Source organism: Mycobacterium gordonae, from assembly GCF_017086405.1.
Taxonomy (GTDB): domain Bacteria; phylum Actinomycetota; class Actinomycetes; order Mycobacteriales; family Mycobacteriaceae; genus Mycobacterium; species Mycobacterium gordonae_D.
This window is the reverse complement of the sequence record NZ_CP070973.1, coordinates 2,821,906-2,937,248: the sequence shown is the minus strand read 5'-3', so window position 1 is coordinate 2,937,248 and position 115,343 is coordinate 2,821,906. Positions and strand designations below refer to the sequence as shown.

The window sequence follows — 115,343 nt, the reverse complement described above, 5'->3', positions numbered from 1 at the left end:
GCGGTGCCCTACTACGAACTCGTCGACGAGCGACCCGTGCTCGACAACTATCACAGCAAGCAGCCGCACGAGGCGTACTCGGGCACCATCGGCCGGAATCAGCACAGCATCGACGGCCTGGCCGGGCTGGACCCCGACCACCCGCTGCCGCCGCTTGGCTGACGCCGGCGAGCAGACGCAAAAGCACCCGACACGCCGGGCGTGCGGGTGCTTTTGCGTCTGCTCGCGCAGGGGAGGCTAGATCGCGCGCTTGAGGTCGTCGACCTTGTTCAGCTGCTCCCACGGCAACTCGATGTCGGTGCGGCCGAAGTGCCCGTAGGCGGCTGTCGGCGCATAGATCGGCCGCAGCAGGTCCAGGTCTCGGATGATCGCGCCGGGCCGCAGGTCGAACACCTCGGGAACGATCTTCTCGATCTTGATCGGGTCCACGATCGCGGTGCCGAACGTCTCGATGAACAGGCCGACCGGGGCTGCCTTGCCGATGGCGTAGGCCACCTGAACCTCGACCCGCTCCGCGAGCCCGGCGGCGACGATGTTCTTGGCCACCCAGCGCATCGCGTAGGCCGCCGACCGGTCCACCTTCGAGGGGTCCTTGCCGGAGAATGCACCACCGCCGTGACGCGCCCAGCCACCGTAGGTGTCGACGATGATCTTGCGGCCGGTCAGCCCGGCGTCGCCCATCGGGCCACCCAGAACGAACTTGCCGGTCGGGTTGACCAGCACTCGCGTGGCAGAGGAGTCCAGCGTCTCGTGCGCCAGGTCTTCGAGCACCGTCTGCAGCACATGCTTGCGGATGTCAGGGTCCAGCGTCTTCTCCAGGTCGATCCCGTCGGAATGCTGGGTGGAGACCACAACCGTGTCCAAGCGCACCGGGACGTTGTCCTCGTACTCGATGGTGACCTGGGTCTTGCCGTCCGGCCGCAGGTAGGGCAGCGTCCCGTTCTTGCGGACCTCGGTCAGTCGACGCGACAGCCGGTGCGCCAGCGCGATCGGCAGCGGCATCAATTCCGGGGTGTCATTGATCGCGTAACCGAACATCAGGCCCTGGTCGCCGGCTCCCTGGGAGTCCAGCGGATCCGCCGCGCCCTCGACGCGGGCCTCGTGAGCGGTGTCGACGCCCTGAGCGATGTCCGGCGACTGTGCGCCGATGCCGATGTTGACCCCGCAGGACGCGCCGTCGAAACCCTTCTCCGAAGAGTCATAACCGATGTCCAGGATTCTCGCGCGGACCGTGTTGGTGATGTCGGCGAAGGCCTCCTTCGCCGAGGTCGTCACCTCTCCCACCACATGCACCTGCCCGGTGGTCACCAATGTCTCGACCGCCACACGTGACCGCGGGTCGTCCGCCAGCAGCGCGTCAAGGACCGAGTCACTGATCGCGTCACAGATCTTGTCTGGATGCCCCTCGGTCACCGACTCGCTGGTAAATAGCCGACCCTTCTCGCTCACCCTGGTCCGTCCTTCCAGTCCATGCCCGCCCAACCGTTAGTTAGGCGAATTATTTTCCGTTGCCTTAAAGCAAACCGGACTCAACGGCCAGTCTGCAAATTCTCGGGGTGGTTCCCGACGGGCGACGCTGCCCGGCACGCGTTATCTGTCTGAGGCGGCGTCCCCATGCAGGAATGCTGCGATCGCATCCACGATACGGCTTGCCATCAGAGTCTTGGATCCGTGCTGCAGCGCCGACTCGGTGCCGTCCGCGGCCAGCAACCAGCCGTCGTTGCTGTCGACCTCGAAGGCCCGGCCGTCGCCGACGGCATTGACGACCAACAGGTCGCAGCCCTTGCGGCGGAGCTTGGCGCGGGCATGGAAGAGCACATCTCCGTTAGCGTCACCGGTCTCGGCCGCGAACCCCACGATCGCGCGCATGTTGGGCAACTGGCCGTGCGCGCGGTCCTGCACCGCACCGGCCAGCACGTCGTCGTTGCGGACCAGTTCGATGGTCGGTGAGTCCTGTTCACTCTTCTTGATCTTGGCGGTGGCAACCTGGGTAGGCCGGAAGTCGGCCACTGCCGCCGCCATGACCAGCACGTTGGCCTCCGGCGCGTGCTTGGACACCGCACTACCGAGTTGCTCGGCGGAACTGACGTGCACCACGTTCACGCCGGCCGGGTCGATGAGTCCCGCGGTGTGCCCTGCGATGAGCGTGACCTCCGCGCCGCGCTGGGCGGCTACCCTCGCGACGGCATACCCCTGCTTGCCGGAGCTGCGGTTGCCGATGAAACGCACCGGATCGATCGCCTCCCGGGTGCCACCGGCGGTGACCAGCACCCTGCAGCCCGCCAGGTCGTACGGAAGCGCGTCGTGGCGCTCCAACAGCAGGTGGGCGAGCGTGGTGATCTCCTCGGCCTCGGGCAGCCGGCCAGCGCCGCTGTCCGACCCGGTGAGGCGCCCGGAGGCGGGTTCGAGCACCACCGCGCCGCGACGTCGCAGCGTGGCGACGTTGTCGACGGTTGCCGGGTGCAACCACATCTCGGTGTGCATGGCCGGCGCGAACATCACCGGGCAGCGGGCGGTGAGAAGCGTTCCGGTCAGCAGGTCGTCCGCCCGGCCGGCCACCGCGCGGGCGAGCAGGTCGGCGGTTGCCGGGGCGACCACCACCAGATCCGCCTGCTGGCCGAGCCGAACGTGGGGCACCTCGGGAACGTCCTGGAAGACACCGGTGCGGATTGGCTCCCCGGACAGCGCCTCGAAGGTGGCGGCGCCGACGAAGCGCAACGCTGAGTCGGTGGGAATGACCCGGACCCGGTGGCCGGCTTCGGCGAGCTGACGGACAACAGTGCAGGCCTTGTAGGCCGCGATACCGCCGGAAACTCCGACAACGACGCGCTTGGGGCTGCGCTTGCTGCGCTCACTGCGCTGTCCCTCCATTGCGCGCCAGCCCCTGTTACTCGCCCTCGGTGTGTTCGAGCAGGTCGGCGTGAATTTCGCGCATCGCGATCGAAAGCGGCTTCTCCTGCAAGCCGGGTTCGACCAGCGGGCCGACGTACTCGAGGATGCCCTCGCCAAGCTGGTTGTAGTAATCGTTGATCTGCCGGGCCCGCTTGGCCGCGTAAATCACCAGCGCGTACTTGCTCGAGACGCGGTCCAGCAACTCGTCGATGGGCGGGTTGGTGATGCCCAGCGGGGTGTCGTAAGCGCCAGCCCCACCGGCCGACGGATCAAACTGATCCACGGCGGCGACGGCGGTCAACGACGTGTCGGACTGCGGAATGGTCACGTAGAAAATCTCCTGGCGCTCGGCTGCTCGTAGTGCGTTCAAACGGTTTTGAACGGTGAAAAAATCGATTTTGAAATTCCGGGATCCGCTAAACGGTGTCTGGGACGGTTCCCACCAGCAAGGATACCAATTCGGCGCACGCAGACTCTAATCGACTGTTGACCACCACCACGTCGAAGTCGCCCTGGGCGGCCAATTCGACACGTGCGGTGTCCAGCCGACGCTGGATGACGTCGGGAGTTTCGGTGCCGCGACCTATCAGCCGGGCCTCAAGATCTTCCCAACTCGGCGGCGCCAGAAACACGGTGAGCGCCTCCGGCATGGCGTGCTTGACGGCTCGGGCCCCGGCCAGGTCGACCTCGATGAGTACCGGGAAGCCGGCTGCCGTGGCTGCGCGCACCGGTTCGGCCAACGTGCCCGATCGGTGCAATCCCCCGTGGATTTCCGCCCATTCCAGCAGTTCGCCCTGATCGATCAACTGCTGGAAACGGGCTGGGCTGACGAAGTGATAGTCGACGCCGTCGACCTCCCCCGGCCTTGGTGCTCGCGTCGTGGCCGAGACGCTGAAGTGCAGGTTCGGTATCCGCTCACGCAGACACCGAACCACCGTCGACTTGCCGACCGCGGAGGGACCGGACAGCACGACCACATGGCCTGCATCCGGTCCCCCGCCGGCGCTCACCGGCACTCCCGGTCGGTGAGCCGACTAGGAGCCGAACTTTTCCAGCAGAGCCTTGCGCTGACGGTCGCCCAAGCCACGCAGGCGGCGGGTCGGCGCGATCTCGAGCTCGGTCATGATCTCCTGCGCCTTGACTTTGCCCACCTTCGGCAACGCCTCCAACAGCGCAGACACCTTCATCTTGCCGAGAACTTCGTCGCTCTCAGCGTCCTTGAGCACCTGGGTGAGGTTGGTGCCGCCACGCTTGAGCCGATCCTTGAGCTCAGCTCGTGCTCGACGTGCGGCAGCAGCCTTCTCCAACGCGGCCGCGCGCTGCTCGTCGGTCAACTGGGGAAGGGCCACGATTCCTCCGTCTCTCATCGATATCTTTCGGATATCTGTCGATCTACTTTGTCTCGGCCGGGTACTCCAGCCAGCGCAGACGACCGTACTCACGGTTCGGAACGAAATCTAACCCGGCCCCCCGGTTCCGGGGTCATTTGTCCAGCGTGAGTCCCTCCGGGAGGCACCGGCGGCGGCCGCCCAGCGGCCGGTCCAGCAACGTCTACAGTCGCCCCGGCCGCACCGCGTGACGGGACGCGCGGCGCCCCACCCAGACCCGCAAAAAGCCCTCTTGAACTGCTGTTATGCCACCACTCAGGCGGCCGCGTCGGACACCTGTGAGGTCGGCGGCCGTGCCGGCAGCAGACAACCGCCGGTCGTAGTGCCGCGGATCACGCATTTGGCTGGGGCTTCGCGGCGTGTCGCGGCGTCAGCCTGCGTCGAGGTAGCCGACGGAGTCGAGCATGCGTTCGGCGGCAGCACGCAACGCCGCGACGCCCGGCCCGGCCCTCAGCACCTCACGCGATACCGCGGGCCACAGCTGCTGCGACGCCGCGCCGCCGAGGCCGGCCAGCGCCTCGGCACGCCCGCCCTGCGCCCCAACGCCGGGCACCAGGACCGGGCCACCCAGCTCACTCAGATCCGGCGCCTGCAGCACGGTGGCCCCGACGACGACGCCGAAGGACCCGCCGTTCGCCCCCTGATTGGCCTGCGCGACGTGATCGACGATCAGCTGAGCCACCGTGCGTCCGCCGACATCGGCCCGCTGGACCGTCGAACCCTCGGGGTTGGACGTGGCCGCCAGGACGAACACCCCGCGGCCATTCTGCGCGGCGACTTCCAGCAGCGGCCGCAGCGACCCGAACCCCAGATACGGCGACGCCGTCACGGCGTCGGCGGCCAGCGGCGAATCGCCGGCCCACGCGGTGGCGTAGGCGGCCATAGTCGACCCGATATCGCCCCGTTTCGCGTCGGCCAGCACCAGCACGCCGTTGGCCCGCAGTGCGGCGGTGGTCCGCTCGAGCACCGCGAAACCCGCCGAACCGTACGCCTCGAAGAACGCCACCTGAGGTTTGACCATTGCGAATCCGGCATAGGCGTCGACGCAGACGTCGCAGAACGCGGCCAGGCCGTCGGCCGTGACCGGCAGCTCCCAGGCGCGTAACAGCTCGGGATGCGGATCGATCCCCAGACAGAGCGGCCCACGGCTCGACCGCGCCTGCGCCAGCCGATCCCCGAAACCAGTCACTTTCTGGTGCCGATAGCGCGGTGCAACTCCTGCAGCGACTGGACGTCGATGTCGCCGCGGATCCCCGCCTCGATGCCCTGCACCGCCGCCGAGGCGCCTTGAACCGTGGTGATGCAGGGGATGTTGACGGCCACCGCGACCGACCGGATCTCATAGCCGTCCACCCGCGGCCCCGAATTGCCGTACGGGGTATTGATCACCATGTCGACCTCGCCGGCCCTGATCGCGTCGACCGCCGACATCGGCGGCCGGCCTTCCTGCGGCGCTTCGAAATGCTTGCGTACCTCGTCGCAGGGAATTCCGTTGCGGCGGAGCATTTCCGCCGTGCCTTCGGTGGCCAGAACCCGAAAACCCAAGTCGGCCAGCCTTTTCACCGGGAAAACCAGTGATCGTTTGTCCCGGTTGGCAACCGAAACGAACACCGTACCCCGCGTCGGCAGCGAGCCGTAGGCGGCGGTCTGGCTCTTGGCGAAGGCGCTGCCGAAGTCACGGTCGATGCCCATCACCTCACCGGTCGACTTCATCTCCGGACCGAGCAGTGAATCGATCGCCGCGCCGTCCGCGCGCCGGAAACGGTGGAACGGCAGCACCGCTTCCTTGACCGCGATCGGCGCATCGGTGGCCACGTTGCCGCCGTCCCCCGCTTCGGCCAGCATCCCCTCCTCGCGAAGCTGGGAAATGCTGGCGCCCAACATGACTCGTGCACAGGCTTTGGCCAGTGGGATCGCTGTCGCCTTGGATACGAAAGGCACGGTACGGCTCGCTCTGGGGTTGGCCTCCAGCACGTACAACACGTCATCTTTCAGGGCGTATTGCACGTTGAGCAGGCCCACCACGCCGATGCCGTGCGCGATGGCCTCCGTCGCCTTACGCACCTTCTCGATATCGCTGCGGCCCAGGGTCACCGGCGGCAGTGCGCACGCCGAGTCACCGGAGTGGATTCCGGCCTCCTCGATGTGCTCCATGATGCCGCCGATGTAGACCTCGGTGCCGTCGCACAACGCGTCGACGTCAATCTCGACCGCGTCCTCGAGGAACCGGTCGACCAGCACCGGATGTTCGGGGGACAGCTCGGTGGCCCGGGTGATGTAGCCCTTGAGCGTCTCCTCGTCGTAGACGATCTCCATGCCGCGACCGCCAAGCACGTAGGACGGCCGCACCAGCACCGGGTAGCCGATGTCAGCCGCGATGCGCCGGGCCTGCTCGAATGTGGTTGCCGTGCCGTACTTTGGCGCGGGCAGCCCAGCGGTGTTCAGCACGTCGCCGAACGAGCCGCGGTCCTCGGCCAGGTCGATGGCCGCCGGCGGAGTGCCGACGATCGGGACGCCGGCGTCGGCGAGCCGTTGCGCCAGCCCGAGTGGGGTCTGGCCGCCCAGCTGCACGATGACACCCACCACGCCCGGTCCCCCGGCACCGGACTGTTCTTCGGCGTGGTACACCTCGAGCACGTCCTCGAACGTCAGCGGCTCGAAGTACAGCCGGTCGGCGGTGTCGTAGTCGGTGGACACCGTCTCCGGGTTGCAGTTGACCATGACGGTCTCAAAACCGGCCTCGCTCAACGTGGTTGCGGCATGCACACAGCTGTAGTCGAATTCGATGCCCTGTCCGATGCGGTTGGGTCCGGAACCGAGAATGAGCACCTTGGGCCGCTCGGTCTGCGGGGCCACCTCGGTCTCCGCGGCCGGGTCGAGTTCGTAACTGCTGTAGTGATACGGCGTCTTGGCTTCGAACTCGGCGGCGCAGGTGTCCACCGTTTTGTACACCGGATGGATGCCCAGCCGTTCACGCAGCGACCGTACGCCGTTCTCACCGGCCAGTTCCGGACGCAGCGACGCGATCTGGCGATCGGAGAGTCCGCAGTGCTTAGCGTGCCGAAGCAATTCGGCATCCAGCACGGGAGCATCGACGAGTTCGGCGCGCAGCGCCACCAGTTCGTCGATCTGGGCGACGAACCAGGGGTCGACACCGCTGGCCTGGGCCACCTGCTCCACCGAGCCGCCGAGCCGCAGCGCCAGCTCGATGTCGTAGAGCCTGCCCTCGGTCGGGGTCTGCAGCCGGGTGAGCACGTCGTCCACCGAGCCCTCGGCGTCCGGCTTCGTCCAGAACCCGGCACGGGTGGTCTCCAGCGACCGCATCACCTTACCCAGCGCCTCGATGAAGTTGCGGCCCAACGACATCGCCTCACCGACGGACTTCATGGTGGTGGTCAAAGTGTCGTCGGCGCCGGGGAATTTCTCGAACGCGAAACGCGGCGCCTTGACCACGACGTAGTCCAGAGTCGGTTCGAAGCAGGCCGGTGTCTCCTTGGTGATGTCGTTGACGATCTCGTCGAGGTTGTAGCCGATGGCCAGTTTGGCGGCGATCTTGGCGATCGGGAAGCCGGTGGCCTTGGACGCCAACGCACTCGATCGCGACACCCGCGGGTTCATCTCGATGACGATGAGCCGGCCGTCTTTGGGGTTGACCGCGAACTGGATGTTGCAGCCGCCGGTGTCCACGCCGACCTCACGCAGAATGGCGATGCCCAGGTCCCGCATCCGCTGGTATTCGCGGTCGGTCAGCGTCATCGCGGGCGCCACGGTGACCGAGTCACCGGTGTGCACCCCCATCGGGTCCACGTTCTCGATCGAGCACACCACCACCACGTTGTCGTGGCCGTCGCGCATCAGTTCGAGCTCGAATTCCTTCCAGCCGTAGATCGACTCCTCGATCAGCACGTTGGCGCTGGGGCTGGCGGCCAGGCCGGCGCCGGCCATCCGGTCGACCTCCTCGACCGACCGCGCCATGCCCGATCCCAGGCCACCCATGGTGAAGCTGGGCCGCACTACCACCGGCAGACCGAGCTCCCGGACCGTCTCGCGCACTTCGTCCATGGTGAAACACACTCGACTGCGCGCAGATTCACCGCCGACCTTGGCGACGATGTCCTTGAACTTCTGCCGGTCCTCACCGCGCTGGATGGCCTCGAAGTCCGCGCCGATGAGCTCGATCCCCCAGCGCTCCAGGGCCCCGTTCTCGTAGAGCGCGACCGCGGTGTTGAGGGCGGTCTGCCCGCCCAGAGTGGCCAGCAGGGCATCGATCTTGTTGCCGCGCTCGGCCTGCTGGGCCATCACCCGCTCGACGAACTCCGGTGTGATCGGTTCCACGTAGGTGTGATCGGCGAATTCCGGGTCGGTCATGATGGTGGCCGGGTTGGAGTTGACCAGGCTGACCTGCAGTCCCTCCGCGCGCAGCACCCGGCAGGCCTGGGTGCCGGAGTAGTCGAACTCGCAGGCCTGGCCAATGACGATCGGCCCGGAGCCGATCACCAGCACATGGTTGAGATCCGTTCGCCTCGGCATCAGCGCTCTCCTTCCGCGGCGCGAGCGTCCGCATCTGCAGCCCGTTTTCGGCGTGTCTCCGTACCGACACGCGCGCTCGCGGTCATCGATGAGCCTCCATCAGGTCGACGAACTGGTCGAAAAGGTATTCCGCGTCGTGCGGTCCGGCGGCGGCCTCCGGGTGGTACTGAACTGAAAAGGCGCGCCCGTCAACAAGTCTGACCCCTTCGACCACGCCATCGTTGGCGCACGTGTGACTGACCTGCGCCGTGCCGAACGGCGTGTCGAAGGATTGACCGGCCTCTCCCTCCAGCGCGAAGCCGTGGTTCTGGGAGGTCACCGCTACCCGCCCGGTGCCGTGGTCGATCACCGGAATGTTGATCCCCCGGTGGCCGAACACCATTTTGTAGGTCGACAACCCCAGTGCGCGGCCCAGGATCTGGTTGCCGAAACAGATTCCGAACAGCGGCAATCCAGCACCCAGCACCTCCCGGGTGAGCGCAACGGTGTGGTCGGCGGTGGCCGGGTCACCGGGGCCGTTGGACAGGAACACTCCATCGGGTTTGAGTGCGGCGAGCTGCTCGAAGGTCGTCGACGAGGGCAGCACATGGCTGCGGATGCCGCGCCGGGCAAAGTTCCGCGGTGTGTTCGTCTTGATGCCGAGGTCCAGGGCCACCACCGTAAAGCGTGGCGTGCCTTCGGGTTCCACGATGTAGGTCTCGGGTGTGCTGACTTCGCCGGCCAGGTCGGCGCCCAGCATGGGCTGCTGCCCGCGGACCCGATCGACCAGCTGCTCGGGCTCGGCCAGCGCCGCGCCGGAGAACACCCCCGCCTTCATCGAGCCTCGGCTGCGCAGGTGGCGCACGACCGCTCGGGTGTCGATTCCGGCGATCCCGACGATCCGCTGGCGGACCAGCTCGGCCTCCAGCGTGGTGGTGGCGCGCCAGTTGGAGGCACGTGGCGACGGATCGCGCACCGCGTAGCCGGCAACCCAGATCTTGTCGCCGCGGCTCTCGGCGTCCTCGTCGTTCCAGCCGGTGTTGCCGATCTGCGGGGCGGTGGCCACCACGATCTGGCGGTGGTAGCTGGGGTCGGTCAGGGTCTCTTGATAACCGGACATGCCGGTGCTGAACACGGCTTCGCCGAGCGTCTGACCGATCGCCCCGAATGTGGTGCCGGTGAAGACGCGGGCGTCTTCGAGCACCAGCAGAGCCTTACTCATCCGCGCCACTCCTCTCCCCCGCAATCGGGGTACCTCCCACTTGGGCAGGCGTGCCCCCGCATCGCTTTGTGCGCTGCGTGATCGTTGACACGACTCATTTGCGGGGTCCCCTCACCGTGGTTGCCTCGGCGCGACTCACGCGGCGTCCTCCTCTATCCAATGCACATACTCGTCACGGTTGTCCGCCCGGAAACCCGTATCGATCTCGGTGCCGGACGGCAGCCGCCACCGGATCGCCAGGACTCCGTTGCGGGCCGCGACCTTACCCGCGACGCCCCGCTCGGTGCGGATGGCGGTGATGGACTCCTGCGGGATCCAGATCGGTTGTGCGCGAATACGTTCGACCAGGATTCCTTGGGGATAACGGACCAGAACCGCCTTGCTTCGGTAACCGAGGTCGCCCACCGCGACCCGGTCGTTCCAGGCCGGCGACAGCGTACTGCCGACGTAGAGGCCACGAGTGCTCACCGCCGGGGCGCCGACCGTGTCGGGCAGCCCGGGCAGCTCGCCGATCAGGTCGACCTGCGCTTCGGCCCGGCGCCGCCAGCCCCGCATCATCAGGTGGATCGCCACCGCCAGCAACACCACCAGGACCGCCGCGAAGATCAACGATGCCACCAGGGTGCCCGAATTCATGCCGGGCTCTTCCCGTCCCGTGCGGTGATCTTTCCGCGCAGCAGTGTCGCGGTCACTGTGGCCGGTAGCGTCATCGCTTCGTACGGGGTGTTGTCCGACCGGCTGGCCAGCGCTTCGCCGCTGACCGTCCAGCTGTGCTCGGGATCGACGATGGTCAGGTTCGCCGGCTCGCCCACTTCGAGGGGCCGGCCGTGGTCGGGCAGACCGACGATGCGGGCCGGGTTCTCACTCATCACGCGGGCGACGTCACGCCAGCTCAGCAGTCCAGGCCGCACCATCGTCTGCACCACCACCGACAGCGCGGTCTGCAGCCCCAGCATGCCGGGGCGCGCGGAAGCGAACTCGCAACATTTCTCGTGCTCGGCGTGTGGGGCGTGATCGGTGGCCACACAGTCGATGACCCCGTCGGCCAGCGCCTGGCGTAATGCCAGCGCGTCGGAAGCCTCGCGCAGCGGTGGGTTGACCCGATTACGCCCGTCGTAGCTGACCAGCCTGCCGTCGTCGAGCAACAAGTGGTGCGGCGTGACCTCGGCGGTGATCGAAATACCTTGTTGCTTGGCCCATTTGAGAATTTCTACGGTGCCCGCGGTGGAGGCATGGCAGATATGAACCCGTGCGCCGGCGTCGCGGGCCAGCAGGGCGTCACGAGCGACGATGGATTCTTCGGCGGCTCTGGGCCACCCCGCGAGTCCGAGGCGGGCGGCAGTGGGCCCTTCGTGCGCAACGGCGCCAACGGTCAGCCGGGGCTCTTCGGCGTGCTGCGCGATCAGTACGCCCAGGCCGGTGGCGTATTCCAGCGCCCGGCGCATCACCAGCGGATCGTGCACACAGATGCCGTCGTCGGAGAACATCCGCACCTGCGCCGCGCCGGCGTGCATCATCCCCATCTCGGTCAACTCGACGCCGGCCAGGCCGACGGTGACCGCACCGACGGGATGCACGTCGACCAGGCCGACCTGGCGGCCGCGGTGCCAGACATGGTCGGTCACCACCGGGCTGTCGGCCACCGGGTTGGTGTTGGCCATCGCGAAGACCGCGGTGTAGCCGCCGAGAGCCGCTGCCGCCGAACCGGTTTCGATGTCCTCGGCGTATTCGCGGCCAGGTTCGCGCAGGTGGGTGTGCAGGTCGACGAAGCCGGGCAGCATGATGTGGCCGGTGGCGTCGATGACGTCTTGCGCCTCTTCGAGGCGCCCCGCCGCGGCCAGGTCCGGGCCGATGTCCGCGATCTGCCCGTCATCGACGAGTACGTCGACCTGCTCGCCTTCTCCGTACAGACGGACGCCCCTGATCAACACCGTCATGCCGCGACTTCCTCCGCCCCGACCAGCACATGGAACAGCACCGCCATCCGTACGTGCACTCCGTTGGAAACCTGCTGCAGCACCGCCGATTGCGGCGAGTCGGCCACCGAAGAGGAGATCTCCATGCCGCGCAGCATCGGGCCCGGGTGCAGCACCACCGCGTGGTCGGGCAGCAGTGCCTGGCGCCGGGCGGACAGACCGTACCGAGTCGAGTACTCGCGCACCGACGGGAAAAAGCCGCCGTTCATGCGTTCGGCCTGGACTCGCAGCATCAGGACGCCGTCGGCGGCGGGCAGTTCGGCGTCGAAGTCTCCCGAGACGGTGACCGGCCAGCCCGCCACGCCGCGCGGCAGCAGCGTCGGGGGCGCCACGAGCACGATCTCGGCGCCCAGCGTATGCAGCAGCATCACGTTGGAGCGGGCAACCCTGCTGTGCAGAATGTCGCCGACGATGACGATGCGGCGCCCCTCGATCCCGCCGAGCCGCTGCCGGATGGTCAGGGCGTCCAGCAGCGCCTGGGTGGGGTGCTCATGGGTGCCGTCTCCGGCGTTGATCACCGACGGTGCCGAGCTGCCGGCAGCCGCGGTCCAGTCGGCCAGCAGGTGCGCGGCCCCGGATGCGGGGTGCCGGATGATCAGCGCGTCGGCGCCGGCGGCCCGCAGCGTCAGCGCGGTGTCGCGCAGCGATTCGCCCTTGCCCACCGACGACCCGGACGCGCTGACGTTGACCACATCCGCGCTCATCCACTTGCCCGCGACTTCGAAGGACACCCGGGTGCGGGTGGAGTTCTCGTAGAACATCGTCACCACGGTGCGGCCGCGCAGCGTCGGCAACTTCTTGACGTCGCGGCCCACCAGCGCCTGCGCGAAGCGGTCGGCATCGTCGAGGATCGCGGTGGCCTCGTCGCGGGTCAGGTCGCCAGCGGCCAACAGGTGCCTTGGGGTCATCGGGTGATCACCACGCCGTCTCGTCCGTCGTCTTCCTTGAGTTGCACGTGCACGCTCTCGTTGCGCGAGGTGGGCACGTTCTTGCCGACGTAGTCGGCGCGTATCGGCAGCTCGCGGTGGCCGCGGTCGACCAATACCGCCAGCTGTACGGCCCGCGGCCGGCCCACATCGCGCAGCGCGTCGAGGGCGGACCGGGTCGAGCGCCCGGAGTACAGCACGTCGTCGACGAGGATGACCAATGCGTCGTCGATGCCGCCGGCCGGGATGGAAGTGGTTTCCAGCGGACGTGGCGGCTTGATCATCAGGTCGTCGCGATAAGGAGTGATATCCAGCGAGCCGTGACCGACGTCCACACCGCTGTATTCGGCGATATTGGCGGCCAGGCGGCTGGCCAGGGTCACCCCGCGCGTCGGAATGCCGAGCAGTACCACTCGAGCCGAATCCGGGTTGTCCAGCGCGGTCTTTTCGATGATCTGATGCGCCATACGGGAAATGGTGCGACCGACATCGGCCGCTGACATCAATTCCCGCGGATCATTGGCACCCATGCGAGATCTTGACCTCCTTCTCCGCCTCTCCGGACGGATCGTTAAAGGATGTCGACTGCGGGGCAGCCTAACACGGCCTCGAGGCGGCGGTGCGGGGCGGCGACCGGGTGAGCCTCAACGCAATTGGTCACTTGAAAAACTTCTGCCACAGTAGTTTCTTCTTTTTCGGAATGGGTGTGCGTCCACGGCGGCTCAGGAGCGAAAACGCCGCCGCCGCCGCACACTGAAGGCGCTGTACGCACACTCGATTGCCTCCGCCGGGCATCGTTCACGCCACCGGCCTACCCTGGCGGAAATGAGTTCTCCCCGTTCTTCCCCACACATCGACTTCGACGCCCTCTACCGCGGCGAGAGCCCGGGCGAAGGCCTTCCGCCGGTGCACACACCGCCGTGGGATACCAAAGCGCCCAAAGAGAATGTCGTCGCATGGCACAACTCCGGGTGGGTGCACGGTGACGTGCTCGACATCGGGTGCGGCCTCGGCGACAACGCGATCTACTTGGCCCAGCAGGGGTATCACGTGACGGGCCTGGACATCTCCCCGACCGCACTGATCACCGCAGAGCGGCGCGCCCACGACGCCGGTGTCGACGTGCGATTCGCGGTGGCCGACTCCACCACGCTCGACGGGTACTCCGACCGGTTCGACACCGTCATCGACAGCGGCATGTTCCATTGCCTGGACGACGACGCCAAGCGCAGCTACGCAGCCGCGGTGCGCCGGGCCACCAGGCCGGGCGCCACCCTGTTGATCAGCTGCTTCTCCGATGGCAACCAGGCAAGCGAGGACTGGCCGAGGCCGTCGGTGTCCGAGCAGACGCTGCATGAGGTGCTGGGCGGTGCCGGTTGGGACATCGAGTCGGCTGATCAAGTCACGCTGAACCGCGAGATGGACGGGGCCGAGGTCGAGATGACGTTCTGGTACGTGCGTGCGCAGCGGCGGGACTCAGCCGGGTAAGCCGACCACACCGGCGCTGCCCAGCACCGACCCGGGGAAGCCGCCGAGCCCGCCGGCAGCGTCGGCCCCATCGGTTCCGCCACTGTTGCCGGCGCCGCCGGACCCGCCGGCCCCGCCGGAACCGCCGTTGCCGATCAGTTGTGCATTGCCGCCGTTGCCCCCGGCGCCTCCGTCGCCACCATCGCTCGTGGCGCCGACGCCGTTGTTCCCGCCGGCCCCGCCGCCGCCGCCGGCACCACCACCACCGCCGTTGCCGTAGAGCACTCCGCCGCTACCGCCGAAGCCACCGTCGCCCCCCGCACCGCCGTCGCCTCCGGCGATCCCGAAGGCGTCACCCAGGCCGATGCCGATCCTCCCGCCTTTGCCGCCGCCCCCGCCAGAACCACCGGCGCCACCAGTGCCGGTGTATGTTCCCCCGGCCCCGCCGCTGCCGCCGGCCCCACCGCTGCTGCCTTTACCCCCGCCGCCATTACTGGCGCCAAGGCCACCAGCCCCACCGTCCCCGCCGTTGCTGCCGGCGCCGCCGAGACCGCCCGCACCACCGTCGCCGAACAACGGAGTCGCGCCGCCGGTGCCACCGGGGCCTGCGGCACCGGCGGCACCACCAACAGCGCCCTTGCCGCTGATGGCGGCGCCGCTGCCCTGACCACCGGTTCCACCTACACCGCCGGCGCCGCCATTCCCTCCGGCCCCACCCGCACCGCCATTGCCGGACAAAAGGCCGCCTTGACCACCGACCCCACCAGTCCCGCCGGCCCCGCCGTCACCTCCCGCTCCCGCATTCCCACCTTCTGGAGAAAAGGCGGATCCGTTGGCGCCGCTGCCGCCCGCACCGCCCGCACCGCCGGCCCCGCCGAGGCCACCGGCCCCGCCGTGGCCGATAAGCGCCCCACCGCGACCGCCGACTCCGCCGGCACCGCCAGTCCCACCCGCCCCGGCGGGGGTTCCGCTCTGGCTGGCATTGCCGCCGATGCCGCCGTTGCCGCCAACGCCCGCGTTCCCGCCGGAACCTCCGACCCCACCATTGCCGATCAGCCCCGAAACACCGCCTGCCCCGCCGGAGCCGCCCGCGCCGCCCGCGCCGGCCTTCCCTGTGGGTAACGGATTGCCTGACCCGTTACCACCGGCTCCGCCCGTCCCGCCATGCCCGCCTACTCCACCGTTGCCATAGAACAATCCGCCCGCTCCCGCGGAACCACCCATGCCGCCGCCGCCGCCAACTCCGCCGCGGTCCTGGCTAAATCCGCCTCCACCGCCATCGCCGCCGTGCCCGGCAGCACCACCGCCGCCATACAACCCACCGGCTCCACCAGAGCCGCCTGCGCCCGCCATGCCCCCGGCCCCGCCGGTTAGACCGCCGAAATCGCCCTGACCTCCATTCCCGCCCTGCCCGCCATCCCCACCACTGCCCCACAACCTGCCGGCCCCACCGACACCACCAGAGCCGGCGGCGCCACCGGCACCGCCATGCTGCGCGCCGAAACCGCCAGCACCGCCGTTACCGCCGTTACCGCCGTTTCCGCCATCGCCATACAGCAGTCCCCCTGCCCCACCACTGCCGCCGGTGCCGGCAGTGCCGCCAACACCGCCGAATTCGCCACCAGAGCCAGCGCCGCCGCCGCTTCCGCCGCTTCCACCGTTCCCGCCAGTACCGATCAGGCCGGCGGCCCCACCGGTACCACCGCCGCCGCCGGCCCCAGAAGCCCCGGCTGCGCCGCTCAACAAGTTGATAGCGCTGCCGCTGCCTCCGCCACTTCCGCCGCTTCCGCCGAACCCGCCATTTCCGAACAGCCAGCCGCCGGCACCGCCTGTGCCCCCTGCGCCGCCGGCACCGCCCGCGCCACCCGTGGCGCCGGCCATGACGGCGCTTGCGCCAGCCCCGCCGAGCCCCCCATTTCCGCCGGTCCCTCCGTTTCCGGAAAGCCAGCCGCCGGCTCCACCACTGCCGCCTGACCCGCCGGCAGTGCCCGCCGTGCCGAATGCGCCGTTTACACCCGCCCCGCCATTCCCGCCCGCCCCGCCGTTGCCGATCAAACCCGCGGCACCACCGTTGCCGCCTTTTTGACCTGCCGCGCCCGCCCCCCCGGCCCCACCATTGCCGTACAACAAGCCGCCGGCCCCGCCGTCGGCGCCGGTACCAGCCGCGCCGTCGGTGCCGTTGCCGATCAGGGGCCGGCCCAGGAGCAGCCGGGTGGGTCCGTTGATCGCGTCCAGGACTTGCTGAGCGACATTGGCCGATTCGGCCGCCGCATAGGCGCTGCCGCCTGCACGGAGTGCCTGCACGAAGCGTTCATGCACGGTCGCCACCTGGGCGCTGATCGATTGGTAGGACCGGGCGTGCGAACCGAACGTCGCCGCAATTGCCCTCGACACCTCATCGGCGCCCGCCGCCAGCACCACGGTCGTCGGGCGCGCCGCGGCCGTGTTGACCGCGTTGACCGCAACTCCGATATCGGCCAGGTCCGCAGCCGCCGCCGTCATCGCCTCCGGCGTTGCCATCACGTACGACATCGCGGTTCCTCCACATCGCCCGAGTCGATGCATTCGCCGACGCCATTACGATTCGGCCGCCGCCAAATTCAGCGGTTACGCGTGCATACGACGTTTACATTCGCGAGATCAGTGCAGCGTATACAGACGAGGCATCATCACATCCGCAGTTATATATCCGAAATTATTGTGTTATGTAAATGTGATAACAAAATGCCCCGGTGACAAATACATTTACAAAACGTCGGAAATGACACTGGACGCATTCCAGATTTGGCATTCGACGGGCTCAGACCGGCGCCGGATCAGCGGTCGGGGTCACATCCCTGGCGACCCTCATGCGCCCAGGCAAGCAGATCCGGGGGCGCCAACTGGTTGATGCGGTCGTTGTAGCGGCGGTACTCGGCAAAACCGAAATAGTGCTGCCACTCCCCGGATCCCCCGTTGCGGAAGAAGCTCTCATTGCTGTGCCAGATGCCGTCGGTGGTATTCGGTGCCACTTCCGCCGCGCGCGAGCGCATCGCATCCAGCGAAGCGTAGCGAGCCAATTCACCCGCCCGTTCGTGACTGATATCGAATCCCAGCACGGCGGCGAGCCGGATCAGCTCACCGACCAGGTCCCGCTGCAGATCGGCGTAATGGAACAACGCGACATTGGGTAGGTGCCGGCGCTCCCAGGTCTTGGCGAATTGATCGAGAATGTTCGCGAGCGTGCCGATTCCCCTGGGTGCAGCGAACCCGACCCGCGGGGGCGGATGTGCCGGACCCTCCATCCAATCCCGAAACTCCCCGATAGGGCCGCGATCGGCGGGCTCGTCGACGGGTGAGGGCCCGGGTGGCCCGTGCCGATGCTGGACCGGTACCGCGGCGTCGTGGAGTACCCGCATCCGGTCCCGGTCCATGTTGGCGGTCTGAAACAACATCGACACCGCCGCGTCACGCGGATCGCGTCCCACGCAGATGTAGGTCACGCGGTCGTCGAGCACCAGGCCGTCCAGCGGCGTGTGGGTCTTCATGAACCGACGGTGGGTCTGCGCCTCGAGGACGGCGACCACCTCGTCGAGCGGCCGGATGGTCTGGTCGAACCAGGGTGAGACCGTCGACAGCGGCCCCGGCAGCTCCGGCCCGTCGAACACAAGCAGGGACACCAGGCGCTGGGTCCAGGTCATCCCGCATTTCGACGGCGTCGAGATGATGATGTCACCATCACGCAGTGTCAACGCGTCCCAACGCAGATTGTCACTCATCAACGAGCGGTACAGGGTACGAGTCATGTCCGTCACCGCCGAATGATGTCGAAGAGGACGCCCTCGACGGTAACCCCCGGCGCGAACGCGAAGGCGATGCCCGTTGAGATCGGTTTGGCCGACTGCGCTTGGCGCACCATCAGTTCCAGCACGAAGATCAGCGATACGCTCAGCATGTTGCCGAACCGGGCCAGCACATCCCAGCTGTACGCCGCGCGGTCGGCGGAAATCCCCAGTGATCGTACGGACTGCTCAATGATCTTCGGGCCGCCCGGGTGAACTGCCCACAGATCGATGTCGGATTTCGCTAATCCGTTGTCCCGCAACACCTCCGCGATCACCGGTTCGACTCCGCGATAGATGTAGTCGGGCAGATTCTCCGACAGCTCACAGGTGATGCCGTTGTGATTGACACCGAGCACAATGCCGTCTTCGGCATCGTCGAGCAGCTGGGTGAAGCTGCTGCGGATCACCACACTGCCCGCGGGCAGCGGTTGCTGAACCTGGCTCGCACCAATCACCAATGCGCCGCATCCGTCGCCGAACAGGCTGTGGATGACGACGTCGTTGATGTCGTCGGCGAAAACAGCGTTCACCGAACACAATTCGATGCACACCACCAACGCCTTCATGCTCGGGTGGGCGCGCACATACGTCGTTGCGGTACCGACCGCGTTCATTGCGGCCGCGCAGCCCATGAAGTTGATCACGACCCGCGACACCGACCGGGACAACCCGAGCTCCTTGACGACCGCGACATCCACACCCGGGGCGATGAATCCGGTGCTGGTGACGAATATCAGCAGCCCGATCTCGTCCGCTCCGTACGGGAGGCCGGCCAGAGCACGCCGCGCTGTGTCGACCGCCAGTGGCACCGCGTGCTGAAAGAACAGATTCATCCGGTCCCGGATGGTCCCGGGGGTGCGCCGGAACGCGTCGAACTCGGCACTGAGCGGGTCGACCGCCATCCGGCGGGTGTCGATCCGCGTCTTGTCATACAGCCGCGGGATCCGTTCGCGCTGTGGGGGATCGACGAACAATTCAGCGACATGCGCGGCGGCGGCGGTCTGCTCGACCTCTCGCCGCGGCCCACCGGTCGCCAGGCCCTCGATCACCGCCACCGTGGTCGGTGGAGCGGGCGGCAGTTGGCCCAGCCCGATCACGGACGGCTCGGACGGCGGCAGGACGCCGCGCTCGGCTGCGGTGCTCACACCGACCCGATTCCGACGAAACCGCCGGCAACGTAGCGGGCGCTCTCCTTCCAGACCGCCGGCGAGAGGTGCTCGCGAAGCACACCCCAGTGGTTCTCCCGGGCGACACGTGATGGCGACAGCAAGTACGTGCGGCAGAGTTTGGGCAACCGGTCGGTGAGAAAACTCTTGGCCGGTAACCACTCGACCCCGGACCTGGCCGCTTCTTCGCGCAGCACATCTTCAGTGACAATATTGGCGAATCCGCTGCGCTGGAACGGAAGTACGTGATGGACGCGGTGCGAACTCAGGCCGGCCGACAGGAAACAGTCGACATAGCGGTTCCCGATCACCGTCAGATCGTTGGCGTGCTCGACCTGGTCGACACCCCAATCCGGCCCCGCTGCGTCGTCGGAGTCCTCGTCCTCGAACTCGTGGCTGGCCACCACCAAGAAGGTACTGACCCACAGCGTCACGACGAACTGCAGAGCCCAGGCCCAGAAATCCCCTGCCACCAGGAATACGACCATCTCGGTCACCAACAATAGGCGCACACCGGCCGACCCGAGGAAGTGCGGCAAGGCGTTGCGCCAGCTTCCGTAGCCTTCCTGGACACCGACCTTGCGTGTCATGTTCCATACGTCGGCGAGGCGAATCGCCATGCCGGTGACCAGATGGCCGAACTTGTGCAGGGTGTGCACCGGAACCCGGTACAACCGTGGCAATCGCATCATCATCGTGAACACGTTCTTCTTGATGTCCACGTCGCTCTGGGTGTACGGGTGATGCAGCAAGGTGTGTCCGTCGGCGACCACCAATGCCAAGGCGATGTAGTTCAAGTCGAAGGTGTTGGAAAACACCCGGTTCCACCCCCGCTGGGCACGGTGCAATGCGTAGTGGCCGTACCCCACCAGTGAGCTGCGCAGCAGCACCATCGCAATCACGAAGGCCCATAGCGGCATCCACGTCGGCTCGACCAGTCGCATGGCCTGAACCGCGAAATACGCGATGGCCAACATAGCCACCACGACGTTGAACAGCCGGTCCATCCCCTTGATCCGCGCGGCGAGCGCGGGCTCGGCCAACCGCGCCTTCACCCGGTGCATCAGGTCTTCTTGGTTGTCGAAGCGGTACCTGGGGGTGTCGCGCCAGCTGTTGAAGTCGTCCTTGAAAAGGAACGGCGGTGCGTTGTGCTTCGGATGGATGTCGCGCGGAGTGGCGGCGCGACCCAACGAGTACCTACGTTCCAGGATCCGCTCGACGACAGCGGGGTCGCGGTGATAGGAGGCGATAACCGCGGTGATATCGCGGTTTTTGGTGCGCCCGATGAAGAAGGCGCCGCCGGGATGCTTGGCTATCCATTCACTGAGGTCGTAGGCCCGCCCGTTGTACACCCACACATCCGGAAGCACCGGTGGCCTGCCCGGTGGAGGCCCGAGGTGCGGACTCGGGCCACGCACCTGAACTTCGGGGAGGTCGTTGGTCATTCGTGCTCCTGCAGGTCTGTTGGGGTGAAATCGGCTGCGCGCCGGCGACTGCGGCGAGCTGGGCCCCATCGTGAGAGCGCGGCCTCAACGGATTCTGGGCAGATTCTCAAAGCACGTGTGTCCTATGAAAACGTCACCGCGCCAAGCACACTCACCCGACCTGAGCGTAGGCAGAATCTCCCGGGCCGTCAGCGGGCCAGCCCCGCCGGTGCAGATCCAGCCGAATCCCGGATGAGAACCGACCCGCAGCATCGCCGCCGTCCGGGCCGGTCCTCAATCCGGAGTTCACTGGTTTGAAGTCCCGAAGCCGCTACCCGGCGGGGTTCGGGATGGTTACCGGCGCGCCCCAATTGGACAGCGTGATCGTGACGTGGCCCTGGTCCTTGTCAATCACCATCCGGACCAGGTATGCGCTCGGGGGCGTGCCCGGCGCACCCGGCGCCTTCACGTCGGCGATGTAGAGGGTGACCGGAAGTGGGCCCTTTGCGTCCTTACCGATCTGTGGCACCAGTGGGTCGATGATCGCCGGGTCGATGGTCCCCGTCACCTTGGTGGTGGCTACACCGTCGATGGTTTCACTGCCGCCGGACTGCGGGTTGGCGACCTTGCCGACTACCGCGCCGATGCCCTTGTCCTTGTCCAAGACGACGCCCGGGTCATAGATCTTGTCCGCCGGTCCCATCGACGTGTAGGCCCCGGCCTCGTTCTTGGTGTACATCGTCTTGTTGGTGACGATGAACTGCTTGGGCACCGCCGGCGTCTTGGGCTGCAGCCTGATCATGGCGTCACCGACGGCCTGGCCGTTGCCCTCCGGCTGGTTGGTCACGTCAGCGTTGACGGCCTCCATCGGCAAGGTGTTGATGTCGGTGGTCTGGAGGTTGACGTGAAGTGAGTGCAGCGCAGTGGTCGCCTTCGAAGCGTCCTGCACGAGTTGCTGCGCTTCCGGCGACGGGGCCGCAGTTGTTCCGGATGCCCCGGACGTCGCCCCGGACGACGTCGCAGCAGAGGTTCCCGATGAACCCGAAGTCTGGGAGGTCGCAGTGGAGGATTTGTGTCCACATCCGGCGAGTGCCGCGACCAGCGCTGTCGCGAACACGATCGCGACAATCGGGGTCGAGGGTCGACAGGGGACACGTCGGTGGGAGATTTGCGCTTGTGACATCAAGCCATTCATGGCCAGCCTTTGCTGAGTTATCCATCCGGTGGTGATGAGCAGCGAGTCGCTACCTTCGTCGTACGGATTGAACGGGGCCCGGTACCCGGTCCCCGGCCAACGGTCGCGGATCTCGGTGACTGCACACCCGCACCCTGGTTCACCAGCAACGACGTTGCGGTCAACCGCACGCCGCCGCCCTCACAGCTTGTTCCCCAGATTGCTTTTGCCGGAGAGCGCGACACTAACACGACCTCGACGCCATGCGAACCCATTCCCGGAAGTAACTGTCACCGCGTCGGGCCGCGCCGTTCGGGTCGCGCCGATCTTTGCGGTGTTCTACAAGAATTCACACCGGCGGTACCGGCGATCCCTGCGCGCCGACGGTTACTTCGAGGGGCTAACCTCATCCCAGTGAATCTCGACGGCAATCAGGCGACCATCCGTGAAGTCTGCGACGCCGGGCTGCTATCGGGAGCGGTCACGGTAGTCTGGCGGCACGGAGAACTGTTGCAGGTCAACGAGATCGGCTACCGCGACATCGAGGCGAAACTGCCGATGCAACGCGACACCCTGTTTCGCATCGCATCCATGACCAAGCCTGTCACCGTGGCAGTGATCATGAGCATGGTCGACGAAGGCAGACTCGCCCTGAATGACCCGATTGCCCGGTGGGTTCCGGAGCTCGCGAACGCGCAGGTGCTGGATGACCCGCACGGTCCGCTGGATCGCACCCATCCGGCCGGCCGCGCCATCGTGATCGAAGATCTGCTCACCCACACCAGCGGCCTGGCCTACGGCTTCTCGGTGTCGGGACCGATCGCGCGGGCGTATCTACGGTTGCCGTTCAATCAGGGTTCGGACGTGTGGTTGTCCGAACTGGCAGCGCTCCCCCTGGTGCACCAGCCCGGTGAAAAAGTGACCTACAGCCACTCCATCGACGTGCTGGGCGTGATCGCCTCCCGGATCGACGGCAAGCCACTCCATGAGGTGTTCGAGGACCGCGTGCTGGGCCCGGTAGGCATGCCCGATACCGGGTTCTTCGTAGCGCCCTCCACGCGATCGCGGGCGGCAACCATGTACCGCCACGACGAGCACGACCAGTTGCGGCACGACGTGATGGGGCCACCGCACGTCAAACCCCCGTCGTTCTGCAACGCCGGAGGCGGATTGTGGTCCACCGCTGACGATTACCTGCGCTTCCTGCGGATGTTGCTCGGCGACGGTTCCGTCGACGGGGTCCGGGTGCTGTCCGCGGAGTCGGTGCGCGAGATGCGCATCGACCGGTTGACCGAGGAACAGAAGCGGCACAAATTCCTGGGGTCGCCGTACTGGGTGGGACGCGGTTTCGGGCTGAACCTGTCGGTGATCACCGATCCCGCCCGGGCCACGCCGTTGTTCGGCCCGGGCGGTGTCGGGACGTTCAGCTGGCCCGGCGCATACGGGACCTGGTGGCAGGCCGATCCGAGCGCGGACCTGATTCTGCTGTATCTCATCCAGTACTGCCCCGACCTGAGCGTGAACGCGGCGGCGGCCGTCGCGGGTAATCCGGTACTGGCCCGGCTGCGGACCGCGCAGCCCAACTTCGTCCGTCACACCTATCGCGCGCTCGGGCTGCTATGAGCGGTTACTCCTACACGCTGCCGCCGACGCATCTGGAAGGTCCCCGGCTGATGCTGCGTCCGGCAGTGGTGGAGGACGCCGACGGGATCTACGAGAGTGTGTCCGGCGATCCGGAAGTCACCCGGTTTCTGTTGTGGACCACACACCCGGATGCCGTCGAGACCCGCCGGGTGCTCATCGAGCAGCTCATCTCGACGGAGAACGACCGGAACTGGGTGATCACGTTGCGCCGCACCGGCGACATCGTCGGGCTGGTCAGCTGCCGTCGTCCGGTCAGCCACTCCGTGGAGATCGGTTACTGCCTCGGCCGCAACTGGTGGGACATGGGCCTTATGTCCGAGGCGCTGAAGTTGGTGCTGGCCGAGCTGGCGGCCGACCCCAGCGTGTTCCGGGTGTGGGCGACCTGCCACGTCGACAACTCGCGATCAGCGCGGCTGTTGCAGCGGGCGGGGTTCTCCCTCGAAGGGCGGCTGCGCCGGCACGCCGTGTACCCGACGATGGGACCCGACCCGCACGACAGCCTGATCTACGCCAGGATCCTGCGCTGAGATCGTCCCTGGACGCGGTCCGAGCGCGGGGCGAAATTGACGACGGTTCCGCTGCCCTGGACCCGCCGGACTCATTGGGGCGGCGAGAATTTGAGCAAGAAATTGCTTCCCTGGTCAGTGACCAACACATTGCCGGCAGTGTCGACTGCCACATCGTAGGGATCGGTGAGTCCGTCGAATAACAAGTCGGTGGCGGCCGGCGAATTCTTGTTCAACTTCATGACTCGGTGATTGCCCGCATCGACGACGTAGACGTTGCCGGCGGTGTCCACCGCCACCCCCTCGGGATGCGAAATGGTCTGGAACGGAAGCTCTCTCGGGACGCCGTCCACCGCGATCCTGAATACCCGACTGTTTTTCGAGTCGGTGACATACACGTTGCCCGCGCTGTCGACCGCAACGTCGGTCGCCCAACCATCGTCCGGGGCTCTGAAAAATTCGGTCGCGGTGCTGCCTTCGGCCGGTAGTTTGAGCACCCGGCCGGATGATGATTGTGGAACGTACACGGTCCCAATCGAATCCACCGCAACGTTGATTGCTGTCGTACCACGCAGGGGCGTGGCCCCGGTGAATCTCGAGTCTGCGGAGTACGCGTACACCCACAGTTGGCCACGATCGGTGACGTACATCTTTCCGCTTGTGTCGATCGCCAGACCGCTGGGCGACGCCAGCAGAGTTCGGGGCACCTCACTCTTGGCGTCAGTCAGGTCTGGCGTCAGCCGAAGTACACGACCGTCCGCCTGTGCAGACGGGGCATTCGGCATCCCCGGAATCGGCATCATCGTTGTCGGTAGTCCCGGCGGCCCCGGGGACGGCCCCAGCGGCCCAATCGGCGTGATCGGCGTCCACGACGTCTTGGGCGGTCCGTCGCAGACATACACCGCACCATCCGCGGCCACCGCGACGCCTCTGGGGTTGTTCAGTGCGAAGTGCGGCACGTCCGGCAACGGTGTCTGCTCGGCCACCTCGGGTCCCTCGGGCGCCAGAACTGGTCGAATCGTCGTCGCCGTGAAAAATAATCCGACGGCAAGGTACGCCACCGCGTAACCTGCTCTCGAATGGATCTTGCGCCCACCACCGGGAATCAAGACTGCCGTCGCGGGGTCGGCCGGATCGTAATGGACCTCCACCTCGGTTCCGACCGCGTAGCGATCCACCAGCTCCTTGTCTACCGCGCTCGATTTCTGCAGATGGCCCATTTGGAGGACGTCACCGCGGTGTCGAACACCCTCGACCTCAAAGCGGTACTCGACCTCAAAGACTTCACTGCCGTCGTCGGACACGACCTCTGCGTGCGTCACGCAACCTGGCACGGTCGGCCACGTACGGGTGCGCGCTGCCAGTCGCATCTCCCGAACAGCTTTGACAAGAATCCACACGCCAACCAGCGTGGTGATGACACCCACGATGAGATACGGCAGGTTTCTCATCCCAGACCTCTCGAAACCGGTGCGCTCAATGGTCGCACCTCCCCGGCCGGAACGGTGGCGACTTGTGTCAGAAGCTGACGAATTGCGCGACACCGATGCCGACACCCGCCGGGCATCGCCTCGGACATAGGCCACGTTGTCCGTCGAACGCGAAGCAGGACAACGTGTTCGCCGATCTAACGGTTGCAGCCCAGGAGCGATGGGGAGACTGGCGAGATCTCAATCTCCCGAGCGCGACCGCCAATCCCCTCAGTTCACCAAAACCGTGTGCTCATTGGCCACCAGCGGCGCTTCGGGCGCCCGAGCCGACTCGGACGACCCATTGCCCGACGCTTTGGTGGCGCGGGTGACGGCGGCGCGAGCCGCCTCCATCCGCGCCAGTGCCTCCTGGGTGAACACCGACAATCCGAGCTCGTGGTTGTAGCCGTGGATCTCCTTGACGTCGAGCTGGGCCAGGAAGTACACGATCTCCTTGGACACCACCTGTCCCGGCACCAGCACCGGGAAGCCCGGCGGATACGGCACCACAAATGTGGTGGACACCAACGTCTTTCCCTCGGCGATCCGCCGCCCCGCGGTACCGATCAGGACGTATTCGCGGTCCTTCTCCTCGTAGCCGGCATAGAACGCCGAGCGGGTGTCGCCGTACACGCTGCCCTCGTCGGGCCGGAACGCGACGTCGAACTGGCTGAAGTCGGGCAGATGCGGTAGGTCCTCGGTGATCTCCTCGACCCGGCGTTCGTGCAGTTTCCAGTCGGCGGCACTGGCGGCGGCCTGCGTGCGGTCGAAGTCGGTGGCGACCCTGCGGAGCACGTCGAGCAGATGGTGGACGCTCGACCAGGTGACGCCGATGGTGAAGATCAGCAGCACGCTGTTGATCGACGTCTTGTTGATCTGGATGCCGAAGCGGTCCATCAGGATCTTCTCGCGGAAGTCGTATCCGTTCATCCCGGTCTTGCCGAGGAACAGCGTGACCCGCGTAGGGTCCAGCACGAACTGATCGGACCGCCAGGCCTCGTTCCACTCGTCGAGTGCACCCTGCCTGACTTCGCGGTAGGAGCTGACATGGGATGCCCGGTACTCCTCGGGCACCAGGTCGGACTCGTCGAGGATGCGGAACCACTTGCTGATCAACCGGTCTTTGCGGACACGGTGCCGAAACACCAGCGCCATGTCGTAGGTCTGCCGGACCAATTGGAAGCCTTCGATGTCGACCTGCCGGCGCGCCAGGTCCAGCGACGCCAGCAGTTGCTGGTTCGGCGATGTCGAGGTGTGCGTCAGGAAAGCCTCGCCGAAGGCGTCGCGGGCCAGCGCGTTAAAGTCCTGGTCGCGGACGTGGATCATCGACGCCTGCCGGAACGCCGACAGGGACTTGTGGGTGGAGTGGGTGGCATAGACCCGCACCCGGGCTTTGGTGGGGTCCGGCAGCAGTCGGTGGTCGACCCACTCGGAGCGGGGCACCCCCTCCATCGACACCTTCCAATTGTGGTATTCCTCAGCGTATTCCGGTGACGCCAGCATCTGCTCTAGCCGCTCGGCCGAGACCATCGCGGTGCGCTGCCGCGCCCACGGCACGGCGGTGGCGAACGCGTACCAGGCCTCGTCCCACAGGAAGACGATGTCCGGCTTGATCGCCAGCACCTCCTCCATCACCCGCCGCGGGTTGTAGACGACACCGTCGAAGATGCAGTTGGTGAGCAGCAGCATGCGCACCTTGTCCAGGTGCCCGGCCGCTTCGAGATCCAACAGCGCCTTCTTGATGGTGCTCAGCGGCACCGCGCCGTAGATGGCAAACTGCGGCAGCGCATAGGACTCCAGATAACGGGGGTACGCCCCGGCCAGCACCAGGCCGTAGTGATGGGATTTGTGGCAGTTCCGGTCGATGAGCACGATGTCGCCCGGCCGGGTCAGCGACTGCACGACGATCTTGTTGGCGGTGGAGGTTCCGTTGGTGACGAAGTAGGTGTGGTCTGCGTTCCAGGTGATCGCCGCTTTGTCCATCGCCTTCTTGATGTTGCCGTGCGGGTCCAGCAACGAGTCCAATCCACCCGAGGTGGTGGAGGTTTCGGCCATGAAGATGTTGCGACCGTAGAACTCACCCATGTCCTGCAAGGACTTCGAGTTGAAGACGCTGGCGCCACGCGCTACCGGAAGCGCGTGGAACTGGCCGACCGGAGCCGACGCATACGCCCGCAGTGCGTCGAAAAACGGTGTGGAGAATCGGTTTCGGAGCCCGGCGATCACGGTGCTGTGCAGGTCGGTGACGTCGTTGAGGCGGTAGAAAGTGCGGTCGTAGACGTCGGGTTCGTCGTCGTTGCCGGCCGCGATCGACTCATCGGTGAGCAGATAAAGGTCTATGTGGGGCCTTAGTTCGCGGATCCACTCGCCGCACTCGACCCAGTCGTGCGAGCGGTCGGACACCCTGGATATCGAAGTGTCGTCGTTGGCGCCCAGCAGCGTGTTCATCAGCGGCACCCGATCGCGCGAACGCAACGGCAGGTCATGGCGGATGATCGCGGCCTGGATCTCGCCGTTGAGCGCGACCGCGGTGATGGCGTCCTCGACGCTGGGCGCCAACAGGATTTCGAACTGAATGTCTTCTGCCGCATTGCGCAACTGACGCAGCGCGTCGGCCAGACAATCCGGGGCCGTGCACGGCGCATCGTCGGCCAGCAGCACGGTGTAGAACTGCTGCTGTTTGGCCTGGGCCACCAGTTCCTGGTCGGCCAGTGGTGCCGAGAGGTCGAAAAGCGCTGTGCGATCGCCGTATTCCGACAGCAGCCGCACAGCCTGGGACACCTCTTCGGCCAGACGCACCGTGGACAGGCTCTCCAGGTGGGCGCGGAAGGTGGCCAGGTTCGCGGCGCCGGGGTACAGCCAGTAGCGCTCGTAGGCGTTGATGCGGTCCATCAACCGCTTGACCTTGGCCAGGTCGTGGGCCTTGTCCAGACCGGCCAGGTCGACCTCGGCGAGGTGGCGGCAGGCGTCGTCGAGCAGGTTCCAGGTGTCGACCCGTGTGTAGGACGGATTGGCCACCGCCGCAAGGGCGGAGACGCGCAGTCGTCTCGTGCGAGCGCTTTCTTTATTCATATCGTCACCTGTTCTCGAGCGTCACTGCAGCTCGTAGGTATCGCGGGAAAGGTGGAAAAAATGGCCCGTGCCGTGGTCGGTACAGGTGATGCCCGATTGCTGACTTTCGCAGGTTACCGAGTTGAGCGAGCGAGTCTGGCCATACTGCAACACCGGGTATCCGGTTCCCCGGACCGTATCGCTGTGGCAGGTCAGTCTGGCCGCGCTGCCCTGCCGCATGCTGATTCGGTCCCCGAAGGCTCCCATACAGAGCGTCGGGCGCGCCGGCGCCGTCCACGTGTGGTCGCTGATCTCGCATTCGACCAGAGTGGAACCGTCCAGCAAGCCCATGGCACAGTCGATGTTTCCCGACGGTGTCTGGAAGAAGTCGAAGCCGTCCGCATGCGCGTCAGCCGGGGCCAGCACTGCCAGCGCCGTTGCGGCGGAGGTCAGTATGACCGTGGCTCTGATTGACTTCACTGTCGACCGCTTTCCGTTGGTAACCAACGGCCATTGTGTCGCGCCCGCGCGCAAAGCGCGATCATTTCCATCCGGAATCTTGACCGTCCGGGATTCGGCGAGGGCTCAGCCGTCCAACTCGTCGTCGCTGTCGATGATCTGTCGATTGCCTTTGCTCAGCGGGTTTTCCATCCACTTGAACAGGGGCAGCTGCGGCAGCTCGAACCGCCGTCCGGGCAGGTCGGTGACGTCGCCGAGCGAGCGCACCACACCCTGGGTCAGACCCATGATGGCCGCCATCACCGGCAGCAGCGGCTGCAGCGGCTTGGCGGCGGTGCGCACGGTACTGATGCGACGGGCCAGGATCAGGCGTTCGACCGTGTGGTACACCGCGGCGCCCACGCCCAGTCCGAAGATAGCCAGCACCGAGGCAAGGATGGTCCAGTCGAACGCGGCACTGATCACCGCTCCCACGACGACCGTGACCGCGGCCAGGACGGCCAGTACGACACGCAGTTCCAGCCGGGTCACGAGGCACCTCCTTGAACGGCTTGGGCGGCCGCGCGGATCTGCGGCGTCACCAGCATCACCTGGCCCAGCACGCCGTTGACGAAGCCCGGGGAATCGTCGGTGGACAGTTCCTTGGCCAACTCCACCGCCTCGTCCACCGCGACCGGCTCCGGAACGTCGTCGGCGTACAGCAGCTCCCACACGGCGACGCGCAGAATCGCGCGGTCCACCGCGGGCAGGCGGTCCAACGTCCAGGACTGCAGGTGCGAGGTGATCAGCTCGTCGATGTGCGCCGCGTGCTCGGCGACGCCGCGAGCGACGACGGCCGCATACGGGAGCATCGGGGTCACGTCCGGATTCGACTCGACCAACGCGGTGCGCAGGTCGACCATCTCGACAGGACTCAGCCCCCTGGCCTCCGCTTCGAACAGCAGGTCGACGGCGCCTTTACGCGCCAGATGCCGGCCTTTAAAGGGGCGGGAGGGCCGCGACGTACGCGACGGTCGCTGATTGCTCGCTTTGTCGTCTGGCATGGTCAGGTGTTGACCCGCCCCAGGTAGCTGCCGTCGCGAGTGTCGACCTTCAGTTTGTCCCCGGTGTTGATGAACAACGGGACCTGGATCTCCGCGCCGGTCTCCACGGTTGCCGGCTTGGTGCCCGCGCTGGAGCGGTCGCCCTGCAAGCCGGGCTCGGTGTGGGAGACGACGAGTTCGACCGACACCGGAAGCTCGATGTAGAGCGGTGCACCGTTGTGGAACGCCACCTGCACCGGCAGGCCCTCGAGCAGGAACCGGGCGGCGTCGCCTACCAGCGACTCCGGCAGCGGGTGCTGCTCGTAGTCCTGGCTGTCCATGAACACGAAGTCCGACCCGTCCCGGTACAGATAGGTGGTATCGCGCCGGTCCACGGTCGCGGTGTCGACCTTGACACCCGCGTTGTAGGTCTTGTCGACGACCTTGCCGGAGAGCACGTTCTTGAGCTTGGTCCGCACGAAGGCGGGACCCTTGCCGGGTTTGACGTGCTGGAACTCGGTGATGGTCCACAGCTGGCCGTCGATGACCAGGACGAGTCCGTTCTTGAAGTCAGCAGTGGTCGCCACGTTCTTTTAAATCTCCTACAAAATGGCCAGTTCCTTCGGGAACCGGGTCAACAATTCCGGGGTCTGCCCAGGGTGGTGCGGGGTGCTGCTTGGCACCACCAGAGTGTCCTCGATGCGGACACCGCCACGGCCGGGTAAATAGACGCCGGGCTCCACGGTCACCACGGAGCCCGCAAGTAGTGTACCGGCGGATGTCGCTCCGATGCCCGGCGCTTCGTGTATCTGCAGGCCGACGCCGTGTCCCAAACCGTGGCCGAAGTGGTCGCCGTAGCCCGCGTCGGCGATGACCTGCCGCGCAGCGCCGTCGACGTCACGCAGCTCAGCGCCCGGGTGCAGGGCCTCCCTGCCCGCTCGCTGCGCCTCGGCGACCAGCCCGTAAATCTCCAGCTGCCAGGCCTGAGCTTTACCGGCCTTGCCCAGGACGAAGGTGCGGGTCATATCGGAGTGATAGCCCGCGACCAGCGCGCCGAAGTCGATCTTGACGAAATCTCCCGCCGCCAGCACCGCATCGGAGGGCCGGTGGTGCGGGATGGCCGAGTTTGGCCCGGCGGCCACAATCGTCTCGAACGAGATCGCATCGGCGCCGTGATCAAGCATCAAGCCTTCGAGTTCACGGCTCACCTCACGCTCGGTGCGACCCGGGCGCAGCCCACCGCGCTCCACCAGGTCGGCCAGTGCGGCGTCGGCGGCTTCACAGGCCAGCCGCAACAGGGCCAGCTCGCCGGCGTCTTTGATCTCTCGCAGCGTCTCCACGGTGCCCGAGGCCCGCACCAGTTCGGTGCTGCAGTCGTCCAGTTCGCCGGCCAATGCGTCCAGACCGTCGACGGTGACCACATGGCTTTCGTAGCCCAGTTTCCCGACGCCATCCTGCCCGGCCCTGCCAGCAAGATAGCGCCCCACGGCACGCTCGATGGCCACCTCCAGATCAGGTGCCTGGTGCGCCGCCTGGGTGCGGTACCGGCCGTCGGTGGCGAGCACGGCTTCGCGCTCGTCAGCAAACACCAGCAACGCGCCGTTCGAGCCGCTGAAGCCGGACAGATAGCGCACATTTATCAGGTCCGTGACCAGCATCGCGTCTAGCCCGGCGGCACTGATTTTGTTTTTCAGGTTGTGTCGGCGCTGGGAATGTGTCACGACCCTTGACCGTACTCGCTACGCTGTTTGCCCATGAACAAGTGGATGCTGCGTGGATTGGTCTTTGCCGCCGGGATGATCGTTCTTCGCCTGTTTCAAGGGGCGCTGATCAACGCGTGGCAGACCCAGTCGGCGCTGATCAGCGTGGTGCTTCTGACGATCTTCGTCCTCTGCGCAGCGGTGTGGGGGTACTTCGACGGTCGCGCCGACGCCAAGGCGAACCCGGACCCGGACCGTCGCCAGGACCTGGCCATGGTCTGGTTGCTGGGCGGACTGGTGGCCGGTGTGGTCAGCGGACTGGTGTCCTGGATCATCGCCCTCTTCTACAAGGGCATCTACACCGGCGGCTTGATCAACGAGCTAACTACTTTCGCGGCATTCACCGCGCTGATCGTGTTCCTGTTCGCGATCGTCGGCGTGGCGATCGGGCGTTGGCGCATCGACCGCAACGCTCCCCCGGTGGAAAAGCCCGACCATGACCCGCACCGCGACCGCTCCGCCGACACCGACGTGTTCTCCGCGGTGCGCGCCGATGACAGCCCCACCGGCGAAATCAGGACGGCCGGCGCCCAGACCGAACAGCGGACGTCGTCGGTGGCCACCGTCGAGCGCGAACGGGAAGCTCCCACCGAGGTGATCCGCACCGGCGACCACGGCGACGACGCCAAGACCGAAGTCATCCGCACCGGCAACCCCGGTCACGAGGACAAGACCGAGGTCATCCGCACCGGTGATCACAGCGGTGAGGCCAAGACCGAGACGATCAACCTCGACAAGCCGGACAAGAAGTAGCTACGTAGCCGCCAGGTAGCGCAGGGCCAGCAGGTAGCCCTGCACTCCCAGTCCGACGATCACCCCTGTCGCCACCGGACTCAGGTACGAGTGGTGTCGAAACTCTTCGCGCGCATGCACGTTGGAGATGTGCACCTCGATCAGCGGTGCACTCAACTCCGCGCAGGCATCGCGCAGGGCCACCGAGGTGTGCGTCAGACCGCCTGCGTTGAGTACCACCGGTTCCGCCGCGTCCGCGGCCCGGTGAATCCAGTCCAGTAATTCGGCTTCGCTGTCGCTTTGCCTTACCACGACGCTCAGGCCGAGATCGGCGGCTTCGGCCTCGATCAGGGCGACCAGGTCGTCGTGGGTGGTGCTGCCATAGACGGCGGGCTCCCGCTTGCCGAGCCGACCCAGGTTTGGGCCGTTGATCACGTTGATCGTCATGGGGCACACACTCCGGCGTAGGCCGTCACCAGCAGACCCGGGTCGGGTCCCACCAGCCGGCCCGGTTTGGCCAACCCGTCCAGCACCACGAATCGCAACACACCGGCGCGCGTTTTCTTGTCTCCTGCCATGTATTCCAACAATTGAGGCAGCGCGTCGGGGTCATAGCTGACCGGCAGACCCAGCGCGGTGAGGATGTCACGGTGACGCGCGGCGGTGGCGTCGTCCAGGCGACCGGTGAGCCGGGCCAACTCCGCCGCGAATACCAAACCGACCGACACCGCGGCGCCGTGGCGCCACTGGTAGCGCTCCCGGCGTTCGATCGCATGCGCCAATGTGTGCCCGTAGTTGAGGATCTCGCGGAGTTCCGATTCCTTTTCGTCGGCCGCCACCACTTCGGCTTTCACCGCGATCGCCCGCCGGACCAGTTCGGGCAGCACGTCGCCGTCGGGGTCCAGCGCCGCCTGCGGATCGGCCTCGATCAGGTCCAGGATCACCGGGTCGGCGATGAATCCGGCCTTGACCACCTCGGCCATCCCCGCGACGATCTCGTTGCGCGGCAACGTCTTCAACGTCGAAAGATCGACCAAGACGGCCAGCGGCTGGTGGAACGCGCCGACCAGGTTCTTGCCAGCGTCGGTGTTGATGCCGGTCTTGCCGCCGACGGCCGCGTCGACCATGCCGAGCAGCGTGGTGGGCACGTGCACGATCGACACACCGCGCAGCCAGGTCGCCGCCGCAAACCCGGCGACGTCGGTGGCCGCACCGCCACCCAGGCTGACCAGGGCATCCTTGCGTCCGATTCCAATGCGGCCCAACACTTCCCAGATGAAGCCGACGACTGGCAGCTCTTTTCCTGCTTCCGCGTCCGGGATTTCGACGCGGTGCGCGTCAATCCCGCTGTCAGCCAGCCGGGTTCGTATCTCATCGGCGGTGTGCGCCAGCACCGGCTGATGCACGACGGCGACCTTGTGCCGGCCCGCCAGCAGCTGCTGCAACTCGTCGAGCAGGTCGGTGCCGATCAGCACGGGGTACGGCGGGTCCACGGCCACCTCGACGGTAACCGGTGCGTTGTCTGTCATTTGGTGGCCTCTACCTGAGTTTGCAGCCGCGACACGATGTAGCGGACGACCGCACCGGGGTTGCGACGGTTGGTGTCCACCCGGATCGTCGCGACCCGCCGGTACAGCGGAATGCGCTTGGACATCAGCTCACGGAACTTCTCGGCACGGTCGGGCCCGGCCAGCAATGGCCGCACCGTGTTGCCGCCGGTACGCCGCACCCCTTCGGCGGCGCTGATCTCGAGGTAGACCACGGTGTGTCCGGCCAGCGCCGCGCACACCCCGGGACTGGTGACCGCGCCGCCGCCCAGCGACAGCACGCCGTCGTGCTCCTCGAGCGCCGCACGGATCACCTCCTCCTCGATGCGCCGGAACTCGGCTTCGCCGTCGGTGGCGAAGATCTCGGCGATGGTGCGACCGGTCTGCTGCTCGATGGCCGCGTCGGTGTCCAGCAGGCTGACCCCGAGCGCCTTGGACAACCGACGGCCGATGGTCGACTTGCCGGAACCCGGCAAGCCCACGAGTACCGCCCTGGGAGCCACCTGCGCTAGCTTCCGGCAGCCCGGGTGGCCGGCGCCTCCCGGTCGGCGACCGTGCGCAGATAGGACTCGATGTTGCGGCGGGTTTCCGTCAGCGAATCGCCACCGAACTTTTCCAGCGCCGCGCGCGCCAGCACCAGCGCCACCATGGTCTCGACGACGACCCCGGCAGCGGGCACCGCGCACACGTCCGAACGCTGGTGGATAGCAACGGCCTCGTCGCCGGTAGCCATGTCGACGGTGGCCAGCGCCCGCGGCACGGTGGAGATCGGCTTCATCGCCGCGCGCACCCGCAGCGGTTGCCCGTTCGTCATTCCACCTTCGAGGCCACCGGCCCGGTTGGTCGAGCGGACCACTCCGTCGGGACCCGGATACATCTCGTCGTGGGCCCGGCTGCCGCGGCGTCGGGCGGTGGCGAACCCGTCGCCGATCTCGACGCCCTTGATCGCCTGGATTCCCATCACCGCCGCGGCAAGCTGACTGTCCAGCCGGTTATCACCGCTGGTGAACGAACCAAGGCCGACCGGCAGACCCGACGCCACCACTTCGACGACGCCGCCGAGGGTGTCGCCGTCCTTCTTGGCCGCCTCGATCTCGGCGATCATGGACTTCTCCGCCTCGTCGTCATATGCCCGGACCGGGCTGGCGTCGATAGCTGGCAGATCTTCCGGCCGCGGCGGCGGGCCGTCATACGGAGTTGACGCACCGATCGAGATGACGTGCGAGAGCACCTCGACGCCGAACGCCTGACGCAGAAACGCCCGCGCGACGGTGCCGGCCGCGACACGCGCGGCGGTCTCGCGGGCGCTGGCACGCTCGAGCACCGGCCGGGCGTCGTCGAAGCCGTACTTGAGCATGCCGGCGTAGTCGGCGTGGCCGGGCCGCGGTCGGGTCAGGGGCTCATTGCGCGCGCTGTCTGCCAGCAGCGACGGGTCTACCGGGTCCGGGGCCATCACGGTTTCCCACTTCGGCCACTCGGTGTTGCCGATCTCGATCGCGATGGGGCCGCCCAGGGTGACACCGTGGCGCACCCCGGACAACATGGTCACCGCGTCGCGCTCGAACTTCATCCGGGCGCCGCGGCCGTAACCGAGACGGCGGCGGGCCAACTCGTCGGCGATTTCGGTGGACGTCACCTCGACGCCGGCGACCATGCCCTCGATCATGGCCACCAACGCACGGCCATGCGACTCCCCAGCAGTGATCCAGCGCAACACCCGAACATCTTCCCACGCGCCCGGCAATCCCCCCATTCGCGCCCGTGACCAGCCATTCCGTATCGATGACTTCAGCTGCGACTCGGTGATGACGCGCCGCGCCGAGTATTTCGCAATATTGGTGTCCATGCGCCGGACAGAAATGCTAAAGTCGACGAAATCCGACTCGCGGGCATTCGAAATGCAGCCCCGGGACTATCCGGCGGGTTCCATTAGCATATTCCTGCCGATCCTGAAATGAAGTTCACGCAATTTCTAGATGTGATTCTTCTAACTTGACCTGGTGATATAGCACCTGAACACGCCCTTTGCCTACCGAGCAGCTGGACGCACAGCGCTACTCGATATGTGATGGAGCCCATTCCAATTATGGTGGCTTGCCGCAGGCCCATTGATGCGTCGCTTGTCGTCCCGAGTCAATCGAAAAAGGATGGTTGTCTTGTCGTATGTGATCGCCCACCCCGAGGTACTGAGTACCGCGGCAACCGATTTGAACGGGATCCTGGATTCCCTCAAGGCAGCCAGCGTCGCAGCGGCATCCCCGACCACGAGTATCGCGGGTCTGGGCGCCGACGAGGTGTCAGCGGCCATCTCCGGTCTCTTCAACGCCTACGCGCATGACTTCCAGGCGCTCAGTGCGCAAACCACGCAATTCCATGAAGCATTCGCCCAGTCCGTGCTGACGGCGGCAGGCTCCTATGCCAGCGCCGAGGCAATCAATGCCGGCCCCTTGCAGGCCCTTGCGGCTCTCGACCCGGTCAAAATCCTCACCGGGCGACCGCTGATCGGCAACGGTGCCGACGGCGCACCTGGGACCGGACAGGCCGGTGGCGACGGCGGCTGGCTCTACGGCAATGGCGGCAACGGCGGATCGGGAGCCCCCGGGCAAGCCGGCGGCTCCGGTGGCGCATCAGGTCTGTTCGGCGCCGGCGGCAACGGCGGCAACGGCGGATCGGGAGCCCCCGGGCAAGCGGGCGGGGCAGGCGGGGCCGGCGGCGCCAACGGCTTCCTTGGTGGGGGCAACGCGGGAGCCGGCGGCGCAGGTGGGGCCGGTGGCACGGGCATGAAAGCTGCTAACAACGGAATGGGTGGTCTGGGAGGCAACGGCGGAGTCGGCGGCGTGAACCGTCAACTCTTCTCGCTGTTCGGAACCGGTGCCGCGGGTGCCGGCGGGACCGGCGGCGCCGGAGGGGTCGGCGCTGCTGGCAACTCGGCGCTGGCCCCGAACGGCGCACCCGGTGGAGCCGGCGGGGTCGGAGGTGCCGGCGGCGCCAACCTCGCGCTGTTAGGCGGGGCAGGCGGCGCCGGTGGGGCGGGCGGCACCGGAGGAACCGGTGGACATGGCTTCAACGCCGCGATCAATGCCGCGACTGCCGGGGTCGGCGGCACCGGCGGCACCGGCGGCATGGCGGGCACCGGTGGCGCAGTCGTCACCCCGATCAACGTTCTTGGGACTGCCGGTGCGGGCGGTATCGGAGGCACCGGAGGAACCGGAGGTGCCGGTGGCACCGGCCTCACCGGCTTCGCGCCCACCGCCGGCGGGGCCGGCGGGCATGGAGGCGACGCGGGCATCGGCGGCGCGGGCGGCGCCGGCATCAAGATCGGCGGCGGCGGCGCCGGCGGGACCGGCGGCACGGGTGGCACTGGCGGCGCGGGCGGCAGCGGCGGCGTGAACGCGAATGGTGCTGGGTCCATCAGCGCAGTCGGCGGCCTCGGCGGCGATGCCGGCAACGGCGGGGCCGGCGGCGTAGCCGGAGCCGGAAACTCGGTGGGCGGCCAGGGTGGCACCGGGGGAACCGGCGGCGCCGGCGGCGCCGGCGGCCACAACACCGGCAACGGCGCCGCCAACGGCTTCGGCGGCGGAGGGGCCGGTGGTGGCGCCGGAGGCACTGGAGGCTCGGGCACCGGTGGGGCTCTTGGTGGGGCTGGCGGCGCCGGCGGCGTCGGCGGCACTGGCGGCACCACCAGCACCAATGGCTTCATCGGCCAGGGCGGTGGCGGCGGGCACGGCGGGGGCGGCGGCGTGGCTACCGGTCAAGCGGGCGCCCGCGGCGGGGGCGGCGGCGGTGGTGGCGGCGGTGGCGGCGCAGGTATCGCCGCTCTCGGCGGCGGCGGCGGCGGTGGCGGCGCTGCTGGTGGCGTCGGCGGCACCGCCGGAAACGGCGGAACCGGCGGTGGCGTAAGCGTCCAAGCGACAACCCCGTTCGGCGGCGGCGCCGGCGGCCTCGGCCAGTTCGGCGGAACCGGTGGCGGCGGCGGGAGCGGCGCCGTCGGGACGAACAATGGTCAGGTCGCGGCAGGCAATGGCGGCAACAGCGGCTTCAACGGCGGCACCGGCGGCGCGAGCACTCAAGGCCTGGGCCAACAGGGTGGAAACGGTGGCACGACCCCCGGCGTCGGTGGTACCGGCGGCGCTCCTTATGTCGGCGGTTCCGCGGGTAGCGCCGGCCGGACATCGAATCTCACCTAAACCCGGGAGTCGGTCCTGCCGCGGCTGTCGCTTCACCCGGTGCGGGAGACCGCAGCGGGTGAGCACGGCAACAGCGTCCGGGCGCAGTCGGTCGCGACCCGAATTCCATCCCGATGCAGGAAGCTGTCCTACCCGCTGCGTGCCGGTATCGAAGCAGCCAGCCCGGGTTCACCAGGCTGTTGCTCTGTCTGAGGTGTTTGCTGCACCCGACGTGTCGAGTGCTGCGGCGGCGGAGCTGAAGGGAATCGGCGACGCAGTGCGCTCGGCCGCGCGTGGCACTGACTTGCGCACCGTTGACAGTGGATTGCCCTGCTGCGCATCCCGGTTTGGCGTGGACGCGGCTTGGCTGGTGGGCATCGGCCCGGCCACGCGGTCGGCTCAAACCCGGTTTAGGCCCTCTAGCTGGCGATTTCATCTTTGTCCCATCGTTTCTCAGCACCCGATCGCCACCCTGACGGCGAGGTCAGGCATCGGGACAGCGGGAGATTTCATGTCATTTGCGGTAGTGGCCACGACGTCATTGGCGGCAGCGGCGGGCGATCTGCGCGACATCGGCCGGGCGATCGATGCGGCCAATTCGGCAGCGGCCGCACGGACCACAAGCTTGGCCGCCGCCGCCCGGGACGAGGTGTCGACGGCGATTGCGTCGATGTTCACCGGGTACGCGCGGGAATATCAACTGCTCAGCGCCCAGGTGGACACGTGTCGTGCCCAGTTCGCCCGAACGCTGGACGATGCCGCCGGGACATACGTCGCCGCCGAGGCCTTGAACGCCTGGACACTGGACTCCCTGCTCGGCGCGGTCAATGCCCCCGCTGCGGCGGTGACGGGACGCCCGCTGATCGGCAACGGGGCGGATGGGAAGGCCCCCGGACAGGCCGGTAGCCCGGGCGGCTTGTTATTCGGCAACGGCGGCAATGGCGCGCCCGGCACGGTCGCCGGGATGGCCGGCGGTGCGGGCGGCGCCGCAGGGCTGATCGGCAACGGAGGCCGGGGCGGCGCCGGTGGTGCGGGCGCTGCAGGGGGCGCGGGTGGCCGGGGCGGGTCGTTCATCGGCAATGGCGGCGCCGGTGCTGCCGGGGGTGCGGCGACATCGGTCAACATGATGGGCGGCCGCGGCGGAGACGGCGGTGCGGCCGGGCAGTACGGCAACGGCGGACCCGGTGGGCAGGGCGGGGCCGGCGCCACCGGCAAGGCGGGCGCGTCGGCGATGGTCCCAGGTGAGTCGGGCGTCGACGGCGGAGTCGGAAGCCGCGGCGGGGATGGCGGCCGGGGTGGACCCGGCGGGACGTTGTCGGGGCATGCCGGTGACGGTGGTGCGGGCGGCGCCGGTGGAGCGGGCGGAGCAGGTGGCTACGGCCTCACCGGTGGCGACGCCCGCGTGGCGGGCGGCAGCGGGGCCGGCGGCGGAAATGGCGGCAGCGGTGGAGCCGGCGGCGCCGGCGGGAACGGCGGCGCCGGTGGACTTTCGACCATCGGTCATGCTGGCCAGCAAGGATCCGCCGGCAACGGCGGGGCCGGCGGGACTGGCGGCAACGCCGGCAACGGCGGGGCAGGCGCCGTCGGTGTCGCGGGGACGAACGACGGCGCTGGCGGCAACGGCGGGTCCGGCGGCAATGCGGGGATGGGCGGCCTGGGTGGAGCCGCGGGTGCGATCGGGACCCACACCGCATTCAGTGGGGTCGCTGGTTCCGCCGGAGCGCACGGCACCGGCGGGAACGGCGGCCACGGCGGGGATGGCTACAACGCCGCTACCGGAAGCACGGCCGGCGTCAACGGCGGCCACGGCGGTGACGGCGGCGCTGCCGGCAACTACGGCAACGGCGGCAATGGTGGTAAAGGCGGCGATGGCAGCGCGGGAACGACCGGGCTCAACGGCACCTTCACCGACCCCATCGGCGGTAGCGGCGGTACCGGCGGCGGTGGTGCCACCAGTGGAGGTATCGCCGGCGGGATTTTGTCCGGTACCAATGGGGGCGGTAAGGCCACCCCCATCGGCATCCCCGGTCCCGTGGCCGGACCAGGCGCGGCCGGCACCAACGGGGGTCACGGCGGCGCCGGCGGCAACGGCGGGACCGGCGGTGGCCATTCCGGCAACGGCGGCAACGGCGGTGCCGGGGGCAATGCCGGGGCGGGCGGCAACGGAGGCGCCGGCGCGTCAGCCGTCGGAGCCGGCGACGGCGGTACCGGTGGCGTCGGCGGCGACTCGGGTACCGGCGGCAGCGGGGGCAAGGGCGGTGACGCCCCGGGATCGGGCAACGGCGGGGCCGGCGGTGCGGGCGGCAACGGCGCGGCCGGCGGCAACGGCGGCAACGGCGGCAACGCCGCCGGCACGGGTGCCGGCGGCGACGGTGGACATGGCGGAGCGGTAGGCGCCGGCGGCGACGGCGGAGACGGCGGCAACGGGGCCGGCGGCGGGGCCGGTGGCGCCGGCGGCGAAGGCGGTACCGGTGGCAACGGCCAGACCCGCGCCGCCCAACAAGGCAGCGGCCCCAGCGGTAATGGCGGTCACGGCGGAAACGGCGGGCAAGACGGAAGCGGCGGCAACGGCGGATCAGGTGGCACCGTCGGCGGCGGCGGGAACGGCGGTCGCGGCGGTGCGGGTGGGGACGCCCTCATACCCGGCTGGGCGGGTGGCAACGGCGGCACCGGGGGCGCCGGCGGCGGACCCGCGATGGGCGGTAACGGCGGAAACGGCGGTGCCGGCGGGACTGTCTCCGGCAATGGCGGCAACGGCGGAAACAGCGGAAACATCGGCGACGGCGGCGATGGCGGCGACGGCGGCACCGGGGGCGCCGGCAGCGGCAGCGGCGGCGGCGGCAACGGCGGCCTGGGTGGCAACGGCTGGGGTGGCGGCTTCGCCAATCAGGGCGGCGACGGAGGCGCCGCCGGTCAGAACGGCCACGGCGGCCACGGCGGCAGCGCGGGCACCGTGGGCGCGGCCGGCGACGGTGGAGCCGGAGGCGGCGGCGGCGCCGGGGGCAGCACCGGAGACGGCGGCCACGGCGGCCACGGCGGCCACGGCGGCTGGGCCGGCCGGGCCGGCGCCGGCGGGGACGGCGCCGCCGGCGGCACCGTGACCGGCAACGGTGGCACAGGTGGTGACGCCGGAGCTGTCGGCCAATGGGGCGATGGCGGCGACGGCGGTAAGGGTGGGTCCGGTGGCTCGCTCGCCGGCGACGGCGGCCACGGCGGCACCGGCGGAAAGGCAGGCGCTCCTGGCTTCCCGCCCCAGACCGGAGTCGGCGCAGGCGGCAACGGCGGGTTCGGCGGCATGGCTACCGGAAGCGGCAACGGTGGCAGTGGCGGAGCCGGTTCGGCCGGGGCCTACCACGGCAGCGGCGGCGCCGGCGGGGACGGCGGCGCCGCCCACGGATCGGGCAATGCCGGCGCCGGCGGCGCCGGCGGCGAAGGCGGTTCGGCTCTGTTGCGTTACGAGCCGACGCTCGGCCGCGACATCCAGGTCAACGGCTGGGGCGGCGCCGGCGGTTGGGGCGGTAATGCCTGGCGCAGCGGATCCGGTTATATCGGCGGCAACGGGGGCGACGGTGGCGCCGCCAGCACCGGCGGCGACGGCGGCGCCGGAGGCAATGGTGGTACGGCCCACGGAACGGGCAGTGGCGGTGCCGGCGGCAGCGGCGGCATGGGCGGCAGCGGCGGCAACGCCGGCACCCTCACCTCGAACACCAACGGCGGCACCAGCGGACCCTCGCGCAGCCAGGGCGGCGATGCCGGCGATGCCGGTTCGGGCGGCCAGGGCGGCGCGGGCGGTCGCGGCGGCGACGCACTGGGTCCCGGCACCGGCGGCGCCGGGGGAAGCGGCGGGGCCGGCGGGACCGGCGGAGCCGCCGTCGGCGGGACGGCCGTCGGCACCGGCGGCAACGGAGGTGGCACCGCTAGCAATGGCGGCAAGGGCGCCGACGGCGGCGACGGCGGGGCCGGCGGCACGGGTGGCGACGGAGGTCACTCCGCGTCCGGTGCCGGCGGCGCGGGTGGCAGCGGCGGTGCAGGCGGGGCCATCACCGGAGCCACCGGCGGCGCCGGTGGCTCCGGCGGCCCGTTTGGTGGTCATCCCGGTGCACCCGGCACGGCCGGAACTCACGGCGTTCCAGGCGCCGACGGAGCGCCGGGCTAAGAACCCAGCAGGGCCAGCCCGGCCGCTCCGGCCGTCGCCACACACATCGACGGCCCGTGCGGCACGGCGCGCATCCGCCACATCAACCCCACCGCGGCGGTGAGCACAGGCGCGCCCAGCGCCGCCAGAAACCAGACGTCGACACCGAGACAGCCGCTCAGCCCGCCGAGACCGAGCGCGAGTTTGACGTCTCCAGCCCCCATCGCCGTCGGCGCCGCCAGATGCACCGCGAGGTACAGCGTCGCCAGTGCCACCGCCCCCATCAGGGCCGGCGCCGCTCGCCCGGCACACGCGGCGCCGGTCAGAATCGCCACCGCGCCGGGCAGCGTCAGCCGGTTAGGCAGCCGTCGCTGTCGGATGTCATACCAACTCAGGACTATCAGCCAGGCCGCGATAAGCCCAATCCGCATGCGCGGCAGGCTAATCCAGTTCCGCCAATGCGCAAGTCATCGCCTCGCGCGGTGCGGGCATACCGGTGAACTGCTCCACCTGCGCGAACGCCTGGTGCAGCAGCATCTGCAGGCCGCTGACGACTCGGCCGCCGGCGGCCCGCACCGCGGCAGCCAACGGCGTGGGCCACGGGTTGTAGATCGCGTCCAGCAGAACCGGGATTCCGGCGAAGGTGTCGGCGTAGCGGGCGGCGACCCCGGCGGGCAACGTGTTGACCAGCACCTCGGCGGCGCCCACTTCGTCGGCCAGCGCGTCGTCGTCCAGGTCGAGGTACGTCGTGGGGACCCCCACCCGGTTGCCCAAATCGAGCAGTCGGGCGGATTTGTCCGGATTGCGGGCCACCACCGTGATGCCGGACACCCCGAGCGTGGCCAACCCGACGACGGCCGCCGGGGCGGTGCCACCCGAGCCGGCGACCAGGGCCCGTCCCGACGCCTGCCCGAGGGCGCCCGCGACGCCGTCGATGTCGGTGTTGTCGGCCCGCCATCCGCTGTTCGTGCGCACCAGGGTGTTGGCGGAGCCGACCTGCTCGGCGCGGGCGGTGCGTTCGTCGGCGAACCCCAGCGCGGCGAACTTGCCCGGCATGGTCACCGACACCCCGACCCACTCGGGACCGAATCGCCCGACCACACCGGGCAGTTGCTCGGCGGTGCATTCGATGCGGTCGTAGGTCCAATCCTGCAGACCCAGCGCGCGGTAGGCGGCCAGGTGCAGCTGCGGGGACTTCGAATGCCCGATCGGCGAACCGAGCACCCCGGCCTTTCTAGCGAGCGGAATCGAGGACACCGTTGCGCTTGGCCAGTTCAATGTTCGCCAGATGCTGCTGATAGTCCCGGGTGAACAACGTGGTCCCCTGGGCGTCGATGGTGACGAAGTACAACCAGTCCCCCGCCGCGGGATGCTCGGCCGCCCGCAGCGCATCCACGCCAGGTGAACAGATCGCGGTCGCCGGCAGGCCTTCGGACATATAGGTGTTCCAAGGGGTCCGCAGTGCCCGGTCGGCGTCGCTGGTGGCGACCTCGCGGCGGTCCAGCGGATAGTTCACCGTCGAATCGAACTCCAGCTTGCGGTGTTCATGCAGCCGGTTGTAGATCACCTGAGCAACCTTGGTGAAGTCCGGCACGTTGGCTTCCTGCTGCACCAGCGAGGCGACCACCAGGATGTCGTAAGGCGACAGGCCGATCGCCTTGGCGGTGTCCTCCAGCCCCGAGGTGAGGTATTGCACGGTTCCGGCACTGATCAGGCTCGCCAGGATGGTTTCCGCGGAAGCTGCCGGGTCGATGTTGAAGGTGCCGGGCGCAATCAGCCCTTCCAGCCGGCGATGGTCGTCGCCCAGCTCGCCGACCGGCTCGAGCGCCCATTTCGGCACCTGCAGCGCGGCCGGAGTGCTCTTGCTCGCTGACGCCTTGAGATCGGCCAGGGACACGCAGCGCTGGTTGCCGTCCAGATCCACACAGGTGGCGCGCGAGATCAGGGTGAGGATGCCCGGGGTGGTCTTGTTGGTCTTCATGTCGGTGGTGTCGTCGAGCTGGCGCCCTTCCGGGATCACCAGCTTGCCCACCCTGGTGTTCGGATCGGCCAGGCGCGACACCGCGTCGGCCGCCGGGATCTCGGTGCGCATCCGGTAGTACCCGGGCTGGATGGCCGAGATCGCGGCGTTGCCGTGGGCGGCGTCGACGAAAGCCCGGACGGTACGCACCACACCCCGCTTGAGCAGCGTCTCGCCCACGGCGGTGGTGGAATCACCGGCCTGAATCTGGATCACGACGTCGCGTTTGCCGGTGCCGGTGTAGTCGTCCTCGTTGCCGGAGAACACGTGCCAGAGCTTCGCGCCGACGAAGACGGCCGCCACCACCACGACGACCAGCAGTCCGGCCGCGAACGAGCCGGCCCACCGGCGGCGACGACGGGTGCGCTGCTCCTTCTTGCGGGCGGCGCGCGTCCTGCGGTGGCCGGTCGATCCGACCGCCATCGGCTTCGCCTTCTCCCGTTCAGACATCGGAGGCTTCCCGTCCCGAAGGCCTGCCGATCAAGGCACGGCGCTGATCCAGCCAGCCCTGCAAGATCGCCACCGCCGCGGCCTGGTCGATGACCGAACGCTGCTGTTTGGCCTTGATGCCCGCCTCCCGCAGGGACCGTTGCGCGGTCACCGTGGTCAGCCGCTCGTCGGCGAGCCGGACCGGAGTGGGCGCCAGACGCTCGGCCAGGGCGTCAGCGACCTCGATGGCGTCCTGGGCCGACTGACCGATGCGGTCGGCCAGGGTCCGCGGCAGTCCGACGATCACCTCGACGGCCTCTAGATCGGCGACCAGCGTCGCCAGTCGGCGCAGGTGTTTGCCGGTCCGGTCGCGACGCACGGTCTCGACGGGGGTGGCCAGGATGCCGTCCGGGTCGCTGGCGGCCACGCCGATACGCACCGTGCCCACGTCGACACCCAGGCGCCGACCCCTGCCCGGGTCTGATTCGCCCGGCCGGTCCGGCTGGCGCTGCGGGTCGCCGGACGACGAAGCCGGATGCAGCGGGTCGCCGCCTTGTGCCTGCGGTGATTCGACCACTCAAGCGACCCGCGCTATCACGGCGATCTCCGAGCGCAGCGCGTCCAATGCCGCGTCGATGCCGGTCGGGTTCTTGCCCGAACCCTGAGCCAGGTCGGCCTTGCCGCCGCCCCGGCCCTCGACCGCCACCGCCAGCTGTTTGACCAGCTCGTTGGCGTTCAGCCCGATGTCCTGCGCGGCCGCATTGGCGGCTACCGCATACGGGACGGTCGGCCCGTCGCCTTCGGCGATCAGGGCCACCACCGCGGGATCGCTGCCGAGCTTGCCGCGGATGTCGCCGGCAAGCGAGCGCAGATCTGCGGCCGTCATACCGGCCGACATGCGCTGCGCGACGACCCGGACGTCGCCGATGCGCTCCGCCCCGGCGGCGGCATTAGTGGCAGCGGCACGGGCACTGGCCAGCCGGGCACGTTCGAGCTCCTTCTCGGCCGCCTTGAGCCGCTCCACCAGGCTCGCCACCCGGGCCGGCACCTCCTCGGACGGCACCTTGAGCGACGACGCCAGACCCGCCATCAGCGCCCGTTCCTTGGCCAGGTGCCGGAACGACTCCAGACCCACGTAGGCCTCCACTCGGCGCACTCCGGAACCGATCGAGGATTCGCCGAGGATGGTCACCGGCCCGATCTGCGCGGTGTTGTGCACGTGAGTCCCGCCACAGAGCTCCAGCGAGAACGGCCCGCCCATCTCGACCACCCGCACCTGGTCGGGGTAGGCCTCACCGAACAGCGCCATCGCGCCCATCGCCTTGGCTTTCTCGAGTTGCTCGAGGAAGGTGTGCACCTCGAAGTCGGCCTGCACGGCCTCGTTGGTCACCTCTTCGATCTGCGTCCGCTGGTCCTCGGATAACGGACCCTGCCAGTTGAAGTCGAACCGCAGGTAGCCCGGCCGGTTCAGCGATCCCGCCTGAACGGCATTGGGCCCCAACACTTGTCGTAACGCAGCGTGCACCATGTGGGTGCCGGAGTGGCCCTGCGTCGCACCCTTGCGCCAGCCCGGGTCCACGGCGGCGACCACCGTGTCGCCCTCGACGAATTCGCCGGATTCGACGTTGACCCGATGCGCGTGCAGGGTCTTGGCGATCTTCTGCACGTCGGTGACCGCGGCGCGGGCACTGCCGCCGGATCCGGTGCCGCTGATGCTGCCGGCGTCGGCGATCTGCCCGCCCGATTCTGCGTACAGCGGTGTGCGGTCCAGGATCAGCTCCACACGGTCGGCGTTGATTGCATCCGCGTGCGCCACCACCGGCACCCGTTTGCCATCGACGAAGATGCCGAGAATCTTTGCCTCAGAAGTCAATTCGTCGAACCCGGTGAACTCGGTAGGTCCGGCGTCGACCAGTTCCCGATAGGCGGTCAGGTCGGCGTGGGCATGCTTGCGGGCGGCGGCGTCGGCCTTGGCGCGCCGGCGCTGCTCGGCCATCAGTTCGCGGAAGCCCGCCTCGTCGACGGTCAGGCCGGATTCGGCGGCCATCTCGAGCGTGAGCTCGATGGGGAAACCATAGGTGTCGTGCAGCGTGAAGGCGTCGGAGCCGGACACCACGGAGGCGCCCGAGGATTTGGTGGCGCCGGCCACGTCGTCGAACAACTTCGAGCCCGAGGTGAGGGTGCGGTTGAACGCGGTCTCTTCGGCGACGGCGATGCGGTTGATCCGCTCGAAGTCGTTGACCAACTCGGGATACGACGGCCCCATCGCGTCGCGGACGGTGGCCATCAGGTCTCCGACGATCGGGGTGTCGATGCCGAGCAGCTTGGCCGAGCGGATGACCCGCCGCAGCAGCCGGCGCAACACGTAGCCGCGACCGTCGTTGCCGGGGCTGACGCCGTCGCCGATCAGGATGGCGGCGGTGCGGCTATGGTCGGCGATGATGCGGTAGCGCACGTCGTCAGCATGGTTGCCGGCGTCGTACGGGCGGGCAGCGACCAGGGCCACAGTGTCCACGACCGGGCGCAGCAGGTCGGTCTCGTACACGTTGTGCACGTTCTGCAGCACCAGCGCGATGCGCTCGACGCCCATGCCGGTGTCGATGTTCTTGCGGGGCAGCGGCCCGAGGATTTCGTAGTCCTCTTTGGAGGTGCCCTCGCCGCGCTCGTTCTGCATGAACACGAGGTTCCACACCTCGAGATAGCGGTCCTCGTTGGCGATGGGACCGCCGTCGACGCCGAACTCGGGACCACGGTCGTAGTAGATCTCCGAGGACGGTCCGCAGGGGCCGGGAATGCCCATCGACCAGTAGTTGTCGGCCATGCCGCGGCGCTGAATCCGCTCGGCTGGCAGACCCGCGATCTCACGCCACAGATCCGCGGCCTCGTCGTCGTCGAGGTAGACTGTCGCCCAAAGCTTTTCGGGGTCCAGGCCATAGCCTCCGTCGGCTACCGGGTTGGTCAGCAACGCCCAGGCCAGCTCGATGGCGCCCCGTTTGAAGTAGTCGCCGAAGGAGAAATTGCCGGCCATCTGGAAGAAGGTGTTGTGCCGGGTGGTGATGCCCACCTCGTCGATGTCCGGGGTGCGGATGCATTTCTGGATGCTGGTGGCCGTCGCGTACGGCGGTGTGCGCTGGCCGAGGAAGAACGGCACGAACTGGACCATGCCCGCGTTGACGAACAACAGGTTGGGATCGTCAAGGATCACCGATGCGCTGGGCACCTCGGTGTGGCCCGCCTTCACGAAATGATCAAGGAACCGCTTCCTGATCTCGTGTGTCTGCACTGTGCTTCTTCCTTAGTCCTGTGCTTGTGGGCGAAAGTCGGATAACAGCCTATTCGCCGGGACTGTCCGCCGAACACGCAATCAGGCCGCTTAGCCTTCCATCTACCCGTCGACGAAGCTCAACCGGACCGACCGCCGCGGATTATCGCGGTTCAGGTCCACCAGCACGACGCTCTGCCAGGTGCCCAGCAGCGGCTCGCCGGCACTGACCGGAACCGTCACCGACGGCGAGATGATCGCCGGCATGACGTGGTCGGCACCATGGCCCGGCGAGCCGTGCGAGTGCCGGTAGCGGTCGTCGCGGGGCAGCAGCCGCTCTAGTGCGTCCAACAGGTCGTCGTCGGACCCGGCGCCCGTCTCGATGATGGCCACCCGGCCGTCGCGTGTGGCACGAAGACGTTGCAGAGGCCGTCGGCGTGGTTGCCGCAGAACTCGCGCACCGCGTCGGTGAGGTCGACGATGCGGCGACGCGTGGTGTCCACATCCAGCACATCGGTATCCATCCGGACCAGCCTACGGGGCTTGATCAGCCGCTGGTGCCGGAGGAAGGTGGTGGTGGACCGGTGGCGCCGCCGGGGGCGCCGCCCCGACTCACAGGAGGGGTCGATCGTGTTTGCACGTTCCACAACCATCCAGGCGCAGCGCTCGTCGATCAACATGGGCATCAACTATGTTCGCGACGTGGTCATGCCTGCCCTTGACGAGATGGAGGGCTGCCTGGGCCTATCGCTACTGGTCGACCGCGAGTCTGGCCGGTGCATCGCCACCAGTTCCTGGGAAACCGATTCTGCGATGCAGCGCAGTGCCGAGCGGGTGTGGCCGGTGCGTTACCGCGCCGTCGAGATGTTCGGAGGCAGCGCCGTCGTCGATCAGTGGCGCATCGCGGTGCTGCACCGCGACCACCGCTCCGCCCCCGGCGCCTGTGTGCGGGCCACCTGGCTGCGGACGCGACCGGAGCTGTTCGAGCGCGGCATCGACTACTACCGGTGGGCCGTACTGCCGGCCGTCGAAGATTTCGACGGCTTCTGCAGCGCCAGCTTGATGGTCGATCCGACGTCAGCCCGAGCCGTGGTATCGGTGACCTACGACAGCCGCGAGGCAATGGACCGCTGCGCCGAGTCGGCCCGCTCGATGCGGACGGCGATGATGCGCGACCTCGGCCTCGACCAGGACGACGTCGGCGAATTCGAGCTGGCGCTGGCTCACTTGCGGGTGCCCGAGCTGGTCTAGGGCGCCGGTTCACCGAAGCGGTGAATTCGCAGCGAAAGTGCGAGTAAAACCCCTGCAATTCAGGCTCGACGCCGGGTGCGGGGCTGGACAGCCGGCGCTCAACGCGGCGCGTCTCCCGGAAAGCCCAGGCACCCGGCAGCTGAACACGGCGGCAGCCAACCGGGGTCCTCGTCGCGGCCGCTTCCGCGACCGTCGCCGCGAACACGCCCGTCCGACCCGCGTAGGAGTCGTCGGCCGCAGCGCAGCACCGCCAGCTCGCCGTCGTCCCGCAGCCCGAAATTGCGGCGGCCGCCCTCCCAGATCACCCCGGCGCGGCGTCGCCCGGCCAGTGCGGCCCCGCTTGCGGATGACGACGTTGTAGCCCGTGAATAGCGCAGCCGATTCATCTCGTCGTCGGTGAATGTCCCCGTTTCCCGCGGATGATCGCGCGCAACCGTTCCAGGCGGCCGGCGATGTCTCGTTCGGCCCCCCGCCCGGTCGGTCGGTAATAGTCCACACCCACCAGCTCATCCGGTGAATACTGTTGCGCCACCACCCCGTCAGGGTCGTCGTGGGAATACTTATAACCCTGCGCGTTGCCCAGCTGCGCCGCACCCGAATAGTGCCCGTCGCGCAGATGTGGCGGCACCAGACCCGCCTTACCCGCCTTGATATCGCCCATCGCGGCACCGAGCGCGGTCGTCACCGCGTTGGATTTCGGCGCGGTAGCCAGATGAACGGTCGCATGGGCCAGCGTCAGCTGCGCCTCGGGCATCCCGATCAGCGCGACCGTCTGAGCCGCGGAGACCGCCACCAGCAGCGCCGTCGAATCTGCCAGGCCGATGTCTTCGCTGGCCAGGATCATCAGCCGCCGGGCGATGAACCGCGGGTCCTCCCCCGCCACCAGCATCCGCGCCAGATAGTGCAGCGCGGCGTCGACATCCGAGCCACGGACCGACTTGATGAAGGCGCTGACGACGTCGTAGTGCTGATCGCCGTCCCGGTCGTAACGCACCGCGGCCCGGTCCAGGGACTGTTCGATGGTTTCGACCGCAACGTGATCAGAAGCCTCAGAGGCCACCTCGAGAGCGGTCAGCGCCCGCCGCGCGTCGCCGGCGGCGAGTTGCACCAGCAGCTCGACGGCCTCCGGCGCCACCGTCACCGTGCCGCCCAATCCACGCGGGTCGTCGATCGCCCGCCGCACCACGGTGCGGATGTCGTCGGCGGTCAACGGACGCAGCTGCAGGATCAGCGACCGCGAGAGCAGCGGGGCGACCACGGAGAACGACGGATTCTCGGTGGTGGCCGCGACCAGCAGAACCACCCGGTTCTCGACCGCGGCAAGCAGCGCGTCCTGCTGGGTCTTGGAGAACCGGTGCACCTCGTCGATGAACAACACGGTCTGCTCGCCGGAAAGCACGCCGAAACGGGCCTTCTCTATCACGGCCCGAACTTCTTTCACACCGGCCGACAACGCCGACAGCGCCTCGAAGCGCCGCCCGGTGGCCTGCGAGATGAGCGACGCCAGTGTCGTCTTTCCGCTTCCCGGCGGTCCGTACAGGATGGCCGAGGCGATACCCGAACCTTCGACCAGACGCCGAAGCGGGGACCCGGCCGTCAGCAAGTGCTCCTGCCCCACCACTTCGTCCAGAGAAGCCGGACGCATCCGCACCGCTAGCGGTGCGCCGGCGACCCCGGACACGCTGGACGCGTGGTCGGTTGATTTCGGCGCACCGGGCAGGTCGAACAGACCGTCGGACACGACTTCAGGCATACCACGCTCGGTGGACAAGCCACCGACGGGTGAGCAGGCCGCACCAATGCGAGCATCCAGGGCCCACATTTGCTAAGTTCCCGTTTGCTAAGCCCCGACCAGAGCGAACTACGAGGCACCAAGGACAGCCATGAGCCAGCCGCCAGAATATCCAGGCAACCCGGCCGACCCTCAGGGCGGCAACCCACCGGGCTATCCGCCCCCGCCGCGTCACGGCGCGCCGCCATCGCCGCCTCCGGGCTACGGCGCGCCTCCGCCCCCACCCGGTTACGGCGCCCCTCCGCCACCGCCCGAATACGGCCAGCATGCCCCCGGCGGCTATCAGGCTCCTGGCTACGGCACCCCGCCTCCTCCCCCGCCGCCGCCGCCGGGTTACGGCGCCCCGCCGCAGGGTTACCCGCCCCAGTCAGGACTGGGTGGCGCCCCGGGCGGAGCACCGTTCAGTGTCGGCGATGCGTTCAACTGGTCGTGGGGCAAGTTCAAGGACAACGCCGTCGCGCTGGCCGCGCCGGTCGCGATCTACTTCGTGATCATCGCCGCCGTCATCGGCATCCCGCTCGGGATCGCATTCGCGACCGCCGAGACCACAACCACGACCACCGATTACGGGTACGGCGTCAGTTACGAGACGAGCGATACCAGCTTCGGGCTGATCAGCTGGATCGTGATGACCGTCGGCATCATCCTCGCCTTGGTCGTCGCGGCCTTTCTGCAGGCCGGTCTGACCACGGCCAGCCTGGACCTCGCCGACGGCCGTCCGGTCAGCATGGCGACCTTCTTCAAGCCACGGAATGTGGTCGGTGTGTTGCTCACCACGCTGCTGATCGTGCTCGCCTCGTCGGTGTTGTCGTGCACCATCGTCGGGCCGTTGGCGATCGCCTTCTTCACCCAGTTCGCCGTGCCGTATGTCGTCGACAAATCACTGTCGCCGATCGACGCCATCAAGGCCAGCTTCGCGACGGTGCGCGCCAACCTCGGGCCCAGCGCCTTGTCCTGGCTGGTCCAGTACGCCGCGGTCGCCGTCGGTCAGATCGCCTGCTACATCGGCCTGGTGGTGGGCGCTCCCATCGCGGCGCTGGTCCAGATCTACACCTACCGCAAGCTCACCGGCGGCCCCGTCGCGGAGGTGGCGCAGGCCGGTGCCCCCGGCCAGTATCCGCCGGGACCGCCGCCCGGGCAGTACCCGCCGCCGCAGCAGTACTCCTGACTGTCACCAGCGGTAAAGCGACCGAAACAGATCGTTCACACGGAGCGGCCTGACGACCGAATGACAGCCGCCCGCAACGCAAGCCATCACCGGCGCGCGCTGCGGGCGGCTGTCTCTTGTGATGGGATCAGCGGTTATGAGCATCAAAGTTGCACTGGAGCACCGCACCAGTTACACCTTTGACAAGCTGGTCCAGGTCTATCCCCATGTGGTGCGGCTGCGACCGGCGCCACACTCGCGCACGCCGATCGAGGCGTACTCGCTGCGCGTCGAACCGGCCGAGCACTTCATCAACTGGCAGCAGGACGCGCTGGGCAATTTCCTCGCCCGCCTGGTGTTTCCCAAGCCCACGCGGGAGTTGACCATCACGGTCGGCCTGATCGCCGACCTCAAGGTGATCAACCCGTTCGACTTCTTCATCGAGGACTGGGCGGAGACGTGGCATTCGGGCAGGTCGCTCTACGACAAGGCGCTGGCTGACGACCTGGAGCCGTACCTGCGTCCCGTCGACGAGGACGGCGAGGGGTCCGGGCCCGGCGATCTGTCGCAGGCGTGGGTGCGCAACTTCTCGGTGCCCGACGGCACCCGCACCATCGACTTCCTGGTCGCGCTGAACCGGGCGATCAACGTCGATGTCACCTACAGCCTGCGGATGGAACCCGGCGTCCAGACCCCGGACTTCACGCTGCGCAGCGGTGTCGGCTCGTGCCGCGACTCGGCGTGGCTGCTGGTGTCGATCCTGCGTCAGCTGGGGCTGGCCGCCCGGTTCGTCTCGGGCTATTTGGTGCAGCTGGCCTCGGACGTGGAAGCGCTCGACGGACCGTCCGGGCCCGCCGCCGACTTCACCGACCTGCACGCCTGGACCGAGGTGTACATCCCGGGCGCGGGCTGGATCGGTCTGGACCCCACCTCGGGGCTGTTCGCCGGCGAAGGACACATCCCGCTGGCGGCCACACCGCACCCGGCCTCCGCGGCGCCCATCACCGGGAGCACCGAACCGTGCAGTTCGGTGATGGAGTTCTCCAACACCGTCACCCGCGTTCACGAGGACCCGCGGGTGACGCTGCCCTACACCGACGACGCGTGGGACACGATCTGCGCGGTGGGCCACCACGTCGACGAGCGACTGGCCGCCGGCGATGTCCGTCTGACCATCGGCGGTGAGCCGACGTTCGTGTCGGTCGACAACCAGGTCGACGCGGAATGGCGCACCGCCGCGGACGGTCCGCACAAGCGGAAGCTGGCATCGGATCTGGCCGCCCGGTTGAAGGCGCAGTGGGCGCCGCAGGGCCTGGTGCAGCGCAACCAGGGCAAGTGGTACCCGGGAGAGCCGTTGCCGCGCTGGCAGATCGGCTTGTATTGGCGCACCGACGGGCGCCCGCTGTGGGTCAACGAGGCTTTGCTGGCCGATCCGTGGGGGTCCGCCGAGGCCGATCCGGTCGAGGCCGATCCGGTCGAGGCCGAGGTCGCGCACGACGTACTGGCGGGGGTCGCCGAGAGCCTCGGGCTGCCGCTGTCACAGGTGCGCCCGGCCTTCGAGGACCCGCTGGCCCGACTTGCCGCCGCGGTGCGGTTGCCGGCCGGCGATGCGGTAGCCGCCGACGACGACCTGGCTGACGACGGGGACGAGCGGCGGTCCGAGTTGCTGGCGCGCCTGGACGAGGCCGTCACCACGCCGTCGGCCTTCGTGCTTCCGGTGCACCGCCGCGACGACGGCAGCGGCTGGGCCAGCGCCGACTGGCGGCTGCGCCGGGGCCGCCTGGTGCTGACCGAGGGCGATTCGCCGGCAGGTCTGCGGCTGCCGCTGAACTCGATCAGCTGGAGCCCACCGCCGGCCTCGTTCGCCGTCGATCCGGTGGGGATCAGCAACGCGCTGCCCCCGGCCGGACCCGACCAGGCGGTGCTGGTCGAACCCCACGACGCCCCGACGACCGCGCTGGTCGCCGAGGTGCGCGACGGGCTGCTCCACGTGTTTATGCCGCCGACCGAGGCACTGGAAGATTTCGTCGACCTGGTCGCACGCATCGAGGCCGCGGTAATAAAGGTCGACACGCCGGTGGTGATTGAGGGGTACGGCCCGCCGCCGGATCCCCGCCTCAGCTCGACGACGATCACCCCGGACCCGGGCGTCATCGAGGTCAACGTCGCCCCGACCGCCAGCTTCGACGAGCAGCGCCGCCAGCTGGAAACCCTCTATGCCCAGGCCCGGCTGGCTCGGCTGTCCACCGAGTCGTTCGACATCGACGGCACCCACGGCGGCACCGGCGGCGGCAACCACATCACCCTCGGCGGCGTCACGCCGGCTGATTCGCCGCTGCTGCGCCGCCCGGACCTGCTGGTGTCGCTGCTGACCTACTGGCAGCGTCACCCCTCGCTGTCCTACCTGTTCGCCGGGCGGTTCATCGGCACCACCTCACAGGCGCCGCGAGTGGACGAGGGCCGCGCCGAGGCGCTCTACGAGCTGGAGATCGCCTTCGCGGAGATCGCGCGCTTGTGCGCCGGTGGGGCAGCCAAGCCGTGGGTGACCGACCGGGCGCTGCGTCATCTGCTCACCGACATCACCGGCAACACCCACCGCGCGGAATTCTGCATCGACAAGCTCTACAGTCCCGAAGGCGCCCGCGGCCGGCTCGGACTGCTGGAGCTACGGGGCTTCGAGATGCCGCCGCACCTGCGTATGGCGATGGTGCAGTCGCTGCTGGTGCGCTCGCTGGTGGCGTGGTTCTGGGAGCAGCCGCTACGCGCCCCGCTGATCCGCCATGGCGCCAACCTGCACGGGCGATACCTGTTGCCGCACTTCCTTATTCACGACATCGCCGACGTGGCGGCCGATCTGCGCGCCCACGGCATCGGGTTCGAGACAAGTTGGCTGGACCCGTTCACCGAGTTTCGCTTCCCGCGCATCGGCACCGCGGTGTTCGACGGCGTGGAGATCGAACTTCGCGGCGCCATCGAACCGTGGAACACCCTGGGTGAGGAGTCGACCGGTACCGGCACCGCCCGCTACGTCGACTCGTCGGTCGAACGCGTGCAGGTCCGAATCATCGGCGCCGACCGGCACCGCTACGCCGTGATCTGCAACGGCTATCCAGTCCCGCTGCTGGCCACCGACAACCCTGACATCCATGTCGGCGGGGTGCGTTTCAAGGCGTGGCAGCCGCCCAGTGCGCTGCACCCCACCATCTCCACCGATGTGCCGCTGCAATTCGAGCTCATCGACCTGACCACCGGGACCTCGCGCGGCGGTTGCACCTACCACGTCTCCCATCCCGGCGGACGCGCCTACGACGAGCCACCCGTCAACGCCGTCGAGGCCGAGTCGCGCCGCGCCCGCCGTTTCGAGGCAACCGGGTTCACCCCGGGCAAGTTCGACCTGGCCGGGCTGCGGGAAAAGCAGGCGCGATTCCTCACCGACATCGGCGCGCCGGGCATCCTCGATCTACGGCGCGTGCGTACCGTGCAGCAGTAATGGCGCTTCCAGATTTCTCGGTCGATGACCGCTACGACGTCGACCGGCTGCTTGCCGGTTACCGGACTGCGCGCGCCCAGGAAGCCCTGTTCGACCTGCGCGACGGACCCGGCGGCGGCTACGACGAGTTCGTCGACACCGACGGCGATGTGCGCGCCACCTGGACCGAGCTGGCCGACACCATCTCCCAGGGCGGCCGCGCAGGGCTGGAACGGATGCGTTCGGTGGTGCACGGCCTCATCGACCACGACGGCATCACCTACACCGGCACCGACCCGTCGCGCGAGGGGCCACCCACCGCCGGTCACGGGCCCGAGCCGGGGCCGTGGAGCCTGGACACGTTGCCGCTGGTGGTTTCCGCGGCCGACTGGGCGGTGCTGGAAGCCGGGCTGGTGCAGCGCTCACGCCTGCTGGATGCCGTGCTCGCCGATCTGTACGGGCCGCGCAGCCTGCTCACCGAAGGCCTGCTGCCGGCCCAGCTGGTGTTCGCCCACCCCGGTTACGTGCGGCCCGCCAACGGAATCAAGGTGCCCGGTCACCACCAGTTATTCATGCACGGCTGCGATCTGAGCCGGTTGCCGTACGGCGGGTTCCAGGTCAACGCGGACTGGACGCAGGCCCCCTCGGGCGCCGGCTATGCGCTGGCTGACCGGCGGGTGCTGGCGCACGCGATTCCCGACCTCTACGAGCGCATCGCCCCGCGGCCGACCACGCCGTTCGCCCAGGCGCTGCGGCTGGGCCTGATCGACGCCGCGCCCGACGTGGTGCAGGACCCGGTGGTGGTGGTACTCAGCCCAGGCATCTACTCCGAGACCGCGTTCGACCAGGCGTATCTGGCGACGCTGCTGGGTTTTCCGCTGGTGGAGAGCGCCGACCTGGTGGTGCGCGACGGCAAACTGTGGATGCGGTCGCTGGGCACCCTCAAACGCGTCGACGTGGTGTTGCGCCGGGTCGACGCCTTGTACGCCGACCCGTTGGATCTGCGCGCGGACTCCCGGCTCGGCGTAGTCGGTCTGGTGGAGGCGCTGCACCGCGGAACGGTCACCGTGGTCAACACCCTCGGCAGCGGCATCCTGGAAAGCCCTGGGCTGCTGCGCTTTCTGCCGGAGATGGCCGAGCGCCTGCTCGGCGAGGAGCCGCTGCTACCCACCGCGCCGGTCTACTGGGGCGGCGTTCCCGCTGAACTGTCGCACCTGCTGGCCAACCTGTCGTCCCTGTTGATCAAACCCACTGACGGCGGCGAAACCCTTGTCGGGCCGACTCTTTCGGCAGCACAGTTGACCGAACTCGCGGCGCGGATCGAGGCGGCGCCGTGGCGGTGGGCCGGCCAGGAACTGCCCACGTTCTCCTCGGCGCCCACCGACCACGCCGGGGTGTTGTCCTCGGCCGGCGTGGGGATGCGGTTGTTCACCGTCGCCCAACGCAGTGGCTACGCACCGATGATCGGCGGCCTGGGGTACGTGGTGGCGCCCGGACCTGACGCCTACACACTCAAAACCGTTGCCGCCAAGGATATCTGGGTTCGCCCGACGGAACGGGCGATCGCCGAGATGATCACCCTGCCGTCGGCCCGGCCACCCGCGAAGACCGGCGCGGGCACCTTCGCCGTCAGTTCGCCGCGCGTACTTTCCGACCTGTTCTGGATGGGACGCTACGGGGAACGCGCCGAGAACATGGCCCGGTTGCTGATCGTGGCGCGGGAACGCTACCACGTCTACCGCCACCACCAGGACACCGAAGAGAGCGAATGCGTGCCGGTCCTGATGGCCGCGTTGGGCAAGATCACCGGGACCGACACCGGGGCAACCGATGACGGCGAATCGGACAAGGCGGAGATGATCGCCGTGGCGCCCTCGATGCTGTGGTCGATGACCGTGGATCTGGACCGGCCGGGATCGCTGATCCAGTCGGTGGAAGGACTGGCACTGTGCGCCCGGGCGGTGCGCGACCAGTTGTCCAACGACACCTGGATGGTGCTGACCAACGTGGAGCGCGCCGTGGGGCTGCGGTCTGACCCGCCGCAGTCGCTGGCCGAGGCCGACGCCTTGTTGGCCTCGGCGCAGTCACAGGCGCTGGCCGGCATGCTGACGTTGGCCGGGGTGGCGAGCGAGTCGATGGTGCATGACGTCGGCTGGACGATGATGGACATCGGTAAGCGCATCGAACGGGGCCTGTGGCTGAGCGCGTTGCTGACCGACACCCTGACCGCCGTGCGCGGCACCGTCGCCGAGCAGTCCATCGTGGAGGCGATGCTCGAGGCCTGCGAGTCCTCGGTGATCTATCGGCGGCGCACGCTGGGCAAGATCAGCGTCGCGGCGGTGACCGACCTGATGCTGTTCGACGGGCAGAACCCCCGGTCGCTGCAATTCCAGTTGGAGCGGCTGCGTATCAACCTCAAGAACCTGCCGAGTTCGACGGGATCGTCGCGTCCGGAACGGATCGTCGACGAGATCAGCGCCCGCCTGCGCCGCTCGGATCCTGCTGAGCTCGAAGAGATCACCGACGGCAGCCGCGAGGAGCTGGCCGAGTTACTCGGTGCTGTGCACACCGCGCTGCGCGATCTGTCCGACGTGATCACCGCGACGCAGCTGGCCCTGCCCGGTGGCATGCAGCCGCTGTGGGGCGGACCCGACGAGCGCCGCACGATGCCCGCCTAGTTGGCCCCGACCGCGCGAGAGGTTCAGGCGGGTTGACCGAACAGCTGCCCGCCGGTCCCACCTACGCCTGCCAGCCCTGCGACGCCCGTGTTGCCCGCCGGCTTTGCCCCGGCCGGACCGCCCGTACCGCCGGCACCGCCCGTGCCACCGCCGCCACCGTTGCCGATCAGTTGAGCCGACCCGCCGTTGCCGCCGCTGCCCCCGTTGGCGCCGGCAGCGCTCGGGACGGAGGACAGGCCGCCGGAACCGCCGTTGCCGCCGCCCCCGCCGTTGCCGAACAGACCGCCGCCGGCGCCGCCGTTGCCGCCGTCACCACCGCCGCCGCCGATGCCGGTGGTCAGGCCCACTTGAATCCCGGCGCCACCCGCTCCGCCCTGGCCGCCCGTGCCACCGGCGCCGACGAGGACACCACCGGCGCCGCCGGTCCCACCGTCGCCACCGATGCCTGCCCCGGATCGGCCGCTGACACCACCGGCACCACCGGCCGCGCCCGCACCGCCCGCGCCGAACAACCCGCCGGCGCCACCATCTCCGCCGGCGCCGCCGTTGCCGCCGAACGAACCAGCGCCTGGCGCGATTCTGCCGGCGCCGCCGACGCCACCTTGGCCGCCCGCCCCGCCAGTGCCGTTCAGCAAACCGCCGTGGCCGCCGCTACCCCCGGCCCCGCCCGCTCCCGCGAAAGCGCCGGGTTCGGTGACGGGGTCCAGGACCAATCCGGTGACTCCGCCGGCGCCTCCGGCCCCGCCTTGTCCGCCGGTACCGAACAGACCGGCGGCGCCACCGGCGCCACCCATCCCGCCGGCACCGCCATAGGTCCCAATGCGGATCACCAGGTTGTCGATGTAATTGCCCGGTCCACCCGCTCCGCCCTGCCCGCCGACGCCACCGTTACCGGACACCCATCCACCACGGCCACCGTCGCCGCCCAGGCCCCCGACGCCACCGCCGCCGCCAACACCACCGTTCAGACCGCCCGCACCGCCGGCTCCGCCGGTGCCGCCGTCGCCGAACAATCCGGCGGCACCGCCACCGCCCCCGGTACCACCACTGCCGCCGAAGCGTCCGCCGCCGCCGTTGCTCCCGTCGCCGCCCAACCCTCCTTGACCGCCCGCTCCGGCGTTACCGACCAGCCATCCACCGGAACCCCCGTCGCCACCGCGGCCGCCACTGCCGGCAGCCACGCCCAGTGCCGAGCCGACTCCGGTACCCCCGGCCGCTCCGCCGGTTCCCCCTTGCCCACCGGCCCCACCCGCGCCCCACAAGCCGGCGGCGCCTCCCGTACCACCACTGCCCGCATTTCCCCCGTTGTTGCCCACTGTCCCGGCAATTCCACTGCCACCCTGGCCGCCCGACCCTCCGTTGCCGTACCACCAACCACCGTGTCCGCCGGCGCCGCCCGCCGCGCCGACCCCACCTGCACCCCCGGACCCACCGTTGCCGATCAGGCCGGCCGCGCCGCCGACACCGCCGGCTTGGTTGGCCGCACCAGCGGCGCCGTTTCCCCCATTCCCGTACAACAACCCACCGGCGCCACCAGCCCCGCCGGGCGTCGTCGCATCGGCGCCGTTGCCGATCAGGGGGCGCCCCAGCAGCGTCTGAGTGGGCGCATTGATCAGGCCGAGAACGGCCTGGAGCGGATCGGCATTCGCGGCCTCGGCCACCGCATATGACGATGCCCCCAGCTTCATCAACTGAACGAACCGCTGGTGGAAGGTTGCCACCTGATCGCTGGCGGCCTGATAGTGCCGTCCATGCCGGGCAAAAAATGAAGCCACCGCCGCAGAGACCTCGTCGGCGCCGGCGGCCGGTACCGCGGTGGTAGGAACCGCCGCGGCCCGGTTGGCGGCACCGAGGGTGGCGTCGATACTCACCAAATCCGCTGCGGCCAAAGCTATTTGGTCTGGGAGTGCCAGTAGGTACGACATCGGTGTCCTCTCGCCTGAGCTTCGGGATTACACAGACTAGCGCTCAACTGCCGGCCCTCGACGGCGAACGGGCGACTCCGCCGGCAGCACGCTTCGCGCCCAGTCCAACTATTTCTCACAATTTGTGAGTAATCGTGCTAGCGTGGGCCCATGACCGATTACGAGTTCTTCACTCTCGACGCCGACACCGGCGCACTCACACCCGAACCGGTCGAGGTGTTCGCCTACCCGATGGGTGATGTGACCGTGCGGCGCACGTCCGGTGCCGAACTCTCCCCCCGTGTTCAGGGGCTGTGGGTACGCACGTCCTGCCCGGACTGGTCTGTGGTGTTCAACTGGGCATCCCTGGTCGCGGCGGCTGCCCGCCGGGTACTGGTGATGCCGTACCTGCCGAGCGCCCGGGGTGACAAGGACATGCCCAGCCCCGCGCGAACCAACGCCAGGTTGGCGGCGCTCTCGGGCATCACCGACATCGTCGCCGTCGACCCACACTCCCCGGTGTGGCTGAATGCGATGAGCGCGACGGACCCGACCATCGGCCGCTGGGAACTCGACCTGGCCACGATCGTCAGCGATGCCGTGCGCGACAGCGGTCCCTATCAGGGGGTGATCGGACCGGACGCCGGATCGAAAGGGCGAGCCGCACTGGTGGCCGACAACCTCGGCGTGCCGGTGTTCCTCGCGTCGAAATCACGGGACCAGGCCACCGGAAAGCTCAAGGGCTACACCGCTCCCGACGGCGTGCTGACCGGCCGGTTCCTGGTGGTGGACGACATCTGCGACGGCGGTGGCACTTTCGCGCTGCTCAGGCAGGCGATACCGGCGGAGGTATCGCTGGACCTGTGGGTGACTCACGGAGGCTTCACCGGTCCCGAACACTCCCGGAATGCGCTGGCCGGATACCAGTGCGTCTATGCCACCGACTCACTGACGAGCGCGCGCGGCGAACACGTCCGGATCACCGATCTGGCTCCGTACGTCACGCAGACGGTGCGCCGCGTCGTCACCAATCCTGAAGGGACACAGTCATGAACGACAGCCAGGAGCGCGCGCTGGACACCTTGCTGGCCACCGACGCCTACAAACTGGACCACCGCCGCCAATATCCGAAGGGGACCGAATTCGTCTATTCGAACCTCACCGCGCGCGGCACCCGGCTTGCCGACGTCGATGCCACCGTATTTTTCGGGCTGCAGGCCTACCTTCAACAACTGCGGCAGCGTTGGCAGGTGTTCTTCGACCTCGACCCCGACGAACTCGACGGGGTGCTGACCGGGTACGAGCAGTTCGTGGCGGCCCTGCTGGGCCCCAATGATATTGGCGCCGAACATTTTCGGGAGCTGCACTCGTTGGGGTACCTGCCGTTGCGGGTGCGGGCGGTCCAGGAGGGGACGCTGATCCCGCTGCGGGTGCCCTACCTGACGGTCGAGAACACCGACCGCCGATTCTTCTGGCTGACGAACTATCTCGAGACCGAACTGTCCGCGCAGCTGTGGCAACCGATCACCAGCGCCACGCTGGCATGGCGCAACCGCGCACTGCTCGACGAGCGGGCGGCGCTGTCCGGCGACGAGGACGCGGTGAAGTTTCAGGGCCACGAATTCGCCTACCGCGGAATGTCCGGCACCGAAGCCGCGGCCGCATCAGGAGCGGGCCACCTGCTCAGCTTCACCGGAACCGATACGCTGCCCGCCATCCGCTACGTCCAGCAGTACTACCCGGGAAACGACGGCGAGCTGATCGGGGCCAGCGTCCCGGCCACCGAGCACTCGGTGATGTGCGCCGGCGGCCAAGACGGCGAGCTGCAGACCTTCGATCGCCTGCTCGCGCTGTACCCGTCCGGCACCCTGTCCGTCGTCTCCGACACCTGGAACCTGTGGCGGGTGCTCACCGAGTATCTGCCGGCGCGCGCAGACGAGATCATGTCCCGCAGCGGCAGACTTGTGATCAGGCCCGACTCGGGCGACCCGGAGCTGATCCTGTGCGGCGATCCGGAGGCCCCCGCGGGCACACCCGAACACCAGGGTGTGGTGCGGCTGCTCGCGGAGACGTTCGGGACCGTCGTCAACGACAAAGGCTATCGGGAACTCGACCCGCATGTCGGCGCCATCTATGGGGATTCGATCACCTACGAACGCGCCGACTCCATCACCCGAAACCTGATGGATCAGGGTTTTGCCTCTACCGCAGTCGTTTTCGGGTTCGGGTCCTACACATACCAGTACCAGACCCGCGACACGTTCAAGATGGCCGTCAAAGCCACCTGGGTCCAGGTCGACGGTCAGGGCCGCGACATCCTCAAAGACCCGATCACCGACGACGGCTCCAAGAAGTCGGCCACCGGGCGGCTGGCCGTGCGCCGGCGCACCGACGGTCGCCCCTACCTGATCGAGCACGCCGACCACGACGCCGACGATGAACTGCAGACGGTCTTCGAAGACGGAGAGCTGCAGCGCTGCCGATCCTTCGCCGAGGTGCGCGCGAACCTGCGCCGCGAGAGCGCGATTCGCGATCACTGGGCCCGCACGTGACTCAGACCTGGCTCAGCGTCGATGTGGTGGCACTCACCGAGGACGAGCCGGTGTCGCGCATCGTGCTCATCCGGCGCGCCGGCACCCCGCACCGCGGAGCGACGACGTTGCCCGGCGGGTTGCTGGCCGCCGAGCAAGGTGAGACCGTCGAGCAGGCCGCCAGAAGGATTGTGCGCGACAAGGCCGGCACGGAAATCACCGGCGGCATCGTGGTCGTCGACGTGGTCAGCGACCCGGCGCGCGACGAGCGCGGACACACCGTGTCCATCGTCGTGGCGGCACGCGTTCCAGGCGGTACCGAAGGAGCCATTGCGGTCGCAGAGATTCCCGACGCGATGCCGTTCCAGCACAACGCCATTGCCCATGCCGCGCTGACCCGGATCGGCGAGCGCCTACTGGCCGATGCGAGCACCACCTATGCCCTACTCGGTCCGGAAACCACGTTCGTCGAGGTCTACTCGCTGCTGCGAGCCTGCACCGCGATCACCGATACGGCCGCACGAGCACGCCTGGACCGTTCCCCGCTCTACGCACGGACCGGCCGGTCACGCAAACCCGCCGGGTCCGGACGGCCCGCCCGCGTCTATCGCCGGCCGCCCCGGTAAACGCGCCCTCAGCTGACGGCCCGCAACTGCGACGTCATCTCTTCGATCACGGTGTGCACGAGCTGCATCTTGTTCAGCACCGCGGGCGGCAGCACGAACGGGTAGAGGTCGTCGTGGCCCATCGATCGGTTCACCATGTTCAGCGACCAGGACAGCGGCAGCCACATCTCGATGATGGTGGGAAAAGCGCTGGGTCCCAGAGGCGGTCGGTCGAAGGTCGCTGCCGCCGGGGCCAGGCCGCAGGACGCCGAGGTGTCCAGGGTGTCCCGGATGTGCAGATAGTGCGCGAACGTCTCCGCCCAGTCTTCGGCCGGGTGCATGGTCGCGTACGACGAGACGAACGTCTCCTGCCAGCCCTCCGGCGCGCCCTGGCTGTAATGACGGTCCAACGCCGCCTGATAGTCAGCGTCGGGGTCACCGAACAACTCGTCGAATTGCTGCAAGTACTCGGGCGAGCGGATCAGCCGGTAGAAGTAGTAGTGCCCGACCTCGTGGCGGAAGTGACCGAGCAGGGTGCGGTACGGCTCTTCCATCTCCACCCGCAGCTGCTCGCGGTGCACGTCGTCGCCCTCGGCCAGATCCAGGGTGATGACCCCGTTCTCGTGCCCGGTGATCACGTTCTCGTGCGCGCTGGAGAGCAAGCGGAAAGCCAATCCGTAGTCGGGGTCCTGGTCGCGCCCGATGATCGGCAGACTCAGCTCGTGCAGTTCGGCGACGAGCCGCCGCTTGGCCGCCTCGGCGCGGGCGAACTCCGCCATCCCGACGGTGTCGTTGTCGTTGGGCCGCTCGATCGTCAGCGAGCACGACTCGCACAGGCCGCCCGGATGGCCTACGGGAACCAGCCAATTGCATTCGGCAACGTAGAGATTGGCGCAGAGTTGATACTCGTTGGCGGCCACCGCGCCAGCGTGCTCGCTGTCTTCGTCGCGCTTGGCGATCACCAGCAGTGCCATCTGGTTCAGGGAGAACCCCAGCGAGCTGTGGCAGGACAGGCACTCGGAGTTCTCGAATGCCAGGCGCTGGCCGCAGTTGGGGCAGTGGAAGTCACGCATGTAGCGCATCCCCTTCGAACGGGACGACGTCGACGCCGACGTCGATGACGCTGCGTTCGGAGTTCGTATAGATGATGCCGCGCAACGGCGGCACGTCCGCGTAGTCGCGCCCGCGTCCGACCACGATGTAACGCTGGTCAACCAGTTGGTCGTTGGTGGGATCGAGTCCCAACCACTCGAACTGACCCGGCTGCTGCGGCGTCCACACCGACGCCCAGGCGTGGGTGGCGTCAATGCCTATCATTCGATCCTTTCCCGGGGGTGGGTCGGTGGCCAGATAACCGGACACGTAGCAGGCCGCCAAACCATGGGCGCGCAGGCAGGCGATCGCCAACCGCGCGAAGTCCTGGCATACCCCTTCCCGGGCGGAAAGAACCTCATTGACCCGGGTCGAAACCGTTGTCGACCCCGAGCGGTAGGTGAAATCCCGGAAAATTCGCGAAGCGAGGTCGCGCAGCACCTCGACCAGCGGGCGTCCGGGCTCGAAGCTGGGTGCCGCGTACTCGCGGACCTCATCGGTGATTTCGGGCGGTGTCAGGTCCAGGACGAAGTCGCTGGCCAACGCTCCCTGCCCACCGCTGGGCCGTGCTTGCTCCCACGGTCGCAGTGCCGGTCCGGTGCTGTAGATCCCGGCTGCGTGTGGCGCAACGTCGACGATCGAGTCGCTGACGATGGTCAGGGCGCGGTGCGGCTCGGTGACGTGGAAATACGAGCTGATGTTGCCGTACGTGTCGCGGCTGGTGGAGCTGTCGGCCGGGGCAGGGTTGATGAGCAGTTCGTGCGCCACGCAGCGCTGCCGCAATGAGTCGCGTGGAGTGAGGAACCCGCGCCCGTACGAGCTGGTCACAACGTCGGAATAGCGGTACTCCGTGCGGTGGGTGACCCGGTAGCGTTTCGCGGCCTGCGGGGCCGACCAGCCGTTGGAATCCTCAGACGGCCCCTCAGACGGCAAGACGAACCTCCCTGTCGGCGGGTGGCGGCCAGAGTAGCTCACACCACATGCTGACAGTCTGTACTCCAGGTCTAGCCGGGCTTCAAACGGGAACCCGGTGAGCAACGGCGGAAAGGAGCAGGCACGTGCAGGGTCACGAAATAAGGTCGCTAGCCGATCTCGCGGGCGAAGGCACCCGGGTGCTGACCACCCTGGTCCGTGATGTGCACCACGGGATCGCAAGCCGGGTATTCACCTCGATAGGCCCGGCGGCCAAACCGGTACAGGTCGTTCACGACACCACCGCGTCGAGCATCTACAGCCTGGTCGACGGGGCGGTGCGCGGTTCCCTCTACGGCGCGGGGGCGCTGGCTGCCCACACCTTGAGCAACGACGACCACGAGACCGTCCAGGCACGTCCGCGGGTGGCCGGTGCTATCGCCGCGGTCAACGGCATCTACGGCGACGAGATGACGAATCGGGAGAACGGCTTCGCGCTGTCCATGCAGGTCCGTCGCAAAGGGCAGCCGGTCGAGCTGACCGCGGAGTCGATCGCGCGGGCGTTCCCCAAGGCCACCGGGCGGATCGCGGTTTTCGTGCACGGCTGGTGCATGACCGAACGGTCATGGTGGCGCGCGCCGCGCGCCGCAGAGGACCCGCGCCCCTACGGCAAGCGGCTGCGCAAGGACCTCGACTTCACCCCGGTGTTCCTTCGCTACAACAGCGGTCACCACATCTCGCAGAACGGTCAGGCGCTTGCCGATGTGCTCAACCGGCTGCATGAGTTGTGGCCGGCGGCGGTGGAGGACGTCGTGCTGGTCGGCCACTCGATGGGTGGGCTGGTATCCCGCAGCGCCTGCCACTACGGGCGTGACCGGGACCACGCCTGGACCGACGCGGTTCGGCACGTCGTGTGCCTGGGCTCCCCGCACCTGGGCGCCGACCTGGAAAAGGGTGTCAACATCGCGGCGTGGGCGCTGGCCAAGTTGCCCGAGACACGGGGCGTGGCGGCGTTTCTCAACACCCGCAGCGCCGGGGTCAAGGACCTGCGGTTCGGTGCGCTGCTCGACGAGGACTGGCGCGACTGCGACCCGGACGAGTTTCTTCGCGACCGCTGCCAGGAGGTGCCCTTCCTGCCGCACGCGGTCTACCACTTCGTCTCCACCACCGCCGCCCCGCGTGCGGTGGGCCTGCTCATGGGTGACCATCTGGTGCGCCCGAAAAGCGCCGCCGGCCAAGGCCGGTCCCGCAGGGTGCCGTTCGAGTCCGCCCATGGCCTCACCCTGACCGGTTTGAATCACTTCGACCTGCTCAACCACCCCTCGATCTACGACAAGCTGTTGGCGTGGATTACGCACTCTCCGGCGCTGTCGCAACCGGAATCGCTGGGCTAGACGGTATGGAGGCGACTTGAGGCCGAAGGCCTCGGGCTGCAATCGGTCGTGGGTTGCCGGTGTCGAGTGAACACTCGCACTGGTAGAGCCACAGTTGCAGATCAGGAGGCCTCCGGTGAGTTTCAACGGTACGAGTGTCGGGTTGGACGTGCACGCACTTTCGGTGGTTGCGCATGCATTCGATGAACAGACGGGTCGCGTTGAGCGGGCACGGTTGTGTCCGGATCAAGCCGAGATCCTGGATTGGTTGCATAGGCTGCCTGGCCCGGTCAGGGTCGCTGATGAGGCGGGTCCGACGGGTTTCGGGTTGGCCCGTGCGTTGGCCGAAGCTGACATCGAGTGCACGGTTGCCGCGCCGTCGAAATTGATCCGCCCGGCTGGGGATCGGGTCAAGACCGATGCGCGGGATGCCGCTCATCTGACTCGGCTGCTTCGCCTGGGTGAGATCACTGCATCAGCTGTACTGACCTGAGAGGTTAGGTATGCGGCTGGCGGGTGGTTGGCCGCCGAGTGCGGTGTGGCCGCGGTGGTGATTGTAGGTGTGCAGCCACTTGGGGAATTCGTCGCATCGCTGGGCATCGCTCGTGTAGAGGCGGGCATAGGCCCATTCGTCGGCCAGCGTGCGGTGGAACCGCTCGACTTTGCCGTTGGTCTGGGGCCGGTAGGGACGGGTGCGGCGATGTTCGATGTCGCCCAGGACGTCACGAAATGCGTGAGAGCGGTAGCAGGATCCGTTGTCGGTCAACACGGTCGTGAACTGCGGTCGGCCATCCCGGCCTCACCTAATTCGCGGTAGCGACCGGCCCAGCGAGCCGCTGTGGTGACCGAAACCTGGAAGCGTTCGGCGGCTCGGCGCAACGGCCAGTTCTGATCGACCACACAACGGGCCAGTCGCAGACGGCCAGTTTCCGACAATGGGGCATTACGGTGGGACATGAAGACCTCCGAGGTGAGCAATGCGTTCCTAGACAGCTCGCACTTCACTCGGAGGTCTTCGTCATGTCACGACGCCACGCCGTCACCAACGTCCGTGGTCAGCACAGCGCTCAACCGGCCGGGATCACCTGCTGCAAGTCGTCAATGCAGGACTCGACGAGGGCGACGAGGACCGTCTGGCCCGTGGTGGCGGCCGCTGCGTGCAGATCCACCACATAGTGCCGAGCGGACACGGCGTGCACGGTCGCAGCTCGTGGATCGGCGTCGGCCAGTGCGATCCCGGCCGCGAGGTCAATGATGGCGTCCTGCAGGGCCGGCGGATTCCACTGGGCGAGCGCGGGTGTGACCGCACGGGCCAGATGCAGGACACACGCCGCGAGGAGGCCCAGCTTGGCGGCCTGCCGATCGGCGTCACGGATGACGCCGCGCGCCGACCATCGTCGCGGGGACCGCTGAGTCACCATCCGTGCGGTGCTCCGCGCCTCGATCAGCCTGCCCAGCTGGTGGTGCAGTTGATCGAATGCCGGCAACTGCCAGTCGGCGTCGAGGCCGTCGGGGCGGCTCGCGGCATCGACAACCTGGGCGAGGATGTCGCGCAGCGCCGCCAGCACCCCGGCCCGGGCGTTGCTGAGCACCGTGACCGGGTTGACCGGAAACAGCAGCATGCTGAACACCAGCGCCAGACCGCCGCCGATCAGCACGTCGACGATCCGTTCGTTCACCACGCTGCCCTGATGGGCAAACACCACGACAAGCACTGCGGCCGAGGCGGTTTGGTTAAAGAACGTCACACCTTGAGCAAAGAACCCGCGCCCGATCAGCACCGCGACCGAGAGCGAGAACAGAACCGCGAGGCCGATCGTGATCGCCCGGACGCCCAACATGCCCACCACCTGGTCGCCGAGCAGGATTCCCAGCACGACGCCGACGATCATCTGCCCGGCGCGGCGCGCCCGCACCATGTTGGTGGCCGAGAGACTCACCACCGCCGTCAGCGGGGCAAAGATCGGCTCGGGCTCACCGAGTAATCGATGGGCGATGTACCACGCGAGGCCCGCCGCGACGGATGTCTGGGTGATGGGCCAGAGGACCGAGCGCAGCCGTCGTACCGACGAGAGACCGGTGTGTGACGCCCTGGCCAGCAGCGAAGTGCTCATGAGGGTTACTTACCCCAGCGCGCACCCGAACCCGGGCCTTTTAGGGATAACGCGCCGAGCTGGGCGTTTGGGGCGCACAATGGGAACGTGGCCACCTGGGACGACGTGGCCCGCATCGTCGGTGAGCTGCCATTGACCGCCGAGCGGTCACCGCGCGACTGGCGGGTGGGCAAGAAGTTGATGGCGTGGGAGCGGCCGCTGCGCAAATCCGATATCGAAGCGCTGACCCGCGCCGGGGTGCAGCCGCCGTCGGGCGACATTCTCGGCGTGCGGGTACCGGATGAGGGCGTGAAGTTCGCGCTGGTTGCCGACGAGCCGGCGGTGTATTTCACCACTCCGCATTTCGACGGTTACCCGGCGGTGCTGGTCAGGCTGGCCAAGATCGCCGTCGGTGACCTGCGGGAGCTGATCACCGACGCGTGGCTGGCACAGGCGCCCAAGCAGCTGGTCAAGGAGTTTCTGGCCGACTCGCGGTGACGGTCACGGGCCGGGACAGTCGATGACCTCCTGCAGGTCCCCGACGCAGGTTCGGACAATCTCGGCGAGCACGACCTCGGATCGGTCCCGGGCCGCGGATGCGAGTCGGCCGGCGTGATTGCCGGCCGCGGCCAGATGCGCGCAGGCCGTCGCCGCGTCCGTATCGGCCGCCGAAACCGCCTGGGCCAGTTCGCCGACCGCAGCGTGCAGTGGTTCGGCCAGCTGATCGTCAACGGGCGGGGTGATCGTCCTGGCCAGCTGCAACACCGTGCCGGCCAGTAGACCGAGTCGCGCGGCGTGGTGGTCGACGGTGGCGATGGTGTCGCGCATCGCGACACGCAACGGCGCTCTGCGGACGATCAACCGGGCCGTGCTGCGGGCCTCAATGAGGCCACCCAACTGGTTGTGCAACTGGTCGACGCAGCTGAGCGGCCACTCGGGGTCGGCGCGCTCGGGATCGTTGATCACCAAGGCAATCTGGACGAGGGTGTCGTGCAGGGCCGTCAGCACGCTCGCACGCGCGGCGGTCAGCACCGTCACCGGGTTGGCCGGAAACAGCAGAATGCTGAACACGAAAGCCAGACCACCACCGATCAACGCGTCGAAAAGTCGCTCTGCCACCAGTCCCCCGCTGTGCGCGAAGACCAGCACCAGAATCGCGGACACTGCCGACTGGTTGACGAACATCAGACCCTGCGCGATGAAGCCCCGGCCGATCAGCACCGCGAAACTGAGCGCGACCAACACCGTCACGCTGAAGGCGAGCCAACCGTTGCCCAGCACCGCCTCGACCACACCGCCGACCACGATGCCCAGCGTGACGCCGACGATCATCTGCGCGGCCCGCCGAGCGCGCAGCACGTTGGTCGCCGACATGCACACGACGGCGGAGATCGGCGCGAAGAACGGCTGCGGGTGGGCCAGCACGTCATGGGTGAGGTACCACGCGACACCCGCGGCCGCCGATGTCTGCATGATCGGCCACAACGCGACGCGCAGCCGCCTCGCGGCCTCGCGGCCACCGGCCGCGGCGCCGTTGCGCAACGAAGTGCTCATGACGCCTATCTAATCGCCCGGTCAGGGCCTCACACGCGCGGCCCGCGGCCCCGCCTCGAGTCCGACGTCTCCTGCGAGGTCAATCACGCTGCCGCGTCCGCGGCGTCGCGCTGCGACAGCCCGCGTCAACGACTCAGACGCGCCGCAACTCGAACAGTGGGATGACCCGGCTGGTCTTCGCCTGGTACTCGGCGAACCCGGGCGCGGCGGCGGCGATCTCAGCGAAGATGGTGTCGCGCTCGGCTCGGTCCAGCTCGTGCGCGGTCACCTCGAAGGCCTCGGTGCCGATCTCGACGTGTGCGGCGGGATCGGCCCGCAGGTTGTGCACCCACGCCGGGCTGACCGGCGCCCCGGCGAACGACCCGATGATGATCAGCTTGCCGCCGACGGTGAAGTACGCCAGCGGGGACAGGCGTCGCTCACCCGACTTGGCGCCGGTGGTGGTGAGTAGCAGCAGATCGGCATCGGCGAACTGGCCGCCGACTTTGCCGCCGTGGGACCGGAACTCGTCGACGATGGCGGTGTTGAAAGCCTTGATGGTGTCGGTATCCGGCATGTCAGTCATGCTTGGTCAAGCAGCTTGGGTTTGAAGTCTATTCCCGACTCCTTGCGCTGCTGGGCCGTGATCGGCGCCGGAGCGTCGGTCAGCGGGTCGACGCCCCCACCGGTCTTGGGGAATGCGATCACCTCGCGAATCGAGTCGACGCGGGACAGCAGCGCGTTGATCCGGTCCCACCCGAACGCGATCCCGCCGTGCGGCGGAGCGCCGAAGGTAAACGCCTCCAACAGAAATCCGAACTTCTCTTCGGCCTCGGCCTGGTCCAGACCCATCACCGCGAACACCCGTTCCTGGATGTCGCGACGGTGGATACGGATCGAACCGCCACCGATCTCGTTGCCGTTGCAAACGATGTCGTAGGCATCGGCCAGCACGGCGCCCGGGTCGGCCTCGATGCGGTCCTGGTGCTCGCGTTTGGGCGAGGTGAATGCGTGGTGCACCGCCGTCCACGCCCCGGCGCCCACCGCCACATCGCCCGAGGCGGTGGCATCCTCGGCGGGCTCGAACAACGGCGGGTCGACGATCCACACGAACGCCCACGCGGCCGGGTCGATCAGCCCCAGCCGGTGCGCGATCTCCACGCGCGCCGCGCCCAGCAGCGCCCGGGACGTCTTCACCGGCCCGGCCGAGAAGAAGATGCAGTCTCCGGGCTCGGCGCCGACGTGGGCGGCCAGGCCGTCGCGTTCGGCGTCGGACAGGTTCTTGGCCACCGGGCCACCCAGCGTCCCGTCCTCGCCGACCAGTACGTAGGCCAGGCCGCGATGGCCGCGCTGCTTGGCCCACTCCTGCCAGCCGTCCAGCGTGCGGCGCGGCTGCGAAGCGCCACCGGGCATTACGACGGCGCCGATATAGGGCGCCTGGAACACCCGGAAAGTGGTGTCCTTGAAGAACTCGGCGCACTCAACCAGCTCCAGGGCGAACCGCAGGTCGGGCTTGTCGGAACCATAGCGGCGCATCGCGTCGCCGTAGGTCATCCGCGGGATGGGAGTCGGAATCTGATAGCCGATCAGCGCCCACAGCGCGGACAGGATCTCTTCGGAGACCGAGATGACGTCCTCGACGTCGACGAAGCTGAGCTCCACGTCAAGCTGGGTGAATTCGGGCTGGCGGTCGGCACGGAAATCCTCGTCGCGATAGCAGCGCGCGATCTGGTAGTAGCGCTCCATCCCGGCCACCATCAGCAGCTGCTTGAACAGCTGCGGGCTCTGCGGCAACGCGTAGAAGGACCCGGGGTGCAGCCGCGCCGGCACCAGGAAGTCGCGCGCCCCCTCCGGCGTCGAGCGGGTGATGGTCGGTGTCTCGATCTCCACGAAGTCGTGCCGCCCCAGCACCTCGCGGGCAGCGGCATTGACCTTGGAGCGCAACCGGATCGCCCCAGCCGGACCCTCGCGTCGTAGATCCAGGTACCGGTACTTCAGCCGCAGCTCCTCCCCCGCCGGCTCGTCGAGCTGAAACGGCAGCGGGGCGGATTCCCCGAGTACGGTCAGCGACGTCGCGTTGACCTCGATATCGCCGGTGGCGATGTCGGGGTTGGCGTTGCCCTCGGGGCGGATCTCCACCACACCGGTGACCGCGACGCAGAACTCCGAGCGCAGCCGGTGCGCCTGGGCCAACACCTCAGACTCGCGGAACACCACCTGCGACACGCCGGAGGCGTCGCGCAGGTCGATGAAGATGACGCCACCGTGGTCTCGGCGGCGGGCCACCCACCCGGCCAGGGTCACCTGCTGCCCGGCATCGCCTTCCCGAAGCGAACCCGCGGCGTGGCTGCGCAGCACAAATACTCCTTTACACCGGGTCAGATTGACTGCTCAGTCTAGTGGCCCGGTTCCCTCGCCCATGTCACCCGGTACTTTTGCCGCATTGCTACTGCTATCGCACTCGTGGGTCCCGGCGCCGTCGGCACGACGGTGGCGGCGCTGCTGCACCGGGCCGGCCATCGCGTACTGCTCTGCGGCCACAGCCCGCGGGACGGCATCGAACTGCGTCCGGACGACGCCGAACCCATCGTGGTGCCCGGCCCGGTACACACCGATCCCGATGCCGTCCGCGGACCGGTGGACGTGCTGATACTGGCAGTCAAGGCCACCCAGAACGAGGCCGCGGCGGGCTGGCTGGCCCGGCTGTGCGACGAGAACACCGTCGTCGCCGTGCTGCAGAACGGTGTCGAACAGGTCGAACAGGTCGCGCCGCGGTGCCCGACCGCGCATGTCATTCCCGGCAGCGTGTGGTTCTCGGCGGAGACCCAACCAGGCGGATGGGTGCGATTGCGTGGTGCGGCCGCGCTGGTGCTGCCCACCGGGCCCGCGGCCGAGTCGTTCGCCGAGCTGCTGCGTGACGCGGGCTGCCAGGTGGACTGCGACCCCGACTTTGTCACCGTGAACTGGCGCAAACTGCTGATCAACGCTCTGGCCGGGCTGATGGCGTTGTCCGGGCGACGCTCCGGCATGTTCCGCCGGGACGACGTGGCCGAGCTGGGCCGCCGGTACATGATGGAATGCCTGGCGGTGGCGCGCGCCGAAGGGGCTCAACTCGGCGACGACGTGGTGGAGCACCTGGTCGAGTCTTTTCGGGTGGTCCCCGAAGACATGGGCACCTCGATCCTGGCCGACCGGGAAGCTCACCGCCGGATGGAATGGGATCTGCGCAACGGGGTGATCGTCCGCAAAGCCCGGGCGCACGGTTTGCAAACCCCGATCAGCGACGTACTGGTGCCGCTGCTGGCCGCCGCTAGCGACGGCCCCGGATAGTGTCTGATCCGTGCACCCGTGCGAACGCGTCGACCTGAGCTTCGTCGAGACGGCGCGCTACCGCTTCCGCAACAGTGTCGACCTCGCCATCACACCCGAGCAGCTCTTCGAGGTGCTGGGCGACGCGACGTCCTGGCCGCGGTGGGCGACGGTGATCACCAGGGTCACCTGGACCAGTCCGGAACCCCGCGGCATCGGCACCACCCGCGTCGTGCAGATGCGCGGCGGTATTGTCGGCGACGAAGAGTTCATTGCCTGGGAACCGTTCACGCACATGGCGTTTCGGTTCAACGCATGCTCCACCAGGGCGGTCTCGGCGTTCGCCGAGGACTACCGGGTGGCGGTGATCCCCGGCGGCTGCCGGCTCACCTGGACCATGGCGCAGCAGCCGGCCCGCGGCGCCGGTCTGGGGATGGCGGTCTTCGGCCCCCTGCTCAACCTCGCGTTGCGCCGGTTCCTGCGCAACCTGCGGAGTTACACCGACACCCGATTCGCCGCCACACAGCAGCGATAGGCTGTGTCGGCGCGGATAAAACTCTAGTCCCGGGGAGCGTGCGATGACCTTCAACGAGGGTATGCAGATCGACACCAGTTCCGCGTCGTCCTCGGGCGGCGGCGGGATGGGCAGGATGGCCATCGGCGGGGGTATCGGCGGGTTGCTGCTGGTGGTGGTGGCGATGCTGCTCGGCGTGGATCCCGGCGGAGTGATCAGTCAGCAGCCGCTGGACTCGTCCCAGAACGTGGCGCCCGGTTTCGACCTCAACCGGTGCAAGACGGGCGCGGATGCCAACAAATATGTGCAATGCCGCGTGGTCGCCACCAGCAACTCGCTGGATGCGGTGTGGAAGCAGCTGATGCCTAAATACACCCGCCCGCGCCTACGACTGTTCAGCGGCCAGGTGAGCACCGGATGCGGTCCGGCCAGCAGCGACGTCGGGCCGTTCTACTGCCCGGCGGACAAGACGGCCTACTTCGACACCGATTTCTTCCAGGTGTTGGTGACCCAATTCGGCTCCAGCGGTGGACCTTTCGCAGAAGAGTACGTGGTGGCCCATGAGTACGGGCACCACGCGCAGAACCTGCTGGGCGTGCTCGGACGCGCCCAGTCGGGAGCGCAGGGCGCCACCGGCAGCGGGGTACGCACCGAATTGCAGGCCGACTGCTACGCCGGGGTGTGGGCGCATTACGCGTCCACCGTCAAACAGGACAGCACCGGCCAGCCGTTCCTGCAGCCGTTGACCGACAAGGACATCCAAGACGCCCTGTCGGCGGCCGCGTCGGTGGGCGACGACCGGATCCAGCAGCAGGTGAACGGTCGTGTCAACCCGGAGTCCTGGACGCACGGCTCGTCGGCGCAGCGCCAAAAGTGGTTCACGGCCGGATACTCCACTGGCGAACCCAACAAGTGCGACACGTTCAACACCAACGACCTGGGGTGAAGCTCGAGCACCCGATCACGGTAGGCACGGCCGGCTTCAACGCCGACCAGCATTCCTACTACGCGTGGATGCGCCGCGAGGCACCGGTCTACCGGGGCCGGCTGGCGTTGCGCCCGCCCGACCAGGATGTCTACTTCATCTCCCGCTACCAGGATTGTCAGGACCTGGTCACCGATCCGCGAATCCGCCGGGTGCTCGACGGTGCCGCCGACGACGTCTCGGTGGTCCCCGAGGCGATCCGACTGCTGACCACCGACACCATGGTCTACCAGGACGACCCGTCGCACCTGCGACTGCGCAAGCTGGTGAGCCGACCGTTCACGCCGCGGGCGGTGGCAGGACTGGGTACCCGGGTCCGTGCGGTCGCCCGCGAGTTCCTCGACGGATTCGAGGTCGGTCAATGCATCGACCTGCACCGGGATTACGCCCTACCCGTCCCCAGCACGGTGGTCAGTGAAATCGTCGGCGTCTCAAGCGAACAACGCGCCACGTTCTACACCTTCATCGAGTTGTTGTTCGCGGCGATGCTGAGCCACGATGCGGCCGGTGGCGGTGAGCAGATGGACGGTTTCGTCACCTACCTCCGCGCGTTGATCGAGCAACGGCGGACCGATCCGGGCCCGGACATCATCTCTGGACTCATCGACGCCCGCGCTGACGGTGACGGCCTGACCGACGACGAAATCGTCGCGATGGTATTCCTGCTCATCACCGGCGACTACCAGACCACTCCGAATGTGATCTCCAACGGCATTGCGGCGCTCCTCACCCACCCCGACCAACTACGGCTGCTACAGCAGCGTCCCGATCTCATCGGCAGTGCGGTCGAGGAGATCCTGCGCTTTACCGGCACCGTCGGCGGCACCGAGGCAACGACATTCGCCGGCGAGGACATCACCCTGCACGGGGTCACCATCCCCCGCGGGTCGATGGTGACGACGCTGCTGGCATCGGCCAACCGCGACCCCGCACAGTTCCCCGACCCGGACCGCTTCGACATCACCCGAAGCCCCAACAACCATCTCGCGTTCAGCAAGGGCGCTCACTTCTGCCTGGGTTCGCATCTGGCCCGGTTGGAGACCGCGATCGTGATCGGCGAGTTGATCACCCGATTCCCCCGCCTGAGCCTGGCAGTCTCACCGGAAGAACTTCGCTTGCAACCGATTCCGCTGCTCAACCGGTTCGAGGAGGTGCCGGTGATCCTGGGCTGACGCCGGCTATCCGGGCAGCAGGTTCCGTAACTCCGCACGCTCGCGCTCGCCCAGCGCAAGCAGCGGCGCCCGCGGGTCCCCGACCGGGACCAGATCGTCCGCGGTGATCTCGTCGAAGCCCAGTCCCAGGCGTTGGGCGTAGTAGGCGCCGCCCGCTCGCCGCGTGCGGTGATCTGGCCGGCCAGGCCGGAGTCATGGCCGGCGTCGAACAGGGCGCGGCGCGTGAGCGCAATCTTCTGGCGGGTGGTCAGTTCCCAATCGGTGCTCTCCGCGTCCAGCCATTGCTGGCGTGCCGCATCAATTCGGCCTTCGAATGCGTGAACGTGTCGGACATCGAACGGCTCCCTCGATCGGGAAACTATGACACCGTCACCCTCACCTGCGGCGACAGTGCCTACTTCGACGCGTCCGTCGGCCACCGGCTTTAGGGCAGTCGGCGCGGAGCCTGCGGAGGTCGTCGTCATCACCAATCCCTAGCCTGTGTCCCCCGATCGGGGGACACAGGTGGGGCCGGCTGTGGGATACACGTCGCGCCGATGTGTAACGAGACTGAACGTTACACATTGACGTGTTATGTCATTGTGTAATGATAAATCGCAGTTATCGATTCCCCAAGGAGAGTGATCATGTCTCACGAAACCCTGTTCACCGCCCCGGAGGCGACCTACGGGTTGATCGCGTTCGTCGTCGAGGAGATTTCCGACTGAGAACGGCCCGCGGCCGGTGGGACTTGATCGTCCCCGCCGGTCCGGGTGCTCGCCGGCAAACCTGAAACCCTCTAAGCTCGGAACCGTCATGTCGACTGAGAACACCCCCACCAACCCGATCACGCGCGACGGCAGCCTGGTCGAGATCTACCGGCGCGTGTCGGTGACCGACGAACTCGACCGGATCACGGCGCTGTGCGAACCCGGCAGCTCTGTGCTGGACCTCGGGTCCGGAGCCGGACGCATCTCTAATCCTTTGGCCGACCGTGGATTTCAGGTAACGGCCGTCGACGACTCGGCCGACATGCTTGCCCACGTGCGTGGCGCCAAGACTGTTCAGGCGCGCATCGAGGACCTACGGCTACCCGAGAAGTACGACTGCGTCCTCCTGGCGAGCAGCCTGGTCAACTATCCGGGTGCGGACGGACGCCGGGGCCTGCTCGCCACCGTTGCCCACCACCTCAAGCCGACCGGCAAAGCCGTCATCCAATGGCGACCCCCGGACTGGTTCGCTCAGCGGCCGGTCGGCAGCTATCAACGCAGCGACGGCGACATGAGACAGACGATGACCATTTTGAGCAACGACGGCGACGTCGTCCTCGGCGAGTTCACCCTTGAGTATGGCGGCCAGAGCCTGACCCAATCGTTCGAGGCTCATCGGGTCAGCGTCGACGCGTTCCGCACGCTGCTCGACGAAGTCGGGCTGACACTGGATACCGAGAACCCGGATTGCTCCGAATGGCTCGCCGCGTCCGTGCGCCGTTGACCTGATCAGTGGATAGCCCCGTACGTCGTTCGGTGGACTCGAATTCGGTCCGTTCGTAGGCTGCCGGAAACCCCGGACGGCGTTGCACCATTGAAGCTCAGTCACATTCGAGCGAAAGGTGCGAACATCCATGGCACACGAAGTTCTGTTCTTCGACGAAGAGACGTCCTACTCGCTGTTCGGCTTCGTCGTCGGGGACGCCGCGGAATAACAACAAGCTGACAACGCCGGCGGGACCGCTTTCCTCCGCCGGCGTTTGTCTGTCTGCTACCAGGGCCGCGTCGAGCAGGTCACCCCGGTGGTGGCGCTGCGTGAGTCCACCACCTGGCCGTCTACGGCAATCTCGCAGCGCAACTCAGGCGTACTTCCTGACCCGCAGTCCGGCCAGTGGCAACCGCCGCTGGCGCTGACAAACGCCCACTGGTTGGGATTGGCGAGAGTCGCGGTGTACACGAGCGGCTGATCGGCGCTGAAGGTGGCCGGCACACTGGTCAAGAACTGCGAGGAGTTGGCGTCGAATGCCGCCTGGCTCGGCGGATCGGTGTTCATGTAACGGACGTTGCCGGTCAGGTTGCCGGTGGTGGTGATCGTGTAGGTCACCTGGTGGCTGGTGGGATCCGCGTGCGCGGCCGGGACCACCGCCACGAAGGCCGCGCCTAGGATGCCCGCGGCGACCGCGCTTGCCAGTCTGTGCACGTTCGTCATATCGGAAACGCTACCGGATTCGTTACCTGCCGAATTCGGGTAAACGTCTCTAGCATCTAGATGTGCCCACAGCCTTTGTGTTGTCCGGCGGTGCCAGTCTGGGAGCGATTCATGTGGGAATGCTGCGCGCCCTGGCCGACGAAGGAATCACCCCGGACCTGATCGTGGGCACCTCCGTCGGCGCGGTCAACGGCGGCTGGCTCGCGTCCCGGGCCGACGCCGACGGCATCCGCGGACTGGCCGATCTATGGGTCTCGCTGACCCGGCAGCAGGTGTTTCCCGCTGACCCGCTCTCGGGTGTGCTGGGCGTCTTCGGACGACGCACGCATCTGGTTCCTAACTCTGGCCTGCGACGCATTCTCGCCGAGAAATTGCAGTTCACCCGACTCGAGGATGCGCCCATACCGTTGCACGTGGTGGCAACCGACGTGGTCTCTGGCACCGACGTCTTGCTGTCGTCGGGCGACGCGGTGGATGCGATCGCGGCCAGCGCCGCCATCCCGGGGATCTTTCCGCCCGTCAAGGTCAACGGCCGCGATCTGATGGACGGCGGGGTGGTGAACAACACACCGGTATCGCACGCGGTTGCCCTTGGCGCCGACCCGGTGTGGGTATTGCCCACGGGCTACTCCTGCGACCTGCCCGCGACACCCAAGTCGGCGATCAACATGGCGCTGCACGCCATGACCCTGGCCCTGAACCATCGTCTGGCCGACGACATCGCCCGCTATGAGACCGCCTGTGAGCTGCGCGTCATTCGTCCCCTCTGCCCCGTCAACATCTCCGGAGCGGACTTCTCACACGCGGCGACACTGATCGAGCGCTCGCATGCCGCGACCCGCGAATGGCTGGCGGCGCACCCGTCGCCCACCGGGCAGGCGGCGCTGCTGGAACCGCACCGGCACTAGGGGTCTGCCCAGGGGCAGTTCTGCCGACGTTCACCCAGGTCCGGTAAGAAACTCCCCATGAGCGACAATCCGGAACAGGGCGAACCGCCGGGCTTCAGCCGACGCGCACTGATCACGACCGGAGCCGCGGCCGGGGTTCTCGGCGCGGGGATCGGGGTGGGCGGGGCCGCACTGCTGCGATCACGCGGTCCCGGACCCGACGTCTGGTACCAGCCTGCGCGGACCGGAGCGCCGCCCATCGGTGGTCTGCATCTGCAATTCGGCCGCAACGCCGGCACCGACGTGGTGGTCTCCTGGCATACAGTCGACGCCGTCCGCAATCCACGAGTCCTGCTGGGGACACCCAGTTCTGGCTTCGGCACCACGGTGGCGGCCACCACCCGCACATACCGAGACGCGAAGTCCAACATGGAGGTTCGCGTCAACCATGCCCGCCTGACCGGTCTGACACCCGACACCCAGTACATCTACGCCGCGGTGCACGATGGTACCGATCCCCAGCCCGGAACCATCAGAACCGCGCCGCTGGGCCGAAAGGCGCTGCGCTTCACCAGCTTCGGCGACCAATCCACGCCGATGCTGGACCGATCGGTCGACGGCCGTTTCATCAGCGATCACATCGGATCGCCTGCGGCAGGCGATATCCCGGCTGCCATCGAGCGCCTGGAGCCATTGTTCAACCTCGTCAATGGCGACCTGTGCTACGCCAACTTGGCACAGGATCGGATCCGCACGTGGTCGAACTGGTTCACCAACAACAGTCGTTCGGCACGTCACCGGCCCTGGATGCCGGCAGCAGGCAATCACGAGAACGAATTAGGCAATGGGCCAATAGGTTACGGCGCCTACCAGACGTACTTCGAAGTGCCCGATTCGGGCGCCAGCCCGCAGTTGCGGGGCTTGTGGTACTCATTCACGGCCGGTGCAGTGCGGGTCATCAGCCTCAACAATGACGATGTAGCCCTGCAGGACGCCGGCAACTCGTACGTACATGGCTATTCCGGCGGTGAGCAACGGCGTTGGCTGGAGCATGAACTCGCCGACGCGCGACGCGACCCGGGTATCGACTGGCTGGTTATCTGCATGCACCAGACGGCGATATCCACCGCCAAGAAGAACGGCGCAGACCTCGGCATCCGGGAGCAGTGGCTGCCGCTGTTCGACCAGTACCGCGTCGATCTGGTGCTGTGCGGACACGAGCACCATTACGAGCGGTCGCACCCGTTGCGCGGCTCCCTCGGTAACGACACCCGGACCCCGCTGCCCGTCGACACACGTCGCGACGTCATCGACACCACTCGGGGAACGGTTCACCTCGTCATCGGAGGCGGCGGGACGTCGGTGCCAACCAACGCTTTGATGTTCCCCGAACCACGCTGCCAGGTGATCACCGGCGTCGGCCCGTACGATCCCGCGGTTCGACACAAACCGCCCATCTATGTGATGGAGGACGCCCCCTGGTCGGCCTTTCGTGATCGCGACAACCCGTACGGATTCGTGTCATTCGACGTGGACCCAGGTGCACCGGGAGGCAATACATCGATCCACGCGACGTATTACGTGGTGAACGATCCGTTCGGCGAGGTCACCGCGGCAGATCAATTCACGTTGACCAAGCCGCGTGGGGATTAGAACAGCGTCGGTTGCGCCGGGGTAGCCGCCGGGGTGGACGGCGGCTCGGACGGTCGAGGGTCAGTCCCCAGCCGATACTTGGCGATCAGCGGTCTGGCGCGTTCGCGCAGCATGTCGCGGTAGCTCGGTGGCAGATACGCGCCACGGCGATAGAGGTCGCGGTACCGACTGGTCAGCTCGGGGTGGGCACGGGCGAGCCAGGCCATGAACCAGCCGCGGGTGGCGCCGCGCAGGTGCAGTCCGAAGACCGTGACGCTCGTCGCCCCGGCCGCGGCGATCTGCCCGAGCAACCCGTCCAAGTGCTCCCTCGAATCGGTCAGGTGCGGCAGCACCGGCGCGACCATGACATGGCAGCCGAGGCCGGCTTCACGGATGGCCGTGATGAGCGCCAATCGAGCCTGCGGTGTGGGCGTTCCCGGCTCGACGTCGCGATGCAGCGCCGGATCGCCGACCGCCAGGGAGATCGCCACCGACAGCGGAACCTGTCGGGCCGCGTGGGCTATCAGTGTCAGGTCGCGGCGCAGCAGGGTGCCTTTGGTGAGGATGGACATCGGTGTGCCGGAATCGGCGAGGGCGCTGATGATGCCGGGCATCAGCGCGTAGCGGCCCTCGGCGCGCTGGTATGGGTCGGTGTTGGTGCCGAGTGCGACGGTGTCACGCTGCCATGACGGCCGCTTGAGCTCCTGCCGTAGCACCTCGGCAACGTTGGTCTTGACCACGATCTGGGTGTCGAAGTCGGTACCGGTATCGAAGTCGAGGTATTCGTGGGTGGGCCGGGCAAAGCAGTAACGACAGGCGTGTGAGCAGCCACGATAGCCGTTGACCGTGTACCGGAAGGGCAGGGCGGCCGCATTGGGCACCTTGTTCAGCGCCGACTTGCACAACACCTCATGAAACGTCACGCCCTCGAATTGCGGCACCCGTACGCTCTTGACCAGACCTAACCGCTGCAGGCCGGGTAGTGCCCCGTCATCGACAGGTGTGCCGTTGACCGCCACCGCTTGACCTGCCCAGCGCATACCCCCCATTCGAACAAGAGTTCGATGTTGCGTCAAGGGGTGGGCGTGTTGCCGAACGCGCGCAGATGTACCGAATTCGCGGCGTGTCGTTGGCAACACGCGCACGCTCGCCGTTTGAGGGCGCGCGCGCCACCCCACCCCGCGCCCCGAACGCGCTGAACGCGCTGAACGCGCGCAAATGTACCGAATTCGCGGCGTGTCGTTGGCAACACGCGCACGCTCGCCGTTTGAGGGCGCGCGCGCCACCCCACCCGCGCCCCGAACGCGCTGAACGCGCTGAACGCGCTGAACGCGCGCAAATGTACCGAATTCGCGGCGTGTCGTTGGCAACACGCGCACGCTCGCGGGACCGAGCGCCGGGCAAGCCCTCACCCCAGCCGCGAAAGCACCTCAGCGACTACAGATTCCACCGGCACCGACACCTGCTCCCCCGACCCCAGGTCCTTGACGCCGATGGTGCCGCCGTCCAGGTCCCGATCCCCGGCAACCAACGCGATCCGCGCACCGGAGCGGTCGGCTGCGCGCATCGCGCCCTTGAGCCCGCGGTCGCCGTAGGCCAGGTCGACACGCACCCCAGCCCCACGGAGCTCGGCGCCAACCACCGCCAACCGCACTTTGGCCGCCTCACTCAGCGGCACGCCGAACACCTCACACCGTGCCGGGGACGCGACGCTCTTACCCTCGGCGCGCAGCGCCAGCAGCGTCCGGTCCACTCCGAGCCCGAAGCCGATCCCCGAAACATCTTGTCCGCCAAGTTCTTTCATCAGTCCGTCGTACCGGCCGCCACCGCCGATGCCGGACTGCGCGCCCAGCCCGTCGTGCACGAACTCGAAGGTGGTCTTGGTGTAGTAATCCAGGCCGCGGACCATGCGCGGATTGATGACGTAGGGCACCCCCACCGCATCCAGGTGCGAGAGCACCGTGTCGAAATGCTGCTTGGCGGCATCGGAGAGGTGATCGAGCAGCACCGGCGCATCGGCCGTCATCGCCTTCACCTCCGGACGCTTGTCATCGAGCACCCGCAGCGGGTTCAGTCGCGCGCGCTGCCGCGTCTGCTCATCAAGATCGAGACCGAAAAGGAACTCCTGCAACAGTTCCCGGTATTGCGGGCGGCAGCTCTCGTCACCCAGGGAGGTGATCTCCAACCGGAAGCCGGCCAGACCCAACGAACGGAATCCGGCGTCGGCGACGGCGATCACTTCGGCGTCCAGTGCCGGGTCGTCGACGCCGATCGCTTCGACGCCCACCTGCTGCAGCTGGCGGTACCGGCCGGCCTGCGGACGCTCGTAGCGGAAGAACGGGCCGGCGTAACACAACTTCACCGGCAACGCGCCACGGTCCAGCCCGTGCTCGATCACCGCCCGCACCACGCCGGCGGTGCCCTCCGGTCGCAACGTCACCGAGCGGTCGCCACGGTCGGAGAAGGTGTACATCTCCTTGGACACCACATCGGTGGATTCGCCGACTCCGCGGGCGAACAGCGCGGTGTCCTCGAAGATCGGCAGCTCGATGTGGCCGTAGCCGGCTCGCCGGGCGGCGGAGAGCAGCCCGTCGCGAACAGCGACGAACTGCGCGGAATCCGGCGGAACGTAGTCCGGAACCCCCTTGGGAGCAACGAATTCCGTCACGGGCTCAGGCCTTCGATGAATGGGTTGTACCGGCGTTCGGCGCCGATGGTGGTGGAGTTGCCATGTCCGGGTAGTACCACGGTCTTGTCTTCGAGCACCAACAGTTTATTAACGATGGAGCGCAACAGATCGCGGCCGCTGCCGCCGAACAGGTCACTGCGGCCGATGGAACGCTCGAACAACGTGTCGCCGCTGATGACGACGTCCGCCTCGTTCTTCGCGGCCTGCAGGATGCGGAAACACACCGACCCGCGGGTGTGCCCCGGGGTGTGGTCGATGTTGACGGAGATGCCGCCAAGGTCGATCTTGTCGCCGTCGCGGTCCAGCTCGACGACCTGCTTCGGCTCACGGAAGAACGCGCCGGCGAACACCTGCGCCACCCGCGGGCCCATGCCGTAGATGGGGTCCTTGAGCATGAACCGGTCCTCGGGATGGATGTAAGTGGGGCAGCCGAAGGTGTCCGAGACCTTCTGGGCCGACCACATGTGGTCGATGTGGCCGTGGGTGATCAACACCGCTGCCGGCGTGAGCCGGTTCTTGTCGAGGATTTGCCGCAACTGGCCCATCGCGCGCTGGCCGGGGTCGACGATGATGGCATCGGCGCCAGGCCGCTCGGCCAGCACGTAGCAGTTGCACTGCAACAGCCCGGCCGGAAATCCGGTGATCAACACGGTCCCAGTTTTCCATCCCTGAAGCCATGGAATGATAGCGGCCGTGCCGACCAATCAGCAGCGACGTGCGACAGCAAAGCGCAAACTCGAGCGGCAGCTGGAGCGCCGCGCCAAACAGGCCAAGAGGCGCCGCATCCTGACCATCGGCGCGGGCGCGGTCGCCGCGGTGGCGGTGGTGGCCGCCGTGGTGGTCGCCGTCGTCGTCAGCAAGGACGACAACAAGGGCAACCCGTCGGCGTCGACTACCTCGACCAGCGCCGCGCCCAGCTCGTCGGCCGCCGGCCTACCGCCGGTGCAACTCGGCAACGCTGTGCCATTGCCGCCGTTCAAGGCGCCGGCCAACCTCGGCGCCAACTGCCAGTACCCAGCGTCGCCGGACAAAGCCGTCAAGCCCGTCAAGCCGCCGCGGACCGGCAAGGTTCCCACCGAGCCGGCCCAGGTGAGCGTCAGCATGGTGACCACTCAGGGGAACGTGGGCCTACTGCTGGCCAACAACGAATCGCCATGCACGGTGAACAGCTTCGCCAGCCTGACCAACCAGGGCTTCTTCAAGGACACCAAGTGCCACCGCCTGACCACCTCGCCGTCGCTGTCGGTACTGCAGTGCGGCGACCCGAAGGGTGACGGGACCGGCGGCCCGGGCTATCAGTTCGCCAACGAGTACCCCACCGACCAGTACCCGGCCAATGACCCCAAACTCAAGGAACCGGTGATCTATCCGCGCGGCACCGTGGCGATGGCCAACGCCGGACCCAACACCAACAGCAGCCAGTTCTTCCTGGTCTACCGCGATTCCGCATTGCCGCCGGAGTACACGGTGTTCGGCAAGATCCAAGCCGACGGGCTGGCCACTTTGGACAAGATCGCCGCGGCCGGTGTTGCCGGCGGCGGTGAGGACGGCCCGCCCGCCGTGGATGTGACCATCACCTCGATCCTGCTCGACTAACCTGGAGCCCCGGGGGGCGGCGGCGGCTTACCGGGAGGAGATGCGTGGCCGAGAGTTCGTTCGGTCGGTACCAACTGCAGGGGCTGCTGGGACGAGGCGGCATGGGGCAGGTGTATCGCGCCTACGACACTCAGACCGATCGCATCGTCGCCATCAAGCTGCTGCCGCCGAATCTGGCCGAGGACAAGGAGTTCGAGCACCGGTTCCGCCGCGAGGCGCGCACGGCGGCCAGCCTCAACGATCCGCACGTGGTGCCCATCCACAGCTTCGGCGAGATCGACGGGCAACTCTATGTCGACATGCGGCTCGTCGAGGGCCGCGATCTGGGCAAGTTCATCGCCGAGAACGGCGGCCGGCTCAGCCCGGCACAGACCGTCGCGATCATCGAGCAGGCCGCCGCCGCTCTGGACAGCGCACACCAGGTGGGGCTGGTACACCGAGACGTCAAGCCGTCGAACATCCTGGTCGCCAAGGCCCGCAACTTCGTCTACCTGATCGACTTCGGCATCGCGCGCGCCACCACCGACACGGCTCTGACGCAGACCGGGCTGACGATGGGCACGCTGGCCTATCTGGCTCCCGAGCGCTTCCGCGGCATCACGGATCCCCGGGCCGACGTCTATGCCTTGGCCTGCACGCTCTACGAGTGCCTCACCGGCGCGCGGCCCTACCCCGGCGACAGTATCGAAGAGCAGATTTCCGGCCACCTACACGCGCCACCACCGCGCCCGACGGCGATCCGGCACGACATTCCGCCGGGCTTCGACGCGGTGGTAGCGCGCGGGATGGCCAAGGACCCCGAAGCCCGGTACCAGACGGTGACCGAACTCGCCGATGCCGCCCGCGCCGCGTTGGGCGGCGCCGGCCTTGCTCTGCCTCCCCCGCCGCCGGCCGAGGCACACACGGGGTTAGCGCCGTCAACCCTCCCAACCCGCCCGATGTGCCGGCGGGCGGGGAAGGCAGCAGCCGGGCCATGTTGATCTGGACCGTCGCGGGCTCGGGGCTGGCGTTATTACTGGTGGCCGCGTTGGTGGCGTTATTTTCCGGAAGCGACGACCACGGCTCGAACACACCGACGACCCGCACGACGACGTCGAGCACCAGTCGGGCGCCCGACACTGCCACGGAGACAACCACCGATGTGAACGACAAGACCGGCGTCGAGCAGACCGAGACGGTCGAGACGACGACAGAGCCGGGATCACCCTAGCCACGGCGGGTGTGATGAATTCCTGGTGTCGGCGGCGCTGCCGGTTCCGTCCTCGACCTGTGCGAATTCACTGATAATCGAATTCAAACGCATTTGACCTTCGTCGGCAGAATTCCTGATCGGAATGGCTGCAGTCCCCTTGTTTCGCGCTCAACCGCGCATCGTAAGAAACTCAACCAGACGCCATCGGGCGGATATCGGATTTCGCATGACATCAGGCTGGCGTGGTCGCCCGACGGCGACGGCGGCTGAGGCGGCGCCGGCAAACCGGCGAGGCCGGCGCATGGCCCCCTTGCCAACGCGCGGCGTCACTCGCGACGTCTCTTCGGAACGTACCTGTCGCCGCAATTGAGTTGAATTCTTTGTTCGAAATGAATTCAGAATTCGCCGGGTGCGGACCATTAGTTAAGGAATCAGTTAGATGGCGCCATATGCACCGGTCGAGCCGCTCGCCGCACCTAATGTGCTTGCGTACACATTTGATGAGCCGTCGCCGCGCGTATCGCGCGCCAGATCAACGGGTGGGTGTTGGCCGTGTCGTGGATGAACGTTGCACCCGAGGTCCTGGCTTCGACGGCAACGGATTTGGCCAAGATTGGCACGGCCATCAGCGCGGCGAGCGCGTCAGCGGCCTCCCCCACCGTGGCGGTACTGCCGGCGGCCGCCGACGAGGTTTCGGCCGCTATCTCAGCGGTGTTCGGCCAGCACGCCGGGGATTTTCAGCATTTGAGCCGGCAGTTGGTGGCCTGGCAAGACCGGTGCGCGGGGACACTGAGCGCCGCGGCCGATTCCTATGCCCAGGCCGAACTGGCCAATATCGAACAGCTGCTGCTCAACGCGGTTAACGCGCCCACGCAGGCATTGCTGGGCCGGCCCTGATCGGTAACGGCGCAGACGGAACCGCCCCCGGACAGTCCGGAGGAGCGGGCGGCCTGCTGTACGGCAATGGCGGCAACGGCGCGGCCGGGACCAATTCCGGAGTCGCCGGCGGCGCCGGCGGCGCGGCGGGGTTGTTCGGAACCGGCGGCAACGGTGGCGCGGGCGGAGCCAGTGCGGCCGGGGGTGCCGGCGGCAACGGCGGGTGGTTGATGGGCAGCGGCGGCAACGGCGGCGCTGGCGGTACGGCGGGCGGCGCCGGCGGGTACGGCGGTCGCGCGTGGTTGTGGGGCAACGGCGGGGCCGGCGCGATTGGCGGCAACGGCAGCATCGCGGTCGTCGGCGGCTCCGGTGGCACCGGCGGGCAAGCCGGCTGGCTGTTCGGCACCGGCGGTGACGGCGGCATCGGCGGCGCGGCCGGCGGCGCCGGGGGCGCCGGGGGCCACGCCTGGATCCTCGGCGACGGCGGCGCGGGCGGCGCCGGAGGCACCGGACTGGCCGGCGCGGGTGGTCGCGGGGGGTTGGGTGGCCACGGCGGGTTGCTGATCGGTGACGGCGGCGACGGTGGGCTCGGCGGAGCCGGGCTCGGCGCCGGCAGCGCCGGCGGCGCCGGCGGCAACGGCGGGAGCGCCGGACTGATCGGCGGCGGCGGGGTCGGCGGGGCCGGTGGCGACGGGCACGCCGGCAAGGCGGGTCTGTCCGCGACGGCTGCCGGTGATGCCGGCGCCTCGGGTGGAGCGGGCGGCGACGGCGGTAACGGCGGAACAGGCGGTGCGGCCGGCCGCCTATTCGGCAAGGCAGGCGCCGGCGGAAACGGCGGCGTCGGCGGCGTGGGAGGTACCGCCGGCGCGGGCGCAAACGGGGTGGCCGCAGCAGCGCTGAGCGGCGCTGACGGCGGCCCCGGCGGCGCCGGCGGATCGGGTGGCGCGGGCGGGGCAGGTGGAATCGGCGGCGACGGCGGCGCCGGCGGCCTCACCGGTCGCCCCGGCAATCACGGCGTGGCCGGCAGCGGCGGTGCGGGCGGTGCGGGCGGGGCCGGTGGTCACGGCGGCGACGGCGCCGCGGGCGCCAACGGCGCCGATGCCGCCCCCAGCAACAGAGGTGGCGATGGTCGGGACGGAGGTGCCGGCGGCGCGGGCGGCAAGGGCGGTAACGGTGGCGCCGGCGGTGCCACGCCGGGAGGCAGCGCCGGCGTCCAGGGTGCCGGCGGTGCCGGCGGCAACGGCGGAACCGGAGCGGCCGGCGGTGACGGCGGGCGTGGTGGAGACTCGGCCACCATTTCGGGACCGGGCGGCGATGGCGGCCGCGGCGGCAATCCCGGGGCAGGTGGCGCGGGTGGACTCGGCGGCTCGGGTTCCACCCCGGGTACCAGGGGTGTGGACGGCAGTGCCGCCACCACCGGTGGAAATGGGGGCGCCGGAGGCAGCGGCGGCGGCGGCCTGCAATTCGGCGATGTGAGCACGCCCGGCGGAGTCGGGGGCAACGGTGGCGACGGCGGTTTGGTGGGCAATGGCGGGGCCGGGGGTAACGGCGGTTCCGGCGCCGACGCCAACGAGGGCGCCGCGGGCGTCGGATCCGGCGCGAAAGGTCTGGTCGGCATTGCCGGCGCTGCCGGCGGTGACGGTGGCACCGGCGGCAACGGCGGAGCACTGGCCGGCAACGGCGGTATCGGCGGCAACGGTGGGGCCGGTGGCAACGGAGGCACCGGTGGGCCGGGAGCCAACGGAGCCGACGGCGTCACCCCGGGCTCCGACGGAAGCATGGGCGGCGACGGCGGCAAAGGCGGTGCCGGCGGAGCGGGCGGCAAGGGTGGTGCCGGCGGCGCAGCGCCAGCGGGCAAAGCCGGAAATCAGGGCCTCGGTGGGGCCGGCGGCCAGGGCGGAAGCGGCGGCGTCGCCGGCAATGGCGGCAAAGGCCAAACCGGAGCCCAGGGCATCAACAACGGCGTGGGTGGTAACGGCGGCCACGGCGGCAATCCCGGACAGGGCGGCAACGGCGGAGCCGGCGGCCAAGGATCCACCCCCGGCGCGAACGGCGCAACCGGCGCCGCCGTCGGCACCGGCGGCAATGGTGGCGACGGCGGCCAAGGGGCAGCCGCCACCACGGCAGGTGGCACCGGTGCGGCAGGTGGTAACGGCGGCGATGGCGGATTGGTGGGCAACGGCGGTAAGGGCGGCACCGGCGGCACCGGCGGCCTCGGCGTGGCGTCGAACAATCCAGGCATCGCTGGTAGCCCCGGTGGGATCGGCGGGGACGGCGGCACCGGTGGCCGGGGTGGCTCCTGGGCCGGTGACGGCGGCGCGGGCGGCACCGGCGGCATCGGCGGCACCGGCGGAACCGGCGCCGCGGGCACCAACGGCGGCATCGGGTCACCGTCCGGCGGCACCGGCGGCGAAGGCGGCCCCGGCAGCATCGGCGGCACCGGCGGCAAGGGCGGCAATGGCGGGGCGGGCGGGGCGGCTCCGGCCGGAAAGGCCGGGATTCAGGGCGCCGGCGGTGCGGGCGGCACCGGCGGCACCGGCGGCAACGGGGGCAACGGGGGCAACGGCGGACCCGGCGCGGGCGTCACCATCAACACCCCTCCGAACGGCAACGGCGGCACCGGTGGTCGCGGCGGCGACGCCGGAGTCGGCGGCAACGGTGGACTCGGCGGCGCCGGCTCGAGCACGGGCGCTACCGGCGCGACCGGTAGCCGCGGCCACGGCGGCAACGGCGGTGACGGCGGGCCCGGTGGCGACGGAGTCACCATCTTCTATCCCTCGCCTGGCAACGGTGGCGACGGCGGTGCCGGCGGCAGCGGCGACATCGGCGGCCACGGCGGCACCGGCGGCACGGCGGCACCGGCGTCCAGAACTACGTCGGCGGCAAGGGCGGACGCGGCGGCAACGGGGGCACGGGTGACACCAAAGGCGGCAATGGCGGCGCCGGTGGCACCGGCGGCAAAGGCTCTGACGGAAGTTCCGGGATATTCGGCTTTCCCGGAGTCGACGGAGGCGAAGGCGGTAGGGGCGGTAATGGCGGCGGCAAGATTGTCAACGGATCGCTGGTCTTGGGACACCCCGGTTCCGGGGGCTTTGCCGGCAACCCTCCCACTGGAATCGGCGGGATCTTCGGCGGCACCGGTGGCGCCGGAGGTAAAGGCGGCGCCGGCGCCTGACCAGACTCAGGACGCCGACGTCACCCGGTAGACGTCGTACACGCCCTCGACATTGCGCACCACATTCAGCAGGTGCCCGAGATGCTTCGGGTCGCCCATCTCGAAGGTGAACCGGCTGATGGCCACTCGGTCACCCGACGTGGTGACCGACGCCGACAGGATGTTCACCTTCTCGTCGGCCAGCACCCGGGTGATGTCCGACAGCAGCCGGTGCCGGTCGAGCGCCTCGACCTGGATCGCCACCAGGAATACCGAGGACGCCGACGGCGCCCACAGCACCTCAATGATGCGCTCGGCCTGCTGCTGCAGCGATGCCGCGTTAGTGCAGTCGGTGCGGTGCACACTGACACCGCCGCCGCGGGTGACGAACCCCATGATCTGGTCGCCGGGCACCGGCGTGCAGCACTTGGCCAGCTTGGTCAGCACACCGGGGGCACCGGGCACCGACACCCCGACATCCTCGGTGCTGCGGGGACGGCGCAGCATGGTCGTCGGAGTGGACCGCTCGGCCAGCTCCTCCTCGGCCTGATCGATACCGCCGAGTTCGGCCAGCAGCCGCTGCACCACGTGGCGGGCCGAGACGTGGCCCTCCCCGATCGCGGTATACATCGCCGACACGTCGGTGTAGTGCAGCTCGCGGGCCACCGCGGCCATCGACTCACCGTTTACCAAGCGCTGCAAGGGAAGTCCGCCCCGGCGTACTTCGCGGGCCATAACGTCCTTGCCGGCCTCCAGCGCCTCCTCGCGGCGCTCCTTGGCGAACCACTGCCGAATCTTGGTCTTAGCCCGCGGCGACACCACGAACTGCTGCCAGTCCCGCGACGGCCCGGCGGTCTGGGCCTTCGAGGTGAAAACCTCGACGACTTCGCCGTTTTCGAGCTTGCGTTCCAGCGCGACCAGTCGTCCGTTGACCCTGGCGCCGATGCAGCGATGGCCGACTTCGGTGTGCACGGCGTAGGCGAAGTCCACCGGCGTGGACCCGGTCGGCAGCGTAAAGACGTCACCCTTGGGCGAGAACACGAAAATCTCTTGCACCGCAAGGTCGTAACGCAATGACTCGAGGAACTCGCCGGGGTCGGCGGCCTCCCGTTGCCAGTCGAGCAGCTGACGCATCCAGGCCATGTCGTCGATCTCGGCGGCGGCATGGGGATGCGGAACGCCGTTGCGGCCCTTGGCTTCCTTGTAGCGCCAATGCGCAGCAATGCCGAACTCGGCCGTCTTGTGCATGTCGCGGGTGCGGATCTGCACCTCCAGCGGCTTGCCCTCCGGCCCGACAACCGTGGTATGCAGCGATTGGTACACGCCGTACCGGGGCTGGGCGATGTAGTCCTTGAACCGCCCTGCCATCGGCTGCCACAGCGAATGCACCACGCCCACCGCGGCATAACAGTCGCGGATCTCGTCGCACAGAATCCGAATGCCGACTAGGTCGTGAATGTCGTCGAAGTCGCGGCCCTTGACGATCATCTTCTGGTAGATCGACCAGTAGTGCTTGGGCCGGCCTTCCACCGTCGCCTTGATCTTCGACCCGGTCAAGGTGTTGGTGATCTCGGTGCGGACCTTGGCCAGGTACGTGTCCCGGGACGGCGCGCGACCGGCGACCAGCCGAACGATCTCTTCGTACTTCTTGGGGTGCAGGATCGCGAACGACAGATCCTCCAGCTCCCACTTGACACTGGCCATACCGAGGCGGTGTGCAAGGGGCGCAATGACTTCCAGCGTCTCGCGGGCCTTGCGCGCCTGCTTCTCCGGCGGTAGGAAACGCATGGTGCGCATGTTGTGCAGCCGGTCGGCCACCTTGATCACCAGCACCCGCGGGTCACGGGCCATCGCGGTGATCATCTTGCGGATCGTCTCGCCCTCGGCCGCGCTGCCCAACACGACCCGGTCCAGCTTGGTCACGCCGTCGACGAGGTGGCCCACCTCTTCGCCGAAGTCCTCGGAGAGTTGCTCAAGGCTATAACCGGTGTCCTCGACGGTGTCGTGCAACAGGGCGGCCACCAACGTCGTAGTGTCCATGCCCAACTCGGCGAGGATGTTGGCGACGGCCAACGGATGGGTGATGTACGGGTCGCCGGAATGCCGGAACTGGGTGGCGTGTCGTTGGTCGGCGACCTCGTAGGCCCGCTGCAGGATCGCCAGATCCGCCTTCGGATAGACCTCCCGGTGCACCGCCACCAACGGCTCGAGCACCGGGTTGATGGCGCCGCTGCGTGCGGTCATCCGCCGCGCGAGGCGCGCACGGACGCGGCGGGATGCGCTGGTGGTGGTCTTGAGCGGCTCTACCGGGGGCTCGGGGATCTCCGCGACGGGCAGCGGTTCGGTCGGTGGCGCGGCAGCTTGCAGCGTGCTCTGGTCTTCCGCCACGTCAGTCACCTCCGCCTAGAGGATATCTGGTCCGCCGGGGTGGTTCGGTTTTCCGGTGCTCTCGTCCGGGCGGGCCTCATGGTGGGGACGGCCGATGGTGCGACGATCTTGTTTCATCTCGGATTCGAACAGGTGCCGCACACCCCCCTGCAGCGCGTCGCGGACTTGGCGCTCATGGTCGCGCAGCACCGACCAGTAATCATCGTCGAACTCCTCGACGATCTGGAACGTCCATCGGCCCGGCAGCACGTTGCGGCCCACCATCTCGGTCTCCAGTCGCCGTGCGATGTCATCGTGTCCAGCGGCACGCAGCTTCTCGCAGGCTTCGCCGAGCAGGAGGTCTGCGCGTCCCATCAGCTGGTGAAACGAATACAGATGGCCGCGCGCGCGTTCCACCCATTCCAGCGCCTCGGTCACGGCTCCGACGGCCTCGACCGTCTCATCACGCACCCCGGTGCGGCGGCGTCGTCCATCACCTGCGTCGTCGTCGCTCATCGGCAGTCCTTTGTGATGATTGCCACAGCCCGGTCGGTTCAAAAAAGTGGGTCGCGCCCTCGGCCTGCGCAGCCCTGTCAAGCAGAAGCTAGGCGCGGCTGAGACTGTGCACCGTCAGCGGCGCGATCGCGCCCCGCCCGCCCAACGCCTCCAGTTCGACGAGCACCGCGGCGCCGGTGACGTTCGCACCGACCCGCTCGAGCAGTCGGTTGGCCGCGCTCAACGTGCCGCCAGTGGCCAGTACGTCGTCGATGAGCATGACGTTGCGCCCAGTCAGGTAGAGACTGTCCGCCGGGATCTCCATGGTCGCCGTGCCGTATTCCATCTGGTAGTCCTCGCTCAAGACCGGCGGCGGCAGCTTGCCACTCTTGCGAATGGACAGCAGACCGGTGCCCAGCCGGGAGGCGAGGGCGGCGGCTACCACGGCTCCCCGCGACTCGATGCCGACCACCAAATCCGCGCCGTCCGCAACGTCGGCCAACGCGTCGATCACCGCGGACATGGCCTCGCTGTCGGCGAAGAGCTGGGTGAGGTCCTTGAACTGAATGCCCGGTGTCGGGAAGTCTGCGACGTCCCGCGTCAAGGACGCGATCACGTCGGCAACGGGCGCCCTGCCCCTCATGTTGGTCACTGCATCAACGCCCATCGGTCCATGTTCCAACCCGCTCCCCAACGAGTGGGATTCTTGCTTACGGCATACATCTTCTTAGACATCAGCAACGTCCGCTGCTGCCGATACAACGGCAACGTCGGCATATCTCCCCACAGTACCGGTGCGCCCTCGGCGAGCAATCTGACGCGCTCGGCGGGGTCCGCGGAGACTGCCAGCGCGTTGATGATTCCGTCCACCTGCGGGTTTGCATAGCCCGACAAGTTGTTTCCGTTGCCGCTGTGCAGGTCGTAGGCATCCATCGACGACGATCCGGTGGACCCGCTGCCACTGGCTCCGCCGGTGCTGGCCAGCAGCACGTCGATCTTTCCGTCCCGCAGCGCCTGCGGTCCGGATGTGTCCAACGTTACATTGAGAACGGTGATTCCGGCCGGCGCGCAAGTGGTGGCGATGGATCCGACGGTGGCGGCCAGCCGCGCGTTGGGCCCGCGGTAACCGATTCGTACCGTCAGCGCACCCTGGTTCAGCGCGGCACGTGCCGCGTTCGGATCGGCCTTGTTGAATTGCGCGGCCTCGGTGGCGCCCTCGGCCGCGGACAACGAATCCTCGGCCGCCGGGGACAGTCGCGAGTTGGCGATCGGCACGCCGGCGTCGCGGGCGATCGTGTCCCGCGGTGTGCACAACGCGAATGCGTGCCGGGCGGCGCTTGTCGCAAGCGGACCCTGCGGGGCAAAGATCAGCTGTTCGATGCCGGCCGAGGGCGCATCGGCACGCTCGTAGTTGTCCGGGGTAGCCAACGCGCCGGATGATCCGGCCGCCACGTCGACCACGTCGACGCTGCGGTTGTTCACCCGGTCCTGGATGTCGCCACCCAGCGGCCACACCGTGATCCGCTTGGTAATCGGCTTGGCGCCCCACCAGCGATCGTTGGCCACCAGCACCACCGCGCCGCCGTCCAGCACCCGCTCGATCTTGTACGGTCCGGACGACGGGAAACGCTTGAGATCAATCCCTGGCTTGAGGTCCCAGGCGCTGTTCCACACCTTCGCCACCTGCTCGGCCACCGCGCCCTTGTTGGTCAACAGCGCGGTGGTGATATCGGTGCCGAGGGTGTCGGAGATGACGTGCGACGGCATCATCGACGTCGCGGTGAACAGCTGGGTGTAATCGACGACGCCACGGTCCGGAATGAACGACACCCGGGCCTTCTTCTGGCCGGGTGTGCACTCGATGTTGGCGATGTCGACGAAGCCGGCCTGGGTGGCGGCGTCGAAACCGCCGAAGCGCCCGGACTGGGCCGCCCAGGCCAGCACCAGGTCGTCACACGTCACCGGCTTGCCGTCGGAATAGATCGCGTTGTCCGCGATCTGGTAGTCGAGGACCAGGGGCGATCCGCCCACCACCGAGACGGTGCCGAAGTCATGGTCGGCGACGACCTGCCCGTCTGGTCCGTGGTAGCCGAACCCGGTCAGGGTGCGGGCGAACGCCTGGGCACCGGCAGAGGCGGCGCCGATCACGGTGTTCGTGTTGTAGGTGGTCAGGACGCCGTCCACCACATAGTCGACCTGCCCCGCGGCGCTGCCCGAGCATGCGGTCAGGGTGGAGGCCGCCAGCACTGCCGCCACGCCAGCGGCCAGCAGGGCGGCACTCCGGCGGCACCAGGTGGACATGCGACCTACCGCTTGCCGGCGTTTCGCTTGCCGGTGGGCCGCCGCGCGCTGGTCGGACGCGCCGGCCGCGCCCCGGGCGCCGGCTTGTTGGTGACCGCGGGTTTGCTCACGGCGACGGCCTCGGTCACCTCATCCGTCGTAGCGTCGGAGTCCTCCTCGGCGTCCGGGTCGGTGGCTTCGTCCTTGGCCGCCGGCTTCTCGGCCGCCGTCCCAGGACTGCGTCGCCTGAGCACCCGACGGGTGTGAGTGCGCACCAACTCGGTGCGCTCTCGCAGCGTGACCAACAGCGGGGTGGCGAAGAATATCGACGAGTAGGTGCCGACGATGATGCCGATCAACTGCACCAACGCCAGGTCCTTCAACGTGCCGACGCCTAGCAGCCAGACCGCGACGACCATCAGCGCGACCACCGGCAACACCGAGATCAGGCTGGTGTTGATCGACCGCATGAACGTCTGGTTGACGGCCAGGTTGGCCTGCTCGGCGAAGGTGCGCCGGGTGGTGTGCTGGAAACCGTGCGTGTTCTCTTCGACCTTGTCGAACACGATGACGGTGTCATAGAGGGAGAAGCCGAGGATGGTCAGCAATCCGATCACCGTGGCCGGCGTGACTTCGAAGCCCACCAGCGCATAGACGCCGGCGGTGACCGTCAGGTCGAAGATCATGGCCGCCAGTGCCGACAGCGTCATATAGCGCTCGTAGCGGATGGTGATGTAGACGGCGACCAGCACCAGGAACACCACCAGCGCGATCACCGCCTTCGTGGTGATCTGACCGCCCCAGGTTTCCGACACCGCCGCGTCACTGATCGCCTTCTTGCTGGGATTGCCGTCGGCCCCCTTGGGGTGGAACGCGTCGAATAGGGCGTTGCGCAGCTTCTCGGTCTGCTCGTTGGACAAGGTTTCCGAACGAATCTGCACGGTGGCCGACGAACCCTTGCCGACGGTGACCACGGACTCGGGATCCTTGCCGATCGTCTTGTGGAAGACGTCTTCGACCTGGTTGACCTGGATCGTGCCCGCCGAGCCGGTTGACGGCATCGAAACGGTGGTGCCGCCCTTGAAATCGATTCCGAAGGTGAACCCACGGATCACGATCGCCAGCACGGCGATGGCCATGATCGCTCCGCTGACGCCGTACCACAGTCTGCGACGCCCGACCACCTCGAACGCCCCGGTGCCGGTGTACAGGCGGGACAGGAAACTGTGTTGGGGCCCTGCGGTTTTCGAGTCGACGTCGGCTTCGACGATCTTGGTCTCGGGCTTGGACGCCATGGCTTAACCCCGTCCCGTCTTTGCGGCCGAACTAGATGCCCGCCGTTCGCGTGCGACCTGCTGGACCGCGCCCAGGCCGTTGTATGCCGGCTTGCCCAGTCGCGTGGACTTGGAGGCCAGATACACCAACGGCCAGGTGACCAGGAACACCACCACCAGGTCGAGGATCGTGGTCAGACCCAGGGTGAACGCGAATCCCTTCACCTGTCCGATCGCCAGGAAGTACAGCACGGCGGCGGCCAGGAAGGTGACCGCGTTACCGGACACGATGGTCTTGCGGGCCCGCGCCCAGCCGCGCGGAACCGCCGAGCGAAACGAACGACCCTCGCGTATCTCGTCTTTGATGCGTTCGAAGAACACCACGAACGAGTCGGCTGTGGTCCCGATACCGATGATCAGACCCGCGATGCCGGCCAGGTCCAGGGTGTAGTTGATATACCGGCCCAACAGCACCAGGATCGCGAAAATCATTGCACCCGAGGCGATCAGCGACAAAGCGGTGAGCAGTCCCAGCACCCGGTAGTAGAGCAGCGAGTAGACCAGGACCAGCAGCAGGCCGATCCCACCGGCGATCAGGCCGGCTCGCAAAGACGTCAAACCCAGTGTGGCCGAGACGGTTTGGGCTTCCGACGACTCAAAGGAAAGCGGCAGCGATCCGTATTTCAGGACATTGGCAAGCTGTTTGGCGGTCGCCGCACTGAATGGCGGATCACCGCCGCTGATCTGGGTACGCCCGCCGGGGATCGGTTCTCGAATCATCGGCGCGCTGACTACTTGGGAGTCCAGCGTGAACGCCGTCTGGGTGCCGGTGTGCGCGGCGGTGTAGTCGGCCCACACGTTGGCCGCGGCACTCTTGAACTGTAGGTCCACCACGTACCCCAGGCTGCTCTGACTCATCCCGGAGGTGGCGTCCTGAATCTGGTCGCCGCTGATGATCGACGGCCCCAGCACATAGGCGGTCTTGTGGTCGGTCGAGCAGGTCACAAGCGGCAACTTCGGGTCGTCGTTGCCGGCCAGGATGTCGTCCTGGTCGCAGCGCCCGGCCTGGATCTCCATGACGATCTTCTGGATGTATCCCACGGTGCTCTGCCGCAGCTTCTTCTCCTGGGCGATGCGCTCGGCAAGATCCTTGCGCGGATCCGGCGCTGCGGGCAGTTCGGGCGCTGGCGCCGCACCGGTCGGCGCTGGTGACGGCCCTGGGCTTGGTGCCGGCGATCCGCCGGGGGTGGGGCTGGGCGCAGGGGTGGGGCTGGGCGCAGGGGTGGGGCTGGGCGCAGGGGTGGGACTGGGCGCAGGGGTGGGACTGGGCGCAGGAGTGGGGCTGGGCGCCGGGTCCTGCGGATACGGCCGCGGTTGCCCGCGCGGTGGCGCCGGGGCGCTCGACTGCGGCGGCGCCGGCGCCGGCGCACCCGAAGCCGGAGCGCTCGGTGCGCCGGGTGCCGGAGCAACACCAGGCACCCCGGGCGGCGGCGCGCCAGGAGCGCCCGGAGCGGGCGCGCCGGGCTCACCACCGGGTGGCTGCTGACCGGGTTTGGGCTGTTCGGGAGCCTTCTGCGCCGGCATCGAATCCAGCACCGGCCGGATGTAAAGCCGCGCCGTCTGGCCCAGATCACGCGCCTCGTTACCGTCGCTGCCCGGCACGGTGATGACCAGGTTGTCGCCGTCGACGACGACTTCCGAGCCGGAGACACCCAGCCCGTTCACTCGGGAGCTGATGATCTGCTGTGCCTGTGCCAGCGCGTCCCGGGTCGGCCGCGAGCCGTCCGGGGTGCGTGCCGTCAGCGTCACGCGGGTGCCGCCCTGCAGGTCGATGCCCAGCTTGGGGGTGGCCTTCTTGTCCCCGGTGAGAAACACCAGCAGGTAGACACCGACGAGCATGAGCAGGAACACCGACAGATAGCGGGCAGGCTGCACCGGCGCCGAAGACGATGCCACGTTCCTTCTGTCTCCTTGAATCGGTCTTGAGGATCCGTCCAGCCCGGACAGAGCCTCCGCAAAGACTACGTGCCGCGTCGCGACGGGTATCGCGCACGCGGCGGTCTGAGCCGGTCAGGAATCCTTGACGACCCGACCGGACTCGGAGTCGGTGGCCTCGTCCTCGCCCGCCTCATACGCGGTGCTCTCCACCTCGTAGTCCTCATCGTCGTCGGGCAGGATCCGGTCCCGGACCGCCAGCTTCATCCAGGTCGTGACGACGCCGGGTGCGATCTCCAGGTCGACGGTGTCGTCGGTGAAGCTGACGACTGTTGCTTCCAGTCCGGAGGTCGTGTGCACCCGGTCCCCCGGCTGCAACGACTCGTGCAGGTCGATGGTGGCCTGCATGGCCTTGCGTTGCCGGCGCGATGCGAAGTACATGAACCCGCCCATGATGAGCAGGAACGGCAGGAACAGGACAAAACTCTCCATCAACACGCCTGTCTTTCGTATCGGGTAGTGCTCGAATTTCCCCGCACAATCCGGGGGTGGGGCCGGTCTGACCCGGGCGCACGCACGTCGCTAACGATCCAGTCTGCCATTCCCGCAGGTCGCAAACCGACCGGCATCGTCAGCGAACCACCGGCTAGGCTTTCACGTGCGACGTGACCTGCGCGTCCGCGGGAGGAGGAGTCCGTGGCCAGCCTCGAGCAGAGCCGTCATTTGGCCACCGAGATCCCCGGTCCCGCGTCGCTGGAGCTCAATAAGCGGCGGACCGCCGCGGTCTCGCACGGCGTCGCGGTCACCCTCCCGGTGTTCGTGGCGCGAGCCGGCGGCGGCGTCGTGGAGGACGTGGACGGCAACCGGCTCATCGACCTGGGCTCTGGGATCGCCGTGACCACGATCGGCAACGCCGCCCCGCCAGTCGTTGAGGCGGTACGCCACCAGGTCGCCGAATTCACCCACACGTGTTTCATGGTCACGCCGTACGAGGGCTACGTCGCCGTTGCCGAGGAGTTGAACCGGATCACCCCGGGCGACGGCGAGAAGCGTTCGGTGCTGTTCAACTCCGGCGCCGAGGCCGTCGAGAGCTCGATCAAGGTGGCGCGCGCCCATACCGGCAAGTCCGCCGTGGTCGCGTTCGACCACGCCTACCATGGCCGGACCAACCTGACGATGGCGCTGACCGCCAAGTCGATGCCCTACAAGAGCGGCTTCGGCCCCTTCGCACCCGAGATCTACCGGGCTCCGCTGTCCTATCCGTACCGCGACGGGCTGGTCGACAAAGAACTGGCCACCGACGGTGAGAAGGCCGCGGCCCGCGCTATCAGCGTGATGGACAAGCACGTCGGCGCACAGAACCTGGCAGCCGTCATCATCGAGCCGATCCAGGGCGAGGGCGGTTTCATCGTTCCGGCCGAGGGCTTCCTGCCCGCGCTGCTGCGGTGGTGCCGGCAGAACGATGTCGTTTTCATCGCCGACGAGGTGCAAACCGGATTCGCCCGCACCGGCGCCATGTTCGCCTGCGAGCACGAGGGCATCCAGCCCGACATCATCGTGACCGCCAAGGGCATCGCCGACGGGCTGCCGCTGTCGGCGATCACCGGCCGGGCCGAGCTCATGGACGCCCCGCACGCCGGCGGCCTAGGCGGGACCTTCGGTGGGAATCCGGTGGCGTGCGCGGCGGCACTGGCCACCATCAAGACCATTGAGTCCGAAGGGCTGATCGAGCGAGCCCAGCGGATCGAGCGACTGGTGACCGAGCCGCTGCTGCGCTTGCAGACCCGCGACGACCGGATCGGCGACGTGCGCGGCCGCGGCGCCATGATCGCTGTCGAGCTGGTGAAATCCGGCACCTCCGACCCCGACCCGGAGTTGACATCGCGGTTGGCCACCGCAGCACACGCCGCCGGGGTCATCGTGTTGACCTGTGGCATGTTCGGCAACATCATCCGGCTGCTGCCGCCCCTGGCCATTACCGATGAGCTGCTGATCGAAGGGGTCGACGTGCTGACGGGACTGCTCGCCGATCTGTGAGGCGGCGGTCGGCTCAGACCGGCCCCGCCCAGAAATCGACCAGCGTCCGCGCGACCGTCTTCGCATCCACCAGTAGCGGCGCCACCCGCCCGCCGCCCGTCACCACCTCAACACGTGCGTTGCGCATGGTGGCGCAGGCGGCCTCAGCCTGTTGCGGCGGCCAGCCTTCGTCGTCGTCGTGGGCGGCCAGCATCAGCATGGGCGCCGCAATCTGCGGCAGCCGGTCATGGAGATCGGGCCGCTTGAGCATCATCGACCGTGCGGCGTGATACATACCGATCCGGTCGGCCTGCCGGAACGCCGCCATGACCTCGGCCGAGTCGTCCGAACCCAGCAGGGCCGTCGACAGCGGATCGCACACCAGCCGGGTCGGCCCGCACAGGCGGTACAAGGCAACCAGCGGCCAGGCCTTGGTCACCCGGAAGCGGGTGCTGATGCCGTGCACCGGGGTACCGATCGTGGTGAGGGTGCGAATCCGTTCGGGTTTGACCGCGGCCAGCAGAATGCCGATGTGCCCGCCCCAAGCGTTGCCGACCCAGTCGACCGGCTCGTCGATTCCGAGCCCGTCCAGCACGTCGGCCGCGGCATGCGCGCATTCGTCGAAAGTGAAGTCACGGGTGACCGGCGCGCTACGGCCATGCGACGGCCCGTCGATCGTGAGCAACGTGCGCTGCGGCGCGACCTCGCCGAGCGCGTCCATCAGCGGCCTCCACGACCGGGAATCGAGGAACAGGCTGTGCCACAGGACCGTGACCGGTCCATTCCCCCGGCGTTGCACGTACAACCGACCCAAACAGGTGGAAACGAACTCATCCTCGCCCATGATCGCCCTCATTTACTTCGGAAACCGAAACTTCGGTAACCGTAGTATTGTCGCAAGCCATGGCGTCGTCAAGGGACCTGCCCACGGACAGGCAAGCGGTCGGTCAATTGCTGGTGCGGCTAACAAGGCAGTTTCGAACCGATCTGGCAGCGCCACACGCCGAGCAGGGCTACGGCGATATTCGCGATCCACACCTGCAGATCTTCGGCAACATTCGAATGGGCGGCATCCGCCTCACCGAGCTGGCGGCACGAGCGCAGCTCAGCCTCGCCGCGACGTCGGAGCTGGTGAACGACCTCGCGGCGCTGGGCTACCTGACCCGTCGCCCCGACCCCCAGGACGGCCGTGCCAAGCTGATCGATCTCACCGACCGCGGCCAACACCTGCTCGCCGACGCCGGCGATCGAGTGGCCGATATCGAGGCACGCTGGTCAAAGCTGGTGGGAACCGAAGACTTCACACATATGTGCACGACCATGCAGCGACTGCTCGACGCACTGGACCCCGACGATGCCCGCGCGTGAAGCCGGTGGCGCAATTCACAGCCAACATGCAGCCGTTCGACATTGAGGAATATCTTTACTTTAGCTAACGTTCTTTCTGTCAGCGCAATGGCGCGCCACCTAGATTTCATTCTTCCGGTTCATTTCAAAGAGGATCTGATATGACGACCACACACGAGGAGCGGATCGCCCGCCGCGCCGAAGTACTTGCAGCCACCGATCCCCAGTTCGCCGCGGCGCGGCCGGACCCGGTGGTGGCAGAGGCATTGGAAGACCCCGACCTGCGACTCCCCCAGGTCATCCAGACCCTGATCGACGGCTACGCCGAGCGGCCGGCACTGGGCCAGCGGGCCGTGGAATTCGTCGCGGACCCGGCAACCGGTCGGACCTCGCTGAACCTGCTTCCCCGGTACGAGACCATCACCTACCGCGAACTCGGCGAGCGGATCGCTGCGTTCGGACGCGCCCTCGCCGGCGCCGACGTCCAGCCCGGTGACCGGGTCTGCGTACTGGGCTTCAACAGCGTCGACTACACCACGATCGACATGGCACTCGGCCAGATCGGGGCGGTGTCGGTGCCGCTGCAGACCAGCGCGGCGATCGCTCAGCTGCAGCCGATCGTGACCGAGACCGAGCCCAGCCTGATCGCGGCGAGCGTCAATCAGCTGACTGACGCCGTCGAGCTGTTCCACGCGGCCGCCGTCGTGCCCGGCAAGCTGGTGGTGTTCGACTACCACCCACAGGTCGACGACGAACGCGAGGCACTGCAAAACGCCGTGGCCGCGCTCGCGGACCTCGATGTGACTGTCGAGACGCTGGGCGAGGTCCTCAAGCGCGGTGCGGCGACGCCGGCCCGACCACACGCAGAGCTCGCCGACGACGCCCTGGCCCTGCTGATCTACACCTCCGGCAGCACTGGCGCACCCAAGGGCGCGATGTACCCGCAGCGCAACGTCGGCAAGATGTTCCGCCGGTCGGCCAAGAACTGGTTCGGACCGACCGCGGCGTCGATCACCCTGAACTTCATGCCGATGAGCCACGTCATGGGACGCGGGATCCTGTACGGCACCCTCGGCAACGGCGGCACCGCATTCTTCGCCGCCAAGAGCGACCTGTCGACGTTCCTGGAAGACCTCGCGCTGGTGCGGCCCACCGAGATGAATTTCGTGCCGCGCATCTGGGAGACGCTCTACGGCGAGTTCCAGAGCGAGGTGGACCGCCGCCTGGCGACGATGCCGACGAGGCACGAGTCGGAGGAGGAGCCAGGCCATCCGGCCCGGTTGCTTGAAGGCGGGGACCGCACTGCCGTTGAGGCCGAGGTCCTGGTCGACCAGCGGGAGAACCTGCTGGGCGGTCGCTTCATCTTCGCGATGACGGGTTCGGCGCCTACCTCCCCGGAGTTGAAGAAATGGGCGGAGTCGCTACTGGAGATGCACCTGCTGGACGGCTACGGCTCCACCGAGGCCGGAATGGTGCTGTTCGACGGCGAGGTGCAGCGGCCGCCGGTCATCGACTACAAGCTGGTCGACGTGCCGGACCTCGGCTACTTCACGACCGATCAGCCCTACCCCCGCGGGGAGCTGCTGCTCAAGACCGAGAACCTGTTCCCCGGTTACTACAAGCGCCCCGAGATCACGGCCAGCGTGTTCGACGAGGACGGCTACTACCGCACCGGTGACGTCGTTGCCGAAGTCGCTCCGAACCAGGTGCGCTACGTCGACCGCCGCAACAACGTGCTCAAGCTCGCCCAGGGCGAATTCGTCACCGTCGCCAAGCTGGAAGCCGTGTTCGGCAACAGCTCGCTGGTCCGGCAGATCTACGTCTACGGAAACAGCGCGCACCCCTACCTGCTGGCTGTCGTAGTGCCGACCGACGACGCATTGGCTGCGCACGGCGTCGAGGCGCTGAAGCCGATGATCGCCGACTCGCTGCAGAACGTCGCGAAAGACGCCGGTCTGCAGTCCTACGAGGTACCGCGCGACTTCATCGTCGAGACCACCCCGTTCACCCTGGAGAACGGTCTGTTGACCGGTATCCGCAAGCTGGCGTGGCCGAAGCTGAAGGCGCACTACGGTGAGCGGCTGGAACAGCTCTACGCCGACCTGGCCGCCGGCCAGGCCAGCGAACTGAGCGAGCTGCGTCGCGCCGGAGTCCACGGACCGGTACTGGAGACGGTGAGCCGGGCCGCGGCCGCGATGCTGGGCACCGCGAGCAGCGACCTGTCCCCCGACGCGCACTTCACCGACCTCGGCGGGGACTCGTTGTCGGCGTTGACCTTCGCCAACCTGCTGCAGGAGATCTTCGGGGTCGAGGTGCCGGTAGGCGTCATCGTCAGCCCGGCCAACGACCTGCAGGCGCTGGCCTCCTATATCGAGGCGGCGCGTCAGCCGGGCTCCAAACGGCCCACGTTCGCGTCGGTGCACGGCCGCGACGCCGTGGAGGTGCACGCCGGTGACCTCACGCTGGACAAGTTCATCGACGCCGACACGCTGGCGGCGGCAGCCATCCTTCCGGCTCCGGGCAACCAGGTGCGCACCGTGCTGCTGACCGGAGCCACCGGCTTCCTGGGCCGCTATCTGGCGCTGGAATGGCTGCAGCGGATGGCGCTGGTGGACGGCAAGGTGATCTGCCTGGTGCGCGCGAAATCGGACGAGGATGCCCGCGCCCGCCTGGACGGCACGTTCGACAGCGGCGACCCCAAGCTGCTGGCGCACTACCGGGAACTGGCCGCCAAGCATCTCGAGGTGCTGGCCGGCGACAAAGGCGAAGCGGACCTCGGTCTGGACCGCGCCACCTGGCAGCGCTTGGCCGAGACGGTGGACGTGATCGTCGACCCGGCTGCGCTGGTCAACCACGTGTTGCCCTACAGCCAGCTGTTCGGACCGAACGCGCTGGGTACCGCGGAGCTGATCCGGCTGGCGTTGACCAGCAAGATCAAGCCCTTCAGTTACACCTCGACGATTGCGGTCGGCGGCGGCATCGCGTCGGGTGAATTCACCGAGGAAGCCGACATTCGGCAGATCAGTTCAACCCGCCGGATCGACGACGGTTACGCCAACGGCTACGCGAACAGCAAGTGGGCCGGCGAGGTGCTGCTGCGCGAGGCGCACGACCTGTGCGGTCTGCCGGTCGCGGTGTTCCGCTGCGACATGATCCTGGCCGACACCACCTGGGCGGGCCAGCTCAACGTGCCGGACATGTTCACCCGGACGATCTTGAGCCTGGCTGCCACCGGCATCGCACCCGCTTCGTTCTACGAGCTGGACGGTGAGGGTAACCGGCAGCGAGCCCACTACGACGGTCTGCCGGTCGAGTTCATTGCCGAAGCCGTGGCGGTGCTCGGCGCGCGCAGCGGCGACGGGTTTGCCACCTACCACGTGATGAACCCCTACGACGACGGCATCGGCTTCGACGAGTTCGTCGATTGGATGATCTCGGGCGGATGCGCCGTCCAGCGGATCGCCGACTACGGCGAGTGGTTGCAGCGATTCGAGACCACCCTGCGTGGCCTCCCGGAGAAGCAGCGCAATGCCTCGCTGCTGCCGCTGTTGCACAACTACCAGAAGCCGGAGAAGCCGATCAACGGGTCGATCGCTCCCACCGACGCGTTCCGCACGGCGGTGCAAGAGGCCAAGATCGGCCCCGAGAAGGACATCCCGCACGTCACACCGGCGATCATCGCCAAGTACGTGAGCGATCTGCGCTTACTCGGGTTGCTGTAGGCGCCACAGCTGGAGCGGGCGTCCGGTCGTCACGGCCGGGCGCCCGCACTGGTGTCGGGCGCAAGCCCCCGGTTTGACAACGGTTATGGCGGGCAAACTCAAGCCCATGTCTGAGCCCTCCAACCATGATCTGGCCCTGCGAATGGCCGAGTTGGCCCGCACCCTCGCCGCACCCCGTCAGGCCGAGGACATCTTCACCGAAGTAGCCGCCGCGGCGGTGGACCTGATCGCCGGCGTGGACACGGCCGGAATCCTGCTGATTAAGAAAGGCGGCCACTTCGAGTCGATCGGCGGTACCGATGACCTGCCGCACGAGCTGGACGCACTGCAGCACGCCCTCGGCGAGGGGCCGTGCATCGATGCAGCGCTCGACGAAGTCTTGGTGCGCACCGAAGACTTCCGCCGCGAGACCCGGTGGCCTGCGTACTCGGCCGCCGCCCAGCAGCTGGGCGTGCTCAGCGGAATGTCCTTCCGGCTCTACACCCACGAACGCACCGCGGGGGCGCTGAACCTGTTCGGGTGCCGGCCGACGAACTGGGATGCCGAGCGGCAGACCATCGGCATGGTGCTGGCCGCCCACGCCGCGGCCGCCCTCATGGCCAGTCATCACAGTGAGAACCTGCAATCCGCGGTGGCGAGCCGGGACCGCATCGGCCAGGCGAAAGGCATCATCATGGAGCGCTTCGACGTCGACGACGTGCGGGCGTTCGACATGCTGCGCCGGCTCTCCCAAGAGAGCAACACCTCACTGGTCGATATTGCACAGCGAGTCATCGACACCCGCGCGAATCACTGACCGGCCTTTTTAACTGCCCGAGGCAGCACCGAGTAGTGAATTCGGCAGTTGCTGGTTCTAAGAATTGAAATCCGATTCTGATTAATGATTCTAGGTTTTCCAACACCTAGCCGAATTACGCCACCCACAAGTAGGATGAAAGCACGAAGGATCCTCGAATACTTTTCGCGCTGACCGGCGACGGCTCGGTTGCACTGGGGTTCTTGGCGTGCGGGGCATACTTCACCACAGGCTGGCGCTGGCGGTCTGCGGTTCTCCGGGTTCCCGGTTCGCAGCAGCTGGTGTGAGGCTGGGATCGACAGCGCGGCCCCGGGGCGGAGTCGTTTAGCGCCGCACGATGACTCGCATCCGCCTCGGCCAACCGGGCAGGTTCAGCCGGTCAGCGACGACCACTACGTCCGCTTCACGTAGTGAGTGCCTTCCCACAGCGAGCCTCGAACATTCAACAAGTCCAAAAATCCCCTGTAGGACAGGTTCTTCCGCGCATTAACACCCCCCACCAACGATCCGGGTCGGGCATTACCTGAACGTCGCGCTTCATCGAGTGTCATCGTCGATGCTAAACCGCACAGAATAGTCCAATTTGATGATTCAAATTGATGACGAATTTGCGCCGGCGCGGTAGCGTTACCGGGCATTCATCGCCGATCGGCAATTGCGAACCAAGGAGTATCGAATATGTCGTCATTTGTCATTGCATCGCCCGAGGTGTTGGCCGTAGCTGCGGGCGACTTGCATGGTATCGGCGAGATACTCCGAGCGGCCGATTTAGTCGCGGCACCTCTGACGACCGAGATCGTCCCGCTGGCCGGCGACGAGGTGTCCGCGGCCGTGACGAGGGTGTTCGGCACGTTCGGACAGGAGTACCAGACGCTTAGCGCGCAGGTCGCGCAGTCGTACTTGCAGTTCATGCGCACACTGAGTGCCGGCGCGGGAGCGTACGGCGCGGCCGAGGCTGCCAACCTCGCCCCACTTCAGATACTCGAGCAAAACGTGCTCGCGTTGATCAACACACCGACCAACACCTTCCTGGGACGCCCGCTCATCGGCAACGGCTACAACGGCGCCGCAGGCACCGGGCAGGCAGGCGGAGCGGGCGGAATCCTATGGGGTAACGGCGGCAACGGCGGATCGGGGCCCGCCGGCCAGACTGGCGGAAGGGGTGGGGATGCCGGTCTGTTCGGCAACGGCGGGGCGGGTGGAGCCGGCGGGATCGGCGCAGCCGGGGCCGCGGGCGGCACCGGGGGCGCCGGAGGTGTCGGGGGGCTGTTGAACGGATTCGGCGGCACCGGGGGCGCCGGAGGTGCCGGCGGAGCCGGCGTGGCAGGTGTCGGCGGGACAGGTGGAACCGGTGGTACGGGAGGCGCCGGGCGGGCCCTGATCGGTGGAGGCGCCGGCGCGGGCGGTACGGGCGGGGCCGGTGGGGCCGGCGCCATCGGCACGACCGGTACCGCGGGAGCGGGACCGCTGGGCGGCAAAGGCGGCCTCGGGTACGCCGGCGGGGCGGGCGGTGTCGGCGGAGACGGGGGGGCCAGCTACGGGCTGCTGAGTGCAGGCGGGTCGGGTGGAGCCGGCGGAATCGGCGGAGCGGGCGGGCAAGGCGGCACCGGCGGCACCGGCGCGGGATTTGACACCGACGGTGGCAACGGCGGGACCGGCGGCAACGGCGGTGCCGCCGGAGCGGGCGGCGCCGGCGGCAACGGCGGATACCTTGGCACCGGGGGAACCGCTGGGGGCGCCGGCACCGGCGGGGTGGGCGGCACCGGTGGGACCGGCGGCCAGGGTGATGCCGGCGCGATCGGCAAATCAGATGCCAACCCCTTGCCGGGCGGGACGGGCCGCAACGGCGGTGCGGGCGGCCAAGGCGGCGACGGCGGTGTTGGTATTGGCGGGCTTCATGGCGGTGCCGGCGGCCAAGGCGGCACCGGAGGCGACGGTGGTGGCGGCGGCCGAGGCGGAGACGCCACCGGGACAACGACAACCGGGGCCACCGGCGGCGGCATCGGCGCCCAGGGTGGTCACGGCGGAAACGGCGGCTCCGCCGGAGCGGGCGGGAGCGGAGTCGACGGCGGGGCGGCCGGGGCCAACGGCACCGGCGGCACAGGCGGTCACGGCGGCACCGGCGGCAACGGCGCCACCGGCCAAGACGGCACCTCCGACCCGACCGCCCCAACAGCGGGCTTCCAAGGCGGCCAAGGCGGCACCGGCGGCACCGGCGGCACCGGCGGCGCCGGAATCAACGGATCTGGCGGTGGCCAAGCCGGCGCCGGCGGCACCGGCGGCCAAGGAGGAACCGGCGGCAACGGCGGCAACAACACCGGCATCACCATCACCGGAGACACCGGCGGCGGCAAAGGCGCCCAAGGCGGCCAGGGCGGCACCGGCGGCTCCGCCGGAGCCGCCGGCGCCCGCGTCGACGGCGGGGCGGCCGGGGCCAACGGCACCGGCGGCACCGGCGGTCACGGCGGCACCGGCGGCAACGGCGCCACCGGCCAAGACGGCACCTCCGACCCGACCGCCCCAACAGCGGGCTTCCAAGGCGGCCAAGGCGGCACCGGCGGCACCGGCGGCACCGGCGGCGCCGGATTCAACGGATTTGGCGGTGGCCAAGCCGGCGCCGGCGGCACCGGCGGCCAAGGAGGAACCGGCGGCAACGGCGGCAACAACACCGGCATCACCATCACCGGAGACACCGGCGGCGGCAAAGGCGCCCAAGGCGGCCAGGGCGGCACCGGCGGCTCCGCCGGAGCCGCCGGCGCCCGCGTCGACGGCGGGGCGGCCGGGGCCAACGGCACCGGCGGCACCGGCGGTCACGGCGGCACCGGCGGCAACGGCGCCACCGGCCAAGACGGCACCTCCGACCCGACCGCCCCAACAGCGGGCTTCCAAGGCGGCCAAGGCGGCACCGGCGGCACCGGCGGCACCGGCGGCGCCGGATTCAACGGATTTGGCGGTGGCCAAGCCGGCGCCGGCGGCACCGGCGGCCAAGGAGGAACCGGCGGCAACGGCGGCAACAACACCGGCATCACCATCACCGGAGACACCGGCGGCGGCAAAGGCGCCCAAGGCGGCCAGGGCGGCACCGGCGGCTCCGCCGGAGCCGCCGGCGCCCGCGTCGACGGCGGGGCGGCCGGGGCCAACGGCACCGGCGGCACCGGCGGTCACGGCGGCACCGGCGGCAACGGCGCCACCGGCCAAGACGGCAATCCCGACCCGACCGCCCCAACAGCGGGCTTCCAAGGCGGCCAAGGCGGCACCGGCGGCACCGGCGGCACCGGCGGCGCCGGAATCAACGGCATCGGAAGTGGCGCCGGCGGGGTCGGCGGGGCCGCCGGCACCGGCGGCGCCGGCGGCGCCGGGGCCCCCGTCACCTCCGCAACCCCCGCTTCCGTAACTGGTGCAATCGGCGGTCAGGGCGGTACTGGCGGCATCGGCGGCGCCGGCGGGGCCCCGGGTGCGGGCAGCACCGCAGGCGGTGCGGGTGGGCAAGGCGGTAACGGAGGCATCGGCGGCGTCGGCGGTCAGAGCAAGATGACTGCCCAGAATCTGAACCCGCTGGGTGGCGGCGGCGGTGGCGGGGGTGCGGGCGGACGCGGCGGCGCTGGCGGAGGCGGCGGGGCCGTCGGCGGCCTCGGCGGCGGGGGCGGCAACGGTGGGAACGGAGGAGCAGCAACCGACCCCCACACCCAATCTGCAGCGCTCGGAGGTTTCGGTGGCGGTGGAGGAGGAGGCGCCGCCGCTTCAGGGGAGATCGGTGGCAGGGGCGGAGCCGGCGGCGGCGGGGGCGGGGGCGGCGGTGTCACGCAGGGCAAAGCTCTCGGCGGCGGCGGAGGAGGCGGTGGCGCGGCGGGAGACGCAGGTGCCATCGCCGGAAACGGTGGCGCTGGCGGCAATGCGTTTTCCCTGGGCGCAGGCAATCTCGGTACTGGAGGGGCTGGCGGCACCGGCGCCCCGGCAATCGGCGGTGGCGGAGGCCAAGGCGGGACGGCGGACACCGGCACCTTCGGGATTTTTCAGGACGGCGTCGCGGGCAGTGATGGCACCGCAGGCGGCGCGGGCGGCGGCAGCTCATTCACGGCGCGGGGAGGTAACGGCGGCAACACCACCGGCAGCGGCGGCGGCGGCGGCACGGCGTATCAATTTATCTTTGGGGCCTCCGGCGAAGGTGGCGCCGGTCAATCGAGTTGATCCCCGCTGCCTGCTCGTGGCAGGGCGTTAAGCCCTGCAGCGTGCATCGAACGCAATGGGCCCAGACGACCGGTAACCAGCGATCGTTGTGGTGTCGACGACCGGCTACCTACTGAGGTGTGACCGGCGCTCGGTGGCGCCGGAACAACCCCCCGCGGCGCGTCTCGGCCCCGCTGGCCGGTGCGAACCGGTCCCGCGGCGTGGTCAGCGCGTCGGTCGACACGTCGCGCTCGGGTTCGACCAACCCGCTGTACTGAGGTTCGGCAGCCGGTTCCACCGGATGTGCCGCTGGCTCGACGGACCGCACGTCGCGCGCCAGCCGGAACGCCACGCGGGCCAACGCCGCTCCGGCCAGGAAGGCGATCAGGACACCCAATCCAGAGAAGTACGCAAGTTCTACCGCGGCGCGCTTGCGGTCGGTGGCGCCCACCGGGTCGCCGGCCGAGCCGATGCCCGACAACGGGGAGAGCGTCCGGCCGACCACGAACCAGGCCCCGCCCAGCGCCGCCAGCCAGCCGCCGAGCAGGGCGCTGCCGCGGTTACGCGAGACGATGACCAGCAGACCACCGAGTACCGTGGCCACGCCTGGCAGCACCTCGAGCCAACCACGCGCGGACGTCCACGCCTGGCCGGGCGTGTAGGCGAAGTCAAAGTTGGGGCCGACGAACGGGATGAGCGCGCCCCAGGCGCCCAGGATCACCAAAAGCAGTCCGATCACGGCGCCGCGCGAGCGCGGGATTCCTCCCCGGGCGGGGCGGTCCTCGATGGTTTTCATGACATCTCCCTCGGTAGATACCAAGGGGGATACCCGGACATACCGGCGTTAAAGCACCCGCTGCGTCCACCGAACACAGCTAAGCCGGTGATTTTCGCTGCCGTTGTTGGTCGCTCGAACGAGGTGGGGCCAAGGTATGCAGGCACTGGTGTTGCGGGAGTTAAGTCAGCAGCCCGACCAGCAGCAGCACCACCGCGATCACCGGAAACAGCCCCTGCGTCACCGCGGCGCGCGCCTTGTCCCGCGCCGACAACAACAACACCACCGCCGCCGCCGCCATCGAGCCGACCCCGGCAAATACCAGCGCTGCTCCGACGTCGCGGTGGCCGGTGAACACTGCGGCGATGCCGATGCCAGACACGATGGCCAGGAACAAGTTGTAGAAGCCCTGGTTGAAGGCCAGCAGCTTGGTGGTCTCGGCCTCCTCGACCGTGGTGCCGAACGTCGCACGGGTGCGCTTGGAAGTCCACGTCAGCGACTCCATCGTGAAGATGTAGACGTGCAGGACCGCGGCCAGCGCGGCGAAAATCAAAGCGGCGGTGACCATCCAAGTCCTCCTAGTCGAACAGCCCGGGCTGCGAGACCCCGACGGGTGGCGTCATGCCCAGATGCGTCCAGGCCAGCGCCGTGGCCACCCGGCCTCGCGGCGTGCGCGCGACCATTCCCGCGCGCACCAGGAAAGGCTCGCACACCTCCTCCACGGTCGCAGCCTCTTCGCCTACCGCCACCGCCAGCGTCGACACTCCCACCGGACCGCCGCCGAAACTGCGGGTCAGCGCTGAGAGCACCGCCCGGTCCAGCCGATCCAACCCCAACTCGTCGACGTCGTAGACCTCCAGCGCGGACTTCGCGACATCGCGGGTGATGATGCCGTCGGCGCGCACCTCCGCGAAGTCACGCACGCGACGCAGCAACCGGTTGGCAATCCGCGGCGTGCCCCGCGAGCGGCGCGCGATCTCCGCCGCGGCTTCAGCGCCCAGTTCGATGCCCAGGATGCCCGCGGACCGGGCCAGCACCCGCTCCAACTCGGCCGGCTCGTAGAAGTCCATGTGCGCGGTGAACCCGAACCGGTCGCGCAGCGGGCCCGTCAGGGCACCGGATCGGGTGGTCGCCCCAACCAGCGTGAACGGCGCGACTTCCAACGGAATCGAGGTGGCTCCCGGACCTTTGCCGACCACCACGTCGACCCGGAAGTCCTCCATCGCCAGGTACAGCATCTCTTCCGCGGGCCTGGCGATGCGGTGGATCTCGTCGATGAACAGCACGTCGTGCTCGACCAGGTTGGACAGCATCGCGGCGAGGTCGCCGGCGCGTTCCAGAGCCGGCCCCGACGTCACCCGCAAAGACGACCCGAGTTCGGCGGCAATGATCATCGCCAACGACGTCTTGCCCAGGCCAGGTGGCCCGGACAGCAAGATGTGGTCGGGGGTGCCACCGCGGTTCTTGGCTCCTTCGATCACCAGCTGCAGCTGCTCGCGTACCCGCGGCTGGCCGATGAATTCCCGCAGCGACCGGGGGCGCAGGCTGCCGTCGATGTCACCCTCGCCGACGGCCAGGGCGGGCGAGACGTCACGCTCTTCGGAATCGTCGGGGTACTCGCTCATTTGGCCTTACCCAGCAGCGACAGCGCGGCCCGCAATGCCGTCGAAGTGGACGCGTCCCGGTCGGCGGCCAACACCTTGTCGGTGGCTTCCTCGGCCTGTTTGACGGCGAAACCGAGCCCGACCAGCGCCTCCACCACCGGAGCGCGAACCGCGTGACCGTTCACCCCCGCCGCCGCTGCGCCGGAGCCGGCGACGGCGCCGACCTTGTCGCGCAGTTCCAGCACCATCCGTTCGGCGCTGCGTTTGCCGATGCCGGGCACCCGGGTGAGCGCGGTGACGTCACCGTCGGCTAATGCCTGACGCAGCGCCGTCGCGTCGTGGACGGCCAGCGTCGCCATCGCCAACCGTGGCCCCACGCCGGAGACCGAGAGCAGCGTCTGGAACAGATCGCGAGTCTCTGCGTCGCAGAACCCGTACAGCGTCATCGAGTCCTCGCGCACGATCATCGCGGTGATCAGCCGCGCTTCGGTGCCCGACCGCAGCGTGGACAGCGTCGACGGTGTCGCATTCACCCGGTACCCGACTCCCGCCGCCTCGATCACCGCGTGATCCAGTGCCACCTCCAGCACCTCGCCACGCACCGAGGCGATCATCGGGCGGCCTTCAACTTGGCCAGATACTTGCTGCGCTGTTGCGCCGCCTGAGCCTCGGCGGCCGCCATCCGGGCCAGCATCGGCGCCCGCCAGCAGTGACAGATGGCCAGCGCCAGCGCATCGGCGGCATCGGCCGGCGTGGGCTTGGCCTGCAACGCCAGAATTCTGGTGACCATCGCGGTGACCTGCGCTTTATCGGCGTTGCCGTTGCCGGTGACCGCGGCTTTCACTTCGCTGGGCGTGTGGAAGTGCACGTCGATGTCACGCTTGGCGGCCGCGAGCGCGATCACCCCGCCGGCCTGCGCCGTACCCATCACCGTGGAGACATTGAGCTGGGAGAACACCCGCTCGATGGCCAGCACGTCCGGGTGGTGGGTGTCCAGCCAGTGTTCGACGGCATCGCTGATCGCCAACAGTCGCCGGTGCAACGGCTCGTCGGACGGGGTGCGCACGACGTCGACGTCCAACGCGGTGATGTGCCGCCCGCGGCCGCTTTCCACCAGCGACAACCCGCACCGCGTCAAGCCGGGATCAACACCCATCACCCGCACCGCAGCTCCCCAACGTTGTCAAGACCGAAGTTCCGAACAGCTGTTCGATAGCCTAGCCGCTGGATGCGACATCGCCGGTGAGGGACACGCGCCGCGGCCGTGAGTTAGGTTATGCGCACTAGGGAAGGGTTTGGTGTGGGAGCACAGCTGATCGTGATCGCGGTAGCGCTGTTCATCGCGTCGCTGCTGGTGCTCGTCTATGCCTTCAAGAAGAAGCCTGCGTCCCGGAAACCCGGCGGCCGGCCGGACCCGCTCGCGTTCACCGGCCTGCCCACCGAATTCGGGCCTCGCCAACTCGGTCCCGGCGCCATCATCAGCCACGGCAGCACCGATTACGTGGTCCGCGGCTCCGTCACCTACCGCGAGGGCCCGTTCGTATGGTGGGAGCACCTGCTCGAAGGCGGTGAGGAGCCGGTCTGGTTCAGCGTCGAAGAAGACGACGGTCGCCTCGAGCTGGCGATGTGGTCCAAGCGCACCGATCTCGACCTGCAGCCCGGCGGCGCGCCCACGGTCGACGGCGTCACCATGCACGAAGTGGAGCGTGGGCACGCCGGCTACACCACCGAGGGCACGACGGGTCTGCCGGCGGGCGGCGAGATGGATTACGTCGACTACTCCGGCGCCGACAAAGCCACGCTGCTTTCGTTCGAGCGGTGGGCGCCGGAC

The 115,343-nt window shown here is 68.2% G+C and carries 90 protein-coding genes and 6 pseudogenes (2 of these 96 only partly in view); 34 read left to right on the top strand and 62 right to left on the bottom strand.

All coding sequences use genetic code 11. The features are described 5' to 3' along the window. Positions 1-162, top strand: partial view of a pyridoxamine 5'-phosphate oxidase family protein gene (locus tag JX552_RS12625; protein WP_205877722.1) — the 3' portion only. 408 nt of this gene lie to the left of the window's left edge; 162 of the gene's 570 nt are visible here — the last part of the coding sequence; the start codon falls outside the window, past its left edge; the stop codon is at positions 160-162. A gap of 75 nt (positions 163-237) precedes the next feature. Here JX552_RS12625 and metK read toward each other — a convergent pair whose 3' ends face one another. From metK to pyrR, 12 genes are all read right to left on the bottom strand, one after another. Further along, the gene (gene metK / locus JX552_RS12620; RefSeq protein ID WP_205877721.1) at positions 238-1,449 is read right to left on the bottom strand and encodes a methionine adenosyltransferase; all 1,212 of its coding nucleotides are present in this window, start codon (positions 1,447-1,449) and stop codon (positions 238-240) included. A 141-nt stretch (positions 1,450-1,590) separates the two neighbouring features. After that, positions 1,591-2,871 carry a bifunctional phosphopantothenoylcysteine decarboxylase/phosphopantothenate--cysteine ligase CoaBC gene (gene coaBC / locus JX552_RS12615; protein ID WP_205877720.1) on the bottom strand — a complete coding sequence of 427 codons (1,281 nt, stop codon included), beginning with the start codon at positions 2,869-2,871 and terminating at the stop codon, positions 1,591-1,593. Between the two features lie 16 nt (positions 2,872-2,887). Then, positions 2,888-3,220 (bottom strand): DNA-directed RNA polymerase subunit omega, encoded by a 333-nt coding sequence (gene rpoZ, locus JX552_RS12610; protein WP_205877719.1) that lies wholly within the window; start codon positions 3,218-3,220, stop codon positions 2,888-2,890. An 88-nt stretch (positions 3,221-3,308) separates the two neighbouring features. Continuing rightward, positions 3,309-3,902 carry a guanylate kinase gene (gene gmk / locus JX552_RS12605; protein ID WP_431195949.1) on the bottom strand — a complete coding sequence of 198 codons (594 nt, stop codon included), beginning with the start codon at positions 3,900-3,902 and terminating at the stop codon, positions 3,309-3,311. 24 nt (positions 3,903-3,926) lie between these two features. Then, on the bottom strand, positions 3,927-4,241 hold the full coding sequence (gene mihF / locus JX552_RS12600) for an integration host factor, actinobacterial type (protein WP_036355303.1): 315 nt from the start codon (positions 4,239-4,241) through the stop codon (positions 3,927-3,929). A 409-nt stretch (positions 4,242-4,650) separates the two neighbouring features. Then, positions 4,651-5,469 carry an orotidine-5'-phosphate decarboxylase gene (gene pyrF / locus JX552_RS12595; RefSeq protein WP_205877718.1) on the bottom strand — a complete coding sequence of 273 codons (819 nt, stop codon included), beginning with the start codon at positions 5,467-5,469 and terminating at the stop codon, positions 4,651-4,653. Continuing rightward, positions 5,466-8,810 carry a carbamoyl-phosphate synthase large subunit gene (gene carB, locus JX552_RS12590; RefSeq protein WP_205877717.1) on the bottom strand — a complete coding sequence of 1,115 codons (3,345 nt, stop codon included), beginning with the start codon at positions 8,808-8,810 and terminating at the stop codon, positions 5,466-5,468. Before carB ends, pyrF begins: the two co-directional genes overlap by 4 nt. 82 nt (positions 8,811-8,892) lie before the next feature. Then, a complete protein-coding gene (gene carA / locus JX552_RS12585; protein WP_205877716.1) occupies positions 8,893-10,011 on the bottom strand; it encodes a glutamine-hydrolyzing carbamoyl-phosphate synthase small subunit in 1,119 nt (372 codons plus the stop codon). A 135-nt stretch (positions 10,012-10,146) separates the two neighbouring features. Then, positions 10,147-10,647, bottom strand: coding sequence for a PH-like domain-containing protein (locus JX552_RS12580; RefSeq protein WP_205877715.1), 501 nt, complete (start codon positions 10,645-10,647; stop codon positions 10,147-10,149). Further along, positions 10,644-11,948, bottom strand: coding sequence for a dihydroorotase (locus JX552_RS12575; protein ID WP_205877714.1), 1,305 nt, complete (start codon positions 11,946-11,948; stop codon positions 10,644-10,646). The genes JX552_RS12580 and JX552_RS12575 overlap by 4 nt, the downstream gene beginning before the upstream one ends. Further along, a complete protein-coding gene (locus tag JX552_RS12570) occupies positions 11,945-12,895 on the bottom strand; it encodes an aspartate carbamoyltransferase catalytic subunit (RefSeq protein ID WP_205877713.1) in 951 nt (316 codons plus the stop codon). Before JX552_RS12570 ends, JX552_RS12575 begins: the two co-directional genes overlap by 4 nt. Further along, complete coding sequence (gene pyrR, locus JX552_RS12565) at positions 12,892-13,443, bottom strand: bifunctional pyr operon transcriptional regulator/uracil phosphoribosyltransferase PyrR (protein ID WP_205877712.1); 552 nt, start codon at positions 13,441-13,443, stop codon at positions 12,892-12,894. The genes JX552_RS12570 and pyrR overlap by 4 nt, the downstream gene beginning before the upstream one ends. 295 nt (positions 13,444-13,738) lie before the next feature. Here pyrR and JX552_RS12560 point away from each other — a divergent pair, with 295 nt between their 5' ends. Next, the gene (locus JX552_RS12560) at positions 13,739-14,401 is read left to right on the top strand and encodes a class I SAM-dependent methyltransferase (RefSeq protein ID WP_205877711.1); all 663 of its coding nucleotides are present in this window, start codon (positions 13,739-13,741) and stop codon (positions 14,399-14,401) included. Here the strand turns inward: JX552_RS12560 and JX552_RS12555 are convergent. The 5 genes from JX552_RS12555 to JX552_RS12535 all read right to left on the bottom strand — a co-directional run bounded on the left by JX552_RS12555 (position 14,390) and on the right by JX552_RS12535 (position 21,989). Beyond that, positions 14,390-16,912, bottom strand: coding sequence for a PE family protein (locus JX552_RS12555; RefSeq protein WP_205877710.1), 2,523 nt, complete (start codon positions 16,910-16,912; stop codon positions 14,390-14,392). The two genes, JX552_RS12560 and JX552_RS12555, sit on opposite strands and share 12 nt — an antisense overlap. Before the next feature lie 284 nt (positions 16,913-17,196). Further along, positions 17,197-18,165 carry a sulfotransferase domain-containing protein gene (locus tag JX552_RS12550; RefSeq protein WP_205877709.1) on the bottom strand — a complete coding sequence of 323 codons (969 nt, stop codon included), beginning with the start codon at positions 18,163-18,165 and terminating at the stop codon, positions 17,197-17,199. 5 nt (positions 18,166-18,170) lie between these two features. After that, entirely contained in the window at positions 18,171-19,349 is a 1,179-nt protein-coding gene (locus JX552_RS12545) for a type III polyketide synthase (protein WP_205877708.1), read from the bottom strand. Then, positions 19,346-20,815 (bottom strand): fatty acid desaturase, encoded by a 1,470-nt coding sequence (locus JX552_RS12540; RefSeq protein ID WP_205877707.1) that lies wholly within the window; start codon positions 20,813-20,815, stop codon positions 19,346-19,348. Before JX552_RS12540 ends, JX552_RS12545 begins: the two co-directional genes overlap by 4 nt. Positions 20,816-21,125: 310 nt before the next feature. Continuing rightward, positions 21,126-21,989, bottom strand: a complete 864-nt coding sequence (locus tag JX552_RS12535) for an LppX_LprAFG lipoprotein (protein ID WP_205877706.1) — start codon at positions 21,987-21,989, stop codon at positions 21,126-21,128. A 393-nt stretch (positions 21,990-22,382) separates the two neighbouring features. Here JX552_RS12535 and JX552_RS12530 point away from each other — a divergent pair, with 393 nt between their 5' ends. Then, positions 22,383-23,591 carry a serine hydrolase domain-containing protein gene (locus tag JX552_RS12530; protein WP_205877705.1) on the top strand — a complete coding sequence of 403 codons (1,209 nt, stop codon included), beginning with the start codon at positions 22,383-22,385 and terminating at the stop codon, positions 23,589-23,591. Beyond that, on the top strand, positions 23,588-24,139 hold the full coding sequence (locus tag JX552_RS12525; RefSeq protein WP_205877704.1) for a GNAT family N-acetyltransferase: 552 nt from the start codon (positions 23,588-23,590) through the stop codon (positions 24,137-24,139). Before JX552_RS12530 ends, JX552_RS12525 begins: the two co-directional genes overlap by 4 nt. A 71-nt stretch (positions 24,140-24,210) precedes the next feature. On the opposite strand, the gene JX552_RS12520 is transcribed toward JX552_RS12525, so the two are convergent. The 7 genes from JX552_RS12520 to JX552_RS12490 all read right to left on the bottom strand — a co-directional run bounded on the left by JX552_RS12520 (position 24,211) and on the right by JX552_RS12490 (position 31,840). Then, the gene (locus JX552_RS12520; protein ID WP_205877703.1) at positions 24,211-25,569 is read right to left on the bottom strand and encodes a DUF3592 domain-containing protein; all 1,359 of its coding nucleotides are present in this window, start codon (positions 25,567-25,569) and stop codon (positions 24,211-24,213) included. A gap of 249 nt (positions 25,570-25,818) precedes the next feature. Next, complete coding sequence (locus JX552_RS12515) at positions 25,819-28,659, bottom strand: aminotransferase class I/II-fold pyridoxal phosphate-dependent enzyme (RefSeq protein WP_205877702.1); 2,841 nt, start codon at positions 28,657-28,659, stop codon at positions 25,819-25,821. Positions 28,660-28,680: 21 nt separating this feature from the next. After that, positions 28,681-29,118 carry a DUF6636 domain-containing protein gene (locus JX552_RS12510; RefSeq protein WP_205877701.1) on the bottom strand — a complete coding sequence of 146 codons (438 nt, stop codon included), beginning with the start codon at positions 29,116-29,118 and terminating at the stop codon, positions 28,681-28,683. A gap of 105 nt (positions 29,119-29,223) precedes the next feature. Further along, positions 29,224-29,628, bottom strand: a complete 405-nt coding sequence (locus JX552_RS12505; RefSeq protein WP_055579579.1) for a hypothetical protein — start codon at positions 29,626-29,628, stop codon at positions 29,224-29,226. Continuing rightward, the gene (gene nusB / locus JX552_RS12500) at positions 29,625-30,140 is read right to left on the bottom strand and encodes a transcription antitermination factor NusB (protein ID WP_205877700.1); all 516 of its coding nucleotides are present in this window, start codon (positions 30,138-30,140) and stop codon (positions 29,625-29,627) included. The genes JX552_RS12505 and nusB overlap by 4 nt, the downstream gene beginning before the upstream one ends. A 2-nt stretch (positions 30,141-30,142) precedes the next feature. Further along, positions 30,143-30,706: an elongation factor P gene (gene efp / locus JX552_RS12495; RefSeq protein WP_205877699.1), complete on the bottom strand. Its 564-nt coding sequence runs from the start codon at positions 30,704-30,706 to the stop codon at positions 30,143-30,145. 15 nt (positions 30,707-30,721) lie between these two features. Next, positions 30,722-31,840, bottom strand: a complete 1,119-nt coding sequence (locus JX552_RS12490; RefSeq protein ID WP_205877698.1) for a M24 family metallopeptidase — start codon at positions 31,838-31,840, stop codon at positions 30,722-30,724. Positions 31,841-31,873: 33 nt separating this feature from the next. On the opposite strand from JX552_RS12490, the gene JX552_RS12485 reads away from it, so the two are divergent. Continuing rightward, positions 31,874-32,632, top strand: a complete 759-nt coding sequence (locus tag JX552_RS12485; protein WP_205877697.1) for a B-4DMT family transporter — start codon at positions 31,874-31,876, stop codon at positions 32,630-32,632. Here the strand turns inward: JX552_RS12485 and aroQ are convergent, their stop codons facing one another. From aroQ to aroC, 4 genes are read right to left on the bottom strand one after another with little or no spacing between them, the layout of a single operon-like run. Then, positions 32,633-33,058 carry a type II 3-dehydroquinate dehydratase gene (gene aroQ, locus JX552_RS12480; protein WP_431195948.1) on the bottom strand — a complete coding sequence of 142 codons (426 nt, stop codon included), beginning with the start codon at positions 33,056-33,058 and terminating at the stop codon, positions 32,633-32,635. After that, positions 33,055-34,140: a 3-dehydroquinate synthase gene (aroB, locus tag JX552_RS12475; protein ID WP_205877695.1), complete on the bottom strand. Its 1,086-nt coding sequence runs from the start codon at positions 34,138-34,140 to the stop codon at positions 33,055-33,057. Before aroB ends, aroQ begins: the two co-directional genes overlap by 4 nt. Beyond that, complete coding sequence (locus JX552_RS12470; protein ID WP_205877694.1) at positions 34,137-34,661, bottom strand: shikimate kinase; 525 nt, start codon at positions 34,659-34,661, stop codon at positions 34,137-34,139. The genes aroB and JX552_RS12470 overlap by 4 nt, the downstream gene beginning before the upstream one ends. Before the next feature lie 5 nt (positions 34,662-34,666). Beyond that, positions 34,667-35,875 carry a chorismate synthase gene (gene aroC, locus JX552_RS12465; protein WP_205878396.1) on the bottom strand — a complete coding sequence of 403 codons (1,209 nt, stop codon included), beginning with the start codon at positions 35,873-35,875 and terminating at the stop codon, positions 34,667-34,669. Between the two features lie 439 nt (positions 35,876-36,314). Between aroC and JX552_RS33320 the strand changes: the two genes are divergently transcribed. Further along, the gene (locus tag JX552_RS33320) at positions 36,315-38,345 is read left to right on the top strand and encodes a PE family protein (protein ID WP_431195947.1); all 2,031 of its coding nucleotides are present in this window, start codon (positions 36,315-36,317) and stop codon (positions 38,343-38,345) included. 490 nt (positions 38,346-38,835) lie between these two features. Beyond that, a complete protein-coding gene (locus tag JX552_RS12455) occupies positions 38,836-42,480 on the top strand; it encodes a PE family protein (protein WP_205877692.1) in 3,645 nt (1,214 codons plus the stop codon). Here JX552_RS12455 and JX552_RS12450 read toward each other — a convergent pair. From JX552_RS12450 to JX552_RS12425, 6 genes and pseudogenes are all read right to left on the bottom strand, one after another. Beyond that, positions 42,477-42,890 (bottom strand): prepilin peptidase, encoded by a 414-nt coding sequence (locus JX552_RS12450; protein WP_205877691.1) that lies wholly within the window; start codon positions 42,888-42,890, stop codon positions 42,477-42,479. The two genes, JX552_RS12455 and JX552_RS12450, sit on opposite strands and share 4 nt — an antisense overlap. A gap of 10 nt (positions 42,891-42,900) precedes the next feature. Next, complete coding sequence (locus tag JX552_RS12445) at positions 42,901-43,707, bottom strand: shikimate dehydrogenase (protein ID WP_205878395.1); 807 nt, start codon at positions 43,705-43,707, stop codon at positions 42,901-42,903. Then, complete coding sequence (mltG, locus tag JX552_RS12440) at positions 43,694-44,929, bottom strand: endolytic transglycosylase MltG (RefSeq protein WP_205877690.1); 1,236 nt, start codon at positions 44,927-44,929, stop codon at positions 43,694-43,696. Before mltG ends, JX552_RS12445 begins: the two co-directional genes overlap by 14 nt. Then, on the bottom strand, positions 44,922-45,449 hold the full coding sequence (gene ruvX, locus JX552_RS12435) for a Holliday junction resolvase RuvX (RefSeq protein ID WP_205878394.1): 528 nt from the start codon (positions 45,447-45,449) through the stop codon (positions 44,922-44,924). The genes mltG and ruvX overlap by 8 nt, the downstream gene beginning before the upstream one ends. Before the next feature lie 36 nt (positions 45,450-45,485). Next, positions 45,486-48,191, bottom strand: coding sequence for an alanine--tRNA ligase (gene alaS, locus JX552_RS12430; RefSeq protein WP_205877689.1), 2,706 nt, complete (start codon positions 48,189-48,191; stop codon positions 45,486-45,488). A 102-nt stretch (positions 48,192-48,293) separates the two neighbouring features. Next, a pseudogene (locus tag JX552_RS12425) lies at positions 48,294-48,682 on the bottom strand (secondary thiamine-phosphate synthase enzyme YjbQ). 118 nt (positions 48,683-48,800) lie between these two features. On the opposite strand from JX552_RS12425, the gene JX552_RS12420 reads away from it, so the two are divergent. Next, positions 48,801-49,421: a hypothetical protein gene (locus JX552_RS12420; protein WP_205877688.1), complete on the top strand. Its 621-nt coding sequence runs from the start codon at positions 48,801-48,803 to the stop codon at positions 49,419-49,421. Positions 49,422-49,803: 382 nt separating this feature from the next. Here JX552_RS12420 and JX552_RS12415 read toward each other — a convergent pair whose 3' ends face one another. Continuing rightward, complete coding sequence (locus JX552_RS12415) at positions 49,804-51,174, bottom strand: replication-associated recombination protein A (protein WP_205877687.1); 1,371 nt, start codon at positions 51,172-51,174, stop codon at positions 49,804-49,806. Positions 51,175-51,304: 130 nt separating this feature from the next. Here JX552_RS12415 and JX552_RS12410 point away from each other — a divergent pair, with 130 nt between their 5' ends. The 3 genes from JX552_RS12410 to JX552_RS12400 all read left to right on the top strand — a co-directional run bounded on the left by JX552_RS12410 (position 51,305) and on the right by JX552_RS12400 (position 58,507). Continuing rightward, entirely contained in the window at positions 51,305-52,381 is a 1,077-nt protein-coding gene (locus JX552_RS12410) for a DUF2189 domain-containing protein (RefSeq protein WP_205877686.1), read from the top strand. A 136-nt stretch (positions 52,382-52,517) separates the two neighbouring features. Continuing rightward, positions 52,518-55,850, top strand: a complete 3,333-nt coding sequence (locus JX552_RS12405) for a transglutaminase family protein (RefSeq protein ID WP_205877685.1) — start codon at positions 52,518-52,520, stop codon at positions 55,848-55,850. Further along, the gene (locus tag JX552_RS12400; RefSeq protein ID WP_205877684.1) at positions 55,850-58,507 is read left to right on the top strand and encodes a circularly permuted type 2 ATP-grasp protein; all 2,658 of its coding nucleotides are present in this window, start codon (positions 55,850-55,852) and stop codon (positions 58,505-58,507) included. The genes JX552_RS12405 and JX552_RS12400 overlap by 1 nt, the downstream gene beginning before the upstream one ends. A gap of 23 nt (positions 58,508-58,530) precedes the next feature. On the opposite strand, the gene JX552_RS12395 is transcribed toward JX552_RS12400, so the two are convergent. Continuing rightward, on the bottom strand, positions 58,531-60,432 hold the full coding sequence (locus JX552_RS12395; protein ID WP_205877683.1) for a PE family protein: 1,902 nt from the start codon (positions 60,430-60,432) through the stop codon (positions 58,531-58,533). 150 nt (positions 60,433-60,582) lie between these two features. Between JX552_RS12395 and JX552_RS12390 the strand changes: the two genes are divergently transcribed. From JX552_RS12390 to JX552_RS12380, 3 genes are read left to right on the top strand one after another with little or no spacing between them, the layout of a single operon-like run. Further along, positions 60,583-61,464, top strand: coding sequence for a ribose-phosphate pyrophosphokinase (locus tag JX552_RS12390; RefSeq protein WP_205877682.1), 882 nt, complete (start codon positions 60,583-60,585; stop codon positions 61,462-61,464). Then, positions 61,461-62,963 carry a nicotinate phosphoribosyltransferase gene (locus JX552_RS12385; protein ID WP_205877681.1) on the top strand — a complete coding sequence of 501 codons (1,503 nt, stop codon included), beginning with the start codon at positions 61,461-61,463 and terminating at the stop codon, positions 62,961-62,963. Before JX552_RS12390 ends, JX552_RS12385 begins: the two co-directional genes overlap by 4 nt. After that, entirely contained in the window at positions 62,960-63,568 is a 609-nt protein-coding gene (locus JX552_RS12380) for an NUDIX domain-containing protein (RefSeq protein ID WP_241011017.1), read from the top strand. Before JX552_RS12385 ends, JX552_RS12380 begins: the two co-directional genes overlap by 4 nt. 8 nt (positions 63,569-63,576) lie before the next feature. Here the strand turns inward: JX552_RS12380 and JX552_RS12375 are convergent, their stop codons facing one another. Together JX552_RS12375 and JX552_RS12370 are read right to left on the bottom strand one after the other, a co-directional pair. Continuing rightward, complete coding sequence (locus JX552_RS12375; protein WP_205877680.1) at positions 63,577-64,620, bottom strand: zinc-binding metallopeptidase family protein; 1,044 nt, start codon at positions 64,618-64,620, stop codon at positions 63,577-63,579. Further along, on the bottom strand, positions 64,613-65,572 hold the full coding sequence (locus JX552_RS12370; RefSeq protein ID WP_205877679.1) for a transglutaminase family protein: 960 nt from the start codon (positions 65,570-65,572) through the stop codon (positions 64,613-64,615). Before JX552_RS12370 ends, JX552_RS12375 begins: the two co-directional genes overlap by 8 nt. Before the next feature lie 125 nt (positions 65,573-65,697). Here JX552_RS12370 and JX552_RS12365 point away from each other — a divergent pair, with 125 nt between their 5' ends. Both JX552_RS12365 and JX552_RS12360 read left to right on the top strand, forming a co-directional pair. Further along, positions 65,698-66,945: an esterase/lipase family protein gene (locus JX552_RS12365; RefSeq protein WP_205877678.1), complete on the top strand. Its 1,248-nt coding sequence runs from the start codon at positions 65,698-65,700 to the stop codon at positions 66,943-66,945. Positions 66,946-67,060: 115 nt separating this feature from the next. After that, positions 67,061-67,408: pseudogene (locus tag JX552_RS12360) on the top strand (IS110 family transposase); the annotation flags it as partial. Here the strand turns inward: JX552_RS12360 and JX552_RS34105 are convergent. The 3 genes and pseudogenes from JX552_RS34105 to JX552_RS12350 form a co-directional block, all read right to left on the bottom strand. Beyond that, positions 67,400-67,693, bottom strand: a pseudogene (locus JX552_RS34105) (integrase core domain-containing protein); the annotation flags it as partial. The pseudogenes JX552_RS12360 and JX552_RS34105 sit on opposite strands and share 9 nt — an antisense overlap. Then, positions 67,687-67,881, bottom strand: coding sequence for a leucine zipper domain-containing protein (locus tag JX552_RS34100; protein ID WP_431195946.1), 195 nt, complete (start codon positions 67,879-67,881; stop codon positions 67,687-67,689). The pseudogene JX552_RS34105 and the gene JX552_RS34100, both read right to left, overlap by 7 nt. Before the next feature lie 110 nt (positions 67,882-67,991). After that, entirely contained in the window at positions 67,992-69,038 is a 1,047-nt protein-coding gene (locus JX552_RS12350; RefSeq protein WP_205877677.1) for an FUSC family protein, read from the bottom strand. Between the two features lie 87 nt (positions 69,039-69,125). Here JX552_RS12350 and JX552_RS12345 point away from each other — a divergent pair, with 87 nt between their 5' ends. Further along, positions 69,126-69,515, top strand: a complete 390-nt coding sequence (locus JX552_RS12345; RefSeq protein ID WP_205877676.1) for an MmcQ/YjbR family DNA-binding protein — start codon at positions 69,126-69,128, stop codon at positions 69,513-69,515. Positions 69,516-69,518: 3 nt separating this feature from the next. Here the strand turns inward: JX552_RS12345 and JX552_RS12340 are convergent, their stop codons facing one another. From JX552_RS12340 to aspS, 3 genes are all read right to left on the bottom strand, one after another. Further along, entirely contained in the window at positions 69,519-70,571 is a 1,053-nt protein-coding gene (locus JX552_RS12340; RefSeq protein ID WP_205877675.1) for an FUSC family protein, read from the bottom strand. Positions 70,572-70,704: 133 nt separating this feature from the next. Beyond that, the gene (locus JX552_RS12335; RefSeq protein WP_205877674.1) at positions 70,705-71,136 is read right to left on the bottom strand and encodes a nitroreductase family deazaflavin-dependent oxidoreductase; all 432 of its coding nucleotides are present in this window, start codon (positions 71,134-71,136) and stop codon (positions 70,705-70,707) included. Next, positions 71,133-72,932 (bottom strand): aspartate--tRNA ligase, encoded by a 1,800-nt coding sequence (gene aspS / locus JX552_RS12330; RefSeq protein ID WP_205878392.1) that lies wholly within the window; start codon positions 72,930-72,932, stop codon positions 71,133-71,135. Before aspS ends, JX552_RS12335 begins: the two co-directional genes overlap by 4 nt. A 60-nt stretch (positions 72,933-72,992) precedes the next feature. Between aspS and JX552_RS12325 the strand changes: the two genes are divergently transcribed. The 4 genes from JX552_RS12325 to JX552_RS12310 are packed head-to-tail and all read left to right on the top strand — an operon-like array spanning position 72,993 to position 76,530. Continuing rightward, a complete protein-coding gene (locus JX552_RS12325) occupies positions 72,993-73,880 on the top strand; it encodes an oxidoreductase (RefSeq protein WP_205878391.1) in 888 nt (295 codons plus the stop codon). 10 nt (positions 73,881-73,890) lie between these two features. Further along, positions 73,891-74,394, top strand: coding sequence for an SRPBCC family protein (locus JX552_RS12320; RefSeq protein WP_205877673.1), 504 nt, complete (start codon positions 73,891-73,893; stop codon positions 74,392-74,394). Positions 74,395-74,437: 43 nt separating this feature from the next. After that, a complete protein-coding gene (ypfJ, locus tag JX552_RS12315; RefSeq protein ID WP_205877672.1) occupies positions 74,438-75,319 on the top strand; it encodes a KPN_02809 family neutral zinc metallopeptidase in 882 nt (293 codons plus the stop codon). Continuing rightward, a complete protein-coding gene (locus tag JX552_RS12310; RefSeq protein WP_205877671.1) occupies positions 75,316-76,530 on the top strand; it encodes a cytochrome P450 family protein in 1,215 nt (404 codons plus the stop codon). The genes ypfJ and JX552_RS12310 overlap by 4 nt, the downstream gene beginning before the upstream one ends. A gap of 75 nt (positions 76,531-76,605) precedes the next feature. Here JX552_RS12310 and JX552_RS32280 read toward each other — a convergent pair. Continuing rightward, positions 76,606-76,864: pseudogene (locus tag JX552_RS32280) on the bottom strand (class II aldolase/adducin family protein); the annotation flags it as partial. A 461-nt stretch (positions 76,865-77,325) separates the two neighbouring features. On the opposite strand from JX552_RS32280, the gene JX552_RS12300 reads away from it, so the two are divergent. Then, entirely contained in the window at positions 77,326-78,003 is a 678-nt protein-coding gene (locus tag JX552_RS12300; RefSeq protein ID WP_205877669.1) for a class I SAM-dependent methyltransferase, read from the top strand. Positions 78,004-78,270: 267 nt separating this feature from the next. Here the strand turns inward: JX552_RS12300 and JX552_RS12295 are convergent, their stop codons facing one another. Beyond that, entirely contained in the window at positions 78,271-78,708 is a 438-nt protein-coding gene (locus JX552_RS12295; RefSeq protein WP_205877668.1) for a hypothetical protein, read from the bottom strand. A gap of 62 nt (positions 78,709-78,770) precedes the next feature. Here JX552_RS12295 and JX552_RS12290 point away from each other — a divergent pair, with 62 nt between their 5' ends. Together JX552_RS12290 and JX552_RS12285 are read left to right on the top strand one after the other, a co-directional pair. Then, positions 78,771-79,616 carry a patatin-like phospholipase family protein gene (locus JX552_RS12290; RefSeq protein ID WP_205877667.1) on the top strand — a complete coding sequence of 282 codons (846 nt, stop codon included), beginning with the start codon at positions 78,771-78,773 and terminating at the stop codon, positions 79,614-79,616. A gap of 57 nt (positions 79,617-79,673) precedes the next feature. Beyond that, entirely contained in the window at positions 79,674-81,248 is a 1,575-nt protein-coding gene (locus tag JX552_RS12285) for a purple acid phosphatase family protein (protein ID WP_205877666.1), read from the top strand. On the opposite strand, the gene JX552_RS12280 is transcribed toward JX552_RS12285, so the two are convergent. The 3 genes from JX552_RS12280 to JX552_RS12270 all read right to left on the bottom strand — a co-directional run bounded on the left by JX552_RS12280 (position 81,245) and on the right by JX552_RS12270 (position 84,566). After that, entirely contained in the window at positions 81,245-82,267 is a 1,023-nt protein-coding gene (locus tag JX552_RS12280) for an Rv2578c family radical SAM protein (protein WP_205878390.1), read from the bottom strand. The two genes, JX552_RS12285 and JX552_RS12280, sit on opposite strands and share 4 nt — an antisense overlap. A 368-nt stretch (positions 82,268-82,635) precedes the next feature. Further along, positions 82,636-83,895 carry a histidine--tRNA ligase gene (gene hisS, locus JX552_RS12275; protein WP_205877665.1) on the bottom strand — a complete coding sequence of 420 codons (1,260 nt, stop codon included), beginning with the start codon at positions 83,893-83,895 and terminating at the stop codon, positions 82,636-82,638. After that, positions 83,892-84,566 carry an MBL fold metallo-hydrolase gene (locus JX552_RS12270; RefSeq protein WP_205877664.1) on the bottom strand — a complete coding sequence of 225 codons (675 nt, stop codon included), beginning with the start codon at positions 84,564-84,566 and terminating at the stop codon, positions 83,892-83,894. The genes hisS and JX552_RS12270 overlap by 4 nt, the downstream gene beginning before the upstream one ends. A 43-nt stretch (positions 84,567-84,609) precedes the next feature. On the opposite strand from JX552_RS12270, the gene JX552_RS12265 reads away from it, so the two are divergent. The 4 genes and pseudogenes from JX552_RS12265 (at position 84,610) to JX552_RS33310 (ending at position 90,786) form a co-directional block, all read left to right on the top strand. Then, positions 84,610-85,512, top strand: coding sequence for a peptidylprolyl isomerase (locus JX552_RS12265; protein WP_205877663.1), 903 nt, complete (start codon positions 84,610-84,612; stop codon positions 85,510-85,512). Between the two features lie 44 nt (positions 85,513-85,556). Continuing rightward, positions 85,557-86,366: pseudogene (locus tag JX552_RS12260) on the top strand (serine/threonine-protein kinase); the annotation flags it as partial. 119 nt (positions 86,367-86,485) lie between these two features. Continuing rightward, the gene (locus tag JX552_RS12255) at positions 86,486-86,722 is read left to right on the top strand and encodes a hypothetical protein (RefSeq protein ID WP_205877661.1); all 237 of its coding nucleotides are present in this window, start codon (positions 86,486-86,488) and stop codon (positions 86,720-86,722) included. A gap of 534 nt (positions 86,723-87,256) precedes the next feature. After that, positions 87,257-90,786 (top strand): annotated as a pseudogene (locus JX552_RS33310) (PE family protein). On the opposite strand, the gene JX552_RS12245 reads toward JX552_RS33310, so the two are convergent. The 7 genes from JX552_RS12245 to yajC all read right to left on the bottom strand — a co-directional run bounded on the left by JX552_RS12245 (position 90,762) and on the right by yajC (position 99,577). Next, the gene (locus JX552_RS12245) at positions 90,762-93,122 is read right to left on the bottom strand and encodes a RelA/SpoT family protein (protein WP_205878389.1); all 2,361 of its coding nucleotides are present in this window, start codon (positions 93,120-93,122) and stop codon (positions 90,762-90,764) included. The pseudogene JX552_RS33310 and the gene JX552_RS12245 overlap by 25 nt on opposite strands. Positions 93,123-93,137: 15 nt before the next feature. Continuing rightward, entirely contained in the window at positions 93,138-93,617 is a 480-nt protein-coding gene (locus JX552_RS12240; RefSeq protein WP_205877660.1) for a hypothetical protein, read from the bottom strand. An 88-nt stretch (positions 93,618-93,705) separates the two neighbouring features. After that, positions 93,706-94,263, bottom strand: a complete 558-nt coding sequence (locus JX552_RS12235; protein ID WP_205877659.1) for an adenine phosphoribosyltransferase — start codon at positions 94,261-94,263, stop codon at positions 93,706-93,708. Then, positions 94,245-95,897 (bottom strand): ABC transporter substrate-binding protein, encoded by a 1,653-nt coding sequence (locus tag JX552_RS12230; protein ID WP_205877658.1) that lies wholly within the window; start codon positions 95,895-95,897, stop codon positions 94,245-94,247. Before JX552_RS12230 ends, JX552_RS12235 begins: the two co-directional genes overlap by 19 nt. A 5-nt stretch (positions 95,898-95,902) precedes the next feature. After that, complete coding sequence (gene secF / locus JX552_RS12225) at positions 95,903-97,171, bottom strand: protein translocase subunit SecF (RefSeq protein WP_205877657.1); 1,269 nt, start codon at positions 97,169-97,171, stop codon at positions 95,903-95,905. A 3-nt stretch (positions 97,172-97,174) separates the two neighbouring features. Continuing rightward, on the bottom strand, positions 97,175-99,106 hold the full coding sequence (gene secD, locus JX552_RS12220; RefSeq protein ID WP_241011016.1) for a protein translocase subunit SecD: 1,932 nt from the start codon (positions 99,104-99,106) through the stop codon (positions 97,175-97,177). A gap of 114 nt (positions 99,107-99,220) precedes the next feature. After that, entirely contained in the window at positions 99,221-99,577 is a 357-nt protein-coding gene (gene yajC, locus JX552_RS12215; protein WP_205877656.1) for a preprotein translocase subunit YajC, read from the bottom strand. A gap of 204 nt (positions 99,578-99,781) precedes the next feature. On the opposite strand from yajC, the gene gabT reads away from it, so the two are divergent. Continuing rightward, entirely contained in the window at positions 99,782-101,122 is a 1,341-nt protein-coding gene (gabT, locus tag JX552_RS12210) for a 4-aminobutyrate--2-oxoglutarate transaminase (protein ID WP_205877655.1), read from the top strand. 13 nt (positions 101,123-101,135) lie between these two features. On the opposite strand, the gene JX552_RS12205 is transcribed toward gabT, so the two are convergent. Next, entirely contained in the window at positions 101,136-101,945 is an 810-nt protein-coding gene (locus tag JX552_RS12205) for an alpha/beta fold hydrolase (RefSeq protein ID WP_205877654.1), read from the bottom strand. A 59-nt stretch (positions 101,946-102,004) separates the two neighbouring features. Here JX552_RS12205 and JX552_RS12200 point away from each other — a divergent pair, with 59 nt between their 5' ends. The 4 genes from JX552_RS12200 to JX552_RS12185 all read left to right on the top strand — a co-directional run bounded on the left by JX552_RS12200 (position 102,005) and on the right by JX552_RS12185 (position 111,154). After that, the gene (locus JX552_RS12200) at positions 102,005-102,469 is read left to right on the top strand and encodes a MarR family winged helix-turn-helix transcriptional regulator (RefSeq protein ID WP_205877653.1); all 465 of its coding nucleotides are present in this window, start codon (positions 102,005-102,007) and stop codon (positions 102,467-102,469) included. Positions 102,470-102,609: 140 nt separating this feature from the next. Next, complete coding sequence (gene car, locus JX552_RS12195; protein ID WP_205877652.1) at positions 102,610-106,170, top strand: carboxylic acid reductase; 3,561 nt, start codon at positions 102,610-102,612, stop codon at positions 106,168-106,170. A 106-nt stretch (positions 106,171-106,276) separates the two neighbouring features. Then, on the top strand, positions 106,277-106,966 hold the full coding sequence (locus JX552_RS12190) for a GAF and ANTAR domain-containing protein (protein ID WP_205877651.1): 690 nt from the start codon (positions 106,277-106,279) through the stop codon (positions 106,964-106,966). A 678-nt stretch (positions 106,967-107,644) separates the two neighbouring features. Continuing rightward, complete coding sequence (locus JX552_RS12185; RefSeq protein WP_205877650.1) at positions 107,645-111,154, top strand: PE family protein; 3,510 nt, start codon at positions 107,645-107,647, stop codon at positions 111,152-111,154. A 109-nt stretch (positions 111,155-111,263) separates the two neighbouring features. On the opposite strand, the gene JX552_RS12180 is transcribed toward JX552_RS12185, so the two are convergent. The 5 genes from JX552_RS12180 to ruvC all read right to left on the bottom strand — a co-directional run bounded on the left by JX552_RS12180 (position 111,264) and on the right by ruvC (position 114,677). Further along, positions 111,264-111,929: a hypothetical protein gene (locus JX552_RS12180; RefSeq protein WP_205877649.1), complete on the bottom strand. Its 666-nt coding sequence runs from the start codon at positions 111,927-111,929 to the stop codon at positions 111,264-111,266. Positions 111,930-112,089: 160 nt separating this feature from the next. Next, complete coding sequence (locus JX552_RS12175; RefSeq protein ID WP_205877648.1) at positions 112,090-112,476, bottom strand: DUF1304 domain-containing protein; 387 nt, start codon at positions 112,474-112,476, stop codon at positions 112,090-112,092. A 10-nt stretch (positions 112,477-112,486) separates the two neighbouring features. Beyond that, positions 112,487-113,533, bottom strand: a complete 1,047-nt coding sequence (ruvB, locus tag JX552_RS12170; RefSeq protein ID WP_205877647.1) for a Holliday junction branch migration DNA helicase RuvB — start codon at positions 113,531-113,533, stop codon at positions 112,487-112,489. Then, positions 113,530-114,126: a Holliday junction branch migration protein RuvA gene (ruvA, locus tag JX552_RS12165; protein ID WP_205877646.1), complete on the bottom strand. Its 597-nt coding sequence runs from the start codon at positions 114,124-114,126 to the stop codon at positions 113,530-113,532. The genes ruvB and ruvA overlap by 4 nt, the downstream gene beginning before the upstream one ends. Then, positions 114,123-114,677 carry a crossover junction endodeoxyribonuclease RuvC gene (ruvC, locus tag JX552_RS12160; protein ID WP_205877645.1) on the bottom strand — a complete coding sequence of 185 codons (555 nt, stop codon included), beginning with the start codon at positions 114,675-114,677 and terminating at the stop codon, positions 114,123-114,125. Before ruvC ends, ruvA begins: the two co-directional genes overlap by 4 nt. A 135-nt stretch (positions 114,678-114,812) precedes the next feature. Here ruvC and JX552_RS12155 point away from each other — a divergent pair, with 135 nt between their 5' ends. Beyond that, on the top strand, positions 114,813-115,343 hold the 5' portion of the coding sequence (locus JX552_RS12155; protein WP_205877644.1) for a DUF4178 domain-containing protein. 75 nt of this gene lie beyond the right edge of the window; only the first 531 of its 606 coding nucleotides appear in the window; the start codon lies at positions 114,813-114,815; its stop codon lies off the right edge, out of view.

What these genes read in the sequence shown, in the direction of transcription:
- JX552_RS12410 (WP_205877686.1), top strand. Translation starts at nt 51,305, where the DNA reads ATGAGCCAGCCGCCAGAATATCCAGGCAACCCGGCCGACCCTCAGGGC.
- JX552_RS12405 (WP_205877685.1), top strand. Translation starts at nt 52,518, where the DNA reads ATGAGCATCAAAGTTGCACTGGAGCACCGCACCAGTTACACCTTTGAC.
- JX552_RS12560 (WP_205877711.1), top strand. Translation starts at nt 13,739, where the DNA reads ATGAGTTCTCCCCGTTCTTCCCCACACATCGACTTCGACGCCCTCTAC.
- JX552_RS12515 (WP_205877702.1), bottom strand. Translation starts at nt 28,659, where the DNA reads ATGAATAAAGAAAGCGCTCGCACGAGACGACTGCGCGTCTCCGCCCTT.
- JX552_RS12295 (WP_205877668.1), bottom strand. Translation starts at nt 78,708, where the DNA reads ATGACGAACGTGCACAGACTGGCAAGCGCGGTCGCCGCGGGCATCCTA.
- JX552_RS12400 (WP_205877684.1), top strand. Translation starts at nt 55,850, where the DNA reads ATGGCGCTTCCAGATTTCTCGGTCGATGACCGCTACGACGTCGACCGG.
- carB (WP_205877717.1), bottom strand. Translation starts at nt 8,810, where the DNA reads ATGCCGAGGCGAACGGATCTCAACCATGTGCTGGTGATCGGCTCCGGG.
- aroQ (WP_431195948.1), bottom strand. Translation starts at nt 33,058, where the DNA reads ATGACGATCAACGTGATCAACGGCCCAAACCTGGGTCGGCTCGGCAAG.
- JX552_RS12280 (WP_205878390.1), bottom strand. Translation starts at nt 82,267, where the DNA reads ATGCGCTGGGCAGGTCAAGCGGTGGCGGTCAACGGCACACCTGTCGAT.
- JX552_RS12230 (WP_205877658.1), bottom strand. Translation starts at nt 95,897, where the DNA reads ATGTCCACCTGGTGCCGCCGGAGTGCCGCCCTGCTGGCCGCTGGCGTG.
- ruvB (WP_205877647.1), bottom strand. Translation starts at nt 113,533, where the DNA reads ATGAGCGAGTACCCCGACGATTCCGAAGAGCGTGACGTCTCGCCCGCC.
- yajC (WP_205877656.1), bottom strand. Translation starts at nt 99,577, where the DNA reads ATGGAGAGTTTTGTCCTGTTCCTGCCGTTCCTGCTCATCATGGGCGGG.
- JX552_RS12390 (WP_205877682.1), top strand. Translation starts at nt 60,583, where the DNA reads ATGACCGATTACGAGTTCTTCACTCTCGACGCCGACACCGGCGCACTC.
- JX552_RS12205 (WP_205877654.1), bottom strand. Translation starts at nt 101,945, where the DNA reads ATGGGCGAGGATGAGTTCGTTTCCACCTGTTTGGGTCGGTTGTACGTG.
- secF (WP_205877657.1), bottom strand. Translation starts at nt 97,171, where the DNA reads ATGGCGTCCAAGCCCGAGACCAAGATCGTCGAAGCCGACGTCGACTCG.
- JX552_RS12535 (WP_205877706.1), bottom strand. Translation starts at nt 21,989, where the DNA reads ATGAATGGCTTGATGTCACAAGCGCAAATCTCCCACCGACGTGTCCCC.
- car (WP_205877652.1), top strand. Translation starts at nt 102,610, where the DNA reads ATGACGACCACACACGAGGAGCGGATCGCCCGCCGCGCCGAAGTACTT.
- JX552_RS12575 (WP_205877714.1), bottom strand. Translation starts at nt 11,948, where the DNA reads ATGACGGTGTTGATCAGGGGCGTCCGTCTGTACGGAGAAGGCGAGCAG.
- aroB (WP_205877695.1), bottom strand. Translation starts at nt 34,140, where the DNA reads ATGACAGACAACGCACCGGTTACCGTCGAGGTGGCCGTGGACCCGCCG.
- JX552_RS12375 (WP_205877680.1), bottom strand. Translation starts at nt 64,620, where the DNA reads ATGCGTGACTTCCACTGCCCCAACTGCGGCCAGCGCCTGGCATTCGAG.
- JX552_RS12395 (WP_205877683.1), bottom strand. Translation starts at nt 60,432, where the DNA reads ATGTCGTACCTACTGGCACTCCCAGACCAAATAGCTTTGGCCGCAGCG.
- coaBC (WP_205877720.1), bottom strand. Translation starts at nt 2,871, where the DNA reads ATGGAGGGACAGCGCAGTGAGCGCAGCAAGCGCAGCCCCAAGCGCGTC.
- JX552_RS12300 (WP_205877669.1), top strand. Translation starts at nt 77,326, where the DNA reads ATGTCGACTGAGAACACCCCCACCAACCCGATCACGCGCGACGGCAGC.
- JX552_RS12540 (WP_205877707.1), bottom strand. Translation starts at nt 20,815, where the DNA reads ATGACCAACGACCTCCCCGAAGTTCAGGTGCGTGGCCCGAGTCCGCAC.
- JX552_RS12525 (WP_205877704.1), top strand. Translation starts at nt 23,588, where the DNA reads ATGAGCGGTTACTCCTACACGCTGCCGCCGACGCATCTGGAAGGTCCC.
- ruvA (WP_205877646.1), bottom strand. Translation starts at nt 114,126, where the DNA reads ATGATCGCCTCGGTGCGTGGCGAGGTGCTGGAGGTGGCACTGGATCAC.
- JX552_RS12285 (WP_205877666.1), top strand. Translation starts at nt 79,674, where the DNA reads ATGAGCGACAATCCGGAACAGGGCGAACCGCCGGGCTTCAGCCGACGC.
- JX552_RS12555 (WP_205877710.1), bottom strand. Translation starts at nt 16,912, where the DNA reads ATGTCGTACGTGATGGCAACGCCGGAGGCGATGACGGCGGCGGCTGCG.
- JX552_RS34100 (WP_431195946.1), bottom strand. Translation starts at nt 67,881, where the DNA reads ATGTCCCACCGTAATGCCCCATTGTCGGAAACTGGCCGTCTGCGACTG.
- JX552_RS12570 (WP_205877713.1), bottom strand. Translation starts at nt 12,895, where the DNA reads ATGACCCCAAGGCACCTGTTGGCCGCTGGCGACCTGACCCGCGACGAG.
- JX552_RS12415 (WP_205877687.1), bottom strand. Translation starts at nt 51,174, where the DNA reads ATGCCTGAAGTCGTGTCCGACGGTCTGTTCGACCTGCCCGGTGCGCCG.
- JX552_RS12340 (WP_205877675.1), bottom strand. Translation starts at nt 70,571, where the DNA reads ATGAGCACTTCGTTGCGCAACGGCGCCGCGGCCGGTGGCCGCGAGGCC.
- carA (WP_205877716.1), bottom strand. Translation starts at nt 10,011, where the DNA reads ATGAGTAAGGCTCTGCTGGTGCTCGAAGACGCCCGCGTCTTCACCGGC.
- JX552_RS12240 (WP_205877660.1), bottom strand. Translation starts at nt 93,617, where the DNA reads ATGAGCGACGACGACGCAGGTGATGGACGACGCCGCCGCACCGGGGTG.
- nusB (WP_205877700.1), bottom strand. Translation starts at nt 30,140, where the DNA reads ATGCCAGACGACAAAGCGAGCAATCAGCGACCGTCGCGTACGTCGCGG.
- JX552_RS12550 (WP_205877709.1), bottom strand. Translation starts at nt 18,165, where the DNA reads ATGACTCGTACCCTGTACCGCTCGTTGATGAGTGACAATCTGCGTTGG.
- JX552_RS12180 (WP_205877649.1), bottom strand. Translation starts at nt 111,929, where the DNA reads ATGAAAACCATCGAGGACCGCCCCGCCCGGGGAGGAATCCCGCGCTCG.
- JX552_RS12580 (WP_205877715.1), bottom strand. Translation starts at nt 10,647, where the DNA reads ATGAATTCGGGCACCCTGGTGGCATCGTTGATCTTCGCGGCGGTCCTG.
- JX552_RS12350 (WP_205877677.1), bottom strand. Translation starts at nt 69,038, where the DNA reads ATGAGCACTTCGCTGCTGGCCAGGGCGTCACACACCGGTCTCTCGTCG.
- JX552_RS12190 (WP_205877651.1), top strand. Translation starts at nt 106,277, where the DNA reads ATGTCTGAGCCCTCCAACCATGATCTGGCCCTGCGAATGGCCGAGTTG.
- JX552_RS12335 (WP_205877674.1), bottom strand. Translation starts at nt 71,136, where the DNA reads ATGACTGACATGCCGGATACCGACACCATCAAGGCTTTCAACACCGCC.
- JX552_RS12455 (WP_205877692.1), top strand. Translation starts at nt 38,836, where the DNA reads ATGTCATTTGCGGTAGTGGCCACGACGTCATTGGCGGCAGCGGCGGGC.
- JX552_RS12485 (WP_205877697.1), top strand. Translation starts at nt 31,874, where the DNA reads ATGAACAAGTGGATGCTGCGTGGATTGGTCTTTGCCGCCGGGATGATC.
- JX552_RS12175 (WP_205877648.1), bottom strand. Translation starts at nt 112,476, where the DNA reads ATGGTCACCGCCGCTTTGATTTTCGCCGCGCTGGCCGCGGTCCTGCAC.
- mltG (WP_205877690.1), bottom strand. Translation starts at nt 44,929, where the DNA reads ATGTCTGAACGGGAGAAGGCGAAGCCGATGGCGGTCGGATCGACCGGC.
- JX552_RS12235 (WP_205877659.1), bottom strand. Translation starts at nt 94,263, where the DNA reads ATGGGCGTTGATGCAGTGACCAACATGAGGGGCAGGGCGCCCGTTGCC.
- JX552_RS12520 (WP_205877703.1), bottom strand. Translation starts at nt 25,569, where the DNA reads ATGAGAAACCTGCCGTATCTCATCGTGGGTGTCATCACCACGCTGGTT.
- JX552_RS12450 (WP_205877691.1), bottom strand. Translation starts at nt 42,890, where the DNA reads ATGCGGATTGGGCTTATCGCGGCCTGGCTGATAGTCCTGAGTTGGTAT.
- JX552_RS12385 (WP_205877681.1), top strand. Translation starts at nt 61,461, where the DNA reads ATGAACGACAGCCAGGAGCGCGCGCTGGACACCTTGCTGGCCACCGAC.
- JX552_RS12200 (WP_205877653.1), top strand. Translation starts at nt 102,005, where the DNA reads ATGGCGTCGTCAAGGGACCTGCCCACGGACAGGCAAGCGGTCGGTCAA.
- JX552_RS12255 (WP_205877661.1), top strand. Translation starts at nt 86,486, where the DNA reads ATGTTGATCTGGACCGTCGCGGGCTCGGGGCTGGCGTTATTACTGGTG.
- ypfJ (WP_205877672.1), top strand. Translation starts at nt 74,438, where the DNA reads ATGACCTTCAACGAGGGTATGCAGATCGACACCAGTTCCGCGTCGTCC.
- pyrR (WP_205877712.1), bottom strand. Translation starts at nt 13,443, where the DNA reads ATGGGTGCCAATGATCCGCGGGAATTGATGTCAGCGGCCGATGTCGGT.
- JX552_RS12185 (WP_205877650.1), top strand. Translation starts at nt 107,645, where the DNA reads ATGTCGTCATTTGTCATTGCATCGCCCGAGGTGTTGGCCGTAGCTGCG.